This is a genomic window from Streptosporangium saharense (assembly GCF_014203715.1).
In the GTDB taxonomy this organism is placed as follows: domain Bacteria; phylum Actinomycetota; class Actinomycetes; order Streptosporangiales; family Streptosporangiaceae; genus Streptosporangium; species Streptosporangium saharense.
On record NZ_JACHJP010000009.1, the window covers coordinates 170,644 to 279,479 of the forward strand.

Here is a 108,836-nt window from a genome sequence, read left to right on the forward strand (position 1 = left end):
GAAACAACGGCCAGGGTTCTCCCATGACGGTGGCGGGTCGCAGATAGGTGAGCCCGATGGGGGTACGGCCAGCCGTACACGAAGGGAGAGTTGGATGAGCAAGGCTCGGACCGTCCCCGAACTCATGGGGGAGAACGACGTGATCGACCTGCTGTTGCGGCAGCACGCCCTGATCCGCGACCTGTTCGACGAGGTCAAGGGCGCGGCCGAGGGGGAGCGGGACGAGCCGTTCCGGCGGCTGGTGCGGCTGCTGGCCGTACACGAGACGGCCGAGGAGGAGATCGTCCACCCCTACGCCCGCCTCAAGATCGACGACGGTGAGGAGGTGGTCGCGGACCGGTTGGCCGAGGAGAACGAGGCCAAGCACCTGCTCACCCGGATGGAGAGGGCGGGGGCCGAGGATCCGGACTTCCTGGCCAACCTGGCCGTGCTGCGCAAGGCGGTGACCGCCCACGCGAGTGCCGAGGAACGCTACGAGTTCGCCAGCCTGCGGGCGCACACCACCGAGGCGGAACGGCGCGCGCTGGCGGCCGGGGTGAAGGCGGCCGAGGCGCTGGCGCCCACCCACCCGCATCCCGGCGTGGAGTCGGCGACCATGAACCTGCTGGTCGGCACCCCGATCGCCATCATGGACCGGGTCCGCGACGTCATCCGCGACGCCCTGGGCAGGAGGAACTAGAGGTCGCGCTCTCACCGTGTCACCGGCGTCCGGCGGTCACGCGAGCAGGGTCTCCCGGCCACCGACGAGATGCGCGCCCACGCCAACGCCGTGTCCTGTCCCTGGTCCATCCCGGCCTGGAGTTCCCCCAAGGCTCCGCGCTCTCTGATTAGATATATCTCTAATTTGACACTCCTCTAATTTGTCGGGCATCCTGCCGTCGAAGCTACTTAGACAAACTTCGAAACAGTGCGGTCCGGTACGGCCCGCGCGAACGATGAGGAGAAGTGCCATGAGCGGATGCTGCGGTCCCACCACCGTCGAACCGGAGCCCAGCGGCCAGGCCGTACGGCTCGATGACCTGCCCGTCGTGGTCGTCGGCGCGGGCCCGGTCGGGCTGGCCGCGGCGGCTCACCTGGCCGAGCGGGGCCTGGACTTCGTGGTGCTGGAGGCGGGTGAGCGGGCGGGCGCGTCGATCAACCGGTGGGGACACGTCCGGGTGTTCAGCCCGTGGAAGTACGACATCGATTCGGCCGCGCGCCGCCTGCTGGAGGCCGACGGCTGGCGCGCCCCGGACGAGGAGTGGCTGCCGACCGGCGCCGAGCTGGTCGAGGACTATCTGGCGCCGCTGGCCAGGCTGTTCGGTGACCGGGTCCGCACCGGCGCGAAGGTGACGGCGATCAGCAGGCTCGGCTACGACCGGGTCCGCACCGCGGGCCGCGAGCGGGCGCCGTTCCTCATCCGACTGGCCGACGGCGGCGAACTGCACGCCCGCGCCGTCATCGACGCCTCCGGCACCTACGCCACCCCGAACGTGCTCGGCGCGTCCGGCCTGCCCGCGCACGGCGAGGCCGACGCGGCGGACCTGGTCGACCACGCGCTGCCCGACGTGCTCGGCGCCGACCGCGACCGCTACGCGGGCAGGCACGTCCTGGTCGTCGGCGCCGGACACTCGGCCGCCACCACACTGCTCGCCCTCGCCCAGTTGGAGGACACCCCGATCACCTGGGCCATCCGCGCGGGCGACGCCGCCCGCGCCTACGGCGGCGGCGAGGCCGACGCCCTGCCCGCCAGGGGAGCGCTCGGCACCCGCCTGCACGCCCACGTCGAAAGCGGCCGCATCCGCCTGGTGACCGGCTTCTTCACCCACGCCGTCGAACGCGACGGCGAGCAGGTGCGGGTGATCAGCCGCGACCCGTCCGGCCACGAGCGGAGCGTCACGGCGGACCGGATCGTCAGCGCGACCGGTTACCGCCCCGACCACACTGTCGCCGACGAGCTGCGCCTCGACCTGGACCCGATCCTCGGCTCCACCCGGGCGCTCGCGCCGCTGATCGACCCGAACGCGCACTCCTGCGGCACGGTGCCGCCGCACGGCGCCGACGAGCTGGCCCACCTGGAGGACGGTTACTACGCCGTCGGGGTCAAGAGCTACGGCCGCGCCCCGACCTTCCTGCTGGCCACCGGCTACGAGCAGGCCCGCTCGGTCGTCGCGGCGCTGGCCGGAGACTGGCAGGCCGCCCGTGACGTACGGCTGAGCCTGCCCGAGACCGGCGTGTGCTCCTCCACCCTGGCCGAGGCCCAGGAACAGCGCACCGGTGTCAGCGACGGCCTGCTGGGCGCCCCGCTGCCACTGGCGACCGCCGGTACCTTCCGGGGCGCCTGCTGCGGCTGACCCGCTGTTCGGCTGCCGCCGCCTATCATTTAGACGAACGTCGAACCACTCGTCAGTCTCGGAGGCTCCCGCATGGCCTTGCCTCTCGTCTCACGCGGTAAGGACGCCCAGGCCGGGGCATGCTGCGCGCCGATCGCCCGGCAGCCGCTCAGCGAGGGCGACGCCACCGAACTGGCCGTGCTGCTGAAGGCGGTTGCCGATCCGGTCCGGCTGCGGCTGCTGTCCATGATCGGCTCCCACGCCGGTGGCGAGGCGTGCGTGTGCGACCTGACCGACGCCTTCGAGCTGACCGCGCCCACCATCAGCCACCACCTGAAGGTGCTGCGCACCGCCGGTCTGATCGACGGCGAGCGGCGCGGCACCTGGGTCTACTACTGGATCGTCCCCGAGACGGTGAACAGGCTGGGCGCCCTGTTCGCCCGCTGACCGAGCCAGGCCCGCGATCCGATCGTCCGCCGTGGCCGTCAGGACAGCAGGTCCGCCACCAGCCTCACGACGTGATCCCTGATCTCGTCCCGGATCGCTCGTACGGCCTCGATGCCCTGTCCGGCGGGGTCGTCGAGTTTCCAGTCCTCGTACCGTTTGCCGGGGAAGATCGGGCAGGTGTCGCCGCAGCCCATGGTGATGACCACGTCGCAGGACTGGACCGCCTCGCCGGTGAGGACCTTCGGCTGTGCGGCGGCGAGGTCGATGCCCACCTCGCGCATGGCCTCGACCGCGATCGGGTTGACCTGGTCGGCGGGCCGCGACCCGGCGGAGCGGACCTCGATCCGGTCGCCGGCCAGGTGTGCCAGCCAACCGGCGGCCATCTGGGAGCGTCCGGCGTTGTGCACGCAGACGAACAGGACGGACGGCTTGCCGGGGACGCTCTCAGGCACGGGTCGGCTCCTCGGTGGTGCGGAAAAGGCGGCGGCCGGCCAGGCTGACGTGGACCAGGGCGACCAGGACGGGGACCTCGATGAGCGGGCCGACCACTCCGGCCAGGGCCTGGCCGGAGGTGACGCCGAAGACGCCGACCGCGACCGCGATGGCCAGCTCGAAGTTGTTGCCGGCGGCGGTGAAGGCGAGCGTCGCCGTCCTGTCGTAGGGCAGGCCGATCACCCTGCCGGTCAGGAAGCCGCCGCCCCACATGAGCGCGAAGTAGGCCAGCAGCGGCAGGGCGATGCGGGCCACGTCGCCGGGCTGGGAGGTGATGGTACGGCCCTGCAGCGCGAACAGGACGACGATGGTGAACAGCAGGCCGTACAGGGCGGCCGGGGCGACGCGGGGCAGGAAGCGCCGCTCGTACCAGTCGCGGCCACGGGCGCGTTCGCCTAGCTCGCGCGAGGCGTAACCGGCGGCCAGCGGGACGCCCAGGAAGACCAGCACGTAGAAGGCGATGTCGAAGGCCGACACCTCCAGCGCCGACCGCGGCAGGCCGAGCCAGCCGGGCAGCACCCGCAGGTAGAACCAGCCCAGCGCGCCGAAGGCGATCACCTGGAAGATCGAGTTCAGGGCGACCAGGACGGCGGCGGCCTCCCGGTTCCCGCGGGCCAGGTCGTTCCAGACGAGCACCATGGCGATGCACCGGGCCAGTCCGACGATGATCAGCCCGGTGCGGTACTCGGGCAGGTCGGGCAGGAAGATCCAGGCCAGCGCGAACATCAGCGCCGGGCCGAGCACCCAGTTGAGCAGCAGCGAGGAGACCAGCAGGCGGCGGTCGCCGGTGACGGTGCCGAGACGGTCGTAGCGGACCTTGGTCAGCACCGGATACATCATCAGCAGCAGGCCGAGTGCGATCGGCAGCGAGATCTCACCGATCCTGACGGCGTCCAGCACGGTGTCCAGGCCGGGCACCAGGCGGCCCAGGAGCAGTCCGGCGGCCATGGCCGCGACGATCCACACCGGCAGGAACCGGTCCAGCCTCGGCAGGGCGCCGACCACGCCGGGTGGCGCGGTGGCCGGTGCGGGTCGAACCGACATCACCGCGACACCGCCACCGGCTCACTGGAGGGCTCATTGGAGGGCTCATTGGAGGGCTCACTGGAGGGCTCACTGGAGGGCTCACTGGAGGGCGGAGTCAGCAGCGCCGAAAGCTCACCGAGGGTTTCGGGCACCAGCCGGTAGTACACCCAGGAGGCGCGCCGCTCCGAGGTCAGCAGCCCGACCTCCTTGAGCACCTTCAGGTGGTGGCTGATGGTCGGCTGGGACAGCTCGAACGCGCCGGTGATGTCGCACACGCACACCTCCCCGCCCGCCCGGCTGGCCACGATCGACAGGATGCGCAGCCGTACCGGATCGCCCAGAGCCTTGAACACGCGCGCCACCCCGGCCGCCTGCCCGGCGTCCAGCGGCTCACGGGTCAGCGGCGGGCTGCACCCCAGGATCTGTTCCATCCCGGTCCCTCCTTAATAGACACCTGTCTATATTGACAGATGTCTATGTCTGTTGGGAACGCCGGGTGGGACGCTGTTCCTTCCGGCGACCGCCGACATCCGCCCGCACACCGCGGCGCGGTCGAGCTCCTGTTTGTACGGCATGGCCTCGGTTATCTCGTACGGATGGTCGTGGTCTTCGCACCGGGCGTACAGGTCGGTGCCGGGGGGATGCCGAGGCGGACAGGGTGGGCCGACGTTGCTTCCCGTGAAATGCGGGAATCTGCTCTTCAACGACAATTTGCTCGCGGTGGGGAGGCGCCACAGGCTGACGCGGCCGGCCACGATGCGGACAGGAGGCGGCCGATGTCTTCCTCACCCGACGTCACGGGGATGCTGACCGGCCTGCTGGAGGCCAGCCATCTGGCGGAGCTGGAACGCCTGCCGTCGCTGGTCAACGAGTACGCCGCCCGCGCGGGCCTGCGGGAGGTGACGATCTATCTGGCCGACCTCCAGCAGAGGGTGCTGCGGCCCCTGACCGGGCAGGAGGACGCGCTGCGCATCGATGCCACCCTGGCCGGACGCGCCTTCCAGGAGGTGCGCCCGCTGGCCAAGACCGGGGCCGACGGGCAGGTGGACCACTGGTGGGTGCCGGTGCTGGACGGCACGGGACGGCTGGGCGTGCTGCGCGTCCGGCCACCGGAGGACGGCCAGGCGGCCGGGGACGCCATGCGGCACCTGGCCTCGATGGTCGCGCTGCTGCTGGTCAGCTACCGCCACCACAGCGACTCCTACGCCCGGCTGGTGCGCACCCGGCCGATGAACGTGGCCGCGGAGATGCAGTGGAACCTGATGCCGCCGCTGACCTTCGCCAACCGCAGGGTCACGGTCGGCGCGGTCATGGAACCGGCCTACGAGGTCGGCGGGGACGCCTTCGACTACGCCATCGCCGGAGACACCCTGCACCTGGCCGTCTTCGACGCCATGGGCCACGACACCTCCGCGGGGCTGACCGCGACCCTGGCGATGGCCGCCTGCCGCAACCACCGCCGCCAGGGCATGGGACTGGCCGACAACAGCGAGGCGATCGAGCGCGTCCTGATCGGCGAGTTCGGCAGAGCCACGCGGTTCGTCACCGCGATCATGGCCGACCTGGACACGGCCACCGGCCTGTTCCGCTGGGTCAACCGCGGCCACCACCCGCCGGTGGTGATCCGCCACGGCCGCTGGGTCACCACCCTGCGCTGTGCCCCGGCCCACCCCATGGGGCTGAACCTGAACCTGCCGGTCGTCCCGTGCCGGGAACAACTGGAGCCGGGAGACCGGGTGGTGCTGTACACCGACGGCATCACCGAGGCCCGTGGCCGTACCGCCCAGGAGTTCGGGTTGCGGCGGTTCATCGACTTCGTCATCCGCCACCACGCCGCGGGCCTGCCGGTGCCCGAGACGCTGCGCCGCCTGACCCACGCCGTGCTGGACTATCACGGCGGCCAGCTACAGGACGACGCGACCGTCCTGATCGTCGAGTGGCACGGCCCCGAGGGACGCAGGTACGACGGGCCGGACGGACTGCGCTCGGCGCTGACCGGCTGAGCGGCCGTCAGGACAGGCTCCACATCCCGATCCTGACCCGCACCCCGGGGGAGGCGTACAGGAGCGGGTCGCCCTCGGGAGCGGGGAGTCCTCCAGCCTGCAGGAGGTCCTGGTCGAGATGTGTCAGGCGGGCGTGGCGCAGCGGCCACGGCCGGTGATCGACCTCGGCGTGGGCCGGTCTGCCCCCGACGGTGGTGAAGAGCCGGTAGCGCTCGGTGAGGAAGTCGGTGAGACCGTCCCGCTCGGTGTCGGACAGCGGGGCGCCGACCTCCACGTCGGCGTCGCAGCGAGCCCCAACGGGACCGATCAGCCTGCGTTGACAGCGGTAGGAACGCCGGTCACCCTCGACGCGCACGGACATGTCGGACCAGTGGTACGGCAGGCCGTACCCGATCCTGCCGCCGAGAGCGGGAAGGAGGCGTCCGGCGTCCAGCGACAGGAACCACAGGCCGTCACGTCCCCGCGCGTCCCGCACGTAGGTGCGCACGTTCGTCTCGGGGAACCGTGACAGCCACGGCGGGGCCGGTGTGCCGGGCACCCGTACGTCGTCCATGAGGAAAGGTGTCAGACCGACCCACGCGGAGCCGTCGAACTCCTGGACCGTGAGCCAGTCGGGAAGCAGCGACTGGACCACGGCGGGGGAGTAGCGCCAGTGGATGAAGGTCATGTGGTACCACCCGTGGTACATCACCGGCCGGGTGACCCGTGGAGGCTGTGTCGTCCGCATCCTGTATCGCTACCCAGGATGGACCGGTTCAGGGGTGTTTGAGAAGGTCGATGACCGCGCGTTCCGCCGCGCCGTGCGTGGCCGGGCCGTCGGCCTCGCCGAGGTCGGTCAATGCCCGGTGGATGGTCCTGCCCCGTTCGTAGGCGGTGACGACGCGGGGATCGACGTAGGAGGCGCGGGCGACCGCGGGGGTGTTGCCCAGGTGCGCGGCGACCTCCCGCATGACGTGGGCGACGGCCCTGCGGCGCCCCGCCCGGCTGCGGACCCGCCGCGCGACCGCCAGGCCGACGGCGGCGTACACCGTGGCGTGCCAGGTGCGGAAGTCCTTGGCGCTGACCTCGGTCTCCATCCGCTCACGCAGGTAGGCGTTGATGTCGTCGCTGCGGACGTCGGTCCAGGAGTCGTCGTCCTCGTAACGCAGCAGCTCACCCTTGGCGCCGGTTCTGTGCAACGCGGTGACGACCTCGCACACGTCAGGGTCGTCCAGCTCGACCTCGCGCAGCTTGCCGCCCTTCGCCGGGTAGCGGAAGGCGACCCGGCCACGTGAGCAGGTCACGTGCTCCATCCGCATCGTCGCCAGCCCGAACGACTCGTACGCCTCACCGCCCACCCGGAACAGCCCGACGTCGAGCATCCTGGCCGCGGCGGCCAGCACCCGCTCACGCGTCAGGCCCGGCTGGTCGAGGTCGGCCTGCACCTTCTTGCGGAAGTCCGGCAACCTCTCCGCCAGCTCCGTGACCCGGGCGAACTTGAGCCGGTCCTGCTCCTCGCGCCAGGTGTCGTGGTAGCGGTACTGCCGCCGCCCGGCCGCGTCGGTGCCCACGGCCTGGATGTGCCCCTTCGCGTCACGGCAGATCCACACCTCCCGCCACGCGGGCGGCAGCGCGAGCGCCCTGATCCTGGCGAGTGTCCTGCGGTCCTTGACCGGACGTCCGTCGGCGTAGGCGTAGGAGAAGGACCGCCCACGACGCCGACGGGTGATGCCGGGCTCGGCGGGATCGCTGGTGCGCAGTTCGTGCATGCCGTCCCCCCTACCCGGACAGAGCCCGTCATGCCGTACCCCCACCGGGTTCCACCACCGATGTGCGCGCCGAGGACTCCGGCGCCGGGGCCGGGGTTTTCCAGACGCCTGTATCACCGGGCGTCGGGGGGCGTCTCATCGGCGCGTTGGTGAGCTCTGCTCAACGCGTTGGTTCTCGCGCGCCGTACGGCATGCGAGGCCCCGGATGTTTCAGCAGGGGGCGGCGGGTAGAGGTGGGCGCGGAGCCGTCGGAGCCCGTTCCTGAAACCGAGGAGGCGAGTATGCCCCAGAACGTCATCGAGCTGATCATGGCCGACCACCGTGACGTCGAGACGATCTTCGAGAAGCTGAGGAATCAGCCGGAGAACCGGCCCGCCCTGGTGGCGGAGCTGGCCGCGAAGTTCGTCGCGCACGCCCGCGCCGAGGAGGCCAGGGTCTACCCCGAGCTGGCCAAGGCCGACCCCGGTGAGCGCGGCGAGGTCCGCCACGGGACCGAGGAGCACCACGAGGCGGAGGAGCTCCTGGCCACCCTCATGGAGACCGACCCCGACCGGTCGGAGTTCGCGACCGTGCTGGAACAGATGATCAAGGCGGTCAAGCACCACGTCGAGGAGGAGGAGACCGACATCCTCCCCGCCATGGCCAAGGCCATCCCCGCCGACAAGCTGGTCACGATGGGCAAGGCGTTCAGCCAGGCCAAGGCCGTGGAGCTGGCCAAGCCGCCCAGGCCGAAGGGCCGCACCAAGGAGGAACTGGTCGAGCAGGCCAGGAAGAAGGGCGTCGAGGGCTACAGCTCCATGACCAAGGAGGAGCTGGTCGCGGCCCTCGGCTGAGACGCGGGGAGGCGTCTCGGCCGAGGGCGGCGGAGCGGGGTCCGGCGTTCCCGGCGTTCGGGACCGTGGGAGAGCGGCGGCCCCGGCCGTGAGGGGGAGATGACGGCGATGCCCGGCACTCGAATCAGTGAGTGCCGGGCATCGCCGTTGTCCGCGGTCCAATGGCCGGGGGGAGCGCCTCTACCGATGCTGACCAGGGCGGGCTCGCTGTACCGGCACGGAAGACGCCACGTCCGCGACGAAGCACCGATGAACCGGACGGGGACGGGCTCGCCGTACCGGCATGGAAGACTCCCGCGCGAGCCGGGCCGGGGGCGTGCCCTACTCGCCGACGTCAGCCGGGACCGGGAAGGCCGCCGAGGAGGTGGGTGATGACGTCGGCGGCCGTGTGGTCGTTGGGCAGGTCGGTGAGGAAGCCGAGGTCCTGGCCGAGGGTGAGCAGGGGCGGCTCGACGTAGCCGTCCGAGCGGTGCTGACCGAGCCCGATCGCGCTGACGAGCCCGTTGCACAGGCATCTGCGGCCTACCGTGTCGCTCTCCGGACGGCCCTTGCGGACGTAGGTGTCCACGGGCTCCGCGGGGCAGCGGTAGCCGACCTCGCCGTCTGTCTTGAGGTACGGCACGCGCAGATGTCCCAGGTCGCACAGCCGTGGACGGGCGGTGTAGACGTCGGGGTCGGCGACGGTGCCCGGCAAGGAGGCGACCTTGAAGGGGAAGCCCGCCGGGGAGGCGTCGGGGTCGTTGCGGACCGGCAGGGTGCCGGTGACGGCGGCGTCGAGCAGGCGGCGCCTGAGCTTCTCCTCAAGACCGGACTCCCTGCACAGGGCGAAGGCCGTACCCACCTGAACGCCGGTGGCGCCCACCTCAAGCGCCCGCGTCAGCGCCTGCCGGTCGGCGTGACCACCGGCCAGCCAGAACGGCAGCCCCAGCGCGGCGACTTTGGCGGTGTCCACCCGGTCGCGGGGACCGTAGAGGGGTTCGCCCTCCTCGTCGAGCTGGAGTCTGCCCCGGGGCGGCGCGCTGTGGCCACCGGCGACGGGACCCTCGACCACGAACCCGTCGGGCCGCGTCTCCGGCTTCCTCGCCAGGTAGGTGGCCAGGATGTCGGAGGAGACGATGGCCAGGAGCCGGGGCCGCCTGAGCGGGGGCGGCGGCAGGGGGCCGTGCAGGGTCGCCGGGTCGATGCCGACGGTGTGACGCTGCCCGGACTCGGCCCCGGCGACGGTGACCGAGATCTCGGCGGGCCGGTGGACGGCGAGGGCGTCGAGCAGGCCGGGGATCTCTGAGGGGATGCCCGCGCCCATGAGCACGTAGTCGACCCCGGCGAGCATGGCGCCGTAGACCGCCGCGGGCGTGGCGAGCTGGATCTTCTCCAGGTAGTTGACGCCGACGAGGCCGTCATGACCCTCGCGGGCCAGGAACACCTCGGCGAAGTTGGCGGTCACGGTCAGCTCGGTCCTGCCCCGGTGCGGGCGCAGGCCGAGTTTGGGCACCGGCCGGTACGGCTTGCCGGGGGCGATGCCGCCGGGCACGTAGTAGCGCTCCCTGACCCGCCGGGCGACCTCGGGGAAGGGGAAGGCGTCCAGGGCGCGGCGCAGGTCGCCGTCCGGGTCGCCCTGCTGCAACCGGCGGGCCAGCACGAGGTCAAGGGCGACCCCGGACACGACACCGAGCTGCCCCGCGGCGGAGACGGCCCGCGCCAGCCGCCATCCGGACACGCCGACTCCCATCCCGCCCTGGATGATCGTGGGAAACGTGTCGTCGGCGGTGTCGAGCGTCAAGACGGGACCTCCTGGTCGGGACGTGGTCATCTGTCGGCGGACAGTACGGCGCTCACCGTGACGAAGGCGGCGCCCGTGCCCATCAGGACCGTGCCCAGGCCGACCGCCAGGGAGGTGACCTGCCAGGCCTGGTAGGCGGTCATCAGCGAGGCACGCAGCGTCTCGCCCATGAAAGCGGTCTGGCGCAGCGCGCTGAGGGCCTCGTCCTGGCCACCGGCGGCGTGCAGCTCGGCGGTGATCTCGGAGTAGGACCGGTCCCTGGTGGCGAGGCGCACGTTGCCGCCGATCATGTCGGCGAACGCGCGGGCCTGGACGCCGTCCTCCACCTGGCACCCGGCGTACGCGGTGAGCTCCTCGGGCAGCCCCTTCTCCGGGAAGGTGATCCGCTGCTGGGAGAGCTCGTCGCGGATCTCGTCCCTGCCCCGCAGACCACGGGCCACCATGACGGCACCGGCCGCCAGGGTGGTGACGCCGACGGCGCCAACCAGCGTCGTCGCCAACCGGCGCGGATCGTTCATGAGAGGTCTCCTTCGTCGTAACGGCACGGGTTCCTGTCAGGAGCTTTCGGCCGTGGGCGGGGCGCGATGAAGGGCCACAGGCCCCTGCCCGCGAGGCCGAAAGTCCCAAATCCCGGTAAAGGGCGGCCCGAAGGACTTTGGTCCCGCCGATGACGGCCTTTGAGCCCGTGCCCGCAGCCCCCTCCGAGCTTTACCGTGAAGTGAATTCAGCGCCCCGTGACATCCAGCGGAAGAGAACGGCCATGCTTGCAGAACCGCCGAGGGTGGGGTCCCGCTCGGCCGTGGGCCGTCTGCCGATGCTGGCCGGTGCCGCCGCCGCGCTGCTCACGGGCCTCTACGGCGGACTCGCGCTCCTGATCCCCGGGATTCCCGCGCCCGAGACGTTCCCGCGCGAGCACGGGCCGCTGATGGCGCTGGGCTTCCTCGGCACCCTGATCTGCCTGGAGCGCGCGGTCGCGCTGCGCAGCCGCTGGGGCTACGCCGCCCCCGCGCTCTCGGCCCTCGGCGCCGTCTGCCTGGCCGCCGGAGCCGAGAAGCCGGGACAGGTGGCGCTGACCGCCGGGGCCGGTTGGCTGGTCGGCATCTACCTGGCGCTGCTGGGCCGCCGCCTGAGCCGCGAGACGCTCCTGCAGTTGGGCGGGGCGCTGGCCTGGTACGTGAGCGGGCTGCTCTGGCTGGGCGGCCGTCCGGTCTCCGAGCTGGTCGCCTGGTTCGCCGCGTTCCAGGTGCTGACCATCGCCGGGGAACGCCTGGAACTGGCCCACGTGACCATGCTGCGGCCCGGCGTGGCGAGGGGCCTGCTCGCCGCCGCCGCGCTGCTCGGCGTCGGCGCCGTGTACTCGGTCTGGGACCCCGTGACCGGGGCGCGGATCACCGGCGTGGGCCTGCTGGCGGTGGCCGCCTGGCTGGCGTGGTACGACGTCGCCCGGCGCACCGTCCGCGCGCACGGCCTGCCCCGCTACACGGCGGTGTGCCTGCTGGCCGGGTACGGCTGGCTCGCGCTCTCCGGGGTCCTGTGGACGGCCACCGGCCTGGCCTCGGGCTCCTACCTCTACGACGCGGCGCTGCACGCGGTGTTCCTGGGCTTCGTCATGTCGATGGTCTTCGGGCACGCCCCGGTCATCCTGCCCGCCGTCCTGCGGATCCGCCTGCCGTACCGGCCGATCCTGTACGCGCCGCTGGCGCTGCTGCACGCCGCCGTCGCGCTGCGCGTCGCCGGTGACCTGGCGGGCGCGGGAGCGGTGCGTACGGCGGGCGGGGTGCTCGCCGAGGCGGCCCTGCTCATGTTCGCCGGATGCGCCGTCACGCTGGCGCTTCGGCCGCCGACCGAAAGGCGACAGAGGTGACACCGGTCGAGATCAGCATCGGGAAGAGACCGCCGTCAGGACCGAGCGAGCCGGTACGCCGTCGCGCGCCGTGGCATCTGCGGGCCAACGCGCTCGTGGTGGCGTGGCTCGGGCTGACGGTCGCGACGGCGCTGGCGGGGGAGGGGCTGCCCGCCCCGCGCTGGCTGCTGATCCACGTCTTCCTGCTCGGCGCGGTCACCACCGCCATCCTCATCTGGAGCGAGCACTTCACCGTGGTGCTGCTGCGCGCCCAGACGCCGGACCCGCGCCTCGGCCTGACCAGGCTGGGACTGCTCAACGCCGCCACCGTGGCCGTGCTGTACGGCGTGGCGGCCGGACCCGCCACGATCGCCGTGGGAGGGGCGGCCGTGGTCGTGGCGGTCGTGCTCTGGCACGCGGTCGCGCTGGTACGGCTGGCCCGCCGCGCGCTTCCCGGCCGCTTCAGCCACGTCGTCGCCTGGTATGTGTGCGCGGCCGGGGCGCTGGCGGCCGGAGGCGTCCTCGGTGGGCTGCTGGCCGCGCAGGCCGGTGGCGGCGTCCTGCACGAGAGGACGCAGGCGGCGCACGCCGAGGTGAACCTGTTCGGCTGGGTCGGCCTGACCGTGCTCGGCACGCTGTTCACGCTCTGGCCCACGGTGCTGCGCACGCGTCTGTCCGAGCGGACCCGCAGAGCCTCCGCCATGGGGCTGAGGCTTACCGTTCCCGGCCTGACGCTGCTGACCGGTGGCCTGCTGGTGGATCTCCGCTGGGTGGCGGCCGCCGGACTGGTGACGTACGCGGCCGGGACGGCGGCGGCGCTGGTGCCGCTCGTGGAGGCGGTGCGCGCCCGCCGCCCGCACACCGGCGCGGCCTGGACGCTGGGGGCCGGGGTCGTCTGGTTCGAGATCGCGCTCGTGGTCAACGCGGTGATCGTCGTCACGCGGCCGACGGGCGAGGTCGCCGGGGCGCTGGAGCCGCTGCTGCCGCTGGTGCTGGCCGGGTTCGTCGCCCAGGTGCTGCTCGGCTCGCTGCTGCACCTGCTTCCCGCCGTGCTGGGCGGCGGCCCGGCCCGGTTCAAGGAGAACGCGGCGACGCTCGAACGCGGCTGGACGGTACGGCTGGCGGCCTTCAACCTCGGGGCGCCGCTGCTCGCGCTTCCCGTGCCGCGTCCGCTCACCCTGCTGGGCTGGGCCCTGGTGCTGGCCTCGGGCGCGGCGTTCGTCGTGCTGGCCGCGGTCACCCTGCTGCGGGCGGCCACCCCGGCCACCCCGGGGGTGCGGCGTCCCAGTCCCGTCCTGGCCGGGGTGACCGCGGGGTGCCTGCTGACGGCCGCCGCGGTCGTGGTCGCGGTCAGTGGCGGATCCGGTCCCGCGACGACGGTCGTCGCCACGGGCGCCAAGACGGTCGAGGTGACACTGTCGGGGATGCGTGTCCGGCCGTCGGTGATCGAGGCCGCCCCCGGCACCGTACTGACCCTGCGCGTCACCAACACCGACGCCCAGCGCCACGACCTGCGGCTGGCGACCGGTGAGCGCACCCCGCTGCTGGCGGCGGGGCAGAGCGCCACGCTGACGCTGAAGCCGCTCGGCGAGGCGGTCGACGGCTGGTGCACCGTGGCCGGGCACCGGGCGGCCGGTATGACGATGCGGATCGTCCCCACCGGCACCCAGCCGGAGGCGGGGACCGAGCACAAGGAACACGGCGGCATGATGAGCCCTCTGGACCTCGCCGCGCCGATGTCGCCGGGCTGGAAGCCGTACGACGCGACACTCAGGCCCGCGCCCGGCGGCAGCGAGCACGCCGTGGAGATCCGGGTGGACGACCGGGTCGTGCGGGAGGTCGCGCCCGGGGTGCGGCAGCGGGTGTGGACGTTCAACGGGACGGTTCCCGGGCCGGTTCTGCGGGGCAGGGTCGGCGACGTTTTCACGGTGACGTTCGTCAACGGCGGCTCCATGGGGCACGGCATCGACTTCCACGCCGGGGCGACCGCCCCCGACGGGCCCATGCGCACGATCCAGCCGGGCGAGCGGCTGGTCTACCGGTTCCGCGCGGACTACGCGGGGGCGTGGCTGTACCACTGCTCGACCATGCCCATGAGCCAGCACATCGCGAACGGCATGTACGGAGCGGTGATCATCGATCCTCCGGACCTGGCACGCGCGGACCGTGAGTATCTCCTGGTCTCCGGGGAGCTCTACCTCGGGGAACCGGGCAGCGACGCCCAGGTCGTCAAGCTGCGCGAGGGCCGTCCCGACGGGTGGATGTTCAACGGGACCGCCGCCGGTTACGACCACGCCCCGCTGGAGGCGAAGGCCGGTGAACGGGTGCGGATCTGGGCGGTCGCCGCCGGGCCGAACTCGGGTACGGCGCTGCACGTCGTGGGGGCGCCGTTCGACACGGTCTACGAGGAGGGGGCCTACCGGCTGCGCGCCGACGATCCTGGGGGCGCGCAGGTGCTGGATCTGGCCCCGGCGCAGGGAGGCTTCGCCGAACTGGTCTTTCCCGAGCCGGGCACCTATCCGGTGGTCGACCACCTGATGCGCAACGCCGAGGGCGGAGCGCACGGGCTGTTCCGGGTGGGCGTGCGATGACCTGGTGGACGGTGGTGCGCTTCGCGCACGTGCTGTCGGCGGCGCTGTGGGTCGGCGGGCAGTTGACGGTCTCGCTGGTGCTGCTGCCGCTGGCCCGGCGCCTGCTGGACGTGGAACGGCGTGGCCAGGTGCTGAGGGCGGTCGGGCGCCGCTTCGGGATGTTCACCGGCGCGGTGTTCCTGCCGGTGCAGCTCGGCACGGGCGTCGCCCTCGCCTGGCACAAGGGCGTCACCTGGGCCTCGCTGGCCGAGCCCGGCTACGGGCGGATCCTGGCCGCGAAACTGCTGCTGTTCTGCGCGGTCATGGTCGCCGCGGCCCTGCACGGCTGGGCGACGGGTGCCAAACGCCCCGGCCTGGCGCGGACCATGGCGGTGACGGCACTGGTCGGCTCGGTCGGCGTGGTACTGCTGGCCACCGCCCTGCCCGCCACCTGAGTCCGTGGACTCACGGGGGTCGTGTCGCGGTCCGTGGGTTCACTGAACTGGGCCGTCCGTGAACCCATGGCTGATCCGTACCGCCGTTTGTGGACCTACGGGGTGGTCCATGTCGCGGTCCGTGAACCCTGCGGGATCTGTGTTGTCGTCCGTGGACTCCACGGGCGACCCGGGCGTCGTCCGTGGTTCGCCGGGTTACCCGTGTCGCGGTCCATGAACTTGCGAGGCGTCCGTGCCGCCGTCCGTGGACCATGGGGGACGCGTGTCGTCGTCCGCGAACCCACGAGGTGGCCCGCGGCGCGGTTCGTGGACCCGGGGTGCCCCATGCCGTGCCGTCCGGTTCCACGGCAACGGTCACCGTTGTGATCGTCTGGTGGCCGCGGAGATGACGCTGGCGAGGAGGCCGGGGAAGAGGGTGTCGAGGTCGGTGCTGCGCAGGGAGTTGATTTTCGCGGTGCCCCGGTAGACCTGGTTGATGACCCCGGCCTCACGCAGGACGCGGTAGTGGTGCGTCCCGGTGGACTTGGTGACGGCCAGTTCTATCTCCGAGCACGCGGCTCCGTCCTCCGTCGTGGCGAGGAAGCGCACGATCTCCAGGCGCATGGGATCGGCGAGCGCGTGCAGCACCGCCTCCAGGTGGATCTCCTCGACGTCCGGATGTTCCAGAACCCTCATGTGCGTTGGCACCCCCTCACCTCTCCATATTACGCCATTTGTCGTACTACGATGAGTTTCGTATTACGATGCCTGTCGTACAAGCCGACGTCGAACGAACCGAGAGGCCCCCATGCTGTTCGACCCCATCACCCTGCGCTCGCTGACGATCCCCAACCGCGTCTGGATGGCGCCGATGTGCCAGTACTCGGCGGCCACGGACGGCCCCGAGACGGGGGTGCCGCACGACTGGCACCTCTCCCACCTGGGGGCCCGCGCGGTCGGCGGCGCCGGGCTGATCCTCACCGAGGCCACGGCCGTCTCCCCGGAGGGCCGGATCAGCCCCGCCGACCTGGGCCTGTGGAACGACCGCCAGGAGCGGGCGTTCGCCAGGATCACCCGCTTCCTCGGGGAGCACGGCACCGTGCCCGGCATCCAGCTCGCGCACGCCGGGCGCAAGGCGTCGACGGACCGGCCGTGGCGCGGCGGCGGGCCGGTCGGCGCCACGGGCGGCGGCTGGCAGCCGGTCGGGCCGAGCCCGGTCCCGTTCGCCGAGGGCTACCCGGTACCGAAGGAGCTGACCCGGGAGGAGATCCGGCGCGTCGTCGACGACTTCGCCCAGGCGGCCCGGCGCGCCCTGCGGGCCGGTTTCCAGGTGGTCGAGGTGCACGGCGCGCACGGCTACCTGATCGGCGAGTTCCTCTCCTCGCACAGCAACCGCCGCACCGACGACTACGGCGGCCCGTTCGAGAACCGCGTCCGGCTCGCCCTTGAGGTCGTCGAGGCCGTACGTTCCGTCTGGCCCGAGGAACTCCCGGTGTTCTTCCGCGTCTCGGCCACCGACTGGCTCACCGAGAACCCCGAGGACGAACGCGAGGGCTGGACCGCGGACGAGACCGTGCTCCTGGCCAAGGAGCTGCTCTCCCGTGGCGTCGACCTGCTCGACACCTCGACCGGAGGCAACGCCCCCGGCGTGCGGATCCCCCTCGGCCCCGGCTACCAGGTGCCGTTCGCGGCCCGGGTCCGCACCGAGACCGGCATGCCGGTCGGCGCCGTCGGCCTGATCACTGAGCCGCACCAGGCCGAGGAGATCGTCGCCTCGGGGCAGGCCGACGCCGTACTGCTCGGGCGTGAGCTGCTGCGCGACCCCCACTGGCCGCACCGGGCGGCCCGCGAGCTGGCGGCCTCCGCTCCCTGGCCCGACCAGTACCGTCACGCCGTCTGAGCCAGGGGTCAGGAAGATCAACTACGCTGGTGGTCGGTCCGCACACCTGAAGAGCTGCCCCCGGTGAACGCGAGGTTCCGGTATGGACGTCGTCTCCCCGCCCGGTCACGTCCCGGTCGCCATGCGGTCGCCGTGGTGGGCGCGGAGGTGGAACCACGCGGTCACGGTGCTGGCGGCGGTGGTGACGGCCTTCGCCGGATGGCAGAACCGCTGGATCAGCGACGACGGCCTGATCGTCACCCGGACCGTACGGCAGTTGCTCGCGGGCAACGGGCCGGTCTTCAACGTCGGGGAACGCGTCGAGACCGGCACCAGCACCGCGTGGACCTACCTGGTCGCGCTGGTCTCCTGGGTGAGCGGGGGAGACGCCGCCTTCGTCGCGGTGCTGCTCGGCCTGGGGTGCACGGTCGGCGCCGTGACGTTCGCCGTGCTCGGTGCCGTGCGCCTGCACGGTGGCTCGGGCTGGCTCCTGCCCGCCGGGGTGCTGGTGGTCCTCGCGCTGCCGCCGTTCTGGGAGTTCGCGACCTCCGGCCTGGAGACCGGGCTGGTGTTCCTGTGGACGGGACTGTCGTGGTGGCTGCTGGTCAGGGCGGCCTGGGGAGGCCCGGTGCTGCCGCCGGTGTTCGTCCTCGGTCTTGCGCCCCTCGTCCGGCCGGAGCTGACCCTGGCCTACCTGGTCTTCCTCGGCGCGCTGCTCGTGCTGCGGTGGCCGGGCCGCTGGGCCGCCGTCCGGTGGTTCGCGATGTCCGTGGCCCTGCCGGTCGCCTACCAGGTCTTCAGGATGGGCTACTACGGCCTTCTTGTGCCCAACACCGCCCTGGCCAAGGAGGCGGGGGAGAGCCGGTGGGCGCGCGGCCTCCTCTACGCCGGGGACACGGTGCTGACCTACCAGCTCGTCGGCCCCCTGCTGGCGGTCGTCCCGCTGGCGCTGTGGGCCTGCCGTACCCGCCGGGACCTCGTGGCGTCACTGGCCCCGCTGCTGGCCGGGGTCCTGACGCTGCTGTACGTCCTGCGGGTCGGTGGCGACTTCATGCACGGCCGGATGCTGCTGCCCGCCCTGCTGCTCGTCCTGCTTCCCGCGATGGTGTTGCCGCCACGCGCCATGACCGGGCTCGTCTGCGTGGCCGTGGCGCTGTGGGCCGTGCTCTGCGCCACCTCGCTCAGGGTGCCGTACGCGTGGAACGTCGGCCCCGACGGGATCGCCGACGAACGCGGCTTCTACGTCGCCTGGACGCGGGATCCGCACCCGGTCACCGCCGAGTCCTACGTCCGGGCCAGGGCCGAGCCGCTGGGCGCGCGGACCGACATCGGCCTGCACGTGCCCGGCACGGGGCTGGGGCCGGTGCCGCTGCGAGACGACGGCCCCGCGCGCCTGGCCGTGACGGGCGACGTGCTGGGCACGCTGGGGGCCTCCCTCCCGCTGGACGTGCTCGTCGTGGACCGGCTCGGCCTGGCCAACGCCCTCGGCAGCCACATGACGTCGGCGTGCGGGCAGCGGGTCGGGCACGAGAAGCCCCTTCCCTTCGAGTACGTCTACGCCGACTACATGGCCAGGGGGGTCACGCTGCGGGACGCGCGGTTCGGGGCCGAGGTGGAGCGGATCAGGGGAGAGCTGGCCGGGGGCCGGTTCCTGGACCTGCTGGAGGCCACGAGGGCCCCGCTGACCCCGCGCCGGTTCTGGGACAACCTGGTGGGTGCCCCCGCCCGCACGGCCTTCCGCTTCTCCCCGCCCGGCGTCTCCTGCCCGTCATGACGTACGGCGCGCGCCCAGATGGGCGCGTTCTCCCTGCGGCCCGAACAGGACGAGCAGTTCCGCGGGCCGGTCGTCGGCGCTGCCGATCCAGTGCGGCACGCGGGTGTCGAACTCCGCGGCCTCCCCGACGCCGAGCAGGAACTCCCGCTCGCCGAGCACGAACCTGACGCTCCCGTTGAGGACGTAGAACCACTCGTATCCCTCGTGGGACCGCGGTTTCTTCGTGGACGCCCGCCCGGCCGGGGGATAGACCACCTTGTAGGCCTGGACGCCACCGGCCCGCCTGGTCAGCGGCACCAGCGTCAGCCCGGACCGCCGCACCGGCCGCAGGTGGACGCGCGGGTCACCGGTCGGCGGCGCCGCGACCAGATCGTCGAGCGGGACGCCGTGCGCCCTGGCCAGCGGCAGCAACTGCTCAAGCGTGGGGCGGAGCCTGCCGTTCTCAAGCCGGGACAGGGTGCTCGCCGTGAGCCCGGTCTCCTCCGCCAGCGCCGCCAGCGTGGCGCCCCGCTGGTGGCGTAGCGCACGCAGCCGCGGCCCCACACCGGCCAGCACGTCTCCTTCGGGGGTTTCCATGCGTCCATGATGCGGATCCGCAATTTTTCTTGCAACCAGGAAAGGCGGGTGGCGATGCTGTCGATACACCACCGGTCAACAAAGGGGGCAGAACAAATGGATTCCACCCAACCTCAACGGCCCACCACGGACGCCGCGCTGTTCTGGGAGCGGTACTACCGCGCCCGGCGCGCCTGGGACACCCACGTCAACCCGCTGCTCGCCGAGACCGTCGCGCCGCTGAGTCCCGGCACCGCCCTGGACCTCGGCTGCGGCGCCGGTGGCGACACCGTCTGGCTCGCCCAGCGGGGCTGGCGCGTCACCGCGGTGGACATCTCCACCACGGCCGTCGAGCGGGTACGGCGACGCGCCCGCGAACTCGGACTTGAGGACCGGGTCACCGCAGAACAGCACGACCTGGCCGGGAGCTTCCCGGCGGGCGAGTTCGACCTCGTCTCCGCCCAGTACTTCCACACGCCGTTCCCGTTGGCCCGCGTCCAGGTGTTGCGCGCCGCCGTACAAGCACTGCGTCCCGGAGGGCTGCTGCTGGTCGTCGACCACGGGTCAACCGCGCCCTGGTCGTGGAACCAGGACCCCGGCGCCCACCACCCCACCCCTCGGGAGGTCGCCGCGGACCTCGACCTCGACCCCGAGGACTGGTCCGTCCTGCGCGCCGACACGCCCAGCCGCCTGGCCACCGCGACCGTCGTCGACAACGTCCTGCTCGTCCAGCGGGCCGCGGGGACGGTGACCCGATGACGGCGGGCGAGAAGGACACCCTGCTGGGCATCCTCGACGGCCTGCGGAGCTCGATCGCGAACAAGGTCGTGGGGGTACCGGAACCGCAGGTCAGAACGGCCGGGGTGCCCTCGGGAACCAACCTCCTCGGGCTGCTCAAACACCTGGCGTGCGTCGAGCGGTTCTACTTCCTCGGCGAGGACGTCGGCGACTGGGACGCGACCATGCGGCCGTCCGAGGAGGACACCGTGGAGGGCGTGCTCGCCGACTACCGCGAGGCCGTCCAACGGGCGAACCGGGTCATCGACGCCTGGCAGGACCTGGCCCTGCCCGCCCCGCGCCCGCCACGTCCCGGGGCTGCGCCGTCGATGCGACGGGTCCTGGCGCACATGATCGAGGAGACCGGCAGGCACGCCGGTCACGCCGACATCCTCCGCGAGCGGATCGACGGATCCACGGGCCGCTGACGGGCCGGTCACCGGACCGGCCCGTCGCGGAATCCGTCAGGCGCGGGCCTCCGCGGTCTCCTTGAGGGCCTTCAGCCACGCCTCAAGGCCCTGGCCGAGGAACTCGGTGGCCAGGGGCACGTCGGTCTCGATCTGCTCCCCGGCGTGGGTCTCCTCGGTGCGGACGAGGACGCCGCCCCTGACCTTGGTGAAGGTCCAGACGTGGACGCCGCGGTCGATGCGCAGCCCCTCGCCGATCGCGGGCCCGGTCCAGCGGATGCACGCCTGGTGCCTGAGCTGGCCGACGGTCGAGGTGATGACCAGCGTGGTGGCCGGGGTGTGGGGGGTCTCGGGCACCGGGGTGGTCCACCGGAACCGCGAGTGCTCGCGGAACGGGCCCGGGTCGAGGCGCTTCGCGCTGGTCACGGGCTCCTGCCAGGTGGGCCAGCGCGCCACGTCGGTCTGCAGGTTCCAGATCGTGCTCAACGGCGCCTTGATCAGGATCTCGGTCTTGTATCTGATCTTCGCGGTCGAGTCGACGCCCTTCCCACGGCACTGGAGCCCGTCGTGGTGGGCGACGGTGTCGCGGGTGGTCGCGGCCTGGGCGGGGACGGTGCCCGCGAGCACGCCGGTGGCGGCGAACGAGACCGCGAGCGCGGCCACGCGCGCCCTGGTCAGGAACCGCCTGGAGGAATTCGACGGGTTGGTGCCGAACATCGTCATTGAGCTTCCTAACGAACGGTGAGAAACAATTGACGGTGAGTGCATAAAGACTGGCTCCCGGTCAGCCTATTTCCGGAAAGCGTGTTTCCATAAATGGAGAGATTTCCGGGTATATGCGGAAAAATCGGTATGTCGTGGGCAATGTGAACGGGTGGGAGACCGGCGGGGTATTTCTCCTGTGGCCCGCGTGAACACACGGAGGTCACAGGGGAATCTCCTCCGCGATGCCGGTCGGCCGGTCACACGGGAGGCGATTCTCCCGGGGCGGGACGCTCACCCGGATTCACCACGGGACGGTCTCGCCGTCGCGGTCCAGGAATCGCAGGCCGGGGACACCGGCCTGCGATTCGAGAACGTCGGCGACGGCCGGAATGCTCTCCTGGGGAATGAGCGGCGCGTCGGGCCCGCCGAGCCGGGTCCGGTTGTGGCCGGGGTCGATGAGCAGTTTGGTCCGCCCGTCGTCGGCGTTGCGGGTGGCGTAACTGCGCACCAACTGGTTGAGCGCGGCCTTGCTGGCCTTGTAGAGCTCGTAACCGGGCTCGGTGTTCCGCGAGACGCTGCCCTGCTCGGACGACATGACCGCGACGGTCCCCCCGGGCACGACGAGTTCGCCCAGGGCCTCAAGGACGCGCAGCGGGCTCAACGCGTTGGTGACCATCACCTCGACGAACATGTCGGTCGGAACCTCGCCGATCGGCAGGTCTCCCCGGTCGATCGCGGCGTTGACGAGGAGCAGGTCGAGCCGACGGCCGGACAGCCGCTCGCGCAGGGCGGCGAGCTGCTCGGGGCTGGTCATCTCCAGCGACTCGACCTCCAGCCGCCCGTCCCAGGCGTCGGCGTTCTCCCGCAGCTCGCCGCCTTCCTGACGCGTCGTGGCGATGACGTGCCAGCCGCGCCGGACCAGCTCGTTGGCGAGGACGAGCCCCAGCCCCCGGGAGGCCCCGATGATCAGGGCCTGGCGTTCGGACATGCTTCCCCCTTCGCGATGACGGAACTTTGTCTAGACGCAACGTCGCGTCTAGACAGTATCACGGCATCGCAGCCCGGTATGGTGTCTCGCATGCCCGCCGCGAACTCCCAGGCCCGCAGGACGCACTCCGGCAACCGGCGCGACGAGGCCGCGCGTCTGGCCGTGCTCCACGCCGCGGACGACCTGCTCGTCGAACAGGGCTTCGGCGCGCTGACCATCGAGGCCATCGCGCGTCGCGCCGGAGTCGCCAAGCAGACGATCTACCGCTGGTGGCCCTCGAAGGTCGAGATCCTCCTCGACACGCTCGTCGAGGACAGCGAGAAACGCTTCCCCGTCCCCGCCGATGAGCCCACGGCGGAGGACGTCCGTGGCTACCTGCACGACTTCGCGCGCTTCCTCACCGACGACCCCGCGGGTGCGGTCCTGCTCGCCCTCATCGCCGAGGCGCAGCACAACCCCGGCACGGCCGAGACCTTCCAGCGGGACTATCTCGGCCCGCGCCGCGACCGGGAACGCGCCATGCTCACGCACGCGATCGGCACCGGCGAGCTCTCACCCGCCCTCGACCCCGACGCCGCCCTCGACGCCCTCGTCGGCCCGATCCTCTACCGCGCCCTGACGGGAGCGGCCATCTCCCCAGACCTGGTGAACACCCTCTTCGACACCCTGCTCAACCCCCGCCCCACCTGAGCCTCCCCGAGACGACGCCCGGGACTCGGCGGTGCGAGCCCCGGGCGGTCCGCGCCGCGGGTGAGACCCCGCGGCGGCGTCGTCACATCGACAGCCCCCCGTCCACGGGAAGCACCGTCCCGGTGACGTACCCCGCCTCGGGGGACGCCAGGAAACCGATGGCCGGGCACATCTCGGCGGGCTCGGCGAACCGCCCCATGGGGGTGCCTGCGGCCATCTCCTCCCGCTTCCGCTGCGGCATGGAGGCGATCATGCGGGTCTCCGCGCTCGGTGAGACGGCGTTGACCGTGATCCCGAAGCGGGCCAGCTCCTTGGCCGCGGTCTTGGTGAAGCCGACGATGCCCGCCTTGGCCGTGGCGTAGTTCGCCTGCCCGACGTTGCCGTGCAGCCCGGAGTATGAAGTGACGTTCACGATCCTGCCGTAGCCACGTGCCCGCAGGTGGGGCACGCAGGCCCGCGTCATCCGGAAGGTGCCACCGGCGTGGACGGTCATCACCCGCTCCCAGTCGTCGTCGGTGAGCTTCCACAGCACCGTGTCCCTGAGGATCCCCGCGTTGTTGACCAGGACGTCCAGCCGTCCGGCCTGTTCCATCACCGTGTCGACGGCGGCGTTCACCGAGGCGGTGTCGCCGACGTCGCAGCGGAGCCACCGCGCGCCCAGTTCGGCCGCCGTCGCGGCCACCTGCTCGCCGTCGAAGTCGAGCAGGTAGACGGTCGCTCCGGCGTCGACGAAGAACCGGCCGATCGCGCGGCCGATTCCCCGCGCCCCACCGGTCACCAGGACCACCTGGCCGCCGTAGTCGAAGGACAGTGTCGTCATGACAGCCTCTCCAGGATCATCGCCATTCCCTGCCCGCCGCCCACGCACATGGTCTCCAGGCCGATCTCCCTGTCGTGGAACCGCAGGGAGTTGATGAGCGTGGTCGTGATCCTGGCCCCGGTCATCCCGAAGGGGTGCCCGAGGGCGATGGCTCCGCCGTTCACGTTCAGTCTGTCCTCGTCGATTCCGAGTTCCCGCGCGGAGGGGATCACCTGGGCGGCGAACGCCTCGTTGATCTCGGCGAGGTCGATGTCGTCGATCCCCATGCCCGCCAGGGCGAGTGCCCGCCGGGTGGCCTCGACGGGACCGAGGCCCATGATCTCCGGCGACAGGCCGGAGACGGCGGTGGCGACCACCCGGGCCAGCGGCGTCAGGCCCAGTTCCGCGGCCTTGGTGTCGCTCATGACGACCACGGCGGCCGCGCCGTCGTTGAGCGGGCAGCAGTTGCCCGCGGTGACGGTGCCGTCGGGGCGGAAGACCGGCTTCAGCGCGCTCACCGCCTCCAGGGTGACGCCGGGCCGTGGCCCGTCGTCGGCGCTCACCACGGTGCCGTCGGGCAGCGTGACCGGGCTGATCTCCCGCTGGAAGAACCCGTCGCCGATCGCCTTCTCCGCGAGGTTCTGGCTGCGGACGGCGAACTCGTCCTGGTCGCGACGCGACACCCCGGCGTACCGGGCGACGTTCTCCGCGGTCTGCCCCATGGCGATGTAGAGGTCGGGCGGTGCCCCGGTCTCGCGGGGGTCGCTCCAGGGCGCCGCGGCGTCGATCCGTTCCCGGGTACGGCGCTCGGCGTCGGACATGCGCGGGTTGTGCGTGCCGGGGAGGTCGTCGGCCATGCCGAGCCCGTAGCGGCTGACCGTCTCCACCCCCGCCGAGACGAAGACGTCGCCCTCACCGGCCCTGATCGCGTGCATCGCCATCCGGGTGGTCTGCAGGCTTGAGGAGCAGTAGCGGTTGACCGTGACCCCGGGCAGGTGGTCCATGCCCGCCAGGACCGCCACCGCGCGTGCCAGGTTGTGGCCCGACTCGCCCGCCGGTTGGGCACAGCCCAGGATCAGGTCGTCGATCCGCCTCCGGTCGAGTTCGGGGATCTTCGCCAACGCCGCGTCCACCATCTGGACGGCGAGGTCGTCGGGGCGTGCCGTGGCCAGAGACCCCTTGTTGGCGCGTCCGATCGGCGACCGGGCGGTCGCGACGATCACTGCTTCTGGCATGGATGTCTCCTTGGAATAGGGGCGGCTCAGGCCCTGACCCAGCCGCCGTCGACCACGAGGGTCTGGCCGGTGACGAACGCGGCGTCGTCGCCGCTGAGGAAGCAGACCGCGCCGACGATGTCACCGGCCTCGCCGACCCGTTTGATCGCCTGCATCCGCGCCGAGAGCCGCAGCACCTCCTCGGTGATGGCGGCCTCGCCGCCGGGGGTGCGCGACGCGGTCGGCGCGACGGCGTTGACCGTGATGCCGTACTCGGCGAGATCGGAGGCCAGGCCGCGGGTGAACCCGACGACCCCGCCCTTGCTCGCGATGTACGCGGTGAGATGCGGGGCGACCAGTCCGAGGGTGTTGGAGGCGACGTTGACGATGCGCCCCCACCCGTTGCGCCGCATGGAACCGGCCAGGGCCCTGGCCATGAGGAACTGCGAGTCCAGGTTCACCGCCTGCACCCGCCGCCAGGTGTCGTAGTCGGTGTCGAAGAAGTCCCCGGCGACGATGATCCCGGCGTTGTTGACCAGGATGTCGGCCCGGCCGAACCGCCGGAGGATCCGTCCGGTGGCCGCCGTCACCGAGTCCGGGTCCGCGACGTCGGCCTGTACGGCGAGCGCCGTGCCGCCCGCCGCCTCGATCCCGGCCACGGTCTCGGCGGCGTCGTCCCGGTCGACGACCGCGACGGCCGCGCCCCTGCGCGCCAGCTCCGTGGCGATGGCCGCGCCGAACCCGCGTGCCCCGCCGGTCACGACGGCCACCCTGCCGGTGTGCGTCGTCGGGCCGCTCACGGGACCAGCCCCTCGATGGTCTGCCAGCGCGGGACGGGCACCTTGCCGTTCGGGACGCGCAGCAGCCTGGCGTAGCCGTACTCGCGCAGTGTCTCCAGGGTGTGCTCCCTGCCGTGGCCGCTCGCCTTGACGCCGCCGAAGGGGTTGCCGGTCAGCGCGCGGTTGTAGTTGTTGACCAGCGTCATGCCGACCCGCAGGCCGCCGCAGATCGCCATCGCCCGGGAGACGTCCCCGGAGAAGACGCCCGCGATGAGGCCGTAGTCGGTGTCGTTGGCGATCTCGACGGCCTCGGCGTCGTCGGTGAACGTGAGGACCGCGGTCACCGGCCCGAAGATCTCCTCGCGGGCGACACGCATGTCGCGGGTCACCCCGTCGAAGACGGTCGGGGCGACGTAGTAGCCGCCCGCGAGCTCGGGATCGGCCGGCAGGCAGGCCCGCGCGCTGACCGTCGCGCCCTCGGACGTGCCGATCTCGATGTACTCCAGGACCCGGTCACGCTGGGCGGCGGTGACCATCGGACCGACGTGGGTGCCGGGCCGGGTGCCCGCGCCGACGGTCAGACGGCCGGTGGCCTCGTTGAGCAGCGCCATGAACGCGTCGTGTACGGACTCCTGCACCAGGATCCGCGACGCGGCGGTGCAGGCCTCGCCCTGGTTGAAGAAGGCGCCCTCGACGGCCCAGGCCGCCGCCGAGGGAAGGTCGGCGTCCTCGCACACGATCAGGCAGTTCTTGCCGCCGAGCTCCATCAGGGCCGGGGTGTGGTTGACCGCCGCCGCCCTGGCGACCTCCCGGCCCGCTCCCGGGGACCCGGTGAAGGTGATCTTCCCGATGCCCGGGTGGGTCACCAGGAACTGCCCTTGCTCGATCCCGCCGTGCACCACGGAGACCACGTCGTCGGGGAGCGTCTCGGCGACGAGTTCGCAGATCCGGGTCGGCGTGAGCGGAGCCTGTTCGCCGGGTTTGAGGACGACCGCGTTGCCCGCCGCGAGAGCCGGGGCCAGTTTGCCCGCGGTGTGGATCGGCGGCCAGTTGAACGGGATGATCGCGCCGACCACGCCGTACGGCACCAGCTCGGTGGTGTCGAGCGAGAACGGCGTGTGCCTGGCGTGGCCGTGTTCCGCCACGATGGCCGCGGCGAAGAAGTCGAAAAGGCCGATACAGGCGAACACGTCGCCGCGTGCCTGGTCCAGCGGCTTGCCGTTCTCCCTGGTCTCAAGCCGTGCGATCTCCTCGGCGTGGGCCCGGAGGGTGTCGGCGACGGCGTGCAGTGCCCTGGCCCGTTCGGCCGGGGGACGGGAGGCCCAGATCGCCTGGCCCCCGGCGACGCGCGTGACGGCCGCGTCGATCTCCTCGGCGCTGTGCGGGCGAACCCGGGTGATCTCCGACCCGTCGGCGGGGTCGTTGACCACGAACGGGTCGAGATCGCTCTCGCCTGTCCATCGGTGCTGGTAGAGCTCCATCAGTCAGTCCGTTCGCTGCTTGTCGTCTCTGGGTGGTGGACGGGTTCAGATGCCGAGCACGCGGCGGGCGTTGCGGTGGGCGATCCGCTCCTTGACGTCGTCGGAGAGGTTCGCCTTCTCGACCGACGCCACGGCCGCCGCGGTGTCCTCGTAGGGGTAGTCGACGGAGAACATCACCGCGTCGGCCCCGGCGGTGAGCACCGCCGCCTCGATCGCCGCCGGGTCGAGCACGCCACTGGTGGTCAGCACGATGTTGGTGCCGATGTACTCCGACGGCATGCGCAGCAGCGGGGTGTCCACCCGCAGCGTCCGGTACCGGGAGTCCAGGCGGGAACGCTGGAAGGGAAGGAACTCTCCCAGGTGGCCCAGGATGAGCGTCGCGCGTGGATGCCGGTCGAACACGCCCGCGTAGACCAGGCGCATCGCGTGACCCCCGGTCTCGGCCTGCCAGCTCCAGCTCGCGCCGTACATCTCGGGCCTGCCCCGCATGACGTGCCAGTCGTCGGCGGGGACCGACCCCGGGTGCAGGTAGAGCGGCACCCCGAGCTCCTCAAGCGCGCTCCACAGCTCCTCGTAGGCCGGATCGTCCAGGTAGCGCCCCCGCGTGTGGTCGTTGACCAGGGCGCCGACGAAACCGAGTTGCCGCACGCAGCGGTCGAGCTCGGCCACCGCGGCACCGGGGTCCTGCATGGGGAGCGCGGCGAACCCGCGGAACCTGGCCGGGTGCCTGCCGACGACCTCGGCGAGGGCGTCGTTGGCGAACACGGCGTTGTCCACGGCCCTGTCCGGGGCGGTGTCGGCCTGGATGCCGGGAACCGTCAGCGACAGCACCTGGATGTCGACGCCGTTGGCGTCCATCTCGGGCAGGCGGTACTCCTCGAAGTCGACGAGTTTGCGGCCGCACATCTCGGCGTACTCGTCGGTGACGCGGATGCGCATGGGGACCGTGGGCTGGCGCGCGGCCAGCTCGGGAAGGGCGAACGCCTCTTCCAGGGCGATGTAACGCATGGTGGTCTCCTCAGGTCGAGGCCGTGCGGCGGCGGACGATGGTGGCGACGGAGACGGCGATGATGAGCGCGGTGCCGTAGAAGACGTTCTCGATCCACCCGGTGTAGCCGAGCATCTGCAGCCCGAGGATCCCGGTGGCGAGGAAGTAGATCGCCACTAGCGTGCCGATCGGGTTGAAGCGGCCCGGCCGTACGACGGCGGTGCCGAGGAAGGTCGCGGCGAAGGCGGGCAGGAGGTAGGTGGGGGAGACCGTGGAGTCGTAGCCGCCGACCGAGGCGACCAGCAGCACCCCGCCGACCCCGGCGAGCGTGCTGCCCACGACGAACGCGCCGAGCCGGATGCGGTCGACGGCGACCCCGGCGAGCCTGGCGACCTCGCGGTTGGCGCCGACGAAGGTCATGTGCCGCCCGAGAGGGGTGAAGGTGAGCACGTAGCCGATCGCCAGGGCGAGGGCCAGGCCGTAGAAGAAGCTGACCGGCAGCCCGGCCACCTCGTACAGGGCGACGTCGGCGAACCCCGGGGACAGGCCGGAGACGGTCGTCTGGTGCGAGACCAGCGAGGCGATCCCGAGCATGAGGGTGGAGCTGCCCAGGGTCACGATGAGCGCGGGGACGCCGATCCTCACGACCAGGAAGCCGTTGACCAGCCCGCCGAGGGCCGACGCGAGCACGGCGACCACGCAGGCGAGCCCCAGGTTCCAGCCGTGGAGGATGGCCAGGACCGGCACCAGGGTGGCCGAGAGGCCGAGCGCGGAGGCGATGGACAGGTCGAACTCGCCGACGACGAACGTCATCATCGCGGCCAGCGCCAGGAACACCAGGGCCTGCTGGGAGGCGAAGACGCTGCGGAACGTCGAGCCCTGCAGGAACGCGCCGGGCATCAGCGCGGCGTAGAGGCCGCACATGAGGATCCAGATTCCGACGATGGCGTAGCGGCTGGTGAACCGCTGCCAGTCGAGGCCGTCGGCGGCCCGAGGCCGGGCCGGTGCCGCGACGCCGCTTGGTGATTTCGTCTGGGACACGGGTCAGCCCTTTCTGCGTGGGGAGGGGGACGGAGCGGCGTACACGGCCTCGACGACGGCGTCCTCGGTGGGGGCGGTGATCTCACCGTCGATCCCGCCGTCGCGGAAGATCAGCACCCGGTCGCAGACCGCGGCCAGGTCGGCGGGCTGGATGGAGGCGACGACGACGGCGACCCCGCGCTCGGCCGTCTCCGAGATGGCTCGCAGGATGTCCTCGCGGGCGCCGACGTCGACCGCCTGCGTGGGTTCGTGCAGGACCAGCAGCTCGGGACGGCCGGCCAGCCACTTCCCGAGCATCACCTTCTGCTGGTTGCCGCCGCTGAGCTGCCCGACGGGGATGTCGGGGCGGCGGGGCCGTACGCCGAGATCGTCGAGGACCGAGGTGACCTCGGCGTGCTGCCATCCGCGGCCGATGAGCCACGGGCGGCCCCGGAGCCGGACCCGGGGCAGGGTGACGTTCTCGCCGACCGGCAGGGTGAGCGCGAGGCCGTCGTCGATGCGGTGCTCGGGCAGCAGTGCGATACCGGCCGCGATGCAGTCGCGACTGTGGGCACGGGCGAGATCGACGCTGGCGCGTCCGGTCCTGACGGAGCCGTTGGCGGGACGGCGCGCGCCGGTGAGCAGGTACGGCACCTCGTCCCAGCCCGCTCCCGCGACGCCGGTGAGCCCGACGACCTCACCGGGCCCGATCTCCATCGACACCTCGCGGACCGTGCGTCCGGTGAGGCCGCTGACCGTGATCGGGGGTCCGGACCGGGGTGTCTCCCGCCGGTTGTGGACGCGTCGCTCCACGACCCGGCCGAGCATCCGGCGCGCGATCTCCTGCTCAGAGGTACCGGCGGTGTCCACGCTTCTGCCGACGACGGAGCCGTCGCGCAGTACGGTGACCCGGTCGGTGATCCGTCTGATCTCCTCCAGGCTGTGGGAGACCACGAGGGCGGCGCCGCCGCGCAGGACCACGCCGCGCAGGACCCGGTAGAAGTCCTCCAGGCTGTCCTTCGGCAGCGCCCTGGTCGACTCGTCCAGCACGATCAGCCCCTCGCCGGGACGCTGGGTGCGCAGTGCCCTGGCGATGGCGACGATCGAACGGTCGGCCGGGCCGAGCGCGCTCACCGGCCGCGCCGGGTCGATCCAGGTGGCGTCGAGACGTTCCAGGAGCTCGGCCGCCCGCCTCTCCCCGGCGCGCCAGTCCACCCGTCGCGCCCACCGGGTCGTGGTGAAGGACCCGACGGCGATGTTCTCGGCGACCGACTTCTCCCGCACCAGCCCGAAGTCCTGGTGCACGATGGCGATGCCCGCCGCGCGGAGGTCCCGCGGCCTGACCGGGGTGGCGAGCGCCCGGCCGTCGACCAGGATGCGTCCTCCCCGGTCCGGCGGGTGGTACCCGGCGAGGATCTTCACGAGGGTGGACTTGCCGCAGCCGTTCTGCCCGACCAGGCCGTGGATCTCGCCCGCCCCGACGGTCAGGTCCACGTCGCGGAGGGCGCGGAAGGCGCCGAAGGACTTCGACAGCCCCGACAGCTCCAGGCGGGGCGGCGCCGAGGTCACCGTACGCCCCACAGGCCGGTGAACGCCTTCTGGTAGGCGCCGGGCTCCCCGAACCACCTGCCGCTGACCTCGGCCTCGGGGGTCAGGTCGAGCGTGCCGATGTTGTCCTTGGTGAAGGCCCGCGCCAGCGAGGGGTACTCCGCGGGCGGCCGCTGACCGGCCAGCATCCGCAGCACCGAGTCGGCCATGGTCCACGCCAGGTAGGGCGGGTTGACACCGGCGACCGCGATCAGCCGGTCGTTGGTCTTTACCTGCTGCACGGCGGCGAGGGTCGCGCCGCTGGTGGCGATCCTGACGTCGCGGGCCTTGCCGCTCGACTGGAGACCGGTGGTGGTGGCCGCCAGATAGGTGTCGTACTGCGGGATCACGTAGCCGATGGACGGGTCGGTGAGGAGCGCGCTGCTCACCAGCGACGGGACGTCCTTCATCCGGCTGAGGCTCACCTCCTTGACGACGAGCCTGCAGCCGGGGCAGGCCTCCTTGAGATGCGCGGCGGCGCGGGCGCCCGCGCGCCGGGTGCTGGCGCTGTCGGTCACGGACAGCAGCAGGACGCTCGCCTTTCCGTCGGAGTCCGCGACGACCGCGTCACCGATCCCGTCCATCAGGACGAATCCCTGCCTGTCGGGGTCGCCGAAGGCGAAGGTCGCCGACTGCTCGGTGCCCTCGGGGGCCGCCGCGCCCGCGACGAACACGGGGACGCCACTCTTGCGGACCCGGTCGATGGCGGTCGGCACCATCTCGTAGGGGATGTAGTCGGTGACGACGGCGGCCGGTTTGGACGCGATCGCCTGGTCGAGGCAGGAGCTGATGCCGGACGGGTTGCCCTGCCCGTCGCAGGTGTAGAGCTTGACGCCGACGCGGCCGAGGGCGTCGGTGAGGTTCTTCGTGATCAGCGGGAAGTGGCCGACCTTCAGCGCGATCGGCACGTAGTAGACGGTCTTGCCCGCCAGCGCGGCGGTGTCGAACGGTGTGCCGAGCGTCGGCACCTCCCCGAAGGGCCGCGCCAGGTCGGCGAGAGCGGCCCGCGCAGCCGTGCCCTCCTTCGTCTCCGGCCCGGCCGAGGCCGAGGTCGTGGTGGCGCCGCCGCCGCACGCGGCCAGCGCGGCCAGGAGCGCCGTGGCGAGCCCGGCGCCCACCAGGCGGCGCCGTACGGAAGGAATGGGAGCGGGGGTGTTGGCAGTGGTGTTCATGCGGGACTTCCAGGGGTTCAGCGGTGGGGGGTGGTGGGAACGAGGACCGCCGTGGTGCTGACCGCCCTGCGGGCGAGCGCGTCGAGCAGGGGTGCTCCCTCGGTGTGCGCGACGGTCACCAGGAGGCGTCCCCGGTCGTCGGCGCAGCAGGCGATCGGATAGCCGGGGGAGACGTCAACGGACTCGGCGAGTTCGCCCTCGCGGAGCCGCGCGACCACCCGTCCCGTCGTGGTGGCCACCCAGACGCCCTCCTCGGCGGGCCAGATGCCGTCCGGCCTGGCCTCGGGGCCGACCAGGGCGGCGACGTCGGCGTAGACGCGCCGGTCGCGCAGGGTGCCGTCCGCCGCGACCCGGAACGCGGTGAGCCGCTGCCGGGAGGTCTCGGCGACGACGAGGGTGGCGCCTCCGTCGAGGAACGCGAGCCCGTTGGGGAACTCGACGTCCTCCGCGGCGACCGTGGCGGTTCCGTCCGCGCGGACGAGGACGACGCGTCCCGGGCGGGGCGGCTCCCCACGGGCGGCGGCGAAGGCGACGTCGTCGACGTAGAGGTTGCCCGCGGCGTCACCGACGAGGTCGCCGAGCGGTCCGACGCCGAGCGGGGCGAGGTCGGCGTAGGTCTCCCAGCGCCCGCCGCTCCACACGCCGATCCGTCTCTCGTCCATCATGGCGCCGACCAGGCGGCCGTCCGGCAGGAACCACAGGCCGTTGGAGACCGACTCCAGCGGGGTCGCGGTCCACGTGCCGTCGGCGTCGGTCCACAGCCTGCGGCCCTGGGTGTCGGAGAGCCACAGCGCGCCGTCGTGCCAGCGCGGCCCCTCTCCCCAGGTCATCCCGGTGGCGTACGGCCTCATGCCGCCTCCCTGACGGGCAGGAGCCACTCGCCCAGCTCGACCGTCGCCCTGTCCAGGGCGGCGGAGCCGGTGACGGCGGCGTGGGTGTACCGGTCGGGCCGGATGATCACGGCGTCGGCCCCGTGGGAGGCCAGCCAGCCGGTCATCTCCACGGGCGGATCGTCGAGTACGGCGAAGCCCAGCCGCTCCCACGTCGCACGGGTGGCGTCCGAGACCCCGCGGATCGTCGGGCGGTCACCGGCGACGAGGAACCGGTAGCCGACCAGGTCGTCCAGGAGGGTGCCCTCGGCGGTGCGCGGCTGCGGGCTGAGCTGCCCGACGGGGTCTGCCGGTTCTGGCACGAGCCCACGTCCGAGCAGCGGGCGGTGGCGCACCAGGATCTGGGCGGGGCCGGGGGCGGGACGCGCCGCGGGGTCGGCGAAGGCCTCGATCAGGTTCGCCTGCCGCGCCGACTCCACGATGTAGGGGCGCACGTGGGGCGAACGCTCACTCTCGTAGGTGTCGAGAAGCGCCTGGTCCGCCCCGGAGAGGACGGCGCTGAGCTTCCACGCCAGGTTCGTCGCGTCCCGCAGGCCGGAGCACATTCCCTGGCCGAGCATCGGCGGCATCTCGTGGGCGGCGTCGCCCGCGAGCAGCACGCGTCCCCGGCGCCAGCCGTGCACGAGCCGGGCGTGCCACTCGTAGACGTCGGTGCGCAGGATCCGGTAGGAACCCGGCGTCAGCCACCGTGAGAGCAGGTCGTAGGTCCGGGCGGGATGCTCGAACGCGTGGGCGTCGTCGCCGTCCCTCAGCATGAACTCGAACCGCAGCTTCGGCGGGAACGTCGGCACGTAGGTCAGGGGCCGTTCGTCCTCGCAGACGATGAAGCCGCTCCTGTCGGGCAGGCTTCGCGGATGCTCGTAGGGGTGGATGTCGATGATGAGCGAGCGCTGGGTGCCGTCGAGGTCCTCCACCTCGGCACCGGCCGCCCCGCGGACGAACGAGTTCGCCCCGTCGCTGCCGACCATGTACGCCGCCTCGACGAGGCGTTCCTCGCCGGTGCGCCGGTCGGCCAGCCGTACGAGAACGGCGTCGTCGGTCTGGGTGAAGCCGGTCACCTCCGCTCCGAGCAGCAGGTCGACGTGGTCGTCGACCAGCAGGCCCCGCAGCCGGGACTCGAAGTCGGGCTGGTGGAACTGGTAGTCCGCGCGCCAGCCCTGGTCGGAGTTGTCGCCGGGCATCTCGAACTCAAGGAACACCGAGCCGTCCGCCGACCGCAGTTGCCAGCTCTCCTGGCGCAGGAACCTCGCTTCGAGATCGGCGGCGCCGAGCGTCTGCAGGGTGCGCATCGTCTCGTCGTCGAGGTGGGTCGCCCTGGGGTGCTGGCAGACGATGCGGTTGGGATCGACGAGCGCGACACGGTGCCGCCGCATCGCCAGCAACCGGGCCAGGGTCAGTCCGGCGGGTCCGGCCCCGACGATGACGACGTCGTAGCCCGCGGTGGTGGGGTGGGTCATGGCGGTTACTCCCGGGGCTGGTCAGGGGGCTTGGTGGGCGCCGGCCATCAGCGCGGCGAGGTCGTCCGGCTCGACGAAGGACGGGGGAGGGGGCGGCCCCCAGGTGTAGAGGCTGTGCGCGGCGTCCCACACCTCGGGCTTCCAGAGCGCGTCGTCGACGATGCAGTCGAGGTCGGAGTAGTACTCCGCGAAGTTCCCCGCCGGGTCCTTGAGGTACCAGAAGAAGTTCGACCCGATGTGGTGCCTGCCGAGCCCCCAGACGTGGCGTTCCGGGTGCTCGCGGAGCATCGCCGTGGCGCCACGGCCGATCTCGTCGACGTCGTCCACCTGCCAGGAGGTGTGGTGCAGGAAGTTAACCGGCGCCTGGGAGACCAGGACGTTGTGGTGGTCGGTCGAGCAGCGCATGAAGGCCGCCATCCCGGGCACCACGTCGCTGACCTTGAGGCCGACGCCGTCGGCGAAGAAGCGTTCCGTGGCGGGCTGGTCGACCGAGCCGATGACGACGTGGCCGAGCCTGCGGGGCCGTACCGGCGTCTCCCGCAGGATCCCGGGCGCCCGCGTCGAGCCGCGCGCCGGATCACCTGGCGCGTTGTACGGCGGGGCGGGGACGTGGGGCTGGACGAGACGGCCGGTCACCCGGGCCACGACGCGCACGCCGCTGATCGGCTCCAGGACGGCGAGCCGGTCCTGCCGCGCGTCCACGTCGAGGTCGAGGGCCCGCAGCCGCCGCGCCATCCTCCCGACGTCGTCGGGGTCGTCCACCCCGATCTCAAGCTCGACGAGCCTGCGGGTCGGCGCCGGGACCAGGCGGAGCTGGCGGCCGCCGTCGACGGTGGACAGCCACCCGTCGGCCTCGGGGCGCAGGCCGAAGTCGCGGTAGTACTCCAGCGTCGGGGCGAGGTTCGGAACGCCGACGGTGAGCGAGTTGAGTCGGTGCAGTGCCATGTCTTCCCCTAGGCGGAGACGAAGGTCTGGGTGAGGCGGCCGATGTCCTGCACGTAGGACACGAGCGTGTCCCCGGGAGCGAGGAACCTCGGCGGTCTGCGGGCGCCCCCGACGCCGGAGGGGGTGCCGCTGAAGACGACGTCGCCGGGCAGCAGGGGGGCGACGGCCGACAGCCTGGCCAGGAGCTCCGGCACCGAGAAGATCATGTGACGGGTTCGCGAGCTCTGGACCGTCTCGCCGTTGACCGAGCAGCCGAGGACGAGGTCGTCGGGATCGTCGAACTCGTCGACGGTCACCAGGAACGGTCCAATCGGCCCGAAACCCGGATAGGACTTGGCCAGGCTGAACTGCGGCAGCGGCCCGACGTGCTGGAGTCTCCGCTCGGAGAGGTCCTGGCCGACGGTCACGCCCGCGACGTACTCCCAGGCGTTCTCCCGTGGAACGTTCCTGGCCTCGCGGCCGATGACCACCACGAGTTCGACCTCCCAGTCCACGTTGCCCTCGGGCAGGGTGACCTCGGTGACCGGCCCCGTCAGGGAGGTGGGGAACTTCGTGAACACCGCCGGTTCCTCGGGTACGGCGACGCCCGACTCACCGGCGTGTTCGGCGTAGTTGAGCCCGATCGCGAAGACCTGCCGCGGCGCGGGGGCCGGGGCGTCGATCTCCTCCGGGGTGAAGTGACGCGCCTCCGCGTCGTCCAGCGGTGCCCGAGCCGCCCAGGCCCGGAACTCCGCCCACCGGTCGTAGAGCGTCTGCACGGACGGGCCGAAGACGCCCTCGCTGGCGGTGGCGATGTCGATCCCGGTGTCCTCGCCGGTGATCAGCAGTGCCCGCCCCCCGATGTTCCCGATACGCATCGGTGCTTCCTCTCGTCTCGTCCGCGATGTCCTAGGTCACACACCATGCGTACTGAGTTTCGCAAATGTCAATAGACATTCGAATGTTGTGGGCTGTTTCGTATCAAGCTAGGCTTCGCCCCATGCCCCAGCAGAACGGCGCGAAGAAGACACGGACCGACCAGGTGTACGAGCGGATCCGGGCCGACATCTTCGCGGCGCGCCTCCAGCCCGGCGCCCGCCTGAAGTTCCCGGCCCTCTGCGCGGCCTACGACACCAGCGTCGGGGTCGCCCGCGAGGCGCTGGCCCGCCTCGCCTCAGAGCGTCTCGTACGGCCCCAGGCCCACCAGGGCTACACCGTCGCCGAACTGTCGGAGGAGGAACTGACCGACCTCACCATGGCGCGGGTCGAGATCGAGGCGACGACGTTCCGCCAGGCCGTCGTGCACGGCGACATGGCCTGGGAGGGCGACATCGTGGCCGCCCACCACGTCCTGTCCCGGATCGACACCCGGAACGCCTCCGAGGAGACGCTCGAAGAGTGGTACACCGCCCACGAGGTGTTCCACCGCGCGCTCCTGCAGGGCTGCCCCAGCCGGCGCATGGTCGGCATCGCGCTGGGCCTGCGCGACGAGGCCGAGCTCTACCGCCGGTGGGCGGGGCCGCTGGGCAACGAGAAGGACCGGGACGTCGCGGGCGAACACCGCGCCATCCTCGATGCCGCCCTCGCCCGCGACGCCGTACTGGCCGCGCGGCTGCTGCGCGACCACATCGCCCACACCACCCAGGTGCTGATCTCCGGCGCGCTCACCCGTGAGTGAAGGAGTCATCGACATGCCCCCCGTCCCTCCGGACTGGTCCCCCTCAGCGGAGACCGTCACCGGTGCCCGCGTCACCGCGTTCGCCAGGCACGCGTCCACACTCACCGGCCGTGACCTGACCACCGGCTACCGCGACCTGTGGCGCTGGTCAGTTGAGGACCTCGACGGCTTCTGGTCCGCGGTGTGGGACCACTTCGGCATGCCGCCCCGCCCCGCCGGGGCACCGGCGCTGTCCGGGGAGCGCATGCCCGGCGCCGTGTGGTTCCCCGGCGCCACCCTGAACTACACCCGCGAGGTGTTCCGCGACCGCCCCGACCACGACGTCGCCGTCATCGCCGTCGAGGAGTCCGGACACACCCGCGAGGTCACCTGGGCCGGGCTGCGCGACCAGGTGGCGTCCCTCGCGGCCACCCTCACCGAGCTGGGAGTCGGCCCAGGAGACCGGGTCGTCGGCTACCTGCCCAACGGCGTCGAGGCGGTGGTCGGATTCCTCGCCACGGCGAGCCTCGGCGCCGTCTGGGCGATGTGCGGCCTCGACTACGGCTCGGCGGCGGCAGTCGCGCGCCTGTCCCAGCTTGAGCCGACCGTGCTCGTCGCGGCCGACGCCTGTGACTTCGCGGGCCGTCGCGTCGACCGGCGCCGCGACCTCGACGAGCTGCGCGCCGCCCTTCCCGGACTGGTGACGACGGTGTTCGTGGGCGAGGGGAAGATCCCGGACGCCCTGCCCTGGGCCGAGGCCGCAGGCCGTACCGGCGTCACGCTGGCCCCGGCCGACGTGCCCTTCGACCACCCGCTGTGGGTGCTCTTCTCCTCCGGGACCACCGGGCGCCCCAAGGGCATCGTGCACGGCCACGGCGGTGTGGTGCTCGAACACCGCAAGCACGCCGCCTTCCACCTCGACCTGCGCGCCGGTGACCGCATGTTCTGGTACACCAGCCCAAGCTGGATGATGTGGAACTTCCTGGTCGGCGGACTCCTGCTCGGCGTCACCGTCGTCTGCTACGACGGCAGCCCGGCCCACCCCGGCCCCGACCGGCTCTGGGACCTCGCCGCGAGCACCGGCGTCCAGGTGCTCGGCACCAGCCCCGGCTACCTGGCGGCGTGCCAGAAGGCCGGAATCGATCCCGGCGCCCACCGCCTGGACGGCCTGCGCTGCCTGGCGGTCACCGGCTCGACCTTCCCCGCGGACCTGCACCGCTGGACCATCGGGAACCTGCCCTCGCGGGTCGCGGTGGTCTCCACCAGCGGCGGCACCGACGTGGTGACCGCCTTCGCCGGTGGGGTGCCGACGGTGCCGGTGTGGGCGGGTGAGCTCTCGGCGCCGTGCCTGGGCGTGGCGCTCGACGCCTTCGACCCCCTCGGCGCGCCGGTCGAGGAGGCCGTCGGGGAACTCGTCGTCACGCGGCCGATGCCGTCGATGCCGCTCCGGTTCTGGAACGATCCCGGCGACGTACGGCTGCGCGGCGCCTACTTCGACACCTTCCCCGGCGTTTGGCGGCACGGCGACTGGATCACGGTCACCGCCCACGGGACCGTCGTCATCCACGGACGCTCCGACGCCACCCTCAACCGCCGCGGGGTCCGGATGGGCAGCGGCGACATCTACGCCCCCGTCGAGGATCTCCCGCAGGTGGCCGAGGCCCTGGTCGTCGGGATCGAGGAGGCCGACGGGGGCTACTGGATGCCGCTGTTCGTCACCACGGCCCCCGGCGTGGAACTGGACGAGGAGCTCCGCGACGTCATCAGGGCCGCCATCAGGACCCACGCCTCACCCCGGCACGTTCCCGACGACATCATCGCCGCGCCCGGCATCCCGCACACCCGCACGGGCAAGAAGCTGGAGGTGCCGGTCAAACGGCTGCTGCGAGGCGACGACCCCGCGAGCGTGGTGGACCCCGCGAGCATCGACCGTCCGGACCTCCTCGCGTGGTACCGCGAGATCGGCACCCAGCACCGACAACACGCCACAGCCTGAACCGCATCTCCAAGCCGCACCTTTGAGCCGCACTTTTGAGCCGAGCTGTCTGAGTCGCACCCTCCCGATCCCGCACCCGTCGGCCCCGGTGGCGCCCCTTCCGCCTTCCGCCTTTCGTTTGGAGTGACCATGAGCATCCTCGACAGGTTCCGTCTCGACGATCGCGTCGTCCTGGTGACCGGCGCCTCGTCAGGACTCGGCGTCGAGTTCGCCCGCGCCTTCGCCGAGGCCGGGGCCGACGTCGCCCTCGCCGGACGGCGCGCCGACCGCCTTGAGCGCACCGCCGAGCTGGTGCGCGGGACCGGGCGCAGGGCGCTGCCGGTCACCGCCGACGTGTCCGACCCGGACCAGGCCTACGCCCTCGTCGAGCGGGTCGTCGCCGAGTTCGGGCGGGTCGACGTCCTGGTGAACAACGCCGGTGTCGCCAGCGCGCACCCCGCGACCAGGGAGACCCCCGAGCAGTTCCGCCGTGTCATCGAGACCAACCTCAACGGCTGCTACTGGGTCGCCCAGGGATGCGGACGCGTCATGCGGCCGGGCTCGTCCATCATCAACGTCTCAAGCGTCCTCGGCCTCACCACGGCGGGGCTGCCGCAGGCGGCGTACTCGGCCAGCAAGGCCGCGCTGATCGGCCTGACCCGGGACCTCGCGCAGCAGTGGAGCGGCCGCAAGGGCATCCGGGTCAACGCCGTCGCCCCCGGCTTCTTCGCCTCCGAGATGACCGAGCAGTACGCCCCCGGCTACCTGGAGGAGACCATGCCACGCGTCCTGCTCCGCCGCATGGGCCACCCCGAGGAACTGGCCGCCACCCTCGTATGGATGGCCTCCGACGCCGGCGGCTACCTCACCGGCCAGACGGTGGTGGTGGACGGCGGCTTCACGGTGACGTGACGCCCAGGACTCGACGACGCGAGCCCCGGGCGCGAAAAGCGTACGAGAAAGAGACCTCAGCCCATGTGCGGGTAGCCGTACGACGTCGGAGGAACGAAGGTCTCCTTGATCGTGCGGGTGTTCACCCAGCGGATCAGGTTGAAGATCGAACCGGCCTTGTCGTTGGTGCCCGAGGCGCGGGCGCCGCCGAAGGGCTGCTGGCCCACGACCGCCCCGGTCGGCTTGTCGTTGACGTAGAAGTTGCCCGCCGCGAAGCGCAGCCGCTCGGAGGCCGAGGCGATCGCGTAGCGGTCCTGGGCGATGACCGAGCCGGTCAGCGCGTACGGCGAGACGCTCTCCATCTGGTCGAGGATCGTGTCGAAGTCGGCGTCGTCGTAGACGTGCACGCCGAGGATCGGCCCGAAGTACTCCTTGACGAAGATCTCGTCGGTCGGGTCGCCGGAGACCAGGATGGTCGGCCTGACGAAGTAGCCGGTCGAGTCGTCGTAGGAGCCGGTCAGCAGCTCGATCGAGTCGAGTTCGCGGGCCCGGTCGATCGCGGCCTTGTGCTTGGCGAAGGCCCGCTCGTCGATGACCGCGCCCATGAAGGTGGACAGGTCGGCGGCCACGTCGCCGACGGTCAGCGACTCGGCGGTGCCGACGAGGTCGTCACGGATCGCCGTCCAGATCGACCGGGGGACGTAGGCGCGCGAGGCCGCGGAACACTTCTGTCCCTGATACTCGAAAGCACCCCTGACCAGCGCGGTCGTCAGCACGGCCGGGTCGGCGGACGGGTGGGCGAGCACGAAGTCCTTGCCGCCGGTCTCACCGACCAGGCGCGGATAGGACCGGTAGGAGGCGATGTTGGCGCCGACCGTCGCCCACAGGTGCTGGAAGGTCGCGGTCGAGCCGGTGAAGTGGATGCCGGCTAGCTGCGGGTGGGTGGTCGCGACCTCGGAGACGGCGGCGCCGTTGCCGGTCACCATGTTGATGACGCCGGGCGGCAGGCCCGCCTCCTCAAGCAGCCGCATGGTGAAGTGCGCGGCGAACTGCTGGGTGGGGGAGGGCTTCCAGACAACGACGTTGCCCATCAGGGCCGCCGACGTCGGCAGGTTCCCCGCGATGGCCGTGAAGTTGAACGGCGTGATGGCCAGCACGAAGCCCTCAAGCGGGCGGTACTCCATCCGGTTCCACACGCCGGGCGAGGAGACGGGCTGGTCGCTGTAGAGCTGGCGAGCGAAGGCGACGTTGAAGCGCAGGAAGTCGATCAGCTCGCACGCCGCGTCGATCTCGGCCTGCTGGACCGACTTCGACTGCCCGAGGACCGTGGCGCCGTTGAGCGTCCTACGGTACGGCCCGGCCAGCAGGTCGGCGGCCTTGAGGAAGATCGCGGCCCGCTCGTCGAACGACAGGGCCCGCCAGGCGGGTGCGGCGGCCAGCGCGGAGTCGATCGCGGCCCGCACGTCGTCGGCGGTGGCCTCGGCAGTACGGCCCAGCACGGAGGCGTGGTTGTGCGGCTGGACCACGTCGATGAGGCCGCCACCGCCCATCCGCTGCTCGCCGCCGATCGTCATGGTCAGGTCGAGCTGGGCGCCGGTCAGTTCCTTGACGCGGCTCTCCAGCGCGGAGCGCTCCGCGCTTCCCGGCGCGTAGCCGAGGACGGGCTCGTTGAGCGGAGCCGGGACGTTGGAGATGGCATCCATCACTTGCCTCCGATAAGGGCGCGAAGAAAGAAGGCGATGTTGGCCGGGCGTTCGGCGAGGCGGCGCATGAAGTAGCCGTACCAGTCGTCGCCGTACGGGATGTAGACGCGCATGGTGTGGCCCGCGCCCGCCAGGGCCTGCTGCTTGTCGGTGCGGATGCCGTAGAGCATCTGGTACTCGTAGCCGCCCCGTGAGCGGCCGAAGCGGTCGGCGAGCGTCTCGGTGATCGAGATCAGCCGGTCGTCGTGCGTGGCCACCATGGGGTATCCCTGCCCGGCCATCAGGATCCGAAGACAGCGGACGTAGGCCTTGTCGACCTCGCCCTTGTCCTGGTGGGCGACTGACGCGGGTTCGGCGTAGGCCCCCTTGACCAGGCGGACCCGCGACCCCTCGTGGGACAGGTCGCGGCAGTCCTCCTCGGTGCGGAACAGGTAGGACTGCAGGGCGACGCCCGTGGACGGGAAGTCCCCGCGCACCGCCCGCAGGATGGAGAGGGTCGAGTCGACCGTGGTGTGGTCCTCCATGTCGAAGGTCACGTTCGACCCCACGGCCGCCGCGGCCTCGCAGATGCGGCGGGCGTTCTCCAGGGCGATCTTGTCGCCGTCCGCGCCGAGCGCCTGGCCGACGGCGGAGAGTTTCACGGAGACCTCGGCGCGGGAGCCGAGGCCGAGCTCGCTCAGCGCGTCGAGCAGCACGACGTAGGCGTCGGCCGTCGCGGCGGCGGCGTCGGAGTCCCGGGTCTCCTCGCCCAGATGGTCGATGGTGACGGCGAGACCCGTGTCGGTCAGCCGCCGGATGGCCGTGACCGCCTGCTGGACGTCCTCGCCCGCCACGAAGCGGTCGACGACCTTGCGTGTCAGCGGAACGCCGGAGACCGCGCGCCGTACCAGCGGCAACCGCGACCCGGCGAGAAGAAGGGAACCGAGCATGCTACTAGACTAAATCCGACGTTTCGTCAACCCCATGTGCATCTGCCACGACCGATGTGATCGGATTTCATACAGATGTACAACAATAGGGGAGTGCTACAGGAGACAGTCGATGAGATCGCCGGCAGGCTCGGCGCCTCGGCCACCATTGAGGACCGCTCGTTGCAGCTCCTCGCCTACGCCGCGCAGAGCGGCGACATCGACACGGTCCGCCAGGAGTCCATCCTGCGCCGCCGCGCGACCTCGGAGGTGCGGGCCTACTTCGAGGGGTACGGCATAGCGGGCGCCAAGGGCCCGGTGCGCATCCCCGCCGACGCCGAGCTCGGCGTGCTGGCCAGGGTCTGCGTGCCGCTGCGCTACCTCGGCGTCACCTACGGCTACCTGTGGCTGCTCGACGACGGCACGCTCGACGACGCCACGCTCGCCTCGGTCTCCGGCCTCGTGGCGCAGGCCGCCGCGACGCTCGCCCAGGACGCCCGCCGCCGCCAGCACCTGGGCAGGAGCCTGCGCGAGCTGTTCTCCTCCGACCCCGAGGAGCGCGCGCAGGCGCTGGCGCGGCTCGACGTGACGGGGCCGGTGACGGCGGTCGCGGTCAGGACCTCCCCCGACCGGGTCGCCGCCCTCTGGACCCTCCCCAGGACCGTGCTCGCCGACCCCGAGCCGCTCACCTCCGGCGAGCCCGCCGCCGCCCTGCTCGTCCCCTCGGGCCAGGCGATCGAGCTGGCCTCACGCGTCCAGGAGATGTACGGCACGGCCGCCGGGGTCGGCGGTTCGCGGGAGGACCCGGCCCAGGCCTGGCGGAGCTGGCAGGAGGCCGTACGGGCGCTCAGGGTCGCGGGCCGGGTGCCCGAGTTCGCCCCGGTCGCGGCCTGGTCCGGGATCGGCGTCTACCGGACGCTCACCCGCCTGTCCCGGGCCGACCTGGGGGAGCTGGCGGGGGAGGTCACCGGGCTGCTCGGCGACCCCGAGGCGGCCAGGAGCGTCGAGGGATACCTCGACCGCGCCGGTCACGTCCAGGAGTCCGCCGCCGCGCTCGGTGTGCACCGCCAGACGCTCTACTACCGTCTCGGCAAGGCCGAGCGGCTCATGGGCCGCGACCTGGCCGACGGTCAGGACCGCCTGCTGGTCCACCTCGCCCTCAAGGCGTCCCACCTGCTCTGAGCGCGCGTCACAGGCGGGCGTCGAGGTCCCCGGAGCGCAGGTGGCCGTGGAGCAGGCGCAGCAGCGAGCGCCAGCGCTCCCGGTCCTCCTCGTCGAGCGGCGCCAGCAGGGCCTCGCTCAGCCGCGCCTCCTCGCGTCTGGCGCGCTCGAACACCTCCCGCCCCTCGGGCGTCACGCTGAGCAGGTAGCGGCGGCGGTCCGACGGGTCGCGTTCCCGCTCGACCCACCCGGCCGCCACGAGCCGCTCGGCCATGTCCACCATGTCGCTGGGATCGACGCCCAGGAGGGTTCCCAGGGCCCGCTGCACGGTCGGGCCGTGGTCGGTCAGGACCGCGAGCACGGCCACGTCCCACCGGTTCGCGCCCAGCTCGGCGAACCGCTCGGCCATCCGCCTGCGCAGGGCCAGGGCGAGGTTGGACAGCACGAAGACGTCCATGTCGAGCAGGCTCTGGGAGAAACATGGAGTCGCCATGTCCGTAACTGTAGGATACTTCCAATCATTGGTGGTCACCAACGAATGGAGCACGACCATGGACGCCCTCCACCCACGACTGCTCGTGGACGACTTCCCCACGGCCTTCCGCTTCTACCGGGCCCTGCTCGGCGAGGTCGCCGGGGCCACCCTGGCCAGGGGCGGCGAGAACGGCCCCTACGCGAGCTGGGACCTGGACGGCCAGACCCTCCTGGCCCTGTACGGCCGCGCCGCCATGGCCGTCGACCTCGGCGCCCCCGTCCCCGGCGGGCGGCACTCCGGGGACGCGACGGTCCTGGTGCTCCGCGTGCCCGCCGCGGAGGGCGCCCTCGAAGCCGCCGCCGAATCCTGCGTGCGGTACGGCGGCGCCCTCGTGACCGCCGTGCGCGAGCGTCCCGAGTGGGGGCCGACCCTGCGCGCCGCCCACCTGCGCGACCCGGACGGCAACCTGGTCGAGCTCCAGTCGTACTGACCGGGAAACGCCTACCCGAGTCCCCGCAGCAGGTGCGCGCGGGCGGCGGCGTCGCCGGGGCCGCCCCGCTCGGCCAGCCGGTCGGCGACGTGCCGCCGGTGCGCCTCGTCCACGTTGCCGCCGTACTTGAACTTGCCGCTGACCTTCCTGACCCTCAGCCGGAGCCCCAGGATGCCCCTGAGCTGTCGTTCGTGCGCCGAGGGGTCCATGAGTGCCCCCTCCGCCTCAAGGCGGCCGAGCTGGGCTCTGAGGACCTCCTTCTTCTCCTCGGGGCCGGAGAGCACCTCGGCGTCGCAGACGAGCTGGACGGCGGCGTAGTAGGTGGTCGGAACTCCCATGGAAGGGTCCTCCCCGTCCTCCGGCAGGACCTTCCACCCGCCGGGGACGTAGGCCCAGTCCCCGGCGACCGAGAGCACCACGGCCGGGTTCTCCGCGATGGCCGCCCAGATCGGGTTGGGCCTGGCCAGGTGGAGCAGGACCGTCCGCTCGTCGGCCAGCAGGAACTGGGTCGGCACGACCACGGGAACCTCGCGCCCCCGCCCGGAGGCGATCAGGTGGCCGAACTCGTTGGCCCTGACGAAGTCCAGCGCCTCGTCCTCGCTCGCGGTGTCCCAGGGATGAATCAGCATGCAGGTAAACGTATGTCCATCCAGTCGCACGGGACAACTCGGGCATGCAGGCCGTACAAAAAGGGCCGGGACCTCCCCCTCCAGGAAGGTCCCGGCCCGTGCCGTACGGCGAGCTCAGCGCTGGACGGCCATCGCGTTCTCGTAGACCTGGACCAGCTCCTGGCCGATCCGCTCCCACGAGTAGCGCGAACGCGCCCGGTCCGCCCCCGCGAAGCCGATCGCGGTACGGCGGGTCGAGTCGGCGAGCAGCTCACGGGTGAGGCGGGCGGTCCACGCGGGCCGGTCCGCGGGCACCAGCAGCCCGGTCACGCCGTCCACGATCGAGTCCAGGTGGGCGCCGACCGCCGAGGCGACGATCGGGACGCCGCAGGCCATGGCCTCAAGGGCGACGACCCCGGCCGGGGCCTCCCTGGGCAGCGAGACGACCACGTCGGCGCTGCGCATCAGCTTGGGGATCGAGGCGTGCGGCACCTGGCCGAGCAGGGTGACGCGGTCCTCGACGCCGATCTCCTTGGCCAGCAGCATCACCCGCTGCGCGTCGGCGTCCTGCCCGAGGTCACCGGCGGCGGGACCGCCCGCGACGACCAGCTCGGCCTCGGGGATGCCCGCCAGCGCGCGCACCGCGGTGTGCACGCCCTTGTACGGGCTCAGCGGCCCGACGTGCAGCAGCCGGGGCCGGGCGCCCTTGGCGGCGGCCGGGCCCTGACGTCTGAAGCGCTCGACGTCCACCCCGCAGGGGATCACCGCGATGTTGCGGCGCGGCACGCCCATCCGGATCAGCGTGGACTCCTCGTCGCCGCATCCGGCGATCACCGCGCTCGCCCTGCGGCCGATCGCCCGCCGCAGCTTGGCCTTCCTGGCGTCCTGGCCGTCCTCGGCGCCGAAGGTCTGGGTGAACGGCACGCCGAGCCCGCTGGCCCCGGCGATGGCGGCGAGCCCGCCGGTCCAGGAGTGCGCGTGGATGACGTCGGGCCGGTCCTGGCCCCAGCGCCGCATGAGCTGCTCGCCGAGGTCGGACAGGTAGGGCAGCAGACCGTCCTCGGGAAGGTCCCGCGCGGGACCCGCGGAGAGGTGCTCCAGCGTGACGCCGGGGGACAGACGCACCCTTGGCCTGTCGGCGTCCGAGTGCTTACGGGTGTAGATCGTGACCTTGTGCTCACGGCCGAGCTCGCGGGCCACGGCCATCAGGTGGGCCCGCTGCGAGGCGAGGTCGTCCTTGCCCTGAAGGGCGGAGGGAGCGTCCGAGGAGACGAATGCGATGTTCACGGCACACCTCTGGGAGGAGATTAGGCATGAGAAAGCCTGGAATCCTTCAGGGGTGCCTGCTTCTTAGGCACTCATCTGCGATGCACATCACCATACCCAACTCGGGGAGTCAGGCAAACCTCCGAATTCTTCGGAACTCCCTGCGGCGTCACACGACGCGCAGCGCGAGGATCACGATCTCGTCCCACACCCGCCCGCCGGAGAAGGCGTGCCGGTCCTCCTCGACGGCCTTGACCACGGTCGCGGGCGCCTGCCCCGCGCAGCGCGCCAGCACGTCCGCCAGGCGGGTCTCGCCGTAGGCCTCCCCCTGGTCGTTCTGCGAGGCGACCAGCCCGTCGGAGTAGAACACCAGCGTCTGGCCCGAGGTCAGCGTGATCTCCTCGTTGAGGATCTCCGCCTCCGGCGCGATGCCGAGCGGCACGCCGCCCCCCGCGGTGAAGCGCACCCCGCCGTCGGCCTGCAGCAGCGCCGCCGGATGGTGCCCTGCCCCGGCCAGCACGATCCTGCGGGCCCTGACGAAGCCCGCCACGGCCATCACGAACATCCCGCTGTTCTGCGCCACCAGCGCGTGGTTCAGCCTGCGCATGGCCTCGACGGGGTCGGACTCCCACACGCTCAGCACCCGCAGCCCGTTGCGCACCATGGCGGTGACGGAGGCGGCCTCCTCGCCCTTGCCCGCCGCGCCCCCGAGCGCGAAGCCCCACCCGTCCCGCACCGGGAAGACGTCGTAGAACTCGGCGCCGACCTGGCTCGACCCGGCGTGGTAGATCGCCGCCGCCTCGACGCCGGGGATGTCCGGCAGACTCCTGGGCACCACGCTGGCGCGCAGCGCGTCGGCCGCCTGGGACCGGGTCTGGAAACTGCGCCTGGCGCGCAGCGCGAGCCCCAGGTGGGCGCCGATCTCCTCCATCAGCCCCAGGTCGGCCAGGGAGAACGGCTCCCGGTCGCGCAGCCGTACCAGAGTGAGGGCACCCAGCGCGCCCGCCTCGCCCTGGATCGGCACGACCAGCAGTGACGCCGCGCCCATGACCCGCAGCAGCGGCGGCCCGCCGGGGACCTCGCCGATCAGCGAGTCGTCCTCAAGCATCTCGTGGACCACGCCGGAGCCCCCGGTGAGCACGTGGGCCACCGCGGGCGCCGTCAGCGGCGTCATCCCCTCGACGAGGCGGACCAGCTCGGTCACCGGCTTGTCGCTCGGCCCGAGCACGACCGCGCGCCTGGGCACGCCGTCGCGAACCACGTCGGCGATCACCCAGTCGGCGGTCTCCGCGGCCAGCAGCCGCGCCGCCCTGGTGACGGTCACCGGCTGGCGCAGGCTCTCCTCGTCGAGCAGCAGCCGGGTCATCCTGGCCAGCAGCTCCTGGCGGCGCGCGGCGGCCATGACCAGCGAGGCGTCCGAGCGGTCGACAGGGCCGGGAGGGTCACCCGCGACCTGCGCCTCAAGCGGCAGGACCACGATCGCGATCATCTCCTGCGGCTCCCCGGGCATGGTCAGCCGGGTGATGGCCAGCTGCACCGTGTGCGCCCTGCCCTGGTGGGCCAGCCGGGTCTGGAACGTCGTGCTCTGGCCTCCCTGCTGGACGGCCGTCAGGTGCGAGCGGAAGGCCGCCCGCCGCGAGACGTCGACCAGCAGCGGGAAGGAACGCCCGATCAGGTAACCGGCCGGGCTGCCCAGCATCCGCGAGGTCTCCGCGCTGATCCGCCTGACCACCCCCGAGGAGTCGAGCACGACCACCGGGACCGGGAAGGTGCGGAAGACCTGCCGCAGCAGTTTGAGCTCCCGCTGTGAGCCGCTCTCCCGCTCTCCGGAGCGTTTGGGCGCCTTGCGCAACTCACGAAGGGCTGATTCGAGCAGTTCACGGGCGGTGTCGAGCTCCGCCAGCGCCGCGTCGAGTGTGGACCGGGGGTCGGCGGGGTAGGCGGACCTCGCCTCGCGCAGGGAGGAGACCCTGGAGGAGAGCGCGCGTAGCGCCTGCTCCAGCGTGTTGAGGCCAATGGCGTCGGTCAATGCTCGTCCTCGTCGGCGGCCGGGGACCGGGCGGCCCCGTCGTAGACGGTACGTCACCCGGCGGGGTCGGAAGGATGCGCGGTCGGATAGTGCTTAAGTTAGCGAAACAGAGAGGGGGGCTCGTGCCATGGACATGGTGACTCCCGTTCTCGCCCGAGACCTCGCGGCCCTCGGCAGGGTCAGCGAGGAGACGTCGAGCGAGAGCGTGCTGCGCGGACTGACCGCGACGCTCGCGGGCGGGGTCCCCGGATGCGCGGGCGGCTCGGCCGAGCTGTGGCGGCGGGAGCGCGTTGTCGTCTCCGCCTCGCACAGCGAGCTCATCGTGCTCGTCGACAGCGAGAACGATCTGGGGGAGGGCCCCTCGGCGGAGGCCCGCGAGACCGGGCGCCCGGTGATCGTCCAGGACGTCCTGCGTGACTCCCGCTGGCCCGGCTACGCCGGGATGGCGGTCCGCTGCGGCGTCCGCACGGTCCTGTCCATGCCGATCACCGTCGAGCACTCCATCCTGGTCCTCGGCCTGTACGGCGTGCGCCCCGGCGTGTTCGCGGCCAGGAACGTCCCCCCGCTCGCGGACATGCTCGCCGAGCAGGTGACCGTGGCGCTGGCCAACGTGTGGGACTACGACGAGGTCAGGACGGACGCGGCGCAGATGCAGGAGGCGCTGGCGGGCCGGGCGGTCATCGACCAGGCCAAGGGCATCATCATGAAGTCCAGCGGCTGCTCGGCGGAGGCCGCCTTCGACGAGCTGCGCAGGATCTCCCAGCACCACCAGGTGAAGGTTGCCGACCTGGCCAGGCTGCTGGTCGACGAGCACCAGCGCAACCAGGCGGGCAGGGCGGACACAGCGGACACGGCGTGAGCCGTACTGGCCGGCGCGGGGGACAGGGCGCCGGTCGGGGGTCAGCCGAAGGCGGCCAGCGCGTCGTCGATCGTGTCGTAGAGCGGCAGCCGCTGGGCCAGTCCGGTGATCCACATCACCTTGGTCTTGGCGTACTCGACGCCGATGAGCGCGAACCTGGCCTCGGCGTTCGTGCTGAGCTGCCAGTGATGGACGATCAGCCCGAGGGCCCGGGAGTCCATGAAGGTCACCCCGCCGAGGTCCAGCGCCATCTCGGGACCGTGCTCGCTAACCTCGGCGGCGAGGTACTCGGCGAACTGGTCCCTGGTCGTCGCGTCGAGCAGACCGGTTACCCGGATCACGTTGATTCCGCCGACCAACTCCGACGTCAGGGTCAGTGCCGCCGCTCTCTCGCCGTTCTCCGACACCGTCACTCAGGTCCTCCTAGCCTTTCGATTAGCAACCTTACTGTTACCTGCAAGCGAGCAATACTCCCGGAATCGGGGTAATACTAGAACCGAGGTCCAGCAGAGGGCCTCGCCTCGAAAAGTGGTCGAGGCGATGCCGTCTGCCCGGACGCTGTTCCGCGTGTGGTGTCGCCCCGACAGTCCCACCAGGGAGCAGCGATGTCTGTCCAGGCCCTCGAAATCACCGACCTGACCGCTGAGGACCTTCTCGCCGAGATGGCTCTGCCCGAGGTCTCCGGTTACCGCGCCGAGCGGCTGCGCGAGCGCCTCGTCGAGATGCACCGGCCCCTCGCCATGGAGATCGCCCGTCGTTACCGCTACCGCGGCGAGCCGCTTGAGGACCTCCTGCAGGCCGCCTACGTCGGGTTGATGAAGGCGATCAACGGCTTCGACGCCAGCCTCGGTCACGCCTTCCGCGGCTACGCGGTGGTCACGATGACCGGCGAGGTCAAGCGGCACTTCCGCGACCGCACCTGGGCGATCCGGGTGCCGCGTGTCTACCAGGAGCGCAGGGCCGAGCTGAACCGGCTGGTCGCCGACCTCAGCCAGGACCTCGGCCGCTCCCCGACGGTCGCCGAGCTGGCGGCGAAGATGAACATCTCCGAGGAGGACGTCCTGCTCACCCTGGACGCCTCGGCCGCCTACAGCGCGCTGTCCCTGGACGCGCCGCTCGGCACCGACGACGACGCCGCGGCGCTCGGCGACGTCATCCCCGACCAGGACGACGCCGTGGGCATGCTCGTCGACCGCGAGGCCGTCATGCCGCTGATCGACAAGCTGCCGCAGCGGGAGAAGAACATCCTGCTGCTGCGCTTCTTCGGGAACATGACCCAGGCGGAGATCGCGGCCGAGTTTGGAATCTCCCAGATGCACGTTTCCCGTATCCTGCGAAAGGTGCTGGACCAGCTTCGGGCCGACCTGGTCGCCGAATGCTGAATACACCGGCCCTCATCGGGCACCCAAACCGGCGACGGAGCGATGTGGCATAGGGTGCGGTTGAAATGATCCCCAGGTGCTGAGAGCGATGGCGCGGTGGGACAGGGGAGGCGGATCTCGCGTGAACGAGGACGGTGTTCGTCCGGCTCGCTTTCTGGCGAGCGGCGACCGTTCCCGGCTTCCCCCCGCCGGAGCCCCCGTGGCGGAACTGGCCTTCTGCCTGCCCGATCTGCCTGATGTGCGAGACTTCGCCGAGGCGCACGCCGTACAGGGCGGGATGACGCGGGAGAGACTGGCCGACTTCCTCGTGGCGGTGAACGAGGTGGCGACCAACGCCGTCACCCACGGTCACCCCACCGCGAAGGCCGTGATGCGGATCTGGTGCGTGGGCCGCACCCTCGTCGTCGAGGTGCACGACGAGGGCCACTGGGACCCCGAGACGCCACCCGGTGAGACGCCCCCCGCCCCCTTCGCCACCAGTGGCATGGGCCTGTGGGTGGCCCGGATGGTCAGCTCCGACATCAGGTTCGAGACCGGGGCCGCGGGCACGTTCATCACGATGTTCTTCAAGGTCTGAAGTAGTTTTTCGGGGTACGCCCGATTCATGACTGATTTCGCCCGCATTCTGATCGTCGGCGGCGGATACGTAGGCATGTACACCGCGCTACGGCTCCAGCGGAGGCTCCGCAGGGGCGAGGCCCACATCACACTGGTCGACGCCGACTCGTACATGACCTACCAGCCGTTCCTGCCGGAGGCGGCGGCGGGCAACGTCGAGCCGCGACACGTCGTCGTCCCCCTGCGCCGGGTCCTCGGCGGCTGCCGGATCCTCAACGGCTGGGTGGTCGGTGTCGATCCCCACGCCAGGACGGTCGATTTGCGACCGCACGGCGGCCCGGGACGCGTCCTGGGATACGACCTGCTGGTCTTCGCGCCGGGCTCGGTCTCCAGGACCCTGCCCATCCCGGGCCTCGCCGAGTGCGGGATCGGCTTCAAGACCCTCGAAGAGGCCATCCACCTGCGCAACCACGTGCTGGCCCAGCTCGACCTCGCCGACTCGACCACCGACCCCGCGATCCGCGCCAGGGCGCTGACCTTCGTGTTCGTCGGCGCGGGCTTCGCCGGGGTCGAGGCGCTCGCCGAGCTTGAGGACATGGCCCGCGACGCGTGCGCCTACTATCCGACGATCGAGCCGGGCCACATGCGTTGGCTCCTGGTCGAGGCGACCGACCGCATCCTGCCCGAGGTCGGCCCCGAGATGGGCCGCTGGACCCTCGAACAGCTGCGTGCCAGGGGAATCGACGTACGGACCGGGACCCGCCTGCTGTCGGCGCTCGGCGGCCACCTCGTCCTCGACGACGGCGCCGAGTTCGTCACCGACACCCTCGTGTGGACCGCCGGGGTCAGGCCGCACCCGCTGGTGCGCGACAGCGGCCTGCCGCTGGACGGAGGCGGACGGGTGAGGGCGACGGCCGAACTGACCGTCGAGGGGTTCGGGAACGTCTTCACGGCGGGCGACTGCGCCGCCGTACCCGACCTGACCAAACCGGGGGAGACCTGCGCCCCCAACGCGCAGAACGCCGTACGGCAGGCGCGTGTCCTGGCGGACAACGTGCTGGCCACGCTCAGGGGGAGGCCGCTGCGGCCCTACCGGCACGCCTACGCCGGGGCCGTCGCAGGACTGGGGCTGCACCAGGGCGTGGCGCAGATCCGCGGCCACAAGGTGCGGGGGCTGCCCGCCTGGTTCATGCACCGCACCTACCACCTGTCCCAGGTCCCGACGCTGAACAAGAAGGTGCGGATCCTGGTCGACTGGACGCTCGCGCTGTTCTTCCGCAGGGAGATCGTCTCGCTCGGGCAGCTCAGCGACCCCCGCGCGGAGTTCGAGCGCGCGGTCAGGGCCGAGAGGGAGAACGTGCCGGAGCCCGTGACCCTCAGGTGACCTGAGGGACCACGGGCTCTGGTTTTCTTGGGCGGGTCTCAGCGCCTGCGGCGCCAGCTCCCGCCGGTTCCGCTGCGGACGCCCGCCGTTCCCACCCCGGCCTGATGGAGGGCGAGGAGCAGCAGGCCGCCCAGGATGAACGTGGTGCCGGTGATGCCACCGATCCTGGTGTTGATCAGGTCGAGAAGCAGCCCCAGGCCGAAGACGACGGCGGCGGCTATCGCGAGCATGCGTCATCTCCTCTCGGTGGGGAGGCCGGTCGCGCTTCCCGAGGTCAGGTCGAGGAGGCGGTCGAGCAGCGCGCGGTAGTCCCGCAGGGCCGTACGCAGCCCCTCGGTGTCGCCGCCCTCGGCGTCCTGCCAGCGGTTCCGCAGCCCGGAGGCGCGGGCCTCAAGCGCGGCGCGCAGCTGGTCGCCGACCTCGGTGACGAGGGAGTCGGCACGCTCGACCGAGTCGCGGGGGTCGTCCACGAAGCTCGCCTGGACCTCCTGCCAGCGACGCCGTACCTCGTCGGGGTCCTGGTCGAACAGCCCCTCGTTCGCGGGGGCCTCCGCCGGGGTGGCGCGCACGTCGGCGGTCGGGAGGTCGCCCTCCGAGGAGAGGTCGGCCGGGTGGGCCGGATCCGGCACGTCACGATCGTCGTACGCCCGGTCGGACTCGTCGTACGCCCGGTCGGCGAGCGGGTTCCGGTGGCCTACGAGTGTCTGGTCGTCGAGGGGCTCGCGGTGGTCTTCGGGCGTCTGGGGCTCCCGGAAGGCGGGAGTGGCCTCTTCTGCGCGCTGGGAGGGCACGTCCGTCCTCTCAGCGGGGCCGCCGTGGACGAGACGGTCCTGGTCGTTTCCTGTTCGGTCTGTCATCTCGGATCACTGTCCTCGCGCGTCACGTCGGGTGGTCCGTTCCTGGGGTGTCTCCGCGCGGCCCGGACCGTCCGGCCGCGAGGAGTGGTCGCCGTCAGGCACTTCGAGCAGTTCCTCGAACAGGACGCGGTAGTGCACCATCGCCTGCCTGAGTTCCTCGGTCGAGGCCTCCTGGTGTGCGGCTCTGCCGCTGATCACGTGGGCCTGCCGGTAGTGGTCGAGGGTACGGCCGTGCGCGACCGACAGGTCGGACAGCCGCTGCTCGAAGTTCTCGGTCGGGTATCCCCGCTCCGCCATCACCGAGGTCACCAGGTGGTCGGCCTCGGTCACGGCGAACCCGGGAGCGTCGACGAAGCGCTCCTGGACCTCCATCCACTTCCTGACGTAGCCTTCGCGGACCTGCGGGGCGAGCGGACGGATTTCGAGGCCGCTGAAACGCTGCTCACGGGCCAGAAGCTCCTGCTCGGCCTCGCGCCGATTGTCACGTTCCCGCACGGTTCGGTCGTATTCGGGGCCGAATCGATCACGAAGTCGGTGCCGGCGCCGCTGCTGCAGTACGGCGGCGCCGACTGCGATGACCGCCACCACCGCGACCACGATCACGACCACCCAGATCACGGTGGACATGTCTGCCTCCGGTTGTGTAAGCGTCTGTCCCCGTGCGCTGCCCCAGGGGTTCGCTCCGAAACCGGTCGTCGTGGTTTGTGATTAGCGGCCGAAAACGCGTTTTATGCGGATTTGTCGGGTAGATGAAGGCGTTTCATCCGGCTCGTTCGGCCGCGAGAGCCGGGTGTCAGGGGGCCTGCCGGACGTCAGAGGCCTGGGGCCGCGACGGGTCCGGGGCCTCTGAGGGGTCGTCCGGGTCTTGCGAGGTCTCGGCGGCGTCGAGGGGTCGTGAGGGGTCGGCGGCAGCGTCGAGGGCGGCACGGGCCTCGGCCGCGAGCCGTCCGACAAGTGAGCCTTCCGGCGGCGCGGGCACCTCGGTGAAGCCCGTCTGCGGGTCGTAGGCGACGTCCAGCCCCGCCGCGACCAGCCGGTCCGCCCAGCGCAGCGCCGTGTTGCGCTTCTCCACGGGGATCGCGCGCCCCTGAGTGATCGACGAGAGGTTGCGCAGGTTCGTCGCGGGCCCGGACTGGTTGTGCGCGCGCTCCAGCTTCCACGGGATGGCCCGCGAGTGGTCGAGCATCGGCTTCGACAGACCCGCGGCCCGCTTGGCCTGGAGGATCCCCGACTCACTCACCCCGAAGTGGACCGCGAGCTCCGCATTGGACAACCCCCGCCCGGCCAGCCGCCGCAACTCCCCCTGGTCGATCAACGCCTTCCGTCCCACCCGCAGCCCGTCCCTCACCCGTCCACACGTGCCTTGTGCGCGACCCCCTCAACCTGAGGTAGGCTACTCCACGTCCAGCTCGCAGAGCCAAGGACACAATTTGGTCCATAGGGCCAAAAACCGGGACGTAGCGCAGCTTGGTAGCGCACTTGACTGGGGGTCAAGGGGTCGCAGGTTCAAATCCTGTCGTCCCGACCAGGTTTTCACTGGTCAGCGAGGGTGTCTCCTAAACAGGAGGCGCCCTTTTCGCGTTCCGCGGTACTTGCTGAGGCACTAAGAGTCTCGCCCGGCTCTCTTCTCGTCTTCACCGTGCGGCCATTGCCTCATGTTCATCCGAAACCGTGAGCGGCCGGGCCGTACGGTCCGGTGGGGTGTCTGGTTTCCTCCTGTTCGCACCGTGTGGTGCCGTATGCCGTTGACAGACTGAGGATCCCTCAGGTTAACTGTGCGGCGGGCGTAAGCTGAGGGTACCTCAGTATGTCTCCCTTTTGGTGCCCGCGTTGATCCCTGTGAAGGAGAGGACCGTTGGCCGAGGCAATCGCGGTCTCCGTGCATGACACCGTTCCCGTCTGGCGCGGTGACACCGCGGGCGAGGCGCTGCGCCGTTCCCTCGACCTGGCCCGGGCCGCGGAGGCACTGGGGTACCGGCGCTACTGGGTGGCCGAGCATCACAGCACACCGGCCCTGGCGACCTCGAGTCCGGCGGTGCTCGCCGGGTCCATCCTCGCGGCGACCTCGACCATCCGCGTCGGCTCGGGAGCGGTGCTGCTGCCCAACCACTCGCCGTACGTGGTCGCCGAGCAGTTCGGCGTGCTGGCCGGGCTCCACCCGGGCCGGGTCGATCTCGGCGTCGGCCGCGCCGCGGGTGGCTCCCCGGAGACCGCCGCCCGCCTGGGCGACCCGCGCGGACTCGCCTTCCCCGACGCGCTGCGCGAACTTGGCGAGTACTTCGCCGGGGGCAGCGGCGGCGTCCGGGCCATCCCCGAGCCCACCACGCCGCCCGAGATCTGGCTGGTCGGATCGAGCGCGGGCAGCGCCGCGAACGCCGGGCGCCTCGGCCTGCCGTACGTGTACGCGCACGCGATCGTGGGAGGTGGGGCGCCGGAGGCGCTTGAGGCCTACCGGCGTGCCTTCAGACCCTCACCGGCCCTGGCCGAGCCGTACGCCTGCGTGGCGGTGATCGCCGTCGTCAACGATGATGACGAGCGCGCCGAGAGGCTGGCCGCCTCCTTCGTCTACGGGCAGATCCTGATGCGCACGGTCGATCCGGCGACGGTGCTGCCGACCGAGGAGGAGACGGCCGCGCACCGCTTCACCCCCGACGAGGCGCGGTTCCTGCGGAGCAGGATCGATCCCCAGTTCGTCGGGAGCCCCGAGCGCGTGGCGCCCCGCCTCGGCGCCTTCCTGCGCGACACCCGCCCTGACGAGCTGTTCGTGCTCACCCAGGTGCCCGACCACGGGGCCAGGATCCGCTCCTACGAACTGGTCGCCGGGATCGTGTCGTCCCTCCAGCCCTCAGGGGCGGGCGTCGCCTGACCGTCCGAGTTCGACGCCGCTTCGGAACCGGCGAACACCGCAGGAACTTCGCAAGGAACAGGATGAGGATGGGTGCTGCTCTGAGGCCCGCGACCACAACCCCCGCCGCCTGGGCGGGAGCCGTACTGCTGCTGGCTCTCGTCGCCGCCTGCTCACCGGGAACGGCCGGTACGGCGGGCAGCGGGACCGGGGACGCCTCGCCCCGCGCCGGGGGCACGCTGCGGCTGGCGGTCGAGAAGGAACCGGAGTGCCTCGACCCCCACCAGAGCCCGACCGAGTCCGCCAGGCTGCTCACCCGGCCCATCGTCGACTCGCTGGTCTACCAGGACCCGCAGGGGAAGTTCCACCCCTGGCTGGCCAGGGAGTGGAAGGTCTCGGCGGACAAACTGACCTACACCTTCCGGCTGCGCGAGGGCGTCACCTTCACCGACGGCCAGCGGTTCGACGCGGCGGCGGTCGTCGCCAACCTCGACCACGTTGTCGATCCGAAGACCAAGTCGCTGCTCGCGGGCAGTCTACTCGCGGCCTACCGGTCGTCGAAGGCGCTCGACCCGCTGACGGCCGAGGTGACGCTGAAACGCCCCGACTCCGGATTCCTGGCCGCGCTGGCCCAGCCCAACCTCGGCATCGAGTCGCCCATCACGCTCAAGGGCCCGGCGTCGAAACTGTGCGCCGTCGTCGTCGGTACCGGCCCCTTCAAATCCGAGACCGGCTTCACCTCGCAGAAGGGCATCGACTACGTCAGGAACCCGGCCTACGCCTGGGCGCCCGAGGGGACGAAGAGCGGCCCCGTGCCGCTCGACCGCATCGAAGTCACGGTCGTGCCGGACAACTCCGCCAGGCTCGGCGCGCTCACCAGCGGCCAGGTCGACGCGGTGACCGGCCTCGCCCCGGCGAGCGTCGGCACGCTGAAGAGCACCCCCGGCTTCACCCTGCACACGACGCGTTTCCCCGGCGCCAACTACAGCTACTGGCCGAACACCGAGAAGGGGCCGCTGAGCGACGTCAACGTGCGCAGGGCGCTGCGGGCGGGCGTCGACTGGCGGCAGATCGTGAAGAACGTCTACTTCGGTGTGTACGACGGCGCCCAGGGCCCGCTGTCGGCCAGTACTCCGGGGTTCGACGGCTCACTCGCCCCGGCCTACGGACACGACCCGGCCGAGGCGAACCGGCTGCTCGACCAGGCCGGATGGACGGGACGGGACGCCGCGGGATACCGGACAAAGGACGGCAAGCGCCTCACGCTGCGCCACATGTGGTCGGACCCGTCGGTGAGCAATCTCGCCGTGCAGATCCAGGCCGCGGCAAAACGGCTCGGCGTCGAGATCGTCGAGGAGAACCTCGACGGCGGCACCTTCGTCAACCGCCTGCTGGCCGGGGACTACGAACTGATCGACACCAGTTTCTCCGCGCCCGGCCCCGACGTGCTGCGGGTGCTGTTCTCCGCGGAGAACATCCCCACGCCCGAACGCGGGATCAGCAACAACATGGCCCGCTACGACGACCCGCGGACCGAGGACGCCCTCAAACGGGCGCTCGACGCCGCGAGCCAGTCCGAGCAGTTCGGCGTCTACGCCGAGGTGCAGCGGCGGATCACCGAGGACGCCGCGGTGCTGCCCATCTACTCGCCCCTGTCCGTCGTCGCGGCTCGCGACGGCGTCCGCGACGTACGGTTCAACGTCGACGGATCGCCCGACCTGTCCGGCGTATGGCTGGCGTCCTGAGGATGCGGGAGGCCGCGGCGCCAGGCCGGTCCGGTACGGCACGCGGAGCACTCGTCCGCCTCGTGCTGGTCCGCCTGGCCGCCTCCTTCGCGGTGCTCTGGGGGGCGGTGACGGCGACGTTCGTCCTGCTGCAGGTCATGCCGGGCAGCACCGCCGACGTCCTGCTCGCGCGCTCCTCGGTCACCCCCGCGATCCGGGCCCGCCTTGTCGCGGAGTACGGCCTCGACGATCCGCTGCCCGTGCAGTACCTCACCTATCTCGGCCGGATCGCGCGCGGCGAGTTCGGCGAGTCGTACGTGCTGCGCAGGCCGGTGTGGGACGAGATCGCCGCCCAGCTCCCCGACACGCTGCTGCTGGTGGCCACGACCCTGCTCGTCACAGTCGTCGTGTCGGTCCTGGCCGGGCTGTTGAGCGTGAACCGCAGGGCGTGGGTGCGCTCGCTGTTCGCCGCGGCCGAGTCGCTGGTCGTGGCCCTGCCCCCGTTCTGGCTCGGACTGCTGCTGCTGACCGTCTTCTCCTTCACCCTGCACTGGTTCCCGGCCATCGGGTCCTCCTCCCCGGCGGGCCTGGTGCTGCCGACCGTGGCGCTGGCCGCGGGACCGGCGGCGGTGGTCGCCGGGGTGCTGCGGGAGGGGCTGCTGCGCGCGATGGAGGAGCCGTTCGTGGTGACCGCCCGCGCCCGGGGCATCGGCGAGGCCGCGCTGCGCCTGCGGCACGTGCTGCGCCACGCCCTGCTGCCCGTCACCACGCTGCTCGGCTGGATCGCCGGTTCCCTGATCGGTGGCGCGGTCATCATCGAGATCGTCTTCTCCCGGCAGGGGATCGGACGCCTGGCCCTGTCCGCCGTGGCGAACAAGGACATGCCCGTGGTCGTCGCGGTCGTCCTGGTCACGGCGGTCGCGTTCGTGCTGCTGACCATCACGGTCGACATCCTCACCTGGGTGATCGATCCCAGGACACGGGACGCGGGAAGGTAGCCGGTGCCCAGAAGCCTGTGGCCGTGGACGGCCGTGCTGGTGCTGCTGGCCGCCATGGCGGCGTTCCCCTCGCTGTTCACCGGCGCCGATCCGGACGCGGCCGACCTGGAGGCGGTCCTGCGTCCGCCGGGCGCCGAACACTGGCTCGGCACGGACCAGAACGGCCGCGACCTCTACGCCAGGATCGTGTACGGCGCCAGGCCCTCCCTGCTCATCGGGACCGGGGCGGTCCTGCTGGCGCTCGTGGCCGGCGTCGCCGTGGGGGTGGCCGCAGCCCAACTCGGCCGGATCGCCGACCAGGTCCTCAGCCGCTCGCTCGACGTGATCCTGTCCGTCCCCGGCCTGCTGCTGGTCTTCCTCGTCGTCGCCGTGCTCGGTCCGGGGAGCGGCTCGGCCGCGGTCGGCCTCGCGGTGGTCTCCGTGCCGGGCTTCGCCCGGGTGGCGCGCGCCGAGGTGATCCGCCTGCGCGCCGCGCAGTACGTCGAGGCCGCCCACGGCTTCGGCTGGTCACGGGCCCAGGTGGTCGCCAGGCACGTGCTGCCGAACGCGGCGGGCCCGTTTCTCGCGCTGGCGACCGTCAGCCTGGGCGCGATGATCGTCGCGAGCTCCTCGCTCAGTTTCGTGGGGCTCGGCCCCCGCCCGCCCACCGCCGAGTGGGGCGCCATGCTCGCCGACAGCAGGGAGTTCCTCGCGCTCGCCTGGTGGCCCGGCGTGTTCCCCGGGATCGCCGTCACCGTCGCGGTGCTGGCCGTCACGCTCGTCGGACAGCACCTCAACCGCCGCGTCGAACGGAGACTGCCGTGACGGCCGAAGACCCCCTCGTCGCCGTGCGGGACCTCACGGTGCGCTTCCCCGTCCGGCGCGGCGAGGTCGAGGCGGTGCGGGGCGTCTCGTTCCGGATCGGCCGGGGCCAGATCGTCGCGATCGTCGGGGAGTCGGGGTCGGGCAAGAGCGTCACGGCCCGCAGCCTCGTCGGCCTCGCGGGGGAGGGCGCCCACGTCGCCGCCACCGAGCTGGCCTTCGACGGGATCGACCTGCGTGCCGTACGGGGCCGGGGATGGCGGGCGGTGCGCGGACGCCGGGTGGGGTTCGTCCTGCAGGACGCGCTGGGATCGCTGGACCCGTTGCGCAGGGTCGGCGCCGAGGTGGCCGAGCCGCTGCGTGCCCACGGCGTCGTCCCGGCGCGCGAGGTGGACGCCGAGGTCGTGCGGCTGCTCGGCGAGGCGGGGATCCCCGCCCCTGAGGGCCGGGCCAGGCAGTACCCCCACCAGCTTTCCGGCGGGCTGCGCCAGCGCGCGCTCATCGCCTCGGCGCTGGCCGCGCGGCCCGACCTGCTGATCGCCGACGAGCCGACGACGGCCCTGGACGCGACAGTGCAGCGGCAGGTCCTCGGGCTGCTGCGCGAGCGCGTCGGCCACGGCACCGCGGTGCTGCTCATCAGCCACGACCTCGGCGTGGTCGCGGAGATCGCCGACCACGTGTACGTGATGAAGGACGGGCTGTTCGTCGAGGACGGCCCGGCCGCGCGGGTGCTGGAGTCGCCGTCGCACCCCTACACGAGGACCCTGGTCGGTGCGGCCCTCGGGCGTGCGGCGCGTCCGAGGGTCACGCCGGGTGGGAGCCCTCGCGAGGTGCTCCGGGCCGAGGGACTGGTCAAGGAGTTCACCCTGCCGGGCAGGGGCGCGTTCACCGCGGTCGAGGACGTGTCGGTCACGGTCAGGGCGGGGGAGACCCTCGGCGTGGTCGGCGAGTCCGGCTCGGGCAAGACCACCCTCGGGCGGCTGCTCATGGGCCTGCTCGACCCCGACGCCGGACGCGTGCTGCTGGACGGGCGGCCGTGGGACGGGCTGCGCGGCCACGCCAGACGGACCGCCAGGCGCGGGGTGCAGATGATCTACCAGCATCCGCTGTCGTCCTTCGACCCCCGCTACACGGCGCGGCAGATCCTGGAGGAGCCGCTGCGGGCGGCGGGGACGGCGGGGCGGGAGCGCGCCGTGCGGGTGGCGCGGGTGCTTGAGCACGTCGGCCTGTCCCCGGCCGTGCTCGACCGGCACGCGAGAGAACTGTCAGGAGGGCAGCGGCAACGCCTCGCGATCGCCCGCGCCCTCGCCCCGGAGCCGCAGGTCATCGTCTGCGACGAGCCGGTCTCCGCGCTCGACGCGTCCATCCAGGCCCAGGTTCTGGACGTGCTCGCCGACGTCCAGGAACGGCTCGGCGTGGCGTACGTGTTCATCTCCCACGACCTCGGTGTCATCCGCGGGCTGAGCCACCGGGTGGTGGTGATGAAGGACGGCCGGGTGGTGGAGAGCGGGGAAACGCGACGGGTTCTCGACCACCCGGCACATCCGTACACGAGAGCGCTTCTCGACGCGGTTCCCCGCTTCGCGGTTCGTGGGCGGCTCCGAAGCCGGGCTTGACGCGGGCCCCGCCGTACCCACGGATTCCTTGTTGGTTTGTTGGCCTTTGCTCCGCCTACACGGGGAGCACGGGCCGCGTGGTGATGCCCTCCAGCATCAGGCGCAGCAGGCGCGGGCTGCCGTCCCTGCCGGAGGTGGCCTGCTCGCGCACCCAGGCGGCGGCGCCCATGAGGTCGAACAGCTCGTCGGGGGTGAGGTCGGCGCGCACGCAGCCCGCCGTCTGGGCGGCGCGCAGCAGGTCGGCGCCGCTGCGGTGCATGGCGGCGCACATGGCGTGCGAGGGCGTTCCCTCGTCGTACATGCTCTGGGTGAGGATGCCGACGAGGCCGCGGAAGGTGCTGAAGTGCACCACGGCCTCACGCATCCACTCGGTCAGCGCGTCGAGCGGGTCCCGGTCGGCGGCCAGCCGCCCGGCCTGGGCGACGAGGTTCTCCAGGCCGTCGCGGGTGGTGGCCTCGACGAGTGAGGCGCGGGTGGGGAAGTGCCGGTACAGCGTGCCGATCGCCACCCCGGCCTGGCTCGCGATCTCCTCAAGGGAGGCGTCGGAGCCCGAGGCCTCGAACGCCTTGCGGGCCGCGGCGAGGATGGCGTCGTAGTTGCGCTGTCCGTCGGCCCTCTTCGGGCGCTGGGCGATGTAGGCCCTGTCGTCCACGTCTACCTCCCGCTTGACAACCTGAGGATCCCTCAGTTTGAATGCTGGCAATTAACCTGAGACTACCTCAGTATAGCCGTGCCCATTAACCTGAGGGTGCCTCACTATGCACTCTCCACCGGTGAACCGTGGAGGTTCCATGACCCAGGAAAGCGTCCCCGCCGACATCTCAGGAGGTGAGCGCGCATGGGCCCTCGTGCTCACGGCGATCGTCGGGGCCGAGTTCATGCTCCAGCTCGACGGCACGATCGTGAACGTCGCGCTTCCCGCGCTGCAGTCCGATCTCCACCTGTCGGTCACCGGAGGGTCGTGGGTGCCGAACGGCTTCCTCCTCGCCTTCGGCGGCCTGCTGCTGTTCGCGGGCCGCCTCGGCGACGCGCTGGGACACCGCAGGGTCTTCCTCGCGGGCATCGGGCTGGTCGTGGTGGCCTCGCTGGTCGCCGGTCTCGCGTCGAACCTGGAGGTGCTGCTCGTCGGCCGGGTCCTGCAGGGCGCGGGCGCGGCGATCGCCGGTCCCACCGGCCTGGCGCTGCTCGCGATCGTCTTCCAGGGAGAACGGCAGCAGCGGGCCTTCGGCCTCTACTCCACCGTGACCGGCCTCGGCGCCTCGGCCGGGATGGTGCTGGGCGGGGTGCTGACCTGGGTGGGGGACTGGCGCTGGAGCCTGCTGGTGAACGTGCCGATCGGGCTGGTCCTCATCGCGATCACCGTCCGGGCGCTGGGCCTGCGTGACGAGACGACCCGCTCCCGCTCGCTCGGGCTGCCCAGCGCGCTGCTGAGCACCGCCGCCCTCACCACCGCCGTGTACGGCCTCGTCCACGCCGCCGAGAGCGGCTGGGGCGACCGCTGGACCCTGACGGCCCTCGGCGCCGCGGTCGTGCTGGTCGTCGTGCTGCTCCTGGTCGACCGGCGGGCCGCGGAACCGCTGCTGCCCGTCGCGGTCCTCACCGGGCGGGACCGGGTCGGCGCCTTCCTGAGCCTGTTGCTGCTCGCGGCGGTCCTCACCGGCTTCCTGATCTATCTGGTCCAGTATCTGCAGGGGGTGCTCGGCTTCAACGCGCTGCAGAGCGGACTGGCCATCCTGCCCTTCGGCCTGGCGCTGCTGGCCACCACCCAGCTTCTCACCGGGCGCATCGCCGCGTTCGGCCTCAAGACGCGGGCGGTCGCCGGTCTCGTGGTCGTATTGGCCGGGGTCGCCTGGCTGACCCGCCTCGACGGCGGCAGCTCCTACGCGAGCGGCGTGCTCCCGGCCCTCGTGGTCATGGGACTGGGCGTCGGCGTGGCGATCATCCCGCTCAACATGATCGTGCTGACCACGGCTCCCAGCGAGTACGCCGGGGTCACGGCGGGGGTGCTGCAGACGGCCCTCACCGTCGGCGGCTCGCTCGGCCTGGCCATCATGCTGATCCCGCTCACCCAGGGCACCGGGGACATCGCCCACACGATCTCGTCGGTCTTCGTCTGGGCCGGTGGCGCCCTGGTCGCCGCGCTGCTCCTCTCCCTGGCCTTCTGGGCCCGCCCGGGAACCGGGAAGGCCGCGGAGCGGTAAAGGCGGGCGTTCTGGCGGGTAAAACTCGGGGAACGGCCTTGGTTTGGAAAAGTCGGCGGGCATAACTCCGGGGAGGAGACGGAGGGTGGCTGTCATGGGGGAGCGGGTGTTCGAGGATCGGCGGGACGCGGGGCGGGTGCTCGCGGGGTTCCTGGAGCACTACCGGGACCGGCCCGACGTGGTCGTTCTGGGGCTGCCGCGTGGGGGTGTGCCCGTCGCCTACGAGATCGCCGTGGCCCTCGGGGCGCCGCTCGACGTCTTCGTCGTCCGCAAGCTGGGGGTCCCCGGCCACGAGGAGCTGGCGATGGGGGCGATCGCCGGGGGCGGGGTCGTCGTGCTCAACGAGGACATCGTCCGCGGGGCGGGGGTGTGGCCGGACACGCTGCGGGAGGTGACCGCGGACGAGCGCAAGGAGCTGGTCAGGCGGGAGCGGGCCTACCGGGAGGGCCGTCCCCCGCCCGACCTCATGGGCAGGACCGTCGTCGTGGTGGACGACGGGCTGGCGACCGGGGCGACCATGCGCGCCGCCGTGGCGGCGCTGCGCCGTCACGAGCCCGCGGGGATCGTGGTCGCCGTCCCCACCGCGTCCGAGCAGGCCGTCCGGGAGCTGAGCGCGCTGGCCGACCAGGTGGTCTGCGCCTCGACCCCGCCCCTCTTCACGGCGGTCGGATTCTCCTACCGGGACTTCGAGCAGACGACGGACGAGGAGGTGCGGGACCTCCTGCGCGCCGCGGCCGCCAGGCGGGTGCGGGCGTGACAGGACGGCGGGAGGAGGAACGGTGAACGCGGTCAGGATGAACCTGGAGCGGCTGGAGATCCCGGCCGCGGACGTCGTGCTCGAAGCCGACGTCGTAGTGCCGAGACCCGCCGAAGGGGTTGTGCTCTTCGCGCACGGCAGCGGCAGCAGCCGTCACAGCCCCCGCAACCGTTACGTGGCGGGCGAACTCAGGAGGGCGGGCCTCGGGACCGTCCTCGTGGACCTGCTCACCCCCCTTGAGGAGGAGGCCGACGCCAGGACGGGGGAGTTCCGCTTCGACGTCGGCAGGCTGGCCGTACGGCTGGCGGCGCTGGCGACGTGGCTGTCGCGGCACGAGCCGACGGCGGGACTGCGCGTGGGGTTCTTCGGCGCGAGCACGGGGGCGGCCGCCGCGCTCGCCGCGACCGCGGCCAAGCCCGGGCTGGTCAAGGCTGTCGTCTCCAGGGGCGGACGTCCCGACCTGGCCGGTGAGGCGCTCACGGAGGTCCGGGCGCCCACGCTGCTCATCGTCGGGGAGCGCGACGAGGCCGTCATCGAGCTCAACCGCGAGGCGCTCGCGCGGCTGCCGGGACAGACGCGGCTTGAGATCGTGCCGGGGGCAACCCATCTCTTCGAGGAGCCGGGAGCGCTGGAGCGGGTCGCGGCCCTGGCCGGGGACTGGTTCCTGGGTCACCTGCCGAAGAACCCACCGGCAGGTGGCTGATCAGGCGGGGAAGGTCGAGGTCGCCAGGCCGCCGAAGTCGAGGACGTGCGCGGTGCCGTTGACGCCCCTGGCGGCGGGCGAGGCCAGGTAGAGGATCGCGCGGGCGACGTCCTGGGGGCGCAGCACCGGGCAGTCGAGCTCGTCGAAGGCGTCGCCCAGGTCGCCCCTGGCCATCGGGGTGTCCACGATGCTCGGGCAGACGCAGTTGACCCGGATGCCGTCGGCCGCGAAGTCCACGGCCAGTGCCTTGGTGAGCATCAGGACGCCGCCCTTGGAGGCGCAGTAGGCGGCCATGCCGGGGGCGGCGACGAAGCTGGAGTCGGAGGCGACGAACACGATCGCGGGGAAGACGCTCCCGGCGAGCGCGGGCGCGGCGTGCTTGGCCAGCAGGAACTGCCCGGTGAGGTTGACCTCCAGGGTCCTGGCGAAGTCGTCGCGCGCCGTCTCTCGCGCGTTCGTGCCCATGGGTCCTGAGATCCCCGCGCAGCCGACGGCGACGTCCAGGCGGGCCGGGATCGCGGAGCGCACGGCCTCCTCGTCGGTGACGTCCCCCTGGACCCAGGTGACGTCCAGGCCCTCGGGGCGGGGTGCCCGGTCCAGGACCGTCACGGTCGCGCCCTCGGCGAGGAGGGCGTCCACGGTCGCGCGGCCTATCCCGCTGGCTCCGCCGGTGACCAGGGCGGAAAGGCCGGACAGTCCGAGATCCATCACAGGCTCCTTGCTATGTGCCGAAATATCGGATATTTCGCCCTGCGACGCGTGGGCCGGGCAATTCATTTGCCTCCGTACGATAGATGGGGGCCGGGTGTGGCACAAGTCGTGCATCCGGGGCATCCCGGGGGCGACGTGGCGTTTTGCCGGGGAGTCCGACCCGTTACGCCTTGCTCCCCACCGCCGCCCTGAAATATTGTTCGGGACCAAATCCTTGATGTCCGGATATTTCCGGCAGATGGTCGAGACCCCGGAAAGAGCCCGGGGTGAGCATGATCGTAGGCTGGAGCGGAACAGTGAGGGAGCACCACACCGAGATGACGGGACACCACACCCTGCGCAGCACCGAGGAGGCCGTCGGCGACCGGCTTGGCGGGCTCAACCTCGACTTCGAGGCGATGTGGGCCGTCTCCAACATCTACCGGGCCTCGACCGCGATCCGTAACCACCTCGAACAGACCGTGCTCCGCGACACCGGCCTCACCTGGACCGGGTTCGTCGTCATGTGGGTCGTGTGGATCTGGGGCGAGAGCGAGACCCGGCACGTCGCCAAGGAGGCGGGCATCGCCAAGGGCACCCTCACCGGCGTCCTGAAGACCCTGGAGTCCCACCGTTACGTACGGCGCGCGCCCAACCCCGCCGACAGGCGCCGGGTGATGGTCACCCTGACCTCCTCGGGCGAGCGCCTGATGCGCACCCTCTTCCCGCAGTTCAACCAGGAGGAGGCCTTCGTCGTCAAGGAGCTCGACAGCCAGCGCCGCCGCGCCCTGGCCGCGAGCCTGCGCGTGGTCGTCCAGCACCTGGAGGGCACCGTACGCCCCTGAGCCAAAAAGGCTCAGTACGCCCCTGACCCCGCCCGGCCGGGGCGCATGAGGCCGGGCGGGGGACCACGGGCCCCGGGGCACCGGAGCCGTGGCCGTCAGGGGGCCGTCAGGGGGCGTCAGGAACCCCCGGCCACTCCGGGAAGAGGCTCTCCCAGATAGGCCGCGTGCAGCCGTTCCGGAGCCGAGCGCAGCCCGGCCGCCGGACCCGAGTAGGTCAGCGTCCCACCAGACAGCACGTGCGCGGTGTCGGCGATCTTCAGGGCCAGCGTCGCGAACTGCTCGACGAGCAGCACCGCGACCCCCGAGGCGGCCAGGTCCCGCACCACGGGCAGCAGTCGCTGGACGATCACCGGGGCGAGGCCGAGTGACATCTCGTCGATCAGCAGCGCCGACGGCCTGGCCGCCAGCGCCCTGGCCAGCACGAGCATCTGCTGCTCGCCTCCGGACAGCAGCGAGGCGGCCACGTCGAGTCTTTTGTGCAGCTCAGGGAACAGCTCAAGGGCCTTGTCGATCACGCCGGGGCCGCGCCGTACGACCAGGATGTTCTCCGCGACCGTCAGGTCGGGGAAGACCGTGCGGCCCTGCTCGACGTGGGCGATCCCCGCCCTGGCGCGGGCGACCCGGTCCAGGGCGTTGAGCCGCCCGCCGTTGAGGGAGACCGTGCCGCCCGTGATCGGGATCACGCCGGAGACCGACTCCAGGAGCGTGGTCTTGCCCGCGCCGTTCGGCCCGAGCAGCGCCGTCACCTCACCGGCGGGGGCGGTGAGCGAGACACCCCTGACGATCGGGGCGCCGCCCCGCGCGACGGTCACGTCGTCGAGAACCAGGCTGGACGTCATGCCAGCGCCACCTCGTCTCCCAGATAGGCACGGGCGACCTCGGGCCTGGCCAGCGTCGTCGCGGGTGGTCCCGCCGCGATCACCTCGCCGAAGTCGAGCACCACGACCTCGGCGCAGGCCCGCCGTACCATCTCCAGGTCGTGTTCGATCAGCAGGACCGAGGCGCCGAACCTGGCGGGCACCTCCATCAGGCGTTCGGCGAGCTCCATGGACTCGGCGTGGGCCAGTCCCGCCGCCGGTTCGTCAAGGATGATCACCTTCGGCCTGGAGAGCAGCGCCCCGGCCACTTCGAGCAGCCGCCTGCTGCCCACGTCGAGTTCGCTGACGTGCCGGTTCAGCGCGCCCAGGTTCAGGAAGGCGGCCATCTCGTCGAGCTCGGCCGTGCTCACCCTGCGGTGCGCGGAGAAGCGCAGGAAGCCCGCGACGGTGAGGCCCGGTGGGACGCGGTCCTGCTGGAACGTACGGCGCAGCCCCGCAGCGGCCCTGCGGTGGACGGGCAGGCCGTCCAGGCGCCGCCCGTCGAGCGTGACCGAGCCGGTCGCGCCGCGGACGAAGCCGGTCACCGCGTCGGTGAACGTCGACTTGCCCGCGCCGTTCGGTCCGATCAGGCCCATCACGGTCCGTTCGGGGACGACCAGGTTGACCCCGGAGAGCGCGGTGATCCGCCCGTAGGAGACGGAGAGCCCCTCGACCACCAGGACGGGCCGCTCGCCGCGCTCCGGTGTCACGGGGGAGGCCCGGTGGGCGGCGCGCCTGCCTGTCTTCTCGGGTACGGAGACGGCCCCGCGGCGGCGGAAACGGCGCACCAGGTCCTCGCTCATGCTGAGGCCCGTGGACAGCGTCTGCACGGCGCCGACGGCGAACAGCAGGCTTCCCCAGTCCTGCGGGACGCCCAGGCCGCGGAGGATCTCCGGGACGAACACCATCAGGAGGCCGCCGGCGATGGCGCCGCCCGCGTACTCGCTGCCCGCCATGACGGCCACGACCAGCAGGATGAGGGAGTCCACGGTGTCGAAGTTCTGCGCGGTGACCACGCCGATCTGCCCGGCGAGGACGCCGCCCGCGATGCCGCCGAAGAAGGCGCTCAGCGCGAACGCGGCCAGCTTGGCGCGCGGCACGCTCATGGCCGCCGCGGCGGTGGCGCGCTCGGAGAAGCGCAGCGCCCGCCAGGCCGTGCCGTACCGGGTGCGCCCGAGCAGCCGGATCGCGACCGCGCCCGCCACGAAGACCAGGGCGGCGAACACGAAGTAGGCGGTGTCGGTGCCGATGAAGGCCGGTCTGAGCACCTGCTGGAAGGTGGTCGCGCCGGGGAAGCCCGCCGCCGCGATGATCACGTCGGCCGCGGCGGAGAAGCCGAGCGTCACGACCGCCAGGTGCACCCCGCGCAGCCGCAGCGCGGGCAGGCCGAGCAGGACGCCCAGCGGTACGGCCGCGAGGCCGCCGACCAGGATCCACAGGACGAGGCCGCCCGGTGCCGCCAGGACGTTCAGCTCGCAGACGACCCAGGCGCCCAGCGCCATGAACGACATCTGGCACAGCGAGATCATGCCCGCCCTGCCGGTGACGATCCCGAGCCCGCTCAGCGAGATCGCCGTCACCAGGGCCGTCGTGGCCAGGAACAGCCAGTACTGCGGGACGACGGCGGCCAGCACGACGATCGCGGCGAGCGCGCCGACGAGCTGCGTCGCGGGCCCGGTCATCTCAACGCGCCGCATCCCACACCTCCCCACGCTGGGACCACAGCAGGATCGCGAGGATCGCCACGAAGGGGACCACGTCACGGAACTCCTGCAACTGGCTGACGTGCGCGAGCGCCCCCTGCAGGGCGCCGAGCGCGAGACCGCCGACGGCGGTGCCGACCAGGCTCCTGAACCCGCCGACCAGGGCCGCGGCGCACGCCGGGATCACCATCAGGCCGAGGGAGAGCTGGTCGCTGTTCTGCTGCGGGGCGACGACCAGCAGTACGGCGGTGGCCAGCACACCGGTCACCGCCCACAGCCCGACGCCGAGCCGCCTGCTCGGGATGCCCATCAGCTCGGCCGTGGTCGGCCGCTGCGACAGCGCCCGCAGCCGCAGGCCGACCGCGGTCCTGGCCAGGAACACCGAGACGCCCGCGGTGATGAGCACCGCCGCGGCCACGCAGACCGCGGCCGCCTGGGTGATGGTGACGCCGCCGACGGTGGCCAGCGGACCGCCCAGGACACCGGGGATCTGCCGGGGGTCGGTGCCGAAGACGAGATACTCAATGGCGAGCAGGCCAACGAGGTAGGCGATGGCGATCGCGGAGCGCTGGTCGGTCCCGGCCTCGGCGAACCAGCGGCCCATCATGTAGCCGAGCCCGGCGGCGACCAGCGCCGCCGCGACCAGCCCGGCCAGGACCGCGACGAAGTACGGCACGCCGCCGTCGGCCAGGACCGACATCGTGTAGACGCCGACGACGCCGATGGCCGCCTGGGCCAGGTTGACCACCCGGCCCAGGCGATACATCAGGGTCAGGCACAGACCGAGGACGGCGTAGGCGCCGCCCGCGGTCAGGCCGGCGATGGCGCCCTCAAGCATTGGGCAGCCGGATCCAGTCCGGGGTCATGACCTTCCAGGAGCCGTTGTCCGGCTGGACGAACTTGGCCGCCCTGTTGGAGGAGTGCGCCTGGTCGGGACCGAAGGCGTACGGCGTGCCGACCATGCCCGACTCGATCGGCGTGAGCGCCTTCAGCGCCGCGGTCACCGACTCGCGGGTGATGTCGCCCTTGATGCCCTTGAGCACGGTCACCAGGTTCGTGGCCGCCAGGTAGCCGCCCTCGGCGAAGGAGGTGAGCGGCACCTTGTTCTGGGTCATGAGCGCGCGCCAGTCCTTCGTGGCCTCGGAGGTGGTGTCCGAGTAGGGCTCGAACTCCGACAGGGCCACGACGTCCTTGCCCGCGTCGCCGAAGGCCTTGACCGCGGCGTCGGTGTAGGTCGAGGTGAGCACCAGCCACTTGATGCCGGTGACGCCCTGCGCCTTGGCGGCGTTCACCCAGCCGACCGACATGGGCTCGGTGCCGTTGAAGACGACGCCCTTACAGCCCGCGTCCCGCGCCCGCAGGATGTAGGGGGTGTAGTCGGTGGTGTTGCCCGACAGGCTCCGGTCGTTGATGAGGAGCTGCTTGCCGGTGATCTTCGACCACTGCTCGACGGCGCCCTTGTAGGCCTCGGAGGTGCCGCCGAGGATCACGAAGAAGCCGCACAGCTTGTCGATCTTCAGGACCTCGGAGGCGTGGTAGAGGGTCACGGTCGTGCCGAGGAAGGGGCCGGTGTTGACCGGGGAGATGGCGGGGGAGGTGAAGCAGCCGGGGTCGATGCCGGTGCCGGAGATCGAGGAGATCCCCGACTGGGCGTAGAAGGCGCCGTTGACCTGGCAGTCGAGCAGGCTGGCGCCACCCGCGAGCGCCACGGCGTTCTTGTTCTGGATGAGGTCCCTGGACGCCTGGGCGGCGGTGCTCGGGTCGCCCTTGTCGTCGACGCTGACGTAGGAGATCTTGCGGCCGTTGACACCGCCCTCGGCGTTGACGCGGTCGAAGACGGCCTTGGCGGCCTGGGAGGCCTCGGGGAAGGCGGCGGGGCCGCTCAGCGAGCTGATCGCTCCGACGACGATGGGGTCGGTGGACGTGGCGCCCTTGGCGTCACCGGAGCTTCCCGCGTCGCCCGAACCGCACGCGGCGGCGCTGACGGTCAGGAGCGCGATCGCTCCCGCCGCGAGGCCCTTGGAGATCTTTCCCATGGGACGGTGCCTTTCATGACGTTGGGGGGTTTCGCGATCGACGGTGACGGAAGGGCCCGCCATCCGGGATCGTCAAGACGGTGGGCACGTCGGACAGTCCGGCGGGTTCGCCCGGATCGGCATCCGGTCGTGGGCGTGGGACGCCGGTCCCCCTGGTTCGCCGCGGGCCTCACACGGTTCTGGGCAGGATCGGCTGCCGACTGCACCCTGGGGTCGGGGGTGACGCGCATCGAGACCTCCTGCGGCGAGGAATACTCAATGTTTGGTCCCAAAACATATGGCGCTCACCACCCGTGAACAAGTCACATCAATGTAAAGAGTGATGATTTACTTTGGCTCCGTACGATCTTGGGCCGCGCCTCTTGTGGCCGGATGAGGGCATGGCCGCCGTCTACGACGCCGGGTAGCATCGGACGATCCACGGGTAGAGGGGAGCCGCACGCGATGCGCGGTCTGGGAGACCTGGAGTCCGTGATCATGGAACGCCTGTGGTCCTACCGCAGGCCCGCGCCGGTCAGGGACGTGCTGGAGGACCTCCGCGCCGAGCGGGAGATCGCCTACACCACGGTCATGACCGTGATGGACAAGCTGCACACCAAGGGCCTGCTCCGCAGGAGGATGGTCGGCAGGGCCTACGTCTACGAGACGGTCGCCAGCAGGGAGGCCTACGTCGCCGACCTCATGCGCGACGCCCTCGCCTCGGGTGGCAACCGTACGGCCACGCTGGTGCACTTCCTGGAACGGCTCACCCCGGAGGAGTCGGCGGCGCTTGAGGCCGCGCTCAGGGTCTATCCCCTGGGGTAGTGCTACTACCTCCCATAGGAGGAAGTGCCGCTTCCGGGACGTGAGAGTGCTGGAACGGTCCCCTGGAGAGGGGCTGAATGCCTGATTTGGCATGCTCGGCCTGTTCGGTGCACCATCTCCTACTATCGTCCATCGGACGGGAGGCGTCGCCTCCGCGACAGGGCATGTGAGAAGGAGAGACGTGGCGGCGCTGTCCCGTTCAGGCCGGTGGCGGGGCGCGCTCAGGGGGCTGACCGCCTCCGCCGCCGTCGTCGTGCTGTGCGCCGTACCCCAGGCGGAGGGCAACGCCGCACCCAAGCCGACCGCCAAGCAGCTCCGCGCGGAGCTGTCACGGCTCCAGAAGCGCTCCGAGTCCATGATCGCCGAGTACTACACGGGACGGGTCGCGCTGCAGAAGGCCGAGAAGGCGGAGAAGGCCGCCTCCGGCGAGCTGCGGCGGGCGCAGGCGGACCTCGACCAGGCCTCGCGGGAGATCCGCCTGCTGGCCGTCCAGCGCTACCGCACCGGGGGCTCGGGATCGCTGCCGATCGTGATGGGCGGCGGCGACCCGGCGAACCTGCTCGACCACATGGCCCTCATGCAGCAGATCACCCGGGACCAGGAGGCCAGGATCGGCGGGTTCGCCCAGGTCAGGGACAACTACCGGCAGGCGAAGACCTCGGCGGCGCAGCGCGCGGGGGAGCTGCGCGACTCACTGAGGAAGCTCGACGAGCAGAAGCGGCGGACCCTGGAGCTGATCGACAAGATCAAGGACAGGATCGACCGGCTCTACCCGACCCCGGGACTCAGGAGGGCCGACGGCACCTGGGTCCCCCAGCTTCCCTCGGGCCCCGACAACATCACGCCCAGGATGCGCCTGATCCGCCAACTGATCGCGCAGCGCTTCAGTCCCCACTTCGGCATCGGCTGCTACCGCGTGGACGGCGGCATCGCCGGGGGCGGGGAGCACCCCCTCGGCCGCGCCTGCGACTTCATGATGAGCACGGGCGGCGCCATGCCGACCGCAGGCAACGTCAGGCTCGGCGACGAGGTGGCCGCCTGGGCCATCAAGAACAAGGACCGCTTCGGCGTCAAGTACGTCATCTGGCGCCAGCGCATCAACTCGGGCTCCGGCTGGCGCGGCATGTCCAACCGGGGCGGCGTCACCGCCAACCACTACGACCACGTCCACATCTCGGTCTACTGACGAAGGCCCCGGGCCTCAGGCGAGGTCGAGCACCGCCTTGCCGTGCAGGCGGCGCCCGAGGAGGGCGTCCACGGCCTCGGACGCCTCGTCCCAGCCGCCGCGCCAGGTGATCTCGGGGCTCAGCGTGCCGTCCGCGACCCGCTGGGCCAGCCAGGTCAGGTCCCGGTCCAGTCCGGGGCGGAACAGCAGCATGAAGGTGACGATCGAACGGTCGTCACGCCCTGGGCCGCTGAACATGGCGCCGAACGGGAAGCTCTCTCCCTCGCCCGTCGAGTGCCCGACCGCGACCAGCGTGCCTCCCGCGCCGAGCCGGTCGAACGCCTCGACGAGCTGCGGCCCGCCCACCATGTCGAGCACGCCGTCAAGCCCGCCGTCGGCCAGCGCGGGACCGGCCACCACCTCGTGGGCGCCCAGGGCGCGCAACGCCTCGCCGTGCTTGGCGGGGTCACCGGTCGAGGCGATCACGTGGGCGCCCCCGAGCCTGGCGAGCTGTACGGCGTAGCGGCCGACACCCCCGGTCGCGCCGGTCACCAGGATCCTGCGCCCCAGGGTGGGCCCGATCCGGTGGAGCGCGTGCAGCGCGGTGCCCGCCGCGACCGGGACGGTGCTGATCGCGCCCGGATCCGCGTGCTCGGGCGCCACCCCGATCCAGCCGGTGCGTACGGCGCGCAGCTCGGCCCAGCCCCCGCCCTCCCCGAGGGTCACGACGGGGGTGCCCACGGCCGGTCCCGACCCGTCCGCCGCCGCCTCGACGACGACCCCGGCGGCGTCCCAGCCGAGCACCGTCCCCTCCTCGGCCCCCTCGATGCCGTGCTTGACCTCGCCGTAGTTGAGCGAGGTCGCCGTGACCCGGACCAGCGCCTCGCCCGGGGCGGGAACCGGTTCGGGGACCTCACCCACCCGCAGGCCACCGGGAACGGAACGGTCGACGATCAGCGCGCGCATGGCGCTCCTCTCGAATGTCCTAAATGCCACTCAGTGGCACAAGCCTACAAGCGGCATATGCGTTCCGGATACACTGGGGTGGGTGACCACCGACATCTCCGCGCGGGGAAAGCTCCCGCTGCGGGAGCGCAAGAAGCTCAGGACCAGGGCCGCGCTGGTCGACACCGCCCTGGCGCTCTTCACCGAGCGCGGCTTCGACGGGGTGACCCTCGACGAGCTGTGCGAGACCGTCGAGGTCTCCAAGCGCACCTTCTTCAGGAACTTCGCCGGGAAGGAGCAGGTCGTCTCGGCTCCGCTCGAAGCGATGTGGAACGGCCTGCGGGACGACGTCGAGCACCTGGAGTTCGGCCACGCGCCCGTCTTCGAGGTGCTGCGGGAGACGCTGCTCGCCACGCTCACCCGCATGGACGACGGCGACGGGGCCTGGGCGGCCCGCGTCCGGCTGAGCAGGGAACTGGCCGAGCGCACCCCGTCGGTCGCCGCCCACGAACTCCAGTACTGCGACCGCACGAGCGCCGCCGTCGAGGCGACCCTGCGGCGCGAACTGGGGCTGGATCCCGGCGACCCCCGGCCGAGGCTGGCGCTGGACCTGCTGGTCGCCTCGTTCCACGCAGCCCTGCGCGCCTGGACGGCCAGGCCCGGCACCCCCGCCCACACGGATCTCGTGGCCGACCTGCGCGCCGTCTTCGCGGCCGTCCCCGAGGCGCTCACCTTCGGCGCGCACGGCCCGTCAGGGCGGCAGCACCACGCCGCCCGCGACGCCCAGGACGAGTGAGGCGGTCGCGGCGGCGTAGGCGGTCAGGGCCGCGCTCCGCACCGGCACATCCCCGCCGGGGGAGGGGGCCGGCCGGAACACCGGGACGATCCAGCGCAGGTAGTAGAAGAGGCTGGCGACGGTGTTCAGCGCCGCGACCACGGCGAGCCAGGCGTAGCCCCCCTGCCACACGGCGGTGAAGGCCATGACCTTGCCCAGGAAGACGGCGGTCGGCGGGGTCCCGGCGAACCCGAGCAGGCACACGGCCAGGGCGCAGGCCAGGGCGGGGGAGCGGCCGGAAAGGCCGGGGTAGCCGTCCAGCGTGTCGCGTCCCGTGGCCACGACCACCGCGAAGGCGCCCAGGTTCGTGACGGCGTACGCGCCGAGGTAGAACAGCAGCGCGGGCCGCGCCAGCGGGGCGGGCACCGCGACGACGGGCAGCAGGAGATACCCGGCCTGGCTGATCGTCGAGTAGGCCAGCAGCCTGCGGACGTTGGTCTGGCGGAAGGCCGCGAGGTTGCCCAGCGTCATCGTCGCGACGGACACCAGCGCGAGCAGCAGCCGCCAGTCCGCGGCCGAGGAGGTGAGGAACTCCTCGGCCATGCGCAGCAGCGCGGCGAACGCGCCGAGCTTGGGGACCGTCGTGACGAACGCCGCGACCGCCGCGGGAGCGCCCTCGGTCACGTCGGGCACCCAGAAGTGGCCGGGCACCCCTCCCGCCTTGAACATCACCCCGGCGAACAGCGCGACCAGCGCGCACACCACGGCGGCCTGGGGTACGGCCCGCAGCGCCCCGCCGAGTCCCGGATACGCGCTCGTGCCCGCCAGGCCGTACAGCAGGGTCACCCCCGTGAGCGTCAGCACACCGAGGAAGGCGCCGACCAGGTAGTACTTGAGCGCGGCCTCGGTGCCGGGGGCGTCGCCGGACAGCCCGGCCAGCGCGTAGCCGGGCACGCTCGCCAGCAGGTAGGCCGCGACGAGGACCAGCAGGTCGCCCGCGCCCGCCAGCGTGACCGTGCCCAGGGCGGCCAGCGACATCAGGACGTGCGCCTCCGGCCTGAGCCCTCCGCCCCTGGCAAGCACGCCCCTGGCGAGCACGAGGCAGGGCAGGGTCGCGAGCGCGGCCACCCCCCGCACGACGTTGGTCAGCGGGTCCAGCACGTAGGAGCCGAAGACCGTGCCGCCGGGGGAGAACGCCGCGACGACGGCCGTGACCAGGCAGCCGGTCAGGCCGAGCGCGCAGAGCCACGCCACCCACCGCGCGCCGCCCTTCGGCGAGACCGTGAGCGCCAGCAGCCCCAGCACCGCCCCGAACAGCACGAACAGCTCCGGCAGCAGGTCGAGCGGGTCGTCCCGCATGCCGTTCACCGGCTCACCAGCGAGACGAGCGCGGCGGCGGCCGGTTCCACGAAGGCCAGCAGCCAGTGCGGCGCGACACCGATCACCGCCGACAGGACCAGCAGCGGGGCGACCGCCACCAGTTCGCGGGGCCGTACGTCAGAAACCAGGGGCGTCAGCTCCCCGGGGGCGCCGAGGAAGGCGCGGTGCAGCATCCGCAGCATCAGTGCCGCGGTGACCAGGATGCCGAGGACCGAGACCGCGCCCGCCACGGCGGCGCCGGGGACCCCGGTCCCGACGACCCCGGCGAAGATCTGGAACTCGGCGATGAATCCCGAAAGACCGGGCAGGCCCAGCGAGGCGAACGCCGCGACCGCCGTGAGACCGGTGAGGACCGGGGCGACCCCGGCGATCCCCCCGAACCGGCCGAGGTCGTAGTCGTGCGCCCGGTCCCACAGCACCCCGGTCAGCAGGAACAGCGCCCCGGTGACCAGGCCGTGGCTGACCATCTGGACGACGGCCCCGCTGACGGCCAGTTGCCTGGCGTGCGTGTCGCCCGCGACCAGGCCCGCCGCGCCGAGCGCCAGCACGACGTAACCCATGTGGTTGACCGAGGTGTAGGCGACCAGCCGTTTGACGTTCTCCTGGGCCAGGGCGACGAGCGCGCCGTACAGCACGCCGACCACGCCGACCAGGACGAACACCCAGGCGCCGCGCTGCCAGGCGCCGGGCAGCATCGGCATCGCGATCCTGGCCAGGCCGTAGACGCCCATCTTCAGCATGACGCCCGCCAGGATGGCCGAGCCCGCCGCGGGCGCGTCGGTGTGCGCGGGCGGCAGCCAGGTGTGGAAGGGGACCGTCGGCGTCTTGATCGCCAGCCCGATCCCGACCGCGAGCAGCACCAGCCCCGCCGTGCCGGACGCCTCAGCGAACGGCGGCTCGCGCGTCAGGTCCACCATGTCGAACGTCCGGCCGCCGCCTCCCAGATAGAGGCCGATGAAGCCGAGCAGCAGCGCCAGCGAGCCGAGGAAGGTGTACAGGAAGAACCGCAGCGCCGAGCGGTAGCGGTCGCCGTGCCCCCACCCGGCGATCACGAAGTACATCCCGGCGATCGACAGGTCGAAGAAGACGAAGAACAGCAGCAGGTCCAGCGCCGCGAACAGTCCCGTGCAGACGGTCTGCAACCCCAGGAACAGCGCGGCGTACGGCCTGGCCCGCGTGGTCCGCCGCGCCGAGTAGAGGGCGCACGCCAGGAACAGCAGCGCGGTCATCGCGACCAGCGGCAGCGACAGGCCGTCCACGCCCACGTGGTAGCCCGCCCCCAGCGCCGGGATCCACCGGGCCCGTGTCTCGTAGCCGATCCCGCCCCGGTAGCCGTGCCACATCACGACCGTCAGCAGCAGGTCCACGGCCGCCGCGGCGATCCACACCGCGACGGCCCCCCGGTCCCCGATCCGGGGCAGCGCCAGCAGCCCCGCGGCCACCAGCGGCAGGAAGATCACGACGGTCAGCACGTCCACCCCGTGAGCGCGATCACCACGGCCAGCAGCAGGAGCCAGACCGCCGCCTGGGCGAGGTAGGTGTGCACCAGCCCGGTCTGTGGCCTTCTGGCGAGTACGGCCAGCTCACCCGTCCCCGTCCCCACGTCACGGACCAGACCGTCAACCCCGGCCTCGGCCTTCTCCCGCAGCAGCCTGGCCAGCGCCGTCCCCGCCCTGCCCACGCCGTTGACCGCGCCATCGATGACCCGGTCGTCGAAGCGCGCCAGCGACCTGGCCAGCGCCATGACGGGCCGTACGACCAGGAAGGACGCGGCCCGCTCAAGGCCGAGCCAGTCCCGCGCGCCCGGCAGGCTCCACGGCACGCGCCACTTCAAGCCCGCCGCCGTGACGGCGAGTGCGAGGACCCCGGCGAGCAGCAGCCCACCGGCCCCGGGGCCGGGCTCGCCGTCCGCCCCGAGCAGGCGCCGCCAGGCGTCGAACACCGGGGGCAGCCCGACGAGACCGAACGTCGCCGCCGCCAGGGCCAGCACCGGAAGCGGCAGCCGCTCCAGCGGGCCGGGCCGCCGCCACCCCCGAACGTCCCCCGAGGCCCACACCGCCGCCACGGCCTTGGCGGCGTAGGCGGCGCTCAGCAGTGCGGCGGCCAGCGCGACCGCGTACAGCCAGGGCGACCACCGCGCCGCGACCGTCAGGATCGACTCCTTGGTGACCCACAGCGACAGCGGCGGCACCCCGCCGAGCGCCAGCGCGCCGACCCCGAACGAGACCCCCACCACCCGGTCACGCCGGGCCGCGCCACGCAGTTTCCCCAGGTCCCTGGTGCCGAGCGCGGCCAGCCACACGCCCGCGCACAGGAACAGCAGGCTCTTGACCGCGGCGTGCGCCACCAGGTGCGCGGCCCCGCCCGCCAGGGCGCCGACGCCCGCCGCCATGACCATGAAGCCGAGCTGGGCGCAGGTCGAGGCGGCCAGCAGCTGCTTCAGGTCGCGCTGGGCGAGGGCGACCACGCCCAGCAGCAGCGCGGTCAGCGCCCCCGCCCACGCCACGAGGTGCATGGCCCAGCCCGTCGCCGCGAGCAGCGGGCGCAGGCGCAGCAGCAGGTAGGCCCCGGCGGCGACCATGGTCGCCGAGTGGAGCAGCGCCGAGACCGGGCTCGGGCCGACCATCGCGCGTGACAGCCAGAACGACAGCGGGAGCTGGGCTGACTTGCCGAGCGCGGCGGCGACGACGCCCGCGGCGACCAGGTCGCGCCACGGCCGGGCGCCGTCCGCCAGACCGGCGAGTTCGAGCGACCCGGTTCCGGCGAGCGCGCAGCCCGCCGCGACGTACAGGCCCACGTCGCCCGCCCGCGTCGTGACGAAGGCGACCTCCGCGGACCGTACGGCGGAGCCGTCGCGCCACACGAAGCCGATCAGCGCGTACGACATGGCGCCCATGACCTCCCAGCCCGCCAGCAGCAGCGCCAGGTCGGTCGCGGTGACGGTGACGAGCATGGCGGCGGTGAACAGCAGCATCAGCCCGAAGAACCGGGCGCGGGCCCGCCGTACCTCACCGGTGTCGCCCGCCGCGAAGACGAGGATGGCCGCCGCGACCGCGCAGACCGTGACGACCAGGACCGAGGAGAGGCCGTCAACGGCCAGGCCCGCCCGCAGCCCGGCGAACAGCGGCGTCGTCGCGGCGGGACGGGTGAGGGCGGCGAGCACCGCCAGCACGAGGGCCACCGCGGTGACCGCGACGGCGGCCACGGGCGCGACCCGGTCGGCTCCGCGTCCGGTCACCAGCAGCGCCACACCGGCCAGGCCGGGCAGGGCGGGCAGCAGCCACGGCAGCGCGCTCATCCCCGCAGGTCCTCGGCCTCGTCGGTCATGTCGATCTCACGGGCCCTGAAGATGGCCGTGGTGACCGCGAACCCCATGACCATCTCCAGGGCCATGACGGTCACCGCGACCAGCACCAGGACCTGCCCGTCGGCGGAGGCGGGCGCCACGTGGTACCAGAAGGCCCCGGCCGCCGCGAGCAGGCCGTTGATCATGAGTTCTAGGCCCATCATCAGCATGACGATCGACTGCTGGGACAGCACGCCGTACAGGCCGACGGAGAACAGCGCGCACGCGAGCAGCAGGAAGGCGTGCAGTCCCACCTCAGCACCCCCGCCCTGGGTGACGGCGGTTCACTGACAGCACGACCGAGGAGACCATCGTGGCGAGGATGGCCACCCCGATGATCATCATCACGAGCATCTTCGGCCCCATGATCGCCAGGCCGAGCGCGCGCGTCGGATCGGCGGGCGGGCGGCCGTGGCGGACGGGCTCGGGCAGCAGGAACGTCCCGGTGGCGAGCAGCACGAAGACGGCGCCCGCGACGGACGCCGCCCACCGGGCGTTGTGCGTCATCCTCATGGGCATCAGCCCGGCGGGGTTCATCATGTACATGACCATGAAGACCGCCATGACGAGCATCTCCATGACCATCATGAGGATGATCACGTAGCCGAGATACTCAAGGCCGAGCAGCAGCAGCGCCAGGCCGACGGCCACCAGCGACCCCAGCAGCGCGAACGTCGCCCGCGCCATCGAGCCGACCCTGAAGACCGCGACGCCGCCCGCGACCGCGACCACGGCGAGCACCCAGAAGGCCACGTCCCTCACAGCACCACCACCGACACGACGAGCAGTTGCAGCAGCGTGGCCGGGATCAGCACCAGCCACGAAAGGCGGGTGAACAGGTCCATCCGCACGGTCGGCAGCACCCGCCCGCTCCACACCAGCAGGGCGAGCACCGCGACGGTCTTGAGTGCCGTCCACAGCCACGGCGGCAGCAGCGGACCCGCCCCGCCGCCGAGGAACAGGGGCACGGCCGCCGCCGCGACGACCACGAGCAGCGCGTACCGCCCGGCCTGGAAGACCAGCCGGTCGGGGCCGGACAGTTCGGCGGGCACGCCCCCGCAGATGTCGTCGGAGACGGGACCGTCCATCGGCCCCCAGAAGGCCATCGCCACGGCCGAGACGAGATAGACCGCGAACGCCACCGGCATCCACACCGCGAACCACAGCCCCCGCTGCGCCGCGACCACGTCGGCGAACCGCAGCGAACCCGCCCCGAGCGCCACGGTGATCAGGGCGAACATGTGCGGCAGCTCGTAGGCGAGCCCCTGGGCCACGAACCGGTAGCCGCCGACGAGCGGGTACACCGAGTTGACACCCCACCCGACCAGCCAGAGCGCGCCCCACGCGCCGACCTCCATGGCGTTGAACCACACCACGCCGACCGCCATTTCGGCGACCGGCCGCTCCCCGAGCGGCAGCACCGCGCCCGCGAGCACCGCTACGGCGAGCAGCCCGCAGACCCCGGTCCGTACCAGCAGGGTGTCGGCAAGCCGGGTGCGCCGCCGCTGCTGCAGGAGCAGCCGCGCCACCCGCCGCAGCGGCTCCCCGGCGCCGCCCCCGGGCACGGCCAGCACCGCGTCGAACACGGCGGCGCAGAGCGCCAGCGTTCCCACGGCCCCGAGCAGGACGAGCGCCTCACCCATCCCGCGCGCCCCGTAGCTGGTCCAGGTCGGGGTCGAGGCCCGCGACGACCAGCCGCGCCGCCGCCAGATCCGCCCCGGTGACAAGCTCGGGCAGTACGGCCAGCAGCCCCCGGGACGGTTCCCCGCCGACCGGTCCCCTCGGCCCCTCGTCGTCGTCGAGCGGCCGCCCGTCGTCCAGGTCCCGCAGCGCCAGGCCCGTCCGGTCGAGCCAGGTGCCCACCCGCCGGACCAGCCCGCCCGGGGCCGGGTCCCGCGCGGCGGGCAGGTCGCGCAGCACCCACTTGAGCGTCCGCGACCGCCGTACGGCACGGGCGAAGCCGGGGAAGTCCCGCCTGACCCACTGGTCCTGCCGTTCCCACAGGAGACGGTCGCGCAGCCGCCGCGCCCGCGCGCTCGCCCCGGGCCAGCCCGCGACGGCCAGCAGCCGCCCGAGGCTGTCCAGGTGCGAGGCCGCCAGGCGGCGGGCGGCCTCGCCGCGTGTCACCTCGCGTCCTTCGAGCGCCGCGAGCCACGGGGCGTCCCAGAACCGCTCCCCGCCGAGCCCCCCGGCGACCTCGACCCTGGCCCGCTGGATCACGTCCCCCTGCAGGACGGTCTCCACGACGAGCCCGGCGGGCCAGTCGGGGAGCACGGGGCCGAGGGGGACGCGCAACCGGTCGAGGGTCAGGCCGTCACGGTCCGGACCCCTGTCGGCCATCGGGACGTCCGTCCTCTCACCGGTGTCCGTACCGGGGGAGCGGGGACGGGCCAGCCGGACGACCGCCTCGTCCAGGGCGGCGGCCACCCGCTCCGGTGGCGCGTCCCCGCGCAGCCGTACCAGCTCGCCGGGGGCGGGGACAGTGGTCCAGACCATCTCGACCGCCCTGCTCAGGGCGTCGGCGGGAGTGCCGCAGACCACGAGGAGACCGGTCCCGGAGGGCGCGTGGGCGTGGCGCCAGCCCCGCCTGGACAGCTCGGCCTCGACGAGCAGCCGGGAGCGGGTTCCGTGCGGGGCGGTGACGACCATCGGGCGGGGGCAGGCGGCGGCGAACCCGGCCAGCCACCCGCTCAGGCCCATCGCAGCGCCCCCTGCCGCCAGGCGTAGGCGACCCCGGTCATCAGAAGTCCCAGGAAGGCGAACATCTCGACCACCGCGCCCACGCCGACCTCGGAGACGACGAGCGCCCACGGATACATGAAGACCATCTCCATGTCGAAGGCGAGGAAGAGCAGCGAGACCGTGTACCAGCGCACGTGGAAGCGGGACAGGGCGTGCTCCCTCGGCGGGGCGCCCGACAGGAACGGGCCCACGGTCAGGACAGGGCCCGGCGCCAGCAGGCGGGAGAGCGCGTGGACGGCGAGCACTCCCAGGGCCAGCACGCCCAGCAGACCGAGCACGGCGGCCCAGGGTTCCATGGATCTCTCCAACCGTTTTACTAGGATCCGTAGTTCCCCGTCGGCCGTCCGGCAACCGCCGTGCCGTACGTCGTCGCAGCTCGTCGGTTGTTTTCCGGCGGACCGCCATGTCTCCTACCGCCGATAGTGAGCGGGCCCGGAACCGCGTGAAGGCTGGTATGGACCGGTGGAACGCTCTCCTGATCGACGTTGCCAAACCGATATCAACCGGTATAGACCAGCCTCGTTCGGCGAACCTACTCTGGTCCGCACCACGGAAAAGCCCGGAGCGTCGCGACCCACAGGCCGCCACCGGCTCTCTTTCGAGCACTCCAACCCGCCGGGCGAACCCCGGCGGCCCCCCGGCTGGTACGGACCGGCTCCGATCGTCTGAAACATCAAGGTGGTAATCACGTGAACAAGAGGCTCGTCGGTGCGCTGACGCTCGGCCTGTCCGCGGCGCTGGTCATGACCGGCTGCGGTTCGACCCAGAGCGGGAGCGACGGTGGTGACAAGGCGTCCGGTGGCGACGTCACGCTGAAGCTGGTCGCCGCCGACTACGGCGACGGCCCCACCGCCGACAACAGCGGTGAGAAGTTCTGGAAGGGCGTCGTCGACGGCTTCCAGAAGGCCAACCCCGGCATCAAGGTCGACGTCCAGGTCATCAACTGGAACGACATCGACAAGCAGGTCGCGACCATGGTCCAGAACGGCCAGGTGCCCGACATCCTGCAGACCGGCGACTACTCCGGCTTCGTCAAGGACGGCCTGCTCTACAAGACCGACGAGGTCCTGTCCGCCTCGACCTCGGCCGACCTGCTGCCCAAGTTCGCCGACTTCGGCAAGGTGGACGGCGTCGGCTACGGCATCCCGTTCGTCTCCTCGGCCCGCGCCCTGTTCTACAACAAGGACCTGTTCACCAAGGCCGGGATCGCCGAGCCGCCCAAGACATGGGACGAGCTCAAGGCCGCGGCGGAGAAGCTGAAGAAGGCCGGTGTCAGCCAGCCGTTCGGCCTGCCGCTGGGCAACGAGGAGGCCCAGGCCGAGTCGTTCCTGTGGTTCATGGGCAACGGCGGCGGCTACAAGGACTCCTCAGGCGCGTGGGCTGTCGACTCCGCAGCCAACGTCGAGGCCTTCCAGTACCTCAAGGGCCTGGTCGACGCGGGCCTGACGACCCCCAACCCCGGCACCAAGAACCGCAAGGACGTCTGGGCGGACTTCGCCGCGGGCAAGGTCGGCATGGTCAACGGCGGCCCCATGTCCATCCCGATCTTCGAGAAGGGCGGCCTGACCAACTTCGGCGTCGCCCCGATCGCGGGCAAGACCGCGGCCCTGGACACCACGCTCGGTGTCGAGGACTGGATCATGGCGTTCAACAAGAACGGCCACCAGGAGCAGATCAAGAAGTTCTTCGACTACTTCTACTCCGGTGACGCCGCACAGAAGATCAGCGACACCTACAAGCTGCTGCCGGTGACGAAGTCCGGCATCGAGAAGCTCTCCTCGGACGAGAAGCTCAAGCCGTTCCTGGACGCGCTGCCCAACGCGACGTTCTACCCCTTCCAGGACCCCAAGTGGTCCGAGGTGAACACGCAGGTCAAGCAGACCATCGGCGGCGCCGTCGGCGGGGACCCGAAGGCCGTGCTCGGCGCGATCCAGAAGGTCGCGACCGCGGGCTGACCCTCACCCCCGGGTACGGCGCGCCCCCCGTCCTGCCGCGTGGCGGGCGCGCCGTACCGTCCATCCGAAAGCAGGACTCATGCAGCAAACATCCGCGCGGGGCGGGGCACTGCGCGCGCTCGCCCCGCTGGCCTGGGTGGGCCCCGCCGTGGCGCTGATCGCCGTGGTGGTCGTGTGGCCCGTCGTGGTGATGGTCCAGTCGTCCTTCCTGAAGATCAGCCGCTTCGGCGTCGTCCAGGGCGGGAACGGGACGGGCAACTACGACAAGCTGTTCGGGGAGCCCGACTTCGGCGGCGTCATGGCCAGGAGCCTGGTGTGGGTGGTCGCGGTGGTCGCGCTGACCGTGCTCGTCTCCCTGGCGCTGGCCCAGCTGTTCAACCAGCGCTTCCCCGGGCGCCGCTTCGCCCGCTGGGCGCTGATCGCGCCGTGGGCCGCCTCCGTCCTGATGACGTCGATCATCTTCAAGTGGATGCTCGACCCCGAGGTCGGCCTGATCAACATGCTCAGGCGGGATCTCGGGCTGCTGGACGCCCTCGGCGGCGCGGCCGCCGACCCGCTCGGCAGCGCGGCGGGCGCGATGCCGTGGCTGGTCTTCGTGGCGGTCTTCGTCTCCGTGCCGTTCACCACCTACGCGCTGCTCGCGGGCCTGTCGGCGATCCCGGCGGACGTCTACGAGGCGGCCAAGATCGACGGGGCGTCGAAGCTGCGGACCTACTGGTCGATCACGCTGCCGCTGCTGCGGCCCGCCCTCACGGTCGCGGCGCTCATCAACGTGATGAACGTCTTCAACAGCTTCCCGATCATCTGGGCCATGACCCACGGGCAGCCGGGCTACTCGACGGCGACCTCGACCATCTTCATGTACATCCTCAAGGGATCCGACATCGGTGAGTCGGCGGCCATGTCCGTCGTCAACTTCGGCATGGTGATCGTCCTGACGATCGTCTTCCTGAAGGTCAGCAAGTGGAGGACGGCACCCGCATGACCCTCACGCAGAACGCCCCCTCGGTGGCGGAGAAGGAGACGGCTCCCGTCACGGCGCCGCGCGCGCTCCCGTCCGTCAAGACCGTCGTCATCGCGGCGAGCGCCTACCTGATCGCCTTCGTCTTCCTCTTCCCCTACCTGGTGATGATCCTGACGGCGCTGCGCCCGCAGGAGGAGCTGCGCCAGGCGACCTACCTGCCGCAGCGGTTCGAGTGGTCGAACTTCACGAACTTCTGGACCGGGGGACTGGCCCAGAATCTGGGCGTCACCCTGCAGGTCGCCGCGGGCTCGACCGTGCTGGTGCTGCTGGTCGCGCTGCCCGCCGCCTACTACACCGCGCGGCACGAGTTCAGGGGCCGTACCGCGTTCATGATCCTGGTGCTGATCACCCAGATGTTCCAGCCGACGGCGATGCTGGTCGGCATCTACCGGGAGTTCTTCCAGTTCGGGCTGGTCGACTCGGTCTGGGCGCTGATCCTGGTCAACGGCGGCTTCAATCTCGCCTTCGCGGTGTGGATCCTCAACGCCTACTTCTCCTCCATCCCGCGTGAGCTGGAGGAGGCCGCGTTCATCGACGGCAACGGCCGCTTCGGCGCGCTGTTCCGGGTGACCCTCCCGCTGGCGATGCCCGGCGTGGTGACGGCGTTGATCTTCACCTTCATCGCGGCCTGGAACGAGTTCGTCGTCGCCCTGACGCTGACCACGACCCCGGCCAACCAGCCGCTCACGGTCGCGCTGAACTCCTTCATCGGTCAGTACCAGGTGGACTGGCAGAACCTGTTCGCGGGTTCGGTCATCGCCACGATCCCGGTCATCATCCTGTTCGCGCTCATCGAGAGGAAGGTGGTCGGCGGTCTGACCGCCGGTTCCATCAAGTGACCCGCCTCGGCCCACGCGGTGGGGGCCCGGTGGGTGGCGGTCCCGTGCCGAGTCGCTCCGGCACGGGACCGCCGGGACACCCGGGCATCCGGGTTACGAGACGAGCGGGCCGCCGCCCGTGCCGGGCAGCGCGGGGCCGATGGCGAGCCTGGCGCCGGGGACGCGTCCCCTGCCCCAGCCGATCCGCTCGCGGTAGGCGCCGAGCGGCACCCGCGACTCCTCCGGCCGTTCCGGCAGCGGGTGCACCTGCGGCGCGACGAACAGCGCGTCCACCGGGCAGTACGCCTCGCACATGAAGCACGTCTGGCAGTCCGACTGCCTGGCGATCACCGGGACGCCGTCCTCGCCGCGGGTGAACACGTCGGTCGGGCAGACCTCCACGCACTTGTCACAGGCGACGCACCGCGTGCGGGACACGATCTCGATCACGAGGCCACCGCCATGGGGGAGCGCTCGGGCAGGGTCCACACCTCGTCGAGGCCCCCGGTCAGCAGCCTGCGGCGCTGCGCGGGGTCGGCCTCGGGGAAGTCCTCTCGCCTGTGCATGCCACGCGACTCGGTCCTGGCCAGCGCGGCGTTGTACATCCAGCGCGCGTGCGCGGTCATGGCCGCCGCCGACCGCGCCCTGACGACCTCTCCGCCCTGCCCGGCGAGGCTCCGCCGTACCTCCGTCCACACGCCGTCGAGGCTCGCCAGCGCGGGGCGCAGTCGGTCGCCGTGGCGCAGATAGTTCTTCTCGTACGGCAGGACCTCGGCCTGCACCGCGGCGACGACCTCGCGGTGGTCGCCACCGGGGGAGCCGGTCGGCCGCATCCCCGCCCCACCCGCGCCGGTGACCGGGCGAGCGGCCCAGCGCGCGCCGAGTGACCGGGCGTGCCGGGCGGCGCCGCGTCCCGCCCAGGTGCCGGACGACATCGCCCAGGCCGCGTTGTGGCTGCCGCCCCCGGTGAAGCCGCCGCAGATGAGCTCGCGGGTGGCGGTGTCCCCGGCGGCGTACAGGCCGGGGACCGAGGTCGCGCAGTCGGCACCGGTGACGCGCACGCCCCCGGTGCCGCGGACCGTGCCCTCCGCCAGGAGCGTCACGGGGAACAGCTCGGCGAACGGGTCGATGCCGAGGCGGTCGAAGGTGAGGAAGAAGTTCGGCTGCGCCAGCCGCATGGCCGCGCGCTCGGCGGGGGCCGCCAGGTCCAGCCTGCAGAAGACCCGCTCGCTGAGGAGGGTGCGCGCGATGACCGACCGGCTGTGGGTGCCCGCGCCCTCAAGGACGCTGCCGTCGGCACGGTAGAAGGTGGCGAAGGAGTAGAAGGCGGTCTTGGTGACCGAGGTGAACTCCGGGGCGATGGCGTAGGCGTTGGAGAACTCCATGCCGGACAACTCGGCGCCCGCCTCGACGGCGAACAGCGCCCCGTCGCCGGTGTTGACGTCGCAGCCGAGCGTCTTGCTGAGGAAGGCGCACCCGCCGGTCGCGAGCACGACCGCCCCGGCCCTGACCCGGTAGGCCTGGCCGCTCCTGCGGCCGAAGCCCGCCGCGCCCGCGACCGCGCCCTCCCCGTCGAGCAGCAGCTCGGTGACCGGGCTGTGGTCGAGGATCCGCACCCCCGCCCTCCTGGTCCGCAGCCGCATGCGGCGCATGTACTCCGGGCCCTGCAGCCCCCTGCGGATCTGCCTGCCGTCCCCGCCGACCGGGAACGGGTAACGTGCCACGGAGGCCAGCTCGTTCATGTTCTCGTAGGTCTGGTCGAGGACCCGCGCCATCCAGTCGCGCTCGGCGAGATAGCCGCCCAGGCCCTCCCTGCTTGCCATCGCCGCCTCGCGCGCGGTCCTGTCGGGCTCGACGTACCAGACACCGGTCCCCGCGGAGGCGGTCGCGCCGCTCGTGCCGAGGTATCCCTTGTCGGCGACCACCGTCGTCGCGCCCGCCTCCGCGGCCTTGACGGCGGCCCACGCGGCGGCGGGACCGCCTCCCACGACGAACACATCGGTGACGATGTCCATGAACGTCATTTACCCACAAAACCTACCTTTTAACAAGGAAATAGGCGGATTTATGCCTCTATAACCCGCAGAACCAGCTTTCCTGAGGTACGGCCCGCGGCCAGCCGTTCGTGGGCCGCGGTGGCCCGCTCAAGGGGGAAGACCTCCTCGACCTCGACGCTCAGCCGTCCGGCGTCCACCAGCTCCCCGATGCGCGCCAGCGCCGGGCCGTCCGGCTCGACCAGGAACCCCGTCGCCCGCACCCCGCGCTCCGCGGCCAGCTCCGCCAGCTCGGGCGAGGCCCCGGACGGCACCGCGACGAGCAGCCCACCGGGACGCAGGACGTCGAGGGAGCGGGTGCTCGTGGCGTCGTGCCCGTCGCCGACCAGATCGACCACCAGGTCCACGTCGCGCACCACCTCCTCGAAACGGACGGCCGTGTAGTCCACGAGCTCGTCGGCGCCGAGTCCGCGCAGCCACTCGTGCTTGGCCTCGCGAGCCGTACCGACCACGTGGGCCCCGAGGTGCTTGGCGATCTGGACGGCGAAGTGACCGACCCCGCCTCCCGCCGCGTGGACGAGCACCCGCTGTCTGGGCCGCAGGTCGGCGGTGTCCACCAGGATCTGCCAGGCGGTCAGCGCCGCCAGCGGTACGGCCGCCGCCTCCTCGTAGCCCAGCGAGCGGGGCTTACGGGCGAACTGCCGCGAGGGGGCGGTGACGTACTCGGCGTAGGCGCCCGCCTGGCGGGGGAACCACGGCATGCCGTACACCTCATCCCCGACGGCCAGGGTGTGCACGCCGTACCCCGTCTCCTCGACGACGCCGCAGACGTCCCAGCCGAGCACGAAGGGCGGCTCGCCCAGGACGGCCGCCATGCCGCCGCCCGCCCTGGTCTTGGCGTCCACCGGGTTCACCCCCGCGGCGACGACCCGCACCAGCACCTCGGTCGGCAGTGGTCGTGGCCGTTCGAGCAGGACGGGGCGCAACACCTCCGGCCCTCCGAAGACGTCCTGACTGATGGCGCGCATGGTGGTCATGCCGTGTCCCCTCCTCGGTCGTGGCCGCTCCTCGGGCGGCGCGGTGGAGAGTAGTCCCGTCCACCCGGCCTGCGGGGACGGCTTGTCCTTTGCTGGGGCGTTCCTGTCGTTCACCGGTTGTTCAGGAGAGCGTTCCCGGGAACCGGGATGGGGCGGATCTTCCGGTTATGGAGGGGTAGTAACTTCGACGCATGCGACTGGGCGTTCTCGACATCGGTTCCAACACGGTTCATCTTCTGGTGATGGACGCGCACCGGGGCGCCCGGCCGCTCCCCGCCTACTCCCACAAGGTCGAGCTGCGGCTCGCCGAGCACATGGAGGCCGGGGAGCGGCTCTCCAAGGAGGGCGCGGCGCGCCTGCGCGGGCACGTCGAGGAGGCGCTACGCGTGGCGGAGGACAAGGGCGTCGAGGACCTCATGGCGTTCGCGACCTCGGCGGTCAGGGAGGCGGTCAACGGCGAGGAGGTGCTCGCCGACCTCAACACGCGCACCGAGGTGGACATCCAGGTCCTGTCCGGGCAGGACGAGGCGCGGCTGACCTTCCTGGCCGTGCGCAGGTGGTTCGGCTGGTCGTCGGGGCGGCTGCTGGTGCTGGACATCGGTGGCGGCTCCCTGGAGATCGCCTCCGGCATCGACGAGCAGCCGGACGTCGCGGTCTCGCTGCCGCTCGGCGCGGGCAGGCTCACCCGCGACCGCTTCAGCGCGGACCCGCCCTCCGCCGAGGAGATCAGGGCGCTGCGCAGGCACGTGCGCACGGAGATCGCCCGCAAGGTAGGCGACGTCGCCAGGTACGGCCGGGCCGACCACGCGGTCGCGACCTCCAAGACGTTCAGGCAGCTGGCGAGGATAACCGGGGCGGCCCCGTCGAGCGAGGGCAACGTCCGCCGCGTGCTCAGGCACACCGACCTGGTCGGGTGGACCGGCAGGCTGGCCGAGATGGACCCACGGGCCAGGGCGGGGCTGCCGGGCGTCTCCGAGGGACGGGCGCCGCAGCTTCCCGCCGGGGCGATCGTCGCCGACGCCGCGATGGACCTGCTCGGGGTCGGCGAGCTTGAGGTGTGTCCCTGGGCACTGCGTGAGGGCGTCATCCTGCGCAGACTCGACATGATGCCCGAAAGGTGAGGTTTACCAGCTCTTTGCCGGGAAAGAGCGCGTTCTCATGAACAGCGCTCAGGTGGAAGGGACCGCCCGCAGGGCGGCGAACAGTCGGACGCTGGAGAGACTGACCCGTCTCGGGCTCGCCTGCCGAGGCGTCCTGTACGGCCTCATCGGCTTCCTGGCCCTGCAGATCGCCTTCGGCGGCGGGAGCGGGGGCAAGGAGGCCGACAAGACCGGCGCGGTCGAGACGGTCGCCGAGCAGCCGTTCGGCATCGTGCTGCTGTGGCTGATGGTCGTGGGCTTCGTCGCGCTGACCCTCTGGCAGATCTCCGAGGCGATCCTCGAACGCGGTGGGGAGGTCAAGGACCGGGTCGAGGCGGGCGCGCGGGCTGTCGTCTACGGACTGGTGGTGGTGACGCTGCTCGGCCTGCTGCTGCGCGGCGACCCGGGCAGCTCGACCGACGACAGCTCCAAGGACCTGACCGCGATGGCGATGGACCTGCCGGGCGGGCAGATCCTGGTCGGCCTGGTCGGTCTCGGCGTGATCGCGCTCGGGGGCTACTGGATCCACAGCGGATGGAAGAAGAAGTTCCTTGAGGACCTGCGCACCGGCGAGATGCCGCCGAAGGCGCGCAAGCTGGCCGAGCGGCTCGGCATGGCCGGATACCTCGCCCGCGGCGTGATCGCGGTGGCCGCCGGGGTCTTCGTCGTCCAGGCCGCCATCACCTACGACCCGGACAAGGCGAGGGGCGTCGACTCGACGCTGCGCGCGCTCGCGGACACTCCCGTGGGACCGTGGCTGCTCGGCGTCGTGGCCCTTGGCCTGGTGCTTTTCGCGGCCTACTGTTTTCTTCAGGCCCGCTGGCACCGCCTGTGACGTACGGCGACGCGACCCTGTGCCGCCGTGGCAAGCCTCACCTACCTATCCGGTAAGTCACCTTATTCGTCCTTTTCAAAGACATCTTCCTGTGCGAGTCCCGCGTCCTTCCAAGGACGCGGATGGCATCGGGAGGGCCTATGGACTCGTCGGAGAACGACGGCGGTGAACGGATTCTCCACCTGGAGGGATCCCCTGACCAGGTGGGGAGGGCCAGAAAACTGATATCGGCGGCTCTCGGCAGGGACCATCCCCTCCACGACGACTGCGTGCTGCTCACCAGTGAGATAGCCACCAACGCGGTCGTCCACTCAAGGTCGGGTGACGGCGGCATGTTCACCGTCACCGTCACCCACTGGCCGGGCGGGGTGCGGGTCTCCGTCCACGACGACGGCTCGGCCGCCGTGCCCTGCCTGTGCCACACCCCCACCGACGCCACCGGAGGCCGCGGCCTGCCGCTGCTCGAAGCGCTGTCCCACAGTTGGGGCTTCACCAGGGAGGCGGGGACGAACCTGGTCTGGTTCGAACTCGTCCTCGAACCGGCCGGGGTGCCGGGGGAGCGGCTGGCAGCCGTACGGTAGGTCAGGCGGGCGCGGGGGAGGTCAGCAGCCGGTCAAGCACCCGGACGCCGAACTCCAGCCCCTCGACCGGCACCCGTTCGTCCACCCCGTGGAACATGCCGAAGTAGTCCAGGTCGGAGGAGAGCCGCAGCGGCGCGAAGCCGTACCCCCTGATGCCGATCCCGGCGAAGGACTTGGCGTCGGTGCCCCCCGACATCACGTACGGCACGGGCCGCGCCTCCTCGTCCTCGGCGACGACCGCCGCGCCGAGCCGCGCGAAGAAGGGCGTGTCCAGCGGCGCGGAGGGCGCCTCCTCCAGGTTGACGAACTCACGGGTGATCCTCGGCCCGAGCAGCCGGTCGATCGTCTCCAGGAACTCCTCGCGGTATCCGGGCAGGAACCGGCCGTCCACGTGGGCGGTCGCGGTTCCCGGGATCACGTTGACCTTGTAACCGGCCTGGAGCATCGTCGGGTTGGCCGAGTTGCGGATCTGCGCCGCGAACAGCGTGCCCGCCCTGCCGAGCCGTTCGGCCTCCCGCTCAAGGTGGTCACGGTCGATGCGCTCGCCCAGGATCTCCTCAAGGCTCGTGACTAGGGCGGCGACGCCGGGCGTCAGCCGTACCGGCCAGCGGTGGGCGGCGAGCCTGGACAGGGCGTGGCACAGTTCGGCGACCGCGTTGTCCGCCGCGGGCCGGGAGCCGTGGCCCGCCACGCCGTGGGCGGTCACCTTCATCCACGCGGTGCCGCGTTCGCCGACCGCGATCGGGTAGACGCGCCGCCCCTGCACCTCGACGCTGTAGCCGCCCGACTCGCTGATCGCCTCGGTGCAGCCGTCGAACAGCTCCCTGTGCCGCCGCACCGCGTGCCGTGCGCCGTACTCGCCGGTCGCCTCCTCGTCGGCGAGGAAGGCCAGCACCACGTCGCGCGTGGGCCGCACCCCGCGCCTGGCCCAGTCGCGGACCAGGGCGAGCGTCATGGACAGCGTGCCCTTCATGTCGACCGCGCCCCTGCCCCAGACGCAGCCCCCGGTGATCTCCCCGGAGAAGGGGTGGATCCGCCAGTCGGCGGGCTCGGCGGGGACCACGTCCAGGTGGCCGTGGATCAGCAGGGCCTCCGGCGAGTCGCCGGGAATCCTGGCGACCACGCTGGTGCGGTGCCTGGCCGACTCGAAGACCACCGGCTCGACCCCGGCCTCGGCCAGCAGCCCCGCGACGTACTCGGCCGCCGGCCGTTCGCCGGAGCCGGGATTTGTGGTGTCGAACCTGATCAGGTCAGAGCAGATAGACGAGACCTCGCCAGCCATGGAACGCGCCCCCCGGGAAAACGACTGATCATCGGGTGCATACCCACGGTGACATCCGGTAGGCGGGCTTTGCGCTTTGTTATCCAGATGTATAAATTTATCCGCATGGATAACAATGTGTGGAACCTCGTCAGGACGCTCTTCGTCGCCGTACTCGTCATCTCGGTCGCGACGCTCGGGGTGGCGGCCGTCGTCGGCGGCAACTGGGTGGTGTGGCTGCGCGGCGCCGCCGTCGCGGCCGCCTCCGTCTGGCTCGTCGCCCTCGCCGGGCAGGCCGCGCGCGGCAGGCGCTCCGCCTACGTGCGCATCCGCTTCGTCACGATCGCCGCGCCCGTCGGAATCGTGCTCATCATCCTCGCGCCGGACAGCGGCTACCCCGGCTGGATGAAGGTGGAGCAGGGCGTGGTCGGCGTCCTCGTCGCCGCCGTCGCGATCGCGGTCAACCGCCGCGCCGTGCGCGAGGCGTTCCCGAAGCGTGGCAAGCTCGGGTGATATGCAGATCGCCAGGACCCGCAGGGCGGCGGCCACCGAGGCACGCAAGGCTCAGATCGCCTCCGCCACCATCGCCGTGCTCGCCGAGCGCGGCTACGCGGAGACCACGTTCGAGGCCATCTGCGAGCACGCCGGGCTGAGCAGCAAGAGACTGATCTCCTACCACTTCTCCACCAAGGAACAGCTCTTCGAGGCCGTCGTCCGCCAGGTCACCACCGACGCGGCCGCCTTCATGCGCCCGAGGCTCGACGCCGCCACCGGCGCCCGCGCGCGGCTTGAGGCCTACATCAGGGCCAACCTCGCCTTCGTCGCCGCCCACCCCGAGCACGTGCGCGCGATACAGCAGATCGCGTACAACCACGTGCCCGTCGGCGGGCAGGAGAACGACGCCGCGATCGGCAGACTGACGGCGCTGTTCGCGGACGGGCAGCGCACGGGGGCGTTCAGGCGGTTCGACGCCGAGCTGATGAGCACGGCCCTGCGGTCGGCCATCGACGTGACGGCCGACCGCGTCGCCAACGGCCACGACCCGGACCACTGCGCGGACGAACTCGTCCACCTCTTCGACAGAGCCACCCGCGCCGACCCCTCGTGAGCCGCGTCCCACGGCGGGCTCAGGCGCGGGGACCGGAGTACTCCACCGGGGGCGCGATCGCCTGGGCGTCCACCCCCTCGCCGACCCAGAGGCCGATCAGGAAGGCGGCGGTCGCCTCAAGCAGACCCGCCCGGTCGAGCCCCCCGCCGTTGAACGGCTCGCAGCCCAGGTCGCGCACCAGGTGCCGTACGGTCCCCAGCGCGCGCGGGTCGTCACCGCAGATCGGGACCGCCAGCGGACGGCCGTCGAAGACGGGTGGGTCCAGGTGCCACACGCTCTGGTGGCAGAGGTTGAACGCCTTGACGACGTGCGCGCCGGGCGCCGCCGCGGCCACGCGCTCGGCGGCCGAGGGGCCGTTCCCGGTCTCCAGGAGGAAGCCGGGGGCGACCGGGTTGGTGCAGTCGATCAGCGTGCGGCCCCCAAGGACGTCGGCGAGACCGGAGACGATCTCGGCGGCCACGCCGTACGGCACCGCCAGCAGCAGCGCGTCCACCCCGTGCTCGGCCGCCTGCCGGAGGTCTCCCGCGCGGGCGCCGATCTCGCCCGCGAGCGCCGCCGTACGGCCCGCGTCCCGCCCGCCGACCAGCACGTCGTGCCCGGCGCGCACCCACCCGCCGCCGAGGGCCTCGGCCATGCTGCCCGCGCCCACGATTCCGATCCTCATCACGCTCACCCTTCCTCTTTCAGAACCGGGTATGACGTTAGGCCGCTGATCAGGCACCATTTGGTATATGTCCGCCGACCAGGGATTCCTCGCCGACTGCCGCGCCAGGCTCGCCTTCGACCTGCTGTCCAACACCTGGAACGCCGTGGTCGTCTGGGCACTGCGCGAGGGTCCGGTACGGCCCGGCAGGCTGCGCGAACACATCGGCGGGATCAGCCCCAAGGTGCTCACCGAGACCCTGCGCAGACTGGAGTTCAACGGCCTCGTCGAACGCCGCTCCCACCCCGGCGCGCCACCCCACGTCGACTACGGCCTCACCGACCTCGGCCGAAGCCTGCTGCCGTCGATCGAGGCCTTCGGCCTGTGGGCCGCCGAACACGGCGACGAGGTCATGCGGGCCCAGGAACTCATGGAGTCCCGCGACCGGTCCTGACGGTCTGGTACGGCGGGCCGCACAGCCGTGGGTTCCGTTCACCTCGATCTGGGGATGCCGCCGCACAGGTAGGTGGACTCCTCCAGCAGTCGCGGTGTCATCGTGATCCCGGTGAGGCACTCGGCAAGGAGGAACGCCGGTCCTTCGTGGGGCTCGACGGCCGCCTGAGGGGATGAGTCGATCCGCCGCATGGTCTCCGCGAGTTCGTCCGGCGTCTCCTCTGAGTAGTTCTCCTGGGGCGGGAACTCAAGCCGGACCTTCCCGTCCTGGATCCAGTGGGAGTAGCCCTCCTGGTTCAGGAACTCGAACCGGATCTTCCCGTCGTCGATCCAGTGGAAGTAGTCGATGGCCTTGACCTCCAGGTAGAAGTGGGAGACGAGGCGGGTGCCCGCGGACAGCGGCAGGATGACCTCCTCGGTGATGCCGAGCAGGCCGTTGACCTCGACCATGAGCACCCAGTCGCCGACGGCGACGGCGCCGAAGGACTGCTGCCTGTGGAAGTTGAATCGGGAATACCGGGTCAGCTCGTCGAGCGTCACGCGGGAGCAGTCTTCGACCCGGACGCCGAGCCGGGTCACCAGTTCTTCGGGCGTCAGGCCGCGGACGTAGGTGAAGCAGTAGGAGTCGGCCAGCTCGGGGAAGCGCTCGCGGGAGAACCACGAGTGGTCATCGGAAGTCGTGATCATCCCGGCATGCTCGCAGGGCCCACCGACACTCACGCATCCTCGGGGTCGCCGGTTGAGTTTGTCGTGCAATGTGGTTTACAGTACAAACCTCAGGTTTGTGGTTCAAACTAGTTTGAGGGGCAGGATGAATCGGCTCGACGATGACGACGATCGGCCGCTGAGCCCGGAGGAGATGCTTCGGCTGATCGAGGAGCAGCAGGCCACGACGGTCAGGCGGCTCGGGGGTGACCCGCTGCTGACCCACACGCCGTGGGGGATCACCTGGCTCGCCGGGTTCGGTGCCCTGTACCTGAACTACGCCTACGACCTGCTCTCCCGGAGTACGGCGCTGGCGGTGCTGTTCGCCCTGATGGTCCTCTCCATGGCGACCACCTTCTTCGCGCAGCGGACGGTCAGCAGTCAGGTGCGGGGGGAGGCGGCCGACCGGGGCATGATGTACGGCCTGTCCTGGATGTTTGGCTTCGCCTGCGTGGTCGCGATCTGCGTCAGGCTCTCGCCCCTGCTGCCCTCCGAGGAGACCGGGCTGCTGTGGTCGGTGACGTCCATGGCGATCGTGTCCGCCCTCTACGCCGCCGGGGGCGCGCTGTGGCGGGTGCGGACGATGTTCTTCCTCGGCGCCTGGCTCGCGGCGCTCAACGTGGCCGGGGCCATCGCCGGACCGACCGTCCACGCCCTGCTCATCTCCGTCGGCGCGGGCGGTGTGTTCACCGCAGTCGGCGTGGTGCAGTGGATGCGGCGGCGGGGCGGGGCATGACGGGACCTCGCGAGCTCGACCCGGTCATCCACGCCCAGGCCAGGCTCAGGGTGGTCGCCACACTCAACACGCTGGGCGAGGCGAACCAGATCACCTTCCCTGGGCTGCGGGAGCTGCTCGGGATGACGGCGGGGAACCTGTCCGTGCACCTCGGGAAGCTGGAGGAGGCCGGTTACGTGGAGATCGTCAAGACCCACAGGGGCCGCACCCCGACGACCTACGTCGCCCTGACCCGGCAGGGGCGCCGCGCCTTCGAGGACTACACCGCCACCATCCGCGAACTGCTCGACCTGGGCTGACCGCCCGGGGAGGACCCGGGCCGGTGCCTGGACAAGACCCGGCTAACGCCCGGATAAAAGGGGAAATTTCATGACAGAGATCCTGGCCCGTACCGTCGAGGTCACCCGAACCTACGGTTCCGTCACGGCGCTCGACCGGGTCAGCCTGGACATCCACGCGGGGGAGCTGGTCGGACTGCTCGGCCCGAACGGCGCGGGCAAGTCCACGCTGGTCAACTTGTTCGCCGGGCTCAGGCGGCCGACCTCGGGCACCGTCGAACTGCTCGGTGGCTCCCCGCTCGACCCAGCCAGGCGCCGTGGCATCGGCGTCACCCCGCAGGAGACCGGCCTGCCGCCCGCGCTGCGGGTCGGCGAGTGCGTCGACTTCGTGAGAGCGCACTTCCCCGGCGCCGTGGACAGGGGAGAACTGCTCGACCGCTTCGGCCTCGCCGACCTGGTGAAGCGCCAGATCGGCGGCCTGTCCGGCGGGCAGAAGCGGCGCCTCGCGGTCGCGCTGGCCTTCGCGGGCAACCCCCGCCTGGTCTTCCTCGACGAGCCGACCACCGGCCTCGACGTCGAGGCCCGCCACGCCCTCTGGGACGCGGTCAGGGACTTCCACGCCGCGGGCGGGACCGTGGTCCTGACCAGCCACTACCTGGAGGAGATCGAGGCCCTCGCCAAGCGGGTCGTGGTGATCGGCGAAGGGCGGGTGCTCACCGACGACACCATGGAGGCCGTACGCGGCCTGGTGGGCGTCCACCGCGTCACCGTGACCGTCCCCGAGACGCCCGACCTGCCCGGCGTCATCGGCGTCGAACGCGAGGGCGACCGTACGCACCTGCTCACCGCCGACGCCGACGCCCTGGTCCGCGAGCTGGTGCTGACCGGCGTCCCCTTCTCCGGCCTTGAGGTCAGGCCGACCTCGCTTGAGGAGGCCTTCCTCGTCATCACCGGCCGCGAACCCCAACCGGCCTGAGGCCGTACCGGCCGCGAACCCAACCCGTCTGAGGCCTCAACCGGCCGCGAGCCCCAACCCGCCTGAAGTCTCACCGGCCGAGAGCCTCAACCGGCGCGAATCCCAACCGGCGGCGAACCCCAACCGGCCTGAGGCCGCTCCCTCCAACCGGACCCCGACAGGAGCCCGTGATGTCCCTCGTCCTCACCCACGCCCGCTACCAGTTCCTCGAAACCATCCGGGTGCCCATCTCGGTGATCGGAAGCTCTGTCTTCCCCGCCCTGGCCATGCTGTTCTTCGTCGTGCCCTTCACCGGGGACGACGCGGTCGCCGCGACCTACGCGACCGGCGCGATGCTGGTCTTCGCGGTCATGTCCGCCTGCCTGTTCACCTACGGCATCGGCGTCGCCGAGGACCGGGCGCAGCCGTGGGACCCCTACCTGCGCACCCTGCCCGCCGGGCCGCTGCCCCGCTTCACCGGGCGCATCCTCACCGTCATGGGCATCATGACGATCGCGATCATCCCCGTCCTGCTCATCGCGGCCTTCCTCACCAAGGCGACGGTGACCCCTCTCCAGTTGCTGCTCGGTCTGGCCGCGCTGCTGCTGGGGTCGCTTCCCTTCACGCTGATGGGGTTGTTCATCGGCTACGCCCTGCCGTCGAAGGCCGCCATCGTCGTGGCCCAGGTGGTGTTCTTCCCGATGGCCGTTGGCGGCGGTCTGCTCACCGGTCCTCCCAGCACCGCCCCGGGGTTCATCAAGGCCATCGCCCCCTACCTGCCGACCAGGGGCGCGGTCGAGCTGGTCTGGGCGGCCACCACGGACTTCTCACCCGCCCTCCTCTCCCTGGCGATGCTGACGCTGTGGGTCGTGGTCTTCGGCGGCCTGGCCGTGTGGGCCTACCGCCGCGACGAGGGACGCCGCTTCTCCTGAGACATCCAGGCGAGGGAAACCCCTCACCCGCCTCACAGGGGCAGGCGGGGACGACACGGCGCCGCGACACCGGAGAAAAATCCTTCGGCTTCACGGAACGCCATGTCAGCGGGGGCGGAACGGCCCGGACCCATGTGGTCCGGGCCGTTCCCATGTCCGGGGGAGGGACGTTTCCGCAGGTCAGCGAAACATGAACGCACGTTTCACGTTTGCCAAACCCGGATCACGTGGTCAAGGATGAGGCGTCCACCGGCCAGGCCCCCGACCAGGGGTTCTTCGCCATGCCCGGAGTCCACCCATCAGGAGGAGACGATGATCCATGCCCGAAAACTGACCCGGAGATTCAGAAGCAAGGGAGGCGACGTCGAGGCCGTACGGGGCATCGACCTCGACGTCGAATCAGTAACGAATTGACGATAACCTTGGGCTGCCTGAGATTCCTTCTCTTCCTGAGCCTTCCCTTAACAGGGGTATGCCGTTCGAAAGGCAGCATGGGCAGTTGGAATGAACAGGCGGCATCGTCGCCACCTGATCCCTGCATGGCCTTCGCGTTCTGTCTTCATCCCGAAATCGGAATCTCTTGCCGGGGCCTTTGAAGAGGGAGAGTCACTCGAACAATTTCATCGCCGCCATGATGCCGAGAGTCAAGGTGCTAGTGGCGATGAAAGCTCCTCCTGCGGTCCCGAAGGCGACGAAGAGCGTTATTCCGGTCTCTCTGGCGAGAATGAAGGAGAACAGGCCAACCACAAGGCCGATGGTCACGGCAAGGAGTGCCAGCAAGCCGCGGTTGTTGGCAGGGGATGAATTCTTATCCATGTTAACTTTCAGCTTCGGGGGATCAAGGGCCAAGGAGGCAAAAACCAGCCCGGACCGTGGTCCCAAACGGGGGACCTGTGCACAGATGAGCCACGCCTGCGCTTTATGGTTCGGGTTAGGTTCCTTGTTGTCCGGCAGCTTTGGTGGCCTGTCGGACTTTCTCCGTTGCTGAGTTCTTTGTTCGCTGGCTCGTTCACTACGCCGAGCGGGACTTGGAGAAATCCCCTCCGCATAACTGGTCCCAGCTTACCGGATCACGGCGAATAGGTTGTATTCATAGGATTGGACTGTGTGACCAGCGATGTTGTGACAACGATGAAGACATGGGTCGTCGTATGTTCGGCTTGGTGATGTGGCCAGGCTGGTGCTGCTGACCGTGCTCGGGGCCGGGCTCGGCGGGCTGTCGTTCGTCCTGGCCATCGCCTCCCGTCCGGGAGGGGAGCTGTTCTTCGGCGTCACCCAACTGGTGATGTTCCCGCTGGTGCTCCTGTCGGGACTGCTGCTGCCGGTCGAGACGGGGCCGGGGTGGCTGCGGGGCGCCGCGGCGTTGAACCCGCTGTTCTACGTCGTCGAGGCCGAGCGGTCGCTGTTCGCGGGAAGGTTCACCGACCCCGCCGTGCCGTACGGCGTGCTCGCGGCGGGAGTGGTGGCGGCGGTGGGGCTGGCGCTCGGCGTCCGCGCGATGCGGCGCGGGATCTGACCCCGGCCTGTCCGCTCCCCAGGCCACCTGCGGGTCCCGCGTCAGCGACACCGGGACCTGTCGGGTACGGCTACCGCTCGCCGTGGCGATGCACCTCGCACACGGCGAGAGCCACATCACGAAATATGCGGGTATGTCAGGGCGTGCAGAGCGTCTTCTCGATCGCCGAGAGGATCCGCTCGGCCTTCTTGGGACCGGTCACGACCGTGCCGCCGAAGCGGGCACGTACCCGTCGCCCCGCCTCGGCGCGGTCGGTCCCCTCCGCGAGGTCCCGGCACGAGGCCAGCGCCCGGCCAACCGACTCCTTGCGGCCGAGCGCGGGGTCGATTCTCCGCAGGGCGTCCGTCAGCGCCCTGATCCGGGACGCGCCGGGGGAGACACCGGCGGACGCGCCGGTGGACGGGGAGGCGGGTGCGGCGGTGGCCGGGGCCGGGGTGCTCGCCACGACGGCGTTGTGCGCCCTGCTGATCCGGTCGCCGATCATGCCGATCCCGGCGACCAGGACGAATCCCGTCCCCGCCGTCAGCAGCAGCGCCTTCAGCGGACTGTGCCGCTTCGGCGGCCGGTCACGGCCGGGAGAACGTTTGCCGAGAATACCCATCCACCGGACAATAACGGCGTGCTCCCCGTGGAGCGACATCACGGTTTGTCGGTGGCGATCTCTAGTGTCCGCGGCATGACGAGCACGTTGCAGGCGTACTCCTACGCCGGACCCTCCACCCTGGCCGAGGGCCACCTGGGACTGTCCACCTCGGGAGGCCGGACGGCGACCGGCTTCCTGGACCACCCCCGGTTCTTCAGCGGGGTGCTCACCCAGGCGGCGCCCGCCGCGGCCGGGCTGCTCGCCGTCGCCGACGTGGCGATGGCCCGCTACCACAGGCCGAGGCCGGGCTTCACCCGCGACCCCGTGGTGACCTGCGGCGGCGACCGGCTCAGGTTCGAGTCGTTCTCCGCGTGCGGCGGCGTCTACTCCCGTCTCGACGTGCTGGGTCCCGCCCTCGACGGCGAGGTGCTCGACCGGGGCACGACCAACGTGGACGTCAACAACCCGCTGCGTGAGGCGCTGGCCAGGGTCGGCGGGCGCGACCCGCTGCACCTGGGCGTCGGGCCTGACGAGGTCGTCGTGACCACGCTCGACGGCGCGGTCGTCGAGAAGAAGGTCCCGCTGCCCGCCCGGTGGCTGCGCGGTTTCGCCGAGGTCCAGGTCATCGCGGCCGGGTTCGACCTGCGTGCCGAGCTGACCGGTCCGCAGGCCGTACGGTTCCTGCGTGGTCTGCCGAAGCGGGCGGCGGCCGAGGTCTGGGCCGTCCCCGCAGGCCGTGACCTGCGGGTCTGCGACCGTGAGACGCCGGGGGCGGTCCACCTGTCCGGGGTCGGGCGGCTGGCGACGATGACGCCGCTGCTCAGGTTCGCCAAGGCCCTGCGCGCCTACGGTCCCTCGGACGGCTCGGGGGCCTGCGCGTGGGAGCTCGACCTGCCCGGGATGCGCTACACGCTCGCCCTGTCCCCGCAGCCCTGGCGCGGCTTCTCCGGGGAGGGTGCCGTGCTGGCCGACCTGTCCACCGACGAGGTCGCCGACGACGCCGACCTCGTCGGCGTGCTGCTGAACTTCGAGCCGACCCTCGAACTCGGCGTGCTCGCCGCGCGCTCCGGCCTCCCGCCGGAGCGGGTTCGCGCCGCCCTCACCCAGCTCGGTACGGCGGGCAGGGTCGGCTACGACCTCGCGGAGGCCGCCCACTTCCACCGCGAGCTGCCCTACGACCGCGACCACGTGGCAGTGCTCAACCCCCGGCTCGTCTCCGCGCGGGCGCTCGCCGAGGGCGGGGCCGTACGGCTGGCGGGCGACGGGACGGCCGAGGTCACCACCTCGGGCGGCGTCCGCCTCGTCGGGCTCGGGGACGGCTCGTGCACCTGCCCGTGGTGGTACGACCATCGTGGCTCACGCGGCCCCTGCAAGCACGTGCTCGCCGCCAGGATCGTCGCGGGTGAGACGTCCGGGTGAGCCGCCCGGGAGACCGCACGGCCCCCCGGACGCCATACACGGCGCTCAGAGATACAGGCCGATGCTCTCCGGCTCGGCGTGGGGCTCGCCGACCCCCTCACGCAGGGCGAACAGCTCGGCGAGGGTCGCGCCCGACGCCGGGACGCCCTCCGCGGTGCCCAGCCACGCGACCGCCTCGTCGTGCGGGAGGGGACCGACCTCAAGCTGGGTGAGGCAGCGGCCAGGGCGGACCACCGCGGGGTGCAGGCGGGACAGGCTCTCGTTGGTCGTGATCGCGACCAGCACGTCACGGCCGTGGCCGAGCAGACCGTCGGTCAGGTTGAGCAGCCGGGAGAGACCCTGGCCCGTCACCTCCTTGGCCCCGGCCCTGATCAGCTCGTCACAGTCCTCAAGCACCAGGAGCCGCCACTTCTTGCCGCCCTCGTCCTCGGAGTCGGAGCCGACCGCGACCTCCATCAGGTAGCCGGGGGAGTTGAACAGCCGTTCCGGGTCGAGCACGCAGTCGACCTGGCACCAGGAGCGCCACTCGCGGGCGAGCGTGCGCAGCAGCGTGGTCTTCCCGGTGCCGGGCGGTCCGTGCAGCAGGACCAGGCGGCCACGCACGTCGGCGGGGGTCAGGGCCATCAGGCGGTCGAGCGGGCCACGCAGGGAGCGGGCGTAGTTGCCGCCGATCCCGGCCCACGGGACCGCGGTGATGGGCTTGCCCGAGCGGCGGGCGCCGTGCTGGCCCTGCCACCAGAACCCCATCTCGACGTGGTCGGTCTCCGGCACGGGCTCACGCGCGTCCTTGACCGCCTCCTCGATCACCGAGCGGGCCAGCTCCTCGTCCACCGCGGTGACGCTGACCAGCGCGGAGCGGTTGCGGTAGCGGACGATCCGCAGCGTCCAGCCCTCCCCGCGGATCAGCCGGGACTCCCGTCCGTCGTCCTCCTTCGCGACCCGCACCAGCGTCCCCGTGGCCGGGGCGAGCGGCGCGTCGGCGCGGACCCGTTCCAGCTCGGTGGTGCGTGACCACGGCTGCGTGCCCGTCGCGAACGGCGACAGCGCCATGGCGTCGATCACGTCCACCGCCGAGTCGGCGTCGTCGATCCAGATGTTCATCGGTAGTTCCGCCGGGCGCGGCTCCGGAGTGATGCTGACCTCCTTAAGAACGGACATGTCGGCAATGATCCTCTTTGCGGCTACCCGGGTCGAGGGATTTAACCGGTCAACTCCTGGACAGCTCGCCGTCGTAGGTGGTGCCGAGGCCCAGGCCGTCGGTCCAGTGGTAGACCAGCCGCTCACCCGTGCAGGTGAGGGTGAGGGTGCCGGGGACGCACTGGAGGGGGTCGGGGACCACCAGGTTGAAACCGAGGACCTTCTCCGAGGTCCCGGTGAGCTTGAGGGTGCCCGAGCAGTTGGAGGTCGGTTCCGTCCACGAGCCCGAGTTCTTCCCCTGGGCCAGGACGATCGTCACATCGTGCTCGCGCAGGGTGGCGAGGCCGGTGGGCTTGATGTGCCCGGACCAGGTCCCGGCGAACGTCTCGGGAATCCCCGCCGACGCCCCGGAGGTCGGCTCCCCGGTGTCGTAGGAGTCGCCGGGAAGGTCGTCGTACCCTCCGTCCTCCGGAGGAGGAGAGGTCTCCTGGGGGGTCTCGGTGGGCGTGCTCACGGGCGTGCTCGTCGTGCGGGGGCCACCCGTCGAGGCGGGGGCCGAGCCCGTCCCGCCGAGCAGGTACCACGTCGCGACGCCCCCGGCGACCACGAGCGCCACGGCGGCCAGGCCCACGCCGACCAGCGGCCCGGAACGTCGCCGGGACGCCTGGGTGCGCAGGCCCGCGCTGCCCGTGTCGGTGCTCTCCCCGACCGGTGGACCGGCCATCCTGCTGCCGATCCTCGCCAGTTCGTCGGTCGGCGGATGGGTCTGCCCGCCGGGATCGATGAGGCTCACCATCAGGGAACGGGCCGTCGGCCTGCGCGCGGGATCCTTGTCCAGGCACGCGCCGATCAGCCCGGTCAGCCTGGGAGGCAGGGACGACAGGTCGGGGTCGTGGTTCAGGATCCGGTTCAGTACGGCGGGCAGCGTGTCGGCCCCGAACGGCGAGCGTCCGCTGGCCGCGCACACCATCGTGGCCGCCCAGGCGAACACGTCGGAGGCGGGCGAGGCGGGGGAGCCGCCGATCTGCTCGGGTGCCATGTAGGCCGGGGTGCCGACGATTCCCGAGGTCATCGTCGAGGCGCCGTCCGCCCTGGCGATGCCGAAGTCGACAACCCGGGGGCCGTCGGGTCCGAGCAGCACGTTGGCGGGCTTGAAGTCCCGGTGCACGACCCCGGCCGCGTGGATCGCCGCGAGCGCGGTGGCCGTGCCGACCACGAGCCGTTCGAGCTCGCCGCCCCGCAGCGGCCCGCGTTCCCTGATCCGCTGCTGCAGTGACGGTCCGTCCACGAACTCGCTCACCACGTACGGCCGGTGCCCCTCGACGGAGGCGTCGAGCACGCGGGCCGTGCAGAAGGGGGCGACGCTCTCCAGCGCGGAGAGTTCTCTGGCCAGCCGGGTGCGGGTCTCGGCGTCGGCGCCGAACAGCAGCTTGACGGCGACCTGTTCCCCGCCGGGTGCCTGTCCGAGGTAGACGACGCCCTGGCCGCCCTCGCCCAGCCTGCCGAGCAGCCGGAAGGGGCCCAGGTTGCGGGGGTCCTCCGGGGACAGGGGGGTGGCGCTCACGGGGCAAGGCTAGCGATACCCGCTTGATATCGGCATATTTTGAGACATGCGGACGATCGATTGGGTGGACGGCGCCATCGAACTCGTGGACCAGACGGCCCTTCCCGACAGGTGCGACCTCCTCAGGATCGGCACGGTCGACGAGCTCGTCGGGGCCATCCGGCGGCTGGCCGTACGGGGGGCTCCCGCGCTGGGGGTCGCCGGGGCGCTCGGGGTGGCGCTCGCCGTACGCGACGAACCCGACCCCGTGAAGGCCGCGGCCCGGCTGCGCGCGGCCAGGCCGACCGCGGTCAACCTCGCCTGGGCCGTCGACGCGGCGCTCGGCCACCTGGACGGCGGGTTCGAGGCGGTCCTCGCCCACGCCCTGCGGATCAGGGACGACGACATCGCGGCCTGCCGCGCGATGGGGGAGCGGGGCGCCGACCTGGTGCGCGAGCTCACCGGACGTGACCGGGTGCGGATCATGACCGTCTGCAACACCGGGGGCCTGGCCGCTGTCGAACGCGGTACCGCCCTCGGCGTCGTGCAGACCCTGCACGAGCGGGGACAGCTCACCGAGGCGCTGGCGCTGGAGACCAGGCCGCTGCTGCAGGGCGCCAGGCTGACGGCCTGGGAACTGGGCAGGATGGGCGCGCCGTACCGGCTGGTCGCCGACTCGGCGGGGCCGTTCCTGCTGGCCAGGGGATACGCGGACGCCGTGCTCATCGGCGCCGACCGGATCGCCGCCGACGGCGACACCGCGAACAAGATCGGCTCCTACGCCCTGGCCCTGGGCGCCCAGCGGGCGGGCGTGCCGTTCGTCGTCGTCGCCCCGGAGAGCACCCTCGATCCCGCGACCCCGACCGGCGCCGCGATCGAGATCGAGGAACGCGACGAGGAGGAGGTGCTCGGCGTGCGCGGGGTACGGCTCGCGCCCGAGGGGGCCCGTGCCGCCAACCCGGCCTTCGACGTCACCCCGCACGATCTGGTCACGGCCATCGTCACGGAGCGCAGGGTCATCCGCCCTGACCTGGGAGAACGCCCCTGAGTCGGTTTGGCCTTCTATCGGGGGGTATGAGGGGGCGATCCGCCGCCAGAGTCCTGTTTCCTCGCGAGATCAGTTCGTAAACCTCAGGATGAGGCGAAGCGTCAACGACTACGCTCCGATTAACCCCCTGTACCCAAAACGTGGAGAAGCCTCGTGGCCATTGATCTTGTTACCCGTCGCGAGTGGGGTGCCCGGGAGCCGCGCGGTTCCTACGGCAGGCTCACCTCGACCAAAGGCGTCAAGGTCCACTACACCGGCGGCCAGGTGAGCCCGGACATCGTCAACGACCACGCCAAGTGCGTCGCGATGGTCAGGTCCATCCAGAACTTCCACATGGACGGCAACGGCTGGATGGACATCGGCTACTCGATGGTCGCCTGCCCGCACCGCAAGGTGTTCGAGGGCCGCGGCCCCGGTCACCTGCCCGCCGCCAACGGCGCGGGTCTCAACAGCGCCCACTACGCCGTGCTCGGCCTGGTCGGCAACGCCGGACTGGTCCAGCCGACCGACGGCATCCTCAACGCCATCCTCGACGCCGTCGACTACCTGCGTGCGAAGGGCGGCGCGGGCAAGGAGATCAAGGGTCACCGCGACGGCTACTCGACCGACTGCCCGGGAACCGCGCTGTACGCGTGGGTCAAGGAGGGCGCCCCCCGCCCCGGTGGCGGCGAGACCCCCGGCGAGCCCCACGAGCCGACCCCGCCCGCCTTCCCCGGCCGCGTCCTGAAATATCCCCCGGTCCTGGAGGGGGAGGACGTGCTCACCTGGCAGCGCAAGATGCGCTCGCGCGGCTGGACCCTCGACGCCGACGGCCTGTACGGCCCGCGCTCCCGCGACGTGAGCCGCGCCTTCCAGAAGGAGAAGGGCCTGCCGGTGACCGGCGCCGTCGACCGCGCCACCTGGGACGCCACCTGGAAGTCCCCGGTCACCTGACCCTCACCCGGTCACGGTCGGCCAGGGCGGTACGGCCCGGCCGACCGTGACCGACGGCCTCGACGCCGTCCATTTCTCCGGATCCTCCAACCGACATGGATGCCGCTCCCCTTTCGGAGAGGAATTCGTTTTCGTGATCGGAGCGGTGAAAGCGACCATGATGGGTCGCATAACCGCAGGTCAGTGAGGCTCTCCCGCCCCGGCCAAGGAAAGGCCGCGTACGCCCTTCGTGAAAAACGGCTCGGGGGCCGGGGGGAGAAGGTGGCGTTTTGGACGGTGGGCTTACTATCCGGTTCATGACGGTGCCGCCTGATGAACTTCGAACGGCCGACGGTTTCCCGCCGACCACGCGGGAGCGGTGGCGTGAGCTCGCGCTCGGCGTCCTGCGCAAGTCCGGGATCGAGACGGACTCACCCGAGGAGGCGCTGTCCTCCACCACCTACGACGGCGTGACCGTCGCCCCCCTCTACGACATGTCGGACCTCCCCGGCGATCCCGGCCTGCCCGGTGCGGCGCTGTACGTCAGGGGAGCCCGTCCGGCGGGCGGGTGGGACGTCAGGCAGCGGCACGAGGTGGCCGACGGGCAGGCGGTCCTGGCCGACCTGGAGAACGGGGTCACCTCGCTGTGGCTCGCGCTCGCCCCCGAGGACCTGCCGCGCGTCCTCGGCGAGGAGATCTACCTGGACCTGATCTCGGTCGTCCTGGACGCCGGGGAGCGCACCGGGGAGGCGGCGGAGGCGCTGTTCGCGCTGGCGGAGCGGCGGGGGCTCGCGCGGGGCGGCCTGACCGGCAACCTGGGGGCCGACCCGGTCCGCGACCCCGTGACCGCCGCCGAGCTGGCCGGGCGCTGCGTCGCGGACTTCCCCGGGCTGCGCGCGGTCGTGATCGACGGCACGCCGTACCACGACCTGGGGGGAAGTGACGCCGAGGAGCTCGGCTGCGCGGCGGCGGCCGGGGTGGCGGCCCTGCGGACGCTGACCGGGGCGGGCCTTTCGGCGGAGGAGGCGTTCGGGCAGTTGGAGTTCCGCTACGCGGCGACCGCCGACCAGTTCCTCACCATCGCCAAGCTCCGCGCCGCCAGGAGGGTCTGGGCGCGCGTCGCCGAGGTGTGCGGGGTGAGCGGGAACGCCGGGCAGCGCCAGCACGCGGTGACCAGTTCGGCCATGATGACGGCCCGGGACCCCTGGGTGAACATGCTCCGCACCACGCTGGCCTGTTTCGCCGCGGGCGCGGGCGGAGCGGACGCGGTGACCGTGCAGCCGTTCGACGCCTGTCTGGGGCTGCCGGACGCCTTCGCCCGCAGGATCGCCCGCAACACCCACGCGCTGCTCGTCGAGGAGGCGGGCACCGCCCGGGTGATGGACCCCGCGGGCGGGTCGTGGTACGTCGAGCGGCTCACCGAGGATCTGGCGGGCAGGGCGTGGGAGTGGTTCCAGGAGATCGAGCGCGCCGGGGGCATGGCTTCGGCCCTGGACTCCGGGCTCGTCCCCGAC

The 108,836-nt window shown here is 71.7% G+C and carries 111 protein-coding genes and 1 tRNA gene (1 of these 112 running past the window's edge); 53 read left to right on the top strand and 59 right to left on the bottom strand.

Annotated elements, in window-relative coordinates; genetic code table 11:
• Window positions 1-94 precede the first annotated feature (94 nt).
• The 3 genes from FHS44_RS31530 (at window position 95) to FHS44_RS31540 (ending at window position 2,759) form a co-directional block, all read left to right on the top strand.
• Window positions 95-679: a hemerythrin domain-containing protein gene (locus FHS44_RS31530; RefSeq protein WP_246436352.1), complete on the top strand. Its 585-nt coding sequence runs from the start codon at window positions 95-97 to the stop codon at window positions 677-679.
• A gap of 271 nt (window positions 680-950) precedes the next feature.
• The gene (locus FHS44_RS31535) at window positions 951-2,333 is read left to right on the top strand and encodes an FAD-dependent oxidoreductase (RefSeq protein ID WP_184721350.1); all 1,383 of its coding nucleotides are present in this window, start codon (window positions 951-953) and stop codon (window positions 2,331-2,333) included.
• A 72-nt stretch (window positions 2,334-2,405) separates the two neighbouring features.
• Window positions 2,406-2,759, top strand: a complete 354-nt coding sequence (locus FHS44_RS31540) for an ArsR/SmtB family transcription factor (protein ID WP_184721352.1) — start codon at window positions 2,406-2,408, stop codon at window positions 2,757-2,759.
• 38 nt (window positions 2,760-2,797) lie between these two features.
• Here FHS44_RS31540 and FHS44_RS31545 read toward each other — a convergent pair whose 3' ends face one another.
• From FHS44_RS31545 to FHS44_RS31555, 3 genes are all read right to left on the bottom strand, one after another.
• Complete coding sequence (locus FHS44_RS31545; RefSeq protein WP_184721649.1) at window positions 2,798-3,142, bottom strand: arsenate reductase ArsC; 345 nt, start codon at window positions 3,140-3,142, stop codon at window positions 2,798-2,800.
• 61 nt (window positions 3,143-3,203) lie between these two features.
• A complete protein-coding gene (arsB, locus tag FHS44_RS31550; RefSeq protein ID WP_184721354.1) occupies window positions 3,204-4,295 on the bottom strand; it encodes an ACR3 family arsenite efflux transporter in 1,092 nt (363 codons plus the stop codon).
• Window positions 4,295-4,708 carry an ArsR/SmtB family transcription factor gene (locus FHS44_RS31555; RefSeq protein WP_184721356.1) on the bottom strand — a complete coding sequence of 138 codons (414 nt, stop codon included), beginning with the start codon at window positions 4,706-4,708 and terminating at the stop codon, window positions 4,295-4,297. The genes arsB and FHS44_RS31555 overlap by 1 nt, the downstream gene beginning before the upstream one ends.
• A 345-nt stretch (window positions 4,709-5,053) precedes the next feature.
• On the opposite strand from FHS44_RS31555, the gene FHS44_RS31560 reads away from it, so the two are divergent.
• Window positions 5,054-6,280, top strand: coding sequence for a PP2C family protein-serine/threonine phosphatase (locus tag FHS44_RS31560; RefSeq protein WP_221461524.1), 1,227 nt, complete (start codon window positions 5,054-5,056; stop codon window positions 6,278-6,280).
• Between the two features lie 7 nt (window positions 6,281-6,287).
• Here FHS44_RS31560 and FHS44_RS31565 read toward each other — a convergent pair whose 3' ends face one another.
• Together FHS44_RS31565 and FHS44_RS31570 are read right to left on the bottom strand one after the other, a co-directional pair.
• Entirely contained in the window at window positions 6,288-6,947 is a 660-nt protein-coding gene (locus FHS44_RS31565; protein ID WP_221461525.1) for a YqjF family protein, read from the bottom strand.
• 88 nt (window positions 6,948-7,035) lie between these two features.
• On the bottom strand, window positions 7,036-8,028 hold the full coding sequence (locus FHS44_RS31570; protein ID WP_184721360.1) for a DNA topoisomerase IB: 993 nt from the start codon (window positions 8,026-8,028) through the stop codon (window positions 7,036-7,038).
• A gap of 281 nt (window positions 8,029-8,309) precedes the next feature.
• Between FHS44_RS31570 and FHS44_RS31575 the strand changes: the two genes are divergently transcribed.
• Window positions 8,310-8,861 carry a hemerythrin domain-containing protein gene (locus FHS44_RS31575; protein ID WP_184721368.1) on the top strand — a complete coding sequence of 184 codons (552 nt, stop codon included), beginning with the start codon at window positions 8,310-8,312 and terminating at the stop codon, window positions 8,859-8,861.
• Window positions 8,862-9,195: 334 nt separating this feature from the next.
• Here the strand turns inward: FHS44_RS31575 and FHS44_RS31580 are convergent, their stop codons facing one another.
• A complete protein-coding gene (locus tag FHS44_RS31580) occupies window positions 9,196-10,641 on the bottom strand; it encodes a nitronate monooxygenase (protein WP_246436353.1) in 1,446 nt (481 codons plus the stop codon).
• Between the two features lie 26 nt (window positions 10,642-10,667).
• A complete protein-coding gene (locus tag FHS44_RS31585; RefSeq protein ID WP_184721372.1) occupies window positions 10,668-11,159 on the bottom strand; it encodes a hypothetical protein in 492 nt (163 codons plus the stop codon).
• Between the two features lie 242 nt (window positions 11,160-11,401).
• Here FHS44_RS31585 and FHS44_RS31590 point away from each other — a divergent pair, with 242 nt between their 5' ends.
• Genes FHS44_RS31590 through FHS44_RS31600 form a run of 3 tightly spaced genes read left to right on the top strand, consistent with a single transcriptional unit; the run spans window position 11,402 to window position 15,509 of the window.
• Entirely contained in the window at window positions 11,402-12,505 is a 1,104-nt protein-coding gene (locus FHS44_RS31590) for a DUF8744 domain-containing protein (RefSeq protein ID WP_184721374.1), read from the top strand.
• Window positions 12,502-15,075 carry a multicopper oxidase domain-containing protein gene (locus FHS44_RS42040; protein WP_184721383.1) on the top strand — a complete coding sequence of 858 codons (2,574 nt, stop codon included), beginning with the start codon at window positions 12,502-12,504 and terminating at the stop codon, window positions 15,073-15,075. The genes FHS44_RS31590 and FHS44_RS42040 overlap by 4 nt, the downstream gene beginning before the upstream one ends.
• On the top strand, window positions 15,072-15,509 hold the full coding sequence (locus tag FHS44_RS31600) for a hypothetical protein (protein ID WP_184721386.1): 438 nt from the start codon (window positions 15,072-15,074) through the stop codon (window positions 15,507-15,509). Before FHS44_RS42040 ends, FHS44_RS31600 begins: the two co-directional genes overlap by 4 nt.
• Before the next feature lie 354 nt (window positions 15,510-15,863).
• On the opposite strand, the gene FHS44_RS31605 is transcribed toward FHS44_RS31600, so the two are convergent.
• The gene (locus FHS44_RS31605; protein ID WP_184721388.1) at window positions 15,864-16,184 is read right to left on the bottom strand and encodes an ArsR/SmtB family transcription factor; all 321 of its coding nucleotides are present in this window, start codon (window positions 16,182-16,184) and stop codon (window positions 15,864-15,866) included.
• Between the two features lie 112 nt (window positions 16,185-16,296).
• On the opposite strand from FHS44_RS31605, the gene FHS44_RS31610 reads away from it, so the two are divergent.
• Both FHS44_RS31610 and FHS44_RS31615 read left to right on the top strand, forming a co-directional pair.
• Complete coding sequence (locus FHS44_RS31610; RefSeq protein WP_184721390.1) at window positions 16,297-17,388, top strand: NADH:flavin oxidoreductase/NADH oxidase; 1,092 nt, start codon at window positions 16,297-16,299, stop codon at window positions 17,386-17,388.
• A gap of 82 nt (window positions 17,389-17,470) precedes the next feature.
• Complete coding sequence (locus FHS44_RS31615) at window positions 17,471-19,141, top strand: arabinofuranosyltransferase AftB family protein (protein ID WP_184721392.1); 1,671 nt, start codon at window positions 17,471-17,473, stop codon at window positions 19,139-19,141.
• On the opposite strand, the gene FHS44_RS31620 is transcribed toward FHS44_RS31615, so the two are convergent.
• Window positions 19,136-19,717 (bottom strand): helix-turn-helix domain-containing protein, encoded by a 582-nt coding sequence (locus FHS44_RS31620; RefSeq protein WP_184721394.1) that lies wholly within the window; start codon window positions 19,715-19,717, stop codon window positions 19,136-19,138. The two genes, FHS44_RS31615 and FHS44_RS31620, sit on opposite strands and share 6 nt — an antisense overlap.
• A 96-nt stretch (window positions 19,718-19,813) precedes the next feature.
• Here FHS44_RS31620 and FHS44_RS31625 point away from each other — a divergent pair, with 96 nt between their 5' ends.
• Complete coding sequence (locus FHS44_RS31625; protein WP_184721396.1) at window positions 19,814-20,455, top strand: class I SAM-dependent methyltransferase; 642 nt, start codon at window positions 19,814-19,816, stop codon at window positions 20,453-20,455.
• On the top strand, window positions 20,452-20,901 hold the full coding sequence (locus FHS44_RS31630; RefSeq protein WP_184721398.1) for a DinB family protein: 450 nt from the start codon (window positions 20,452-20,454) through the stop codon (window positions 20,899-20,901). The genes FHS44_RS31625 and FHS44_RS31630 overlap by 4 nt, the downstream gene beginning before the upstream one ends.
• A gap of 36 nt (window positions 20,902-20,937) precedes the next feature.
• Here the strand turns inward: FHS44_RS31630 and FHS44_RS31635 are convergent, their stop codons facing one another.
• Together FHS44_RS31635 and FHS44_RS31640 are read right to left on the bottom strand one after the other, a co-directional pair.
• Window positions 20,938-21,603: an SRPBCC family protein gene (locus FHS44_RS31635; RefSeq protein WP_184721400.1), complete on the bottom strand. Its 666-nt coding sequence runs from the start codon at window positions 21,601-21,603 to the stop codon at window positions 20,938-20,940.
• Between the two features lie 283 nt (window positions 21,604-21,886).
• Window positions 21,887-22,573, bottom strand: a complete 687-nt coding sequence (locus FHS44_RS31640) for an SDR family oxidoreductase (RefSeq protein ID WP_184721402.1) — start codon at window positions 22,571-22,573, stop codon at window positions 21,887-21,889.
• 90 nt (window positions 22,574-22,663) lie between these two features.
• On the opposite strand from FHS44_RS31640, the gene FHS44_RS31645 reads away from it, so the two are divergent.
• Window positions 22,664-23,263, top strand: coding sequence for a TetR/AcrR family transcriptional regulator (locus FHS44_RS31645; RefSeq protein WP_184721405.1), 600 nt, complete (start codon window positions 22,664-22,666; stop codon window positions 23,261-23,263).
• 82 nt (window positions 23,264-23,345) lie between these two features.
• On the opposite strand, the gene FHS44_RS31650 is transcribed toward FHS44_RS31645, so the two are convergent.
• From FHS44_RS31650 to FHS44_RS31705, 12 genes are read right to left on the bottom strand one after another with little or no spacing between them, the layout of a single operon-like run.
• On the bottom strand, window positions 23,346-24,083 hold the full coding sequence (locus tag FHS44_RS31650) for an SDR family oxidoreductase (RefSeq protein WP_184721407.1): 738 nt from the start codon (window positions 24,081-24,083) through the stop codon (window positions 23,346-23,348).
• Window positions 24,080-25,297 carry an acetyl-CoA C-acetyltransferase gene (locus FHS44_RS31655; RefSeq protein WP_184721409.1) on the bottom strand — a complete coding sequence of 406 codons (1,218 nt, stop codon included), beginning with the start codon at window positions 25,295-25,297 and terminating at the stop codon, window positions 24,080-24,082. Before FHS44_RS31655 ends, FHS44_RS31650 begins: the two co-directional genes overlap by 4 nt.
• Window positions 25,298-25,323: 26 nt before the next feature.
• Complete coding sequence (locus tag FHS44_RS31660) at window positions 25,324-26,076, bottom strand: SDR family NAD(P)-dependent oxidoreductase (RefSeq protein ID WP_184721411.1); 753 nt, start codon at window positions 26,074-26,076, stop codon at window positions 25,324-25,326.
• Window positions 26,073-27,536 carry an aldehyde dehydrogenase family protein gene (locus FHS44_RS31665; RefSeq protein WP_184721413.1) on the bottom strand — a complete coding sequence of 488 codons (1,464 nt, stop codon included), beginning with the start codon at window positions 27,534-27,536 and terminating at the stop codon, window positions 26,073-26,075. Before FHS44_RS31665 ends, FHS44_RS31660 begins: the two co-directional genes overlap by 4 nt.
• A 45-nt stretch (window positions 27,537-27,581) precedes the next feature.
• On the bottom strand, window positions 27,582-28,544 hold the full coding sequence (locus tag FHS44_RS31670; RefSeq protein ID WP_184721415.1) for an amidohydrolase family protein: 963 nt from the start codon (window positions 28,542-28,544) through the stop codon (window positions 27,582-27,584).
• Between the two features lie 10 nt (window positions 28,545-28,554).
• On the bottom strand, window positions 28,555-29,565 hold the full coding sequence (locus FHS44_RS31675; RefSeq protein ID WP_184721417.1) for an ABC transporter permease: 1,011 nt from the start codon (window positions 29,563-29,565) through the stop codon (window positions 28,555-28,557).
• Window positions 29,566-29,568: 3 nt separating this feature from the next.
• Window positions 29,569-31,113 (bottom strand): sugar ABC transporter ATP-binding protein, encoded by a 1,545-nt coding sequence (locus FHS44_RS31680; protein ID WP_184721419.1) that lies wholly within the window; start codon window positions 31,111-31,113, stop codon window positions 29,569-29,571.
• On the bottom strand, window positions 31,110-32,303 hold the full coding sequence (locus tag FHS44_RS31685) for a sugar ABC transporter substrate-binding protein (RefSeq protein ID WP_184721421.1): 1,194 nt from the start codon (window positions 32,301-32,303) through the stop codon (window positions 31,110-31,112). Before FHS44_RS31685 ends, FHS44_RS31680 begins: the two co-directional genes overlap by 4 nt.
• Window positions 32,304-32,320: 17 nt before the next feature.
• Window positions 32,321-33,154, bottom strand: coding sequence for an SMP-30/gluconolactonase/LRE family protein (locus tag FHS44_RS31690; protein WP_184721423.1), 834 nt, complete (start codon window positions 33,152-33,154; stop codon window positions 32,321-32,323).
• Complete coding sequence (locus FHS44_RS31695; RefSeq protein WP_184721425.1) at window positions 33,151-34,650, bottom strand: bifunctional 3-(3-hydroxy-phenyl)propionate/3-hydroxycinnamic acid hydroxylase; 1,500 nt, start codon at window positions 34,648-34,650, stop codon at window positions 33,151-33,153. The genes FHS44_RS31690 and FHS44_RS31695 overlap by 4 nt, the downstream gene beginning before the upstream one ends.
• Before the next feature lie 21 nt (window positions 34,651-34,671).
• Window positions 34,672-35,595 carry a VOC family protein gene (locus FHS44_RS31700; RefSeq protein ID WP_184721427.1) on the bottom strand — a complete coding sequence of 308 codons (924 nt, stop codon included), beginning with the start codon at window positions 35,593-35,595 and terminating at the stop codon, window positions 34,672-34,674.
• A gap of 8 nt (window positions 35,596-35,603) precedes the next feature.
• On the bottom strand, window positions 35,604-36,452 hold the full coding sequence (locus tag FHS44_RS31705) for a fumarylacetoacetate hydrolase family protein (protein ID WP_184721429.1): 849 nt from the start codon (window positions 36,450-36,452) through the stop codon (window positions 35,604-35,606).
• 122 nt (window positions 36,453-36,574) lie between these two features.
• Here FHS44_RS31705 and FHS44_RS31710 point away from each other — a divergent pair, with 122 nt between their 5' ends.
• The 3 genes from FHS44_RS31710 (at window position 36,575) to FHS44_RS31720 (ending at window position 40,118) form a co-directional block, all read left to right on the top strand.
• Entirely contained in the window at window positions 36,575-37,252 is a 678-nt protein-coding gene (locus FHS44_RS31710) for an FCD domain-containing protein (protein WP_184721431.1), read from the top strand.
• Window positions 37,253-37,265: 13 nt separating this feature from the next.
• On the top strand, window positions 37,266-39,227 hold the full coding sequence (locus tag FHS44_RS31715) for an acetoacetate--CoA ligase (RefSeq protein ID WP_184721433.1): 1,962 nt from the start codon (window positions 37,266-37,268) through the stop codon (window positions 39,225-39,227).
• A 129-nt stretch (window positions 39,228-39,356) separates the two neighbouring features.
• Complete coding sequence (locus FHS44_RS31720) at window positions 39,357-40,118, top strand: SDR family NAD(P)-dependent oxidoreductase (protein WP_184721435.1); 762 nt, start codon at window positions 39,357-39,359, stop codon at window positions 40,116-40,118.
• A 56-nt stretch (window positions 40,119-40,174) separates the two neighbouring features.
• On the opposite strand, the gene pruA is transcribed toward FHS44_RS31720, so the two are convergent.
• The gene (gene pruA / locus FHS44_RS31725; protein WP_184721437.1) at window positions 40,175-41,800 is read right to left on the bottom strand and encodes an L-glutamate gamma-semialdehyde dehydrogenase; all 1,626 of its coding nucleotides are present in this window, start codon (window positions 41,798-41,800) and stop codon (window positions 40,175-40,177) included.
• Window positions 41,800-42,729 (bottom strand): proline dehydrogenase family protein, encoded by a 930-nt coding sequence (locus FHS44_RS31730; RefSeq protein WP_184721438.1) that lies wholly within the window; start codon window positions 42,727-42,729, stop codon window positions 41,800-41,802. Before FHS44_RS31730 ends, pruA begins: the two co-directional genes overlap by 1 nt.
• 93 nt (window positions 42,730-42,822) lie before the next feature.
• On the opposite strand from FHS44_RS31730, the gene FHS44_RS31735 reads away from it, so the two are divergent.
• A complete protein-coding gene (locus FHS44_RS31735; protein WP_312863886.1) occupies window positions 42,823-43,890 on the top strand; it encodes a PucR family transcriptional regulator in 1,068 nt (355 codons plus the stop codon).
• 7 nt (window positions 43,891-43,897) lie between these two features.
• Here FHS44_RS31735 and FHS44_RS31740 read toward each other — a convergent pair whose 3' ends face one another.
• Window positions 43,898-44,362, bottom strand: coding sequence for a MarR family winged helix-turn-helix transcriptional regulator (locus tag FHS44_RS31740; RefSeq protein ID WP_184721442.1), 465 nt, complete (start codon window positions 44,360-44,362; stop codon window positions 43,898-43,900).
• On the opposite strand from FHS44_RS31740, the gene FHS44_RS31745 reads away from it, so the two are divergent.
• A complete protein-coding gene (locus FHS44_RS31745) occupies window positions 44,361-44,834 on the top strand; it encodes a VOC family protein (protein ID WP_246436356.1) in 474 nt (157 codons plus the stop codon). The two genes, FHS44_RS31740 and FHS44_RS31745, sit on opposite strands and share 2 nt — an antisense overlap.
• Window positions 44,835-44,845: 11 nt before the next feature.
• On the opposite strand, the gene FHS44_RS31750 is transcribed toward FHS44_RS31745, so the two are convergent.
• The 3 genes from FHS44_RS31750 to FHS44_RS31760 all read right to left on the bottom strand — a co-directional run bounded on the left by FHS44_RS31750 (window position 44,846) and on the right by FHS44_RS31760 (window position 48,737).
• Window positions 44,846-45,463, bottom strand: coding sequence for an FMN-binding negative transcriptional regulator (locus FHS44_RS31750; protein WP_184721444.1), 618 nt, complete (start codon window positions 45,461-45,463; stop codon window positions 44,846-44,848).
• Window positions 45,464-45,577: 114 nt separating this feature from the next.
• Entirely contained in the window at window positions 45,578-46,729 is a 1,152-nt protein-coding gene (locus FHS44_RS31755) for a glycosyltransferase (RefSeq protein ID WP_312863887.1), read from the bottom strand.
• Window positions 46,730-46,877: 148 nt separating this feature from the next.
• Window positions 46,878-48,737, bottom strand: coding sequence for a SpoIIE family protein phosphatase (locus FHS44_RS31760; RefSeq protein WP_184721446.1), 1,860 nt, complete (start codon window positions 48,735-48,737; stop codon window positions 46,878-46,880).
• A 127-nt stretch (window positions 48,738-48,864) separates the two neighbouring features.
• On the opposite strand from FHS44_RS31760, the gene FHS44_RS31765 reads away from it, so the two are divergent.
• Window positions 48,865-49,596 carry an ANTAR domain-containing response regulator gene (locus FHS44_RS31765; protein WP_184721448.1) on the top strand — a complete coding sequence of 244 codons (732 nt, stop codon included), beginning with the start codon at window positions 48,865-48,867 and terminating at the stop codon, window positions 49,594-49,596.
• Between the two features lie 41 nt (window positions 49,597-49,637).
• Here FHS44_RS31765 and FHS44_RS31770 read toward each other — a convergent pair whose 3' ends face one another.
• The gene (locus FHS44_RS31770; RefSeq protein WP_184721450.1) at window positions 49,638-50,009 is read right to left on the bottom strand and encodes an STAS domain-containing protein; all 372 of its coding nucleotides are present in this window, start codon (window positions 50,007-50,009) and stop codon (window positions 49,638-49,640) included.
• 192 nt (window positions 50,010-50,201) lie between these two features.
• Here FHS44_RS31770 and FHS44_RS31775 point away from each other — a divergent pair, with 192 nt between their 5' ends.
• From FHS44_RS31775 to FHS44_RS31785, 3 genes are all read left to right on the top strand, one after another.
• Window positions 50,202-50,978, top strand: a complete 777-nt coding sequence (locus FHS44_RS31775) for a SigB/SigF/SigG family RNA polymerase sigma factor (RefSeq protein WP_184721451.1) — start codon at window positions 50,202-50,204, stop codon at window positions 50,976-50,978.
• Window positions 50,979-51,177: 199 nt separating this feature from the next.
• Complete coding sequence (locus FHS44_RS31780; protein WP_312863888.1) at window positions 51,178-51,555, top strand: ATP-binding protein; 378 nt, start codon at window positions 51,178-51,180, stop codon at window positions 51,553-51,555.
• 27 nt (window positions 51,556-51,582) lie between these two features.
• Window positions 51,583-52,920: an NAD(P)/FAD-dependent oxidoreductase gene (locus tag FHS44_RS31785; RefSeq protein ID WP_184721455.1), complete on the top strand. Its 1,338-nt coding sequence runs from the start codon at window positions 51,583-51,585 to the stop codon at window positions 52,918-52,920.
• A 38-nt stretch (window positions 52,921-52,958) separates the two neighbouring features.
• Here the strand turns inward: FHS44_RS31785 and FHS44_RS31790 are convergent, their stop codons facing one another.
• The 4 genes from FHS44_RS31790 to FHS44_RS31805 form a co-directional block, all read right to left on the bottom strand.
• On the bottom strand, window positions 52,959-53,150 hold the full coding sequence (locus tag FHS44_RS31790; protein WP_184721457.1) for a hypothetical protein: 192 nt from the start codon (window positions 53,148-53,150) through the stop codon (window positions 52,959-52,961).
• 3 nt (window positions 53,151-53,153) lie between these two features.
• Entirely contained in the window at window positions 53,154-53,777 is a 624-nt protein-coding gene (locus tag FHS44_RS31795) for a hypothetical protein (RefSeq protein WP_184721459.1), read from the bottom strand.
• Window positions 53,778-53,783: 6 nt separating this feature from the next.
• A complete protein-coding gene (locus FHS44_RS31800; protein WP_184721461.1) occupies window positions 53,784-54,404 on the bottom strand; it encodes a hypothetical protein in 621 nt (206 codons plus the stop codon).
• A gap of 166 nt (window positions 54,405-54,570) precedes the next feature.
• Window positions 54,571-55,125, bottom strand: a complete 555-nt coding sequence (locus FHS44_RS31805; RefSeq protein ID WP_312863889.1) for a hypothetical protein — start codon at window positions 55,123-55,125, stop codon at window positions 54,571-54,573.
• 103 nt (window positions 55,126-55,228) lie between these two features.
• Here FHS44_RS31805 and FHS44_RS31810 point away from each other — a divergent pair.
• From FHS44_RS31810 to FHS44_RS31835, 6 genes are all read left to right on the top strand, one after another.
• Window positions 55,229-55,305: transfer RNA gene (locus FHS44_RS31810), tRNA-Pro, on the top strand.
• 327 nt (window positions 55,306-55,632) lie between these two features.
• Window positions 55,633-56,643, top strand: a complete 1,011-nt coding sequence (locus FHS44_RS31815; protein ID WP_221461528.1) for an LLM class flavin-dependent oxidoreductase — start codon at window positions 55,633-55,635, stop codon at window positions 56,641-56,643.
• A gap of 68 nt (window positions 56,644-56,711) precedes the next feature.
• Complete coding sequence (locus FHS44_RS31820; protein WP_184721463.1) at window positions 56,712-58,367, top strand: ABC transporter substrate-binding protein; 1,656 nt, start codon at window positions 56,712-56,714, stop codon at window positions 58,365-58,367.
• Window positions 58,352-59,344, top strand: a complete 993-nt coding sequence (locus FHS44_RS31825; RefSeq protein WP_184721465.1) for an ABC transporter permease — start codon at window positions 58,352-58,354, stop codon at window positions 59,342-59,344. The genes FHS44_RS31820 and FHS44_RS31825 overlap by 16 nt, the downstream gene beginning before the upstream one ends.
• Before the next feature lie 3 nt (window positions 59,345-59,347).
• Entirely contained in the window at window positions 59,348-60,148 is an 801-nt protein-coding gene (locus FHS44_RS31830; protein WP_221461529.1) for an ABC transporter permease, read from the top strand.
• On the top strand, window positions 60,145-61,761 hold the full coding sequence (locus tag FHS44_RS31835; protein ID WP_184721468.1) for a dipeptide ABC transporter ATP-binding protein: 1,617 nt from the start codon (window positions 60,145-60,147) through the stop codon (window positions 61,759-61,761). Before FHS44_RS31830 ends, FHS44_RS31835 begins: the two co-directional genes overlap by 4 nt.
• Window positions 61,762-61,816: 55 nt before the next feature.
• On the opposite strand, the gene FHS44_RS31840 is transcribed toward FHS44_RS31835, so the two are convergent.
• Window positions 61,817-62,413: a TetR/AcrR family transcriptional regulator gene (locus FHS44_RS31840; protein WP_184721470.1), complete on the bottom strand. Its 597-nt coding sequence runs from the start codon at window positions 62,411-62,413 to the stop codon at window positions 61,817-61,819.
• Window positions 62,414-62,552: 139 nt separating this feature from the next.
• Between FHS44_RS31840 and FHS44_RS31845 the strand changes: the two genes are divergently transcribed.
• From FHS44_RS31845 to FHS44_RS31855, 3 genes are all read left to right on the top strand, one after another.
• Complete coding sequence (locus tag FHS44_RS31845) at window positions 62,553-63,962, top strand: MFS transporter (RefSeq protein ID WP_184721472.1); 1,410 nt, start codon at window positions 62,553-62,555, stop codon at window positions 63,960-63,962.
• 94 nt (window positions 63,963-64,056) lie between these two features.
• Window positions 64,057-64,719, top strand: coding sequence for a phosphoribosyltransferase (locus FHS44_RS31850; protein WP_184721661.1), 663 nt, complete (start codon window positions 64,057-64,059; stop codon window positions 64,717-64,719).
• A 22-nt stretch (window positions 64,720-64,741) separates the two neighbouring features.
• A complete protein-coding gene (locus tag FHS44_RS31855; RefSeq protein ID WP_312863890.1) occupies window positions 64,742-65,422 on the top strand; it encodes a dienelactone hydrolase family protein in 681 nt (226 codons plus the stop codon).
• On the opposite strand, the gene FHS44_RS31860 is transcribed toward FHS44_RS31855, so the two are convergent.
• Window positions 65,423-66,130 (bottom strand): SDR family NAD(P)-dependent oxidoreductase, encoded by a 708-nt coding sequence (locus FHS44_RS31860; RefSeq protein WP_184721474.1) that lies wholly within the window; start codon window positions 66,128-66,130, stop codon window positions 65,423-65,425.
• A 275-nt stretch (window positions 66,131-66,405) separates the two neighbouring features.
• Here FHS44_RS31860 and FHS44_RS31865 point away from each other — a divergent pair, with 275 nt between their 5' ends.
• Entirely contained in the window at window positions 66,406-66,957 is a 552-nt protein-coding gene (locus FHS44_RS31865) for a MarR family winged helix-turn-helix transcriptional regulator (RefSeq protein WP_246436410.1), read from the top strand.
• A 116-nt stretch (window positions 66,958-67,073) separates the two neighbouring features.
• Here FHS44_RS31865 and FHS44_RS31870 read toward each other — a convergent pair whose 3' ends face one another.
• Genes FHS44_RS31870 through FHS44_RS31885 form a run of 4 tightly spaced genes read right to left on the bottom strand, consistent with a single transcriptional unit; the run spans window position 67,074 to window position 71,553 of the window.
• Complete coding sequence (locus FHS44_RS31870; RefSeq protein ID WP_184721476.1) at window positions 67,074-67,796, bottom strand: ABC transporter ATP-binding protein; 723 nt, start codon at window positions 67,794-67,796, stop codon at window positions 67,074-67,076.
• Window positions 67,793-69,511 (bottom strand): branched-chain amino acid ABC transporter ATP-binding protein/permease, encoded by a 1,719-nt coding sequence (locus FHS44_RS31875; protein ID WP_184721478.1) that lies wholly within the window; start codon window positions 69,509-69,511, stop codon window positions 67,793-67,795. The genes FHS44_RS31870 and FHS44_RS31875 overlap by 4 nt, the downstream gene beginning before the upstream one ends.
• Window positions 69,498-70,355: a branched-chain amino acid ABC transporter permease gene (locus tag FHS44_RS31880; RefSeq protein WP_184721480.1), complete on the bottom strand. Its 858-nt coding sequence runs from the start codon at window positions 70,353-70,355 to the stop codon at window positions 69,498-69,500. The genes FHS44_RS31875 and FHS44_RS31880 overlap by 14 nt, the downstream gene beginning before the upstream one ends.
• The gene (locus FHS44_RS31885; RefSeq protein ID WP_184721482.1) at window positions 70,348-71,553 is read right to left on the bottom strand and encodes an ABC transporter substrate-binding protein; all 1,206 of its coding nucleotides are present in this window, start codon (window positions 71,551-71,553) and stop codon (window positions 70,348-70,350) included. The genes FHS44_RS31880 and FHS44_RS31885 overlap by 8 nt, the downstream gene beginning before the upstream one ends.
• Window positions 71,554-71,997: 444 nt before the next feature.
• Between FHS44_RS31885 and FHS44_RS31890 the strand changes: the two genes are divergently transcribed.
• The gene (locus FHS44_RS31890) at window positions 71,998-72,357 is read left to right on the top strand and encodes a BlaI/MecI/CopY family transcriptional regulator (RefSeq protein ID WP_184721484.1); all 360 of its coding nucleotides are present in this window, start codon (window positions 71,998-72,000) and stop codon (window positions 72,355-72,357) included.
• 181 nt (window positions 72,358-72,538) lie between these two features.
• A complete protein-coding gene (locus FHS44_RS31895) occupies window positions 72,539-73,543 on the top strand; it encodes a coiled-coil domain-containing protein (protein ID WP_312863891.1) in 1,005 nt (334 codons plus the stop codon).
• A 15-nt stretch (window positions 73,544-73,558) separates the two neighbouring features.
• Here FHS44_RS31895 and FHS44_RS31900 read toward each other — a convergent pair whose 3' ends face one another.
• Window positions 73,559-74,488, bottom strand: a complete 930-nt coding sequence (locus tag FHS44_RS31900) for a zinc-binding dehydrogenase (RefSeq protein WP_184721485.1) — start codon at window positions 74,486-74,488, stop codon at window positions 73,559-73,561.
• Window positions 74,489-74,570: 82 nt separating this feature from the next.
• Between FHS44_RS31900 and FHS44_RS31905 the strand changes: the two genes are divergently transcribed.
• Window positions 74,571-75,263 (top strand): TetR family transcriptional regulator, encoded by a 693-nt coding sequence (locus tag FHS44_RS31905; RefSeq protein WP_221461531.1) that lies wholly within the window; start codon window positions 74,571-74,573, stop codon window positions 75,261-75,263.
• On the opposite strand, the gene FHS44_RS31910 is transcribed toward FHS44_RS31905, so the two are convergent.
• The 8 genes from FHS44_RS31910 to FHS44_RS31945 are packed head-to-tail and all read right to left on the bottom strand — an operon-like array spanning window position 75,219 to window position 83,006.
• Window positions 75,219-76,601, bottom strand: a complete 1,383-nt coding sequence (locus tag FHS44_RS31910) for an NADH-quinone oxidoreductase subunit N (RefSeq protein ID WP_221461554.1) — start codon at window positions 76,599-76,601, stop codon at window positions 75,219-75,221. The genes FHS44_RS31905 and FHS44_RS31910 overlap by 45 nt on opposite strands.
• A 5-nt stretch (window positions 76,602-76,606) precedes the next feature.
• Window positions 76,607-78,094, bottom strand: coding sequence for a complex I subunit 4 family protein (locus FHS44_RS31915; protein WP_184721491.1), 1,488 nt, complete (start codon window positions 78,092-78,094; stop codon window positions 76,607-76,609).
• On the bottom strand, window positions 78,088-79,920 hold the full coding sequence (locus FHS44_RS31920; RefSeq protein WP_184721493.1) for a proton-conducting transporter transmembrane domain-containing protein: 1,833 nt from the start codon (window positions 79,918-79,920) through the stop codon (window positions 78,088-78,090). The genes FHS44_RS31915 and FHS44_RS31920 overlap by 7 nt, the downstream gene beginning before the upstream one ends.
• On the bottom strand, window positions 79,917-80,222 hold the full coding sequence (nuoK, locus tag FHS44_RS31925; protein ID WP_184721495.1) for an NADH-quinone oxidoreductase subunit NuoK: 306 nt from the start codon (window positions 80,220-80,222) through the stop codon (window positions 79,917-79,919). The genes FHS44_RS31920 and nuoK overlap by 4 nt, the downstream gene beginning before the upstream one ends.
• A 1-nt stretch (window position 80,223) precedes the next feature.
• A complete protein-coding gene (locus tag FHS44_RS31930) occupies window positions 80,224-80,730 on the bottom strand; it encodes an NADH-quinone oxidoreductase subunit J (RefSeq protein ID WP_184721497.1) in 507 nt (168 codons plus the stop codon).
• A complete protein-coding gene (locus FHS44_RS31935) occupies window positions 80,727-81,611 on the bottom strand; it encodes a complex I subunit 1 family protein (protein ID WP_184721499.1) in 885 nt (294 codons plus the stop codon). The genes FHS44_RS31930 and FHS44_RS31935 overlap by 4 nt, the downstream gene beginning before the upstream one ends.
• On the bottom strand, window positions 81,604-82,668 hold the full coding sequence (locus FHS44_RS31940) for a hypothetical protein (RefSeq protein ID WP_184721501.1): 1,065 nt from the start codon (window positions 82,666-82,668) through the stop codon (window positions 81,604-81,606). The genes FHS44_RS31935 and FHS44_RS31940 overlap by 8 nt, the downstream gene beginning before the upstream one ends.
• Window positions 82,659-83,006, bottom strand: a complete 348-nt coding sequence (locus FHS44_RS31945) for an NADH-quinone oxidoreductase subunit A (protein ID WP_184721503.1) — start codon at window positions 83,004-83,006, stop codon at window positions 82,659-82,661. The genes FHS44_RS31940 and FHS44_RS31945 overlap by 10 nt, the downstream gene beginning before the upstream one ends.
• Window positions 83,007-83,399: 393 nt before the next feature.
• Here FHS44_RS31945 and FHS44_RS31950 point away from each other — a divergent pair, with 393 nt between their 5' ends.
• The 3 genes from FHS44_RS31950 (at window position 83,400) to FHS44_RS31960 (ending at window position 86,528) form a co-directional block, all read left to right on the top strand.
• The gene (locus tag FHS44_RS31950; protein WP_312863892.1) at window positions 83,400-84,665 is read left to right on the top strand and encodes an extracellular solute-binding protein; all 1,266 of its coding nucleotides are present in this window, start codon (window positions 83,400-83,402) and stop codon (window positions 84,663-84,665) included.
• A gap of 79 nt (window positions 84,666-84,744) precedes the next feature.
• Entirely contained in the window at window positions 84,745-85,650 is a 906-nt protein-coding gene (locus FHS44_RS31955) for a carbohydrate ABC transporter permease (protein WP_184721505.1), read from the top strand.
• Complete coding sequence (locus tag FHS44_RS31960; RefSeq protein ID WP_184721507.1) at window positions 85,647-86,528, top strand: carbohydrate ABC transporter permease; 882 nt, start codon at window positions 85,647-85,649, stop codon at window positions 86,526-86,528. The genes FHS44_RS31955 and FHS44_RS31960 overlap by 4 nt, the downstream gene beginning before the upstream one ends.
• Before the next feature lie 93 nt (window positions 86,529-86,621).
• Here FHS44_RS31960 and FHS44_RS31965 read toward each other — a convergent pair whose 3' ends face one another.
• From FHS44_RS31965 to FHS44_RS31975, 3 genes are read right to left on the bottom strand one after another with little or no spacing between them, the layout of a single operon-like run.
• Window positions 86,622-86,957 carry a 4Fe-4S dicluster domain-containing protein gene (locus tag FHS44_RS31965; RefSeq protein WP_184721509.1) on the bottom strand — a complete coding sequence of 112 codons (336 nt, stop codon included), beginning with the start codon at window positions 86,955-86,957 and terminating at the stop codon, window positions 86,622-86,624.
• Window positions 86,954-88,531: an FAD-binding protein gene (locus FHS44_RS31970; RefSeq protein WP_184721511.1), complete on the bottom strand. Its 1,578-nt coding sequence runs from the start codon at window positions 88,529-88,531 to the stop codon at window positions 86,954-86,956. The genes FHS44_RS31965 and FHS44_RS31970 overlap by 4 nt, the downstream gene beginning before the upstream one ends.
• A gap of 41 nt (window positions 88,532-88,572) precedes the next feature.
• Entirely contained in the window at window positions 88,573-89,538 is a 966-nt protein-coding gene (locus tag FHS44_RS31975) for an NADP-dependent oxidoreductase (RefSeq protein WP_246436359.1), read from the bottom strand.
• A 191-nt stretch (window positions 89,539-89,729) separates the two neighbouring features.
• On the opposite strand from FHS44_RS31975, the gene FHS44_RS31980 reads away from it, so the two are divergent.
• The 3 genes from FHS44_RS31980 (at window position 89,730) to FHS44_RS31990 (ending at window position 92,093) form a co-directional block, all read left to right on the top strand.
• Window positions 89,730-90,659: a Ppx/GppA family phosphatase gene (locus FHS44_RS31980; protein WP_184721513.1), complete on the top strand. Its 930-nt coding sequence runs from the start codon at window positions 89,730-89,732 to the stop codon at window positions 90,657-90,659.
• A 37-nt stretch (window positions 90,660-90,696) separates the two neighbouring features.
• The gene (locus FHS44_RS31985; protein WP_184721515.1) at window positions 90,697-91,512 is read left to right on the top strand and encodes a DUF1206 domain-containing protein; all 816 of its coding nucleotides are present in this window, start codon (window positions 90,697-90,699) and stop codon (window positions 91,510-91,512) included.
• Between the two features lie 140 nt (window positions 91,513-91,652).
• Window positions 91,653-92,093: an ATP-binding protein gene (locus tag FHS44_RS31990; protein ID WP_184721517.1), complete on the top strand. Its 441-nt coding sequence runs from the start codon at window positions 91,653-91,655 to the stop codon at window positions 92,091-92,093.
• Between the two features lies 1 nt (window position 92,094).
• On the opposite strand, the gene FHS44_RS31995 is transcribed toward FHS44_RS31990, so the two are convergent.
• Window positions 92,095-93,375: a M20/M25/M40 family metallo-hydrolase gene (locus tag FHS44_RS31995; RefSeq protein ID WP_184721519.1), complete on the bottom strand. Its 1,281-nt coding sequence runs from the start codon at window positions 93,373-93,375 to the stop codon at window positions 92,095-92,097.
• A 105-nt stretch (window positions 93,376-93,480) separates the two neighbouring features.
• On the opposite strand from FHS44_RS31995, the gene FHS44_RS32000 reads away from it, so the two are divergent.
• On the top strand, window positions 93,481-93,867 hold the full coding sequence (locus tag FHS44_RS32000; RefSeq protein ID WP_184721521.1) for a hypothetical protein: 387 nt from the start codon (window positions 93,481-93,483) through the stop codon (window positions 93,865-93,867).
• Between the two features lies 1 nt (window position 93,868).
• Window positions 93,869-94,462 (top strand): TetR/AcrR family transcriptional regulator, encoded by a 594-nt coding sequence (locus tag FHS44_RS32005; protein WP_184721523.1) that lies wholly within the window; start codon window positions 93,869-93,871, stop codon window positions 94,460-94,462.
• Between the two features lie 19 nt (window positions 94,463-94,481).
• Here the strand turns inward: FHS44_RS32005 and FHS44_RS32010 are convergent, their stop codons facing one another.
• Complete coding sequence (locus FHS44_RS32010) at window positions 94,482-95,126, bottom strand: NADPH-dependent F420 reductase (RefSeq protein WP_184721525.1); 645 nt, start codon at window positions 95,124-95,126, stop codon at window positions 94,482-94,484.
• Between the two features lie 67 nt (window positions 95,127-95,193).
• Here FHS44_RS32010 and FHS44_RS32015 point away from each other — a divergent pair, with 67 nt between their 5' ends.
• Window positions 95,194-95,559: a winged helix-turn-helix transcriptional regulator gene (locus FHS44_RS32015; protein WP_184721528.1), complete on the top strand. Its 366-nt coding sequence runs from the start codon at window positions 95,194-95,196 to the stop codon at window positions 95,557-95,559.
• Window positions 95,560-95,597: 38 nt separating this feature from the next.
• On the opposite strand, the gene FHS44_RS32020 is transcribed toward FHS44_RS32015, so the two are convergent.
• Window positions 95,598-96,245 carry a DUF6461 domain-containing protein gene (locus FHS44_RS32020; protein ID WP_184721530.1) on the bottom strand — a complete coding sequence of 216 codons (648 nt, stop codon included), beginning with the start codon at window positions 96,243-96,245 and terminating at the stop codon, window positions 95,598-95,600.
• Window positions 96,246-96,369: 124 nt separating this feature from the next.
• Between FHS44_RS32020 and FHS44_RS32025 the strand changes: the two genes are divergently transcribed.
• The 4 genes from FHS44_RS32025 (at window position 96,370) to FHS44_RS32040 (ending at window position 99,164) form a co-directional block, all read left to right on the top strand.
• A complete protein-coding gene (locus FHS44_RS32025; RefSeq protein ID WP_184721532.1) occupies window positions 96,370-96,999 on the top strand; it encodes a transporter in 630 nt (209 codons plus the stop codon).
• Window positions 96,996-97,298 carry a winged helix-turn-helix domain-containing protein gene (locus FHS44_RS32030; protein WP_184721534.1) on the top strand — a complete coding sequence of 101 codons (303 nt, stop codon included), beginning with the start codon at window positions 96,996-96,998 and terminating at the stop codon, window positions 97,296-97,298. Before FHS44_RS32025 ends, FHS44_RS32030 begins: the two co-directional genes overlap by 4 nt.
• A gap of 70 nt (window positions 97,299-97,368) precedes the next feature.
• Entirely contained in the window at window positions 97,369-98,253 is an 885-nt protein-coding gene (locus FHS44_RS32035) for an ABC transporter ATP-binding protein (RefSeq protein ID WP_184721536.1), read from the top strand.
• Between the two features lie 170 nt (window positions 98,254-98,423).
• Window positions 98,424-99,164, top strand: a complete 741-nt coding sequence (locus FHS44_RS32040; RefSeq protein ID WP_184721539.1) for an ABC transporter permease — start codon at window positions 98,424-98,426, stop codon at window positions 99,162-99,164.
• Window positions 99,165-99,770: 606 nt separating this feature from the next.
• Here the strand turns inward: FHS44_RS32040 and FHS44_RS32045 are convergent.
• Window positions 99,771-99,980, bottom strand: a complete 210-nt coding sequence (locus FHS44_RS32045) for a hypothetical protein (RefSeq protein ID WP_184721541.1) — start codon at window positions 99,978-99,980, stop codon at window positions 99,771-99,773.
• Window positions 99,981-100,332: 352 nt separating this feature from the next.
• Between FHS44_RS32045 and FHS44_RS32050 the strand changes: the two genes are divergently transcribed.
• Entirely contained in the window at window positions 100,333-100,680 is a 348-nt protein-coding gene (locus FHS44_RS32050) for an ABC transporter permease (protein ID WP_184721543.1), read from the top strand.
• Window positions 100,681-100,816: 136 nt separating this feature from the next.
• On the opposite strand, the gene FHS44_RS32055 is transcribed toward FHS44_RS32050, so the two are convergent.
• Window positions 100,817-101,281: a hypothetical protein gene (locus FHS44_RS32055; protein WP_184721545.1), complete on the bottom strand. Its 465-nt coding sequence runs from the start codon at window positions 101,279-101,281 to the stop codon at window positions 100,817-100,819.
• Window positions 101,282-101,356: 75 nt separating this feature from the next.
• Here FHS44_RS32055 and FHS44_RS32060 point away from each other — a divergent pair, with 75 nt between their 5' ends.
• Window positions 101,357-102,682 (top strand): SWIM zinc finger family protein, encoded by a 1,326-nt coding sequence (locus tag FHS44_RS32060; protein ID WP_184721547.1) that lies wholly within the window; start codon window positions 101,357-101,359, stop codon window positions 102,680-102,682.
• Window positions 102,683-102,727: 45 nt separating this feature from the next.
• Here FHS44_RS32060 and FHS44_RS32065 read toward each other — a convergent pair whose 3' ends face one another.
• On the bottom strand, window positions 102,728-103,840 hold the full coding sequence (locus tag FHS44_RS32065) for a DUF5925 domain-containing protein (RefSeq protein ID WP_184721549.1): 1,113 nt from the start codon (window positions 103,838-103,840) through the stop codon (window positions 102,728-102,730).
• 49 nt (window positions 103,841-103,889) lie between these two features.
• Window positions 103,890-105,383 carry a serine/threonine-protein kinase gene (locus FHS44_RS32070; protein WP_184721551.1) on the bottom strand — a complete coding sequence of 498 codons (1,494 nt, stop codon included), beginning with the start codon at window positions 105,381-105,383 and terminating at the stop codon, window positions 103,890-103,892.
• A 46-nt stretch (window positions 105,384-105,429) separates the two neighbouring features.
• On the opposite strand from FHS44_RS32070, the gene mtnA reads away from it, so the two are divergent.
• From mtnA to FHS44_RS32085, 3 genes are all read left to right on the top strand, one after another.
• Window positions 105,430-106,410, top strand: coding sequence for an S-methyl-5-thioribose-1-phosphate isomerase (mtnA, locus tag FHS44_RS32075; RefSeq protein ID WP_184721553.1), 981 nt, complete (start codon window positions 105,430-105,432; stop codon window positions 106,408-106,410).
• Window positions 106,411-106,563: 153 nt separating this feature from the next.
• On the top strand, window positions 106,564-107,343 hold the full coding sequence (locus tag FHS44_RS42045; protein WP_184721554.1) for a peptidoglycan recognition protein family protein: 780 nt from the start codon (window positions 106,564-106,566) through the stop codon (window positions 107,341-107,343).
• Window positions 107,344-107,639: 296 nt separating this feature from the next.
• Window positions 107,640-108,836, top strand: partial view of a methylmalonyl-CoA mutase subunit beta gene (locus FHS44_RS32085; protein WP_184721556.1) — the 5' portion only. Its footprint extends 567 nt past the window's final position; the window shows 1,197 of its 1,764 coding nt (coding positions 1-1,197); the start codon lies at window positions 107,640-107,642; the stop codon falls past the right edge of the window.

What these genes read in the sequence shown, in the direction of transcription:
- FHS44_RS31530 (WP_246436352.1), top strand. Translation starts at nt 95, where the DNA reads ATGAGCAAGGCTCGGACCGTCCCCGAACTCATGGGGGAGAACGACGTG.
- FHS44_RS31535 (WP_184721350.1), top strand. Translation starts at nt 951, where the DNA reads ATGAGCGGATGCTGCGGTCCCACCACCGTCGAACCGGAGCCCAGCGGC.
- FHS44_RS31540 (WP_184721352.1), top strand. Translation starts at nt 2,406, where the DNA reads ATGGCCTTGCCTCTCGTCTCACGCGGTAAGGACGCCCAGGCCGGGGCA.
- FHS44_RS31545 (WP_184721649.1), bottom strand. Translation starts at nt 3,142, where the DNA reads ATGGCCGCCGGTTGGCTGGCACACCTGGCCGGCGACCGGATCGAGGTC.
- arsB (WP_184721354.1), bottom strand. Translation starts at nt 4,295, where the DNA reads ATGTCGGTTCGACCCGCACCGGCCACCGCGCCACCCGGCGTGGTCGGC.
- FHS44_RS31555 (WP_184721356.1), bottom strand. Translation starts at nt 4,708, where the DNA reads ATGGAACAGATCCTGGGGTGCAGCCCGCCGCTGACCCGTGAGCCGCTG.
- FHS44_RS31560 (WP_221461524.1), top strand. Translation starts at nt 5,054, where the DNA reads ATGTCTTCCTCACCCGACGTCACGGGGATGCTGACCGGCCTGCTGGAG.
- FHS44_RS31565 (WP_221461525.1), bottom strand. Translation starts at nt 6,947, where the DNA reads ATGACCTTCATCCACTGGCGCTACTCCCCCGCCGTGGTCCAGTCGCTG.
- FHS44_RS31570 (WP_184721360.1), bottom strand. Translation starts at nt 8,028, where the DNA reads ATGCACGAACTGCGCACCAGCGATCCCGCCGAGCCCGGCATCACCCGT.
- FHS44_RS31575 (WP_184721368.1), top strand. Translation starts at nt 8,310, where the DNA reads ATGCCCCAGAACGTCATCGAGCTGATCATGGCCGACCACCGTGACGTC.
- FHS44_RS31585 (WP_184721372.1), bottom strand. Translation starts at nt 11,159, where the DNA reads ATGAACGATCCGCGCCGGTTGGCGACGACGCTGGTTGGCGCCGTCGGC.
- FHS44_RS31590 (WP_184721374.1), top strand. Translation starts at nt 11,402, where the DNA reads ATGCTTGCAGAACCGCCGAGGGTGGGGTCCCGCTCGGCCGTGGGCCGT.
- FHS44_RS31600 (WP_184721386.1), top strand. Translation starts at nt 15,072, where the DNA reads ATGACCTGGTGGACGGTGGTGCGCTTCGCGCACGTGCTGTCGGCGGCG.
- FHS44_RS31605 (WP_184721388.1), bottom strand. Translation starts at nt 16,184, where the DNA reads ATGAGGGTTCTGGAACATCCGGACGTCGAGGAGATCCACCTGGAGGCG.
- FHS44_RS31610 (WP_184721390.1), top strand. Translation starts at nt 16,297, where the DNA reads ATGCTGTTCGACCCCATCACCCTGCGCTCGCTGACGATCCCCAACCGC.
- FHS44_RS31615 (WP_184721392.1), top strand. Translation starts at nt 17,471, where the DNA reads ATGGACGTCGTCTCCCCGCCCGGTCACGTCCCGGTCGCCATGCGGTCG.
- FHS44_RS31620 (WP_184721394.1), bottom strand. Translation starts at nt 19,717, where the DNA reads ATGGAAACCCCCGAAGGAGACGTGCTGGCCGGTGTGGGGCCGCGGCTG.
- FHS44_RS31625 (WP_184721396.1), top strand. Translation starts at nt 19,814, where the DNA reads ATGGATTCCACCCAACCTCAACGGCCCACCACGGACGCCGCGCTGTTC.
- FHS44_RS31630 (WP_184721398.1), top strand. Translation starts at nt 20,452, where the DNA reads ATGACGGCGGGCGAGAAGGACACCCTGCTGGGCATCCTCGACGGCCTG.
- FHS44_RS31635 (WP_184721400.1), bottom strand. Translation starts at nt 21,603, where the DNA reads ATGACGATGTTCGGCACCAACCCGTCGAATTCCTCCAGGCGGTTCCTG.
- FHS44_RS31640 (WP_184721402.1), bottom strand. Translation starts at nt 22,573, where the DNA reads ATGTCCGAACGCCAGGCCCTGATCATCGGGGCCTCCCGGGGGCTGGGG.
- FHS44_RS31645 (WP_184721405.1), top strand. Translation starts at nt 22,664, where the DNA reads ATGCCCGCCGCGAACTCCCAGGCCCGCAGGACGCACTCCGGCAACCGG.
- FHS44_RS31650 (WP_184721407.1), bottom strand. Translation starts at nt 24,083, where the DNA reads ATGACGACACTGTCCTTCGACTACGGCGGCCAGGTGGTCCTGGTGACC.
- FHS44_RS31655 (WP_184721409.1), bottom strand. Translation starts at nt 25,297, where the DNA reads ATGCCAGAAGCAGTGATCGTCGCGACCGCCCGGTCGCCGATCGGACGC.
- FHS44_RS31665 (WP_184721413.1), bottom strand. Translation starts at nt 27,536, where the DNA reads ATGGAGCTCTACCAGCACCGATGGACAGGCGAGAGCGATCTCGACCCG.
- FHS44_RS31670 (WP_184721415.1), bottom strand. Translation starts at nt 28,544, where the DNA reads ATGCGTTACATCGCCCTGGAAGAGGCGTTCGCCCTTCCCGAGCTGGCC.
- FHS44_RS31685 (WP_184721421.1), bottom strand. Translation starts at nt 32,303, where the DNA reads ATGAACACCACTGCCAACACCCCCGCTCCCATTCCTTCCGTACGGCGC.
- FHS44_RS31690 (WP_184721423.1), bottom strand. Translation starts at nt 33,154, where the DNA reads ATGAGGCCGTACGCCACCGGGATGACCTGGGGAGAGGGGCCGCGCTGG.
- FHS44_RS31695 (WP_184721425.1), bottom strand. Translation starts at nt 34,650, where the DNA reads ATGACCCACCCCACCACCGCGGGCTACGACGTCGTCATCGTCGGGGCC.
- FHS44_RS31700 (WP_184721427.1), bottom strand. Translation starts at nt 35,595, where the DNA reads ATGGCACTGCACCGACTCAACTCGCTCACCGTCGGCGTTCCGAACCTC.
- FHS44_RS31705 (WP_184721429.1), bottom strand. Translation starts at nt 36,452, where the DNA reads ATGCGTATCGGGAACATCGGGGGGCGGGCACTGCTGATCACCGGCGAG.
- FHS44_RS31710 (WP_184721431.1), top strand. Translation starts at nt 36,575, where the DNA reads ATGCCCCAGCAGAACGGCGCGAAGAAGACACGGACCGACCAGGTGTAC.
- FHS44_RS31715 (WP_184721433.1), top strand. Translation starts at nt 37,266, where the DNA reads ATGCCCCCCGTCCCTCCGGACTGGTCCCCCTCAGCGGAGACCGTCACC.
- FHS44_RS31720 (WP_184721435.1), top strand. Translation starts at nt 39,357, where the DNA reads ATGAGCATCCTCGACAGGTTCCGTCTCGACGATCGCGTCGTCCTGGTG.
- pruA (WP_184721437.1), bottom strand. Translation starts at nt 41,800, where the DNA reads ATGGATGCCATCTCCAACGTCCCGGCTCCGCTCAACGAGCCCGTCCTC.
- FHS44_RS31730 (WP_184721438.1), bottom strand. Translation starts at nt 42,729, where the DNA reads ATGCTCGGTTCCCTTCTTCTCGCCGGGTCGCGGTTGCCGCTGGTACGG.
- FHS44_RS31745 (WP_246436356.1), top strand. Translation starts at nt 44,361, where the DNA reads ATGTCCGTAACTGTAGGATACTTCCAATCATTGGTGGTCACCAACGAA.
- FHS44_RS31740 (WP_184721442.1), bottom strand. Translation starts at nt 44,362, where the DNA reads ATGGCGACTCCATGTTTCTCCCAGAGCCTGCTCGACATGGACGTCTTC.
- FHS44_RS31750 (WP_184721444.1), bottom strand. Translation starts at nt 45,463, where the DNA reads ATGCTGATTCATCCCTGGGACACCGCGAGCGAGGACGAGGCGCTGGAC.
- FHS44_RS31765 (WP_184721448.1), top strand. Translation starts at nt 48,865, where the DNA reads ATGGACATGGTGACTCCCGTTCTCGCCCGAGACCTCGCGGCCCTCGGC.
- FHS44_RS31775 (WP_184721451.1), top strand. Translation starts at nt 50,202, where the DNA reads ATGTCTGTCCAGGCCCTCGAAATCACCGACCTGACCGCTGAGGACCTT.
- FHS44_RS31785 (WP_184721455.1), top strand. Translation starts at nt 51,583, where the DNA reads ATGACTGATTTCGCCCGCATTCTGATCGTCGGCGGCGGATACGTAGGC.
- FHS44_RS31790 (WP_184721457.1), bottom strand. Translation starts at nt 53,150, where the DNA reads ATGCTCGCGATAGCCGCCGCCGTCGTCTTCGGCCTGGGGCTGCTTCTC.
- FHS44_RS31795 (WP_184721459.1), bottom strand. Translation starts at nt 53,777, where the DNA reads ATGACAGACCGAACAGGAAACGACCAGGACCGTCTCGTCCACGGCGGC.
- FHS44_RS31800 (WP_184721461.1), bottom strand. Translation starts at nt 54,404, where the DNA reads ATGTCCACCGTGATCTGGGTGGTCGTGATCGTGGTCGCGGTGGTGGCG.
- FHS44_RS31820 (WP_184721463.1), top strand. Translation starts at nt 56,712, where the DNA reads ATGGGTGCTGCTCTGAGGCCCGCGACCACAACCCCCGCCGCCTGGGCG.
- FHS44_RS31825 (WP_184721465.1), top strand. Translation starts at nt 58,352, where the DNA reads ATGGCTGGCGTCCTGAGGATGCGGGAGGCCGCGGCGCCAGGCCGGTCC.
- FHS44_RS31845 (WP_184721472.1), top strand. Translation starts at nt 62,553, where the DNA reads ATGACCCAGGAAAGCGTCCCCGCCGACATCTCAGGAGGTGAGCGCGCA.
- FHS44_RS31850 (WP_184721661.1), top strand. Translation starts at nt 64,057, where the DNA reads ATGGGGGAGCGGGTGTTCGAGGATCGGCGGGACGCGGGGCGGGTGCTC.
- FHS44_RS31860 (WP_184721474.1), bottom strand. Translation starts at nt 66,130, where the DNA reads ATGGATCTCGGACTGTCCGGCCTTTCCGCCCTGGTCACCGGCGGAGCC.
- FHS44_RS31865 (WP_246436410.1), top strand. Translation starts at nt 66,406, where the DNA reads ATGATCGTAGGCTGGAGCGGAACAGTGAGGGAGCACCACACCGAGATG.
- FHS44_RS31870 (WP_184721476.1), bottom strand. Translation starts at nt 67,796, where the DNA reads ATGACGTCCAGCCTGGTTCTCGACGACGTGACCGTCGCGCGGGGCGGC.
- FHS44_RS31875 (WP_184721478.1), bottom strand. Translation starts at nt 69,511, where the DNA reads ATGCGGCGCGTTGAGATGACCGGGCCCGCGACGCAGCTCGTCGGCGCG.
- FHS44_RS31880 (WP_184721480.1), bottom strand. Translation starts at nt 70,355, where the DNA reads ATGCTTGAGGGCGCCATCGCCGGCCTGACCGCGGGCGGCGCCTACGCC.
- FHS44_RS31885 (WP_184721482.1), bottom strand. Translation starts at nt 71,553, where the DNA reads ATGGGAAAGATCTCCAAGGGCCTCGCGGCGGGAGCGATCGCGCTCCTG.
- FHS44_RS31890 (WP_184721484.1), top strand. Translation starts at nt 71,998, where the DNA reads ATGCGCGGTCTGGGAGACCTGGAGTCCGTGATCATGGAACGCCTGTGG.
- FHS44_RS31900 (WP_184721485.1), bottom strand. Translation starts at nt 74,488, where the DNA reads ATGCGCGCGCTGATCGTCGACCGTTCCGTTCCCGGTGGCCTGCGGGTG.
- FHS44_RS31910 (WP_221461554.1), bottom strand. Translation starts at nt 76,601, where the DNA reads ATGCGGGACGACCCGCTCGACCTGCTGCCGGAGCTGTTCGTGCTGTTC.
- FHS44_RS31920 (WP_184721493.1), bottom strand. Translation starts at nt 79,920, where the DNA reads ATGAGCGCGCTGCCGTGGCTGCTGCCCGCCCTGCCCGGCCTGGCCGGT.
- FHS44_RS31935 (WP_184721499.1), bottom strand. Translation starts at nt 81,611, where the DNA reads ATGGGTGAGGCGCTCGTCCTGCTCGGGGCCGTGGGAACGCTGGCGCTC.
- FHS44_RS31940 (WP_184721501.1), bottom strand. Translation starts at nt 82,668, where the DNA reads ATGGGCCTGAGCGGGTGGCTGGCCGGGTTCGCCGCCGCCTGCCCCCGC.
- FHS44_RS31945 (WP_184721503.1), bottom strand. Translation starts at nt 83,006, where the DNA reads ATGGAACCCTGGGCCGCCGTGCTCGGTCTGCTGGGCGTGCTGGCCCTG.
- FHS44_RS31955 (WP_184721505.1), top strand. Translation starts at nt 84,745, where the DNA reads ATGCAGCAAACATCCGCGCGGGGCGGGGCACTGCGCGCGCTCGCCCCG.
- FHS44_RS31960 (WP_184721507.1), top strand. Translation starts at nt 85,647, where the DNA reads ATGACCCTCACGCAGAACGCCCCCTCGGTGGCGGAGAAGGAGACGGCT.
- FHS44_RS31970 (WP_184721511.1), bottom strand. Translation starts at nt 88,531, where the DNA reads ATGACGTTCATGGACATCGTCACCGATGTGTTCGTCGTGGGAGGCGGT.
- FHS44_RS31975 (WP_246436359.1), bottom strand. Translation starts at nt 89,538, where the DNA reads ATGACCACCATGCGCGCCATCAGTCAGGACGTCTTCGGAGGGCCGGAG.
- FHS44_RS31980 (WP_184721513.1), top strand. Translation starts at nt 89,730, where the DNA reads ATGCGACTGGGCGTTCTCGACATCGGTTCCAACACGGTTCATCTTCTG.
- FHS44_RS31985 (WP_184721515.1), top strand. Translation starts at nt 90,697, where the DNA reads ATGAACAGCGCTCAGGTGGAAGGGACCGCCCGCAGGGCGGCGAACAGT.
- FHS44_RS31990 (WP_184721517.1), top strand. Translation starts at nt 91,653, where the DNA reads ATGGACTCGTCGGAGAACGACGGCGGTGAACGGATTCTCCACCTGGAG.
- FHS44_RS31995 (WP_184721519.1), bottom strand. Translation starts at nt 93,375, where the DNA reads ATGGCTGGCGAGGTCTCGTCTATCTGCTCTGACCTGATCAGGTTCGAC.
- FHS44_RS32000 (WP_184721521.1), top strand. Translation starts at nt 93,481, where the DNA reads ATGGATAACAATGTGTGGAACCTCGTCAGGACGCTCTTCGTCGCCGTA.
- FHS44_RS32005 (WP_184721523.1), top strand. Translation starts at nt 93,869, where the DNA reads ATGCAGATCGCCAGGACCCGCAGGGCGGCGGCCACCGAGGCACGCAAG.
- FHS44_RS32010 (WP_184721525.1), bottom strand. Translation starts at nt 95,126, where the DNA reads ATGAGGATCGGAATCGTGGGCGCGGGCAGCATGGCCGAGGCCCTCGGC.
- FHS44_RS32015 (WP_184721528.1), top strand. Translation starts at nt 95,194, where the DNA reads ATGTCCGCCGACCAGGGATTCCTCGCCGACTGCCGCGCCAGGCTCGCC.
- FHS44_RS32020 (WP_184721530.1), bottom strand. Translation starts at nt 96,245, where the DNA reads ATGATCACGACTTCCGATGACCACTCGTGGTTCTCCCGCGAGCGCTTC.
- FHS44_RS32025 (WP_184721532.1), top strand. Translation starts at nt 96,370, where the DNA reads ATGAATCGGCTCGACGATGACGACGATCGGCCGCTGAGCCCGGAGGAG.
- FHS44_RS32030 (WP_184721534.1), top strand. Translation starts at nt 96,996, where the DNA reads ATGACGGGACCTCGCGAGCTCGACCCGGTCATCCACGCCCAGGCCAGG.
- FHS44_RS32035 (WP_184721536.1), top strand. Translation starts at nt 97,369, where the DNA reads ATGACAGAGATCCTGGCCCGTACCGTCGAGGTCACCCGAACCTACGGT.
- FHS44_RS32040 (WP_184721539.1), top strand. Translation starts at nt 98,424, where the DNA reads ATGTCCCTCGTCCTCACCCACGCCCGCTACCAGTTCCTCGAAACCATC.
- FHS44_RS32045 (WP_184721541.1), bottom strand. Translation starts at nt 99,980, where the DNA reads ATGGATAAGAATTCATCCCCTGCCAACAACCGCGGCTTGCTGGCACTC.
- FHS44_RS32055 (WP_184721545.1), bottom strand. Translation starts at nt 101,281, where the DNA reads ATGGGTATTCTCGGCAAACGTTCTCCCGGCCGTGACCGGCCGCCGAAG.
- FHS44_RS32060 (WP_184721547.1), top strand. Translation starts at nt 101,357, where the DNA reads ATGACGAGCACGTTGCAGGCGTACTCCTACGCCGGACCCTCCACCCTG.
- FHS44_RS32065 (WP_184721549.1), bottom strand. Translation starts at nt 103,840, where the DNA reads ATGTCCGTTCTTAAGGAGGTCAGCATCACTCCGGAGCCGCGCCCGGCG.
- mtnA (WP_184721553.1), top strand. Translation starts at nt 105,430, where the DNA reads ATGCGGACGATCGATTGGGTGGACGGCGCCATCGAACTCGTGGACCAG.